Origin of the sequence: Brevibacillus brevis, assembly GCF_022026395.1 — a bacterium.
In the GTDB taxonomy this organism is placed as follows: domain Bacteria; phylum Bacillota; class Bacilli; order Brevibacillales; family Brevibacillaceae; genus Brevibacillus.
On the sequence record NZ_CP041767.1, the window covers coordinates 4500856 to 4616198 of the forward strand.

The window sequence follows — 115343 nt, forward strand, 5'->3', positions numbered from 1 at the left end:
TACGAGGACATAATGGCGCTCACTTCTTTTACGGTATGCGCAATCTCCAGTCGCTCCAGCGTCTCAGAATGAGGCTTGGCCAGATTTAAATAGTCGGAAATGATAAATTCAGCCCGGTCGAGTTCATTTAAGACCAATCGGATGTATTCAACGTTTTTCGGATTCGTCTCCTCACGCAACAATTGGACAAAACCTCGTACCACCGTGAGTGGATTGCGCACTTCGTGGGCGACACTGGCTGCCAGCTCGCTGATCAGATTCAGCTTTTCCGAGCGTTCGACCTGCTTGCGGATAATATGAGATTCTCGAATAAACTCGATGAAATAAACAGCTCCACCTTGAACGATCAAAGCGAGGTAGCCAATCTCCACTAACGGCTCCAGATGATCGCTAATGATGGACAACGGGAACCCTCTCCAGATCAAAACAACCATCCCTCCACCGATGATGGATAGCTGCTTTAAGCATCCGATCAAGAGAACGGTCGCTAGTTTTTTTCGTAAAGAGTAGCCATACCAACGATTGACCAACAAAAACGGGATGATCGCGTAGACCATCGTTCCAAGAATCGTTATAAGAACGCCATCGCCTCCCAGAACAATCTTTACAACAAACATCATCAAAATCGTTAAAATGCCCGGGATATACCCGGCGTATAAAATGGTAATAATGATCGGTATCGAGCGTAAATCGTACTCCATACCATTACTGAGTTGTACTGGAAAGCTCATGGCAAAAATGACACTGATCGAGCTACAAACGATAACCATGGATGATTTGACGCTCATCTTGTTCGAGGTTGATCGCCCCAGCCAAACGTTTCTATACAGCAAAACAGGGACGATAACGAACAGCAACTGCAGCAAAATGTCTTTGATGATTAACATATATCGGTTCCCCTGGTTCGTAGAATATTTCGATTTTTCTTACAGAATACCATTACTAGGTATCTTTCTGGAAGGCACATTTTCAACATCTGGCAGAAAGGATGTTTTTGTTGCGGTGACCAGCACATTTCCCTATGATGAAGAAGAGCTTGTTTGAAGACCTTGGAGGTAAGACATACACATGCGAAATGGTATAAAGCGTGAAGATATTGAGCTGTTGGCACCTGCTGGTAACTGGGACTGTTTGAAGGCAGCCGTGGCGAACGGTGCCAATGCCATCTTTTTTGGGGTAGAAAAGTTCAACGCGCGTGCTCGTGCTGAGAACTTTCAAATGGCGGAACTGCCTGAGATTATGGCTTATTTGCACATGTACGGGGTAAAGGGCTTCCTTACTTTTAATATTCTCGTATTTGAAAATGAACTGGAGGATGCACGCGAGCTGATTGACGCCTGTATTCACGCTGGAGTAGACGCGGTGATCGTACAAGACCTCGGTCTTGTAAAGATGATTCGCGAGATTTCTCCAGACTTCCCGATTCATGGCTCTACACAAATGACGATTACTTCGCCGGAAGCGGTGGAGTTCACGAAGCCGTTTGATATGGAACGCGTCGTGCTCGGTCGTGAAAATTCATTAAAAGAGATCAAAAAAATCGGAGAAAAAGCGAAGCTGCCGATGGAAGTATTCGTCCACGGTGCCTTGTGTGTTTCTTATTCCGGTCAATGTCTGACCTCGGAAATGTGGGGGGGACGCTCGGCAAACCGCGGGGAGTGTGCCCAGGCCTGTCGCTTGCCGTATGACCTGATGGTAGACGGTGTGCAAAAGGACATGGGAAACATCGCTTACGTGCTGTCCCCGAAGGACTTGGCTGCTATCGATTTGGTTCCTGAGTTGATCGAGGCTGGCGTGACTTCCTTTAAAATTGAAGGCCGCCTGAAAACACCTGAATACGTGGCAAACGTCGTGAGCAAGTACAATGCCGCCATCGAGCGTTATTTTGCCGGACAAGATACGGGACCAACCGAGGTAGAAGTACGTGAGCTGCAACAAAGCTTCTCTCGCGGGTTTACGCACGGATTTTTGACCGGGACAAACAACAAGCAGCTCGTAGATGGTTCGTTCCCGAAAAGCCGCGGTGTGTTTTTGGGAACCGTGAAAAAACTGCTGCCTACAGGCGTTTTGGTGGACATCACTGCTCCTGTCAAACGCGGAGACGGTATCGTGTTCGACGCGGGTGACCCTACGCAAAAAGAAGAAGGCGGTCGCATCTACGATATTTTGAGCCGCAGTAAAAAGGTAGAAGGTGAAGTTTCCAAAGGCTTGTACGAAATCGTCATGGGACGCAATGACGTGAATCTGAAGCGTCTTCACGTCGGTGACCGCGTATGGAAGACGAGCGACCCTGAGCTGGATCGTCGCCTGCGCAAAACGTTCGAGACCGAAAAGCCTTATCGCACCTTCCCGCTGTCCGTTCACGTGAGCGGAAAGCTGGGTGAAAAACTCAGTGTCACTTGGGTGGATAAACAAGCGAATCACGCTGTCAGTGTTCCTTCCGAGGTACTGCTGGAGACTGCTTTGAAGCGCCCTCTGTCGAAAGAGTTACTGCACGATCAATTAAGCCGTCTGGGCGGAACCATTTTCCACCTGGAAGCTCACGATCTGACTGTCGATCTCGAAGGGGATCTCATCGTACCTGTCAGTGAGTTGAACCGGATGCGCCGTGACGCAGTCGAACAGCTCGTGTTCCTGCGCTCCAAGCCGCCGATTTACCACCATCACGATATCAACGTATACGCGGATGTTCCGAAGAGCCAGCCAGTGGAAAAGCCGCTCCTGACAGCGCTGTGCCGTTCCCTTGAGCAATTGGAAGCAGCTGCGCAAACCGACGTGGACTTCCTCTACGCTGACTTTGAATTCGTCAAGCAGTATCCAGAGGGTGTCAAGCTGGCCCATAAGTACGGCAAAAAGATCGGGATTGCTACGATGCGCATTCATATGCCGGATGAAAACGGGGTCCTTGCCCTGATCGCGAAAAGCAAACCAGATGCTATTCTGGTCCGCAATACGGGAGCACTCTATTACTACTTGTCCCGTCGTGATGAAATCGACATTCCGCTGATTGGCGATTTCTCCCTGAATGTCGCGAACCACAAGGCAGTTGAGCTGTTCCTTGCAACAGGTCTTGAGCGCGTAACGCCATCGTACGATCTGAACATCCAACAAATGGTCGATCTGCTCAGCCGCTCAAACGCTGCGAACATGGAACTGGTTATCCACCAGCACATGCCGATGTTCCACACGGAGCACTGCGTATACTGCACATTCATGAGTGAAGGTACTGACCATACGAACTGCGGAACTCCATGTGAGACCTCCCGCATTTCTTTGAAAGACCGCGTCGGCTTCTCACACCCTATACGTGTGGATACCGGTTGCCGCAATACCGTTTATAACGCGATTGACCAGTCTGGTGCTGAGTATTTGAGTGAGTTCCGCTCCCTGAATGTCGGTAGCTATCGCATCGAGTTTTTGGAAGAAGAGCCAGAGCGCGTGAAAGAGGTAATCAGTCTGTATCGCAAAGCATTGCGCGGAGAAGTTAGCGGTACACATGTATGGCGTACCCTGAAGGCAACCAACCAGTTGGGTGTCACACGTGGGCAACTGACGAAATAAAAACCAGCTTTGTAGAGAGGAGCGAGAAAGCATGGCTGACCTGAATCAACCGACTGTAGAAAACTTGGCCATTATCATTGAGGGCATCAAAGCAAAGCTGAACATGGCGAATACGGCGGTGATGCGCCCGGAGGATTTCGATCTCGTTCATTACGAGGATTTGCTGTACCTGTACAACATGGTGCAGAAAAAAGCAGCGTTTGGCATCAATGAAATGACTGCCATCGTTGAAGAGCTGGGTGCGATGAGAAAACAATCCTAGTTTTTGCCCTAACAAGAGAAAAAAGCGTCGCTCCTGTACATGGAGTGACGCTTTTTTGCGTGGACTTTATTTTTTCAACGTAACGGTAAACGTTTTGAACTCAATGTCTTTCCCTTGTTTCTTTATCATGTCGATGGTTGTTTGGATTATCGTTTCTTTTCCATTTCCATCTATCCCAACACCACCACCTTGAGATGGCAATGACAGATATGGAGTGATCCTTAATTCTTTTACATCTGCTGTCACCGGATCGAAACGACGGGTTCCTGCAAGGTATTCTTTACCATCAGATTTTTTGCCTTGGCTACCGCCTGAGTAGGCTCCTAGCTCATTTCCTTTATCATCAACGACCTTGAATTCCAAATAGCTCGATAAATAGCCGATTTCCTCCGTTACCGCCTGGAAGCTGACCACCAGTCCTGCTGGACCCATTGTTGTATCCGGAACAGTGAGGTCAATGCCTCCAGCTTTTTGCTGGTGATTGATCGCAATGCGCTTGGTTTCTGTACGGGAACTGATTGGCAAGGAGAAGTTCCACTGCTTGCCGTCCTCCCCATGAAAGCTCAATCCCAGCTTGAACTCCTCTGGCAAGCCATTGATCGCATCGATATCGACAATCCCGGTCGCTAGCGTCGGCGTGATCTGTGTATGTTTGCTGCTTCCTGCGTATCCAAATGCTTTCCCATTTACCGTCAGATCTGGGGAGGAGCCTAAATAATGCTCTCCGACTGCCTGCTTCGTTTCCAATGTATAACCAATCGTAAAACGCGTGCCGTCATAGTACACTTCATTGACAGTAATTGCATGACCATCCACGTCCTGCGACTCGCCAATGACAGTTGTTAAGCCTTTTTCACTCGCTAGCTTCAATCCGTTGTCTCCATATGCCGAGAAAATCGATCCAATCAAAGGCACCTTGGACACCAGATTGGCCATCGCCGGGGAAACTGCTGCTGAGCTAAACAAGACCCCTAAAGCTACGACCGCTGCCCCTGTACTGTACACCAGCTTTCGTTTGTTCAGGCGTTTTCTCTTCGGTACAGCCTGAACCGTTTGGGCGATAATAGCGTCCAGCTTCTCTGTCGGGACTGGAATGCGATCTACTTGCTCTTTATAGGCATGAATTTTTTCTCTCATCGAAATACTCCCCTTTTAGTTTCTTTTTTAATAGCGTCAATCCTCTGTGAATATTCGTTTTTACAGTGCCTTCCGGACAATCCAGCGTTTCGGCGATTTGTTTTACGGAGTAGTCCTTGTAAAACCTTAGCAGCAGTACCGTTACATACTTTTCTTCCATCTCTTCCATTGCTTCCAGCAGATCGATCCGTTCCTCGAGCCTTACGCTTCCTGTATCCCGCACATTTTCAATCATGTCTTTGCTAAGTGAAATTACCTTGCGTTTCCTAGCCAAATAGGCAAGCGCCGAGTTGATCAAAATGCGTGTCAACCATGTGGTAAAATACTGCTCTTCCTTTAAGGTTGAAATGGAGAGCAACGCCTTATAGACCGTTTCCTGAAAAATCTCAAGTGCATCCTCTTCGTTGCGCGTATACACGAAAGCCATCTTGTACAAATTGGTTTTTTCCTGATGAATCAGCATTTGGAACGCGTCAGCATCACCAGCCTTGGCACGAGCAACGAGACCAAGTTGTCTATTCAAACAGCTCCCCCCTCCTTTTCTCCCCTGTTAGAGAAATCAGGGCGACAAAACGTTTCATTTTTTCTATCGAAATAAAAAAAGCCTGCTCTCACAGTCTACCTGAGACTACGAGAACAGGCTCTATCCATTACATTTTTTTCAGCACAATGACTGCGTTGTGACCGCCAAAGCCAAAGGAATTGGACATGCCGATGTCAAGCGTGGCTTTGCGCGCTGTATTTGGCACATAGTCCAGATCGCATTCAGGGTCACGCTCCACCTGATTGATCGTAGGGGGAATGATTCCTTCCTGCAAGCTCTTGATCAGAGCGACCGCCTCCGCCCCTCCTGCTGCACCAAACATATGACCCGTCATCGATTTGTTGGCGGTGATCGGTACACGGTACGCATGGTCGCCAAACAGCTTTTTGATAGCCAATGTCTCGGAACGGTCCCCGATTTCTGTGCTGGTTGCGTGCGCGCTGATGACATCGACGTCTGTCGGTTGCACCCCTGCTTCCTGGAGGGCCCATTTCATCGCACGGTAGGGACCGATTCCTTCCGGATGTGTCGCCACCATGTGGTAGGCATCAGAGCTTGCCCCATAGCCAATCACTTCGGCATACATGCGTGCGTTTCTTTTCTTGGCGTGTGATTCCGATTCCAAAATCACAATTCCGGCACCTTCTGCCATGACAAACCCATCCCGCTTGGCATCAAATGGCCGACTCGCTGCTGGTGGATCATCATTTCTTGTGGACAATGCCGTCGCATTGCTAAAGCTGGCGAGAGATATATCCGTCACTGCGGCCTCAGACCCTCCTGCGATGACGACATCCGCTCCGCCCGCCCGAATGAGCCGGAAAGCCTCACCGATGGACGTATTCCCAATCGAGCACGCCGTAACAGGTGACATCGTCGGCCCGTAAAGACCGTACTTGATGCTGATCATCGCTGCGGCCATGTTGGAGATGAGCATGGGAACCAGCGTCGGACTGACCCGCTCAGGACCTCGTTCACGAAGAACGTCATGCTGCTCGAGGAGCGTCCCTACCCCACCGATGCCAGAGCCTACATATACCCCGATGCGCTCGCGGTCCAACTCGTCCAGCCGAAGCTCAGCATCCTCTAGCGCTTCTTCTGCAGCAGCAAGGGCAAACTGGCAAAAGCGGTCCATTCGCCGCGATTCTTTGCGCCCAAACCGCTCTACCGGATCAAAATCTCGCACCAAACCTGCGATTTTCGTTTTATTGCGTGCTGTATCAAAAGTATCAATAGGCGAGATACCAGACTTCCCTTGCACGAGACTGTTCCAAAACTGATTCACTGTATTCCCTATCGGGGAGATTACCCCCATGCCTGTGACAACGACTTTTTCCATGATTAGCCTCCTATTGAGTGCCTTATGAAAACCATCTTGTCACATGGGTTATCCTATTACAAGTTGTTGTTTATCCTAGTATAATGAGTACTAGTCTAACAAACTTAACCAGTTGAGGAAACGGAGAGTGTACCATGAATCAGCAAACACGTTTGCAGGCACTGTCTACTTTTTTGAAAGCGCAGCGCGCCAAAATCCTGCCACAATCGGTCGGGCTGGCTCCTGGGACACGCAGAAGAACACCTGGGCTACGAAGAGAAGAAGTTGCTCAACTCGCGGGGGTTAGCTCCACCTGGTATACATGGCTGGAACAAGGCCGCGATATCAAGGTCTCGCCATCCGTTCTGGATGCGGTAGCGAGAGCCCTGCAGCTTACCGTCGATGAGCGAAAATATTTGTATGCGCTGGCACTGGAGACAGGCACTGGAGTAGGGCAAGACGTGCAAAAAGAAGATGAACCGCCGAAGATCAATCCTGCCCTCAAACGAATCTTAAAAGAGTTGCGCTCATGTCCAACCATCATTTCAGATCGGCGCAGTCATATAGTCGGCTGGAACGAGGCAGCGGCGCATGTCTTTCTCGATTTTGAACAAATCCCTTATGAAGAGCGCAATTTGATCCGCCTGGTGTTTACGCGAAAGGAATTACGGCGGCTGGCCGTGAACTGGGAGCATTTCGTCAGCGGCTTTCTCGCGATTTTTCGCGCCAATTACGGTCAGTATGTAGAGGACGAGTGGTACGAGCAGTTTTTAAGCGAAATGCGACAGGTTCATCCCGACTTTCACGAGCTTTGGGAGCAAAGCCGCGTCAGCTCAGCACCGGAGGTTTTACTGGAATTCCGTCATGCGAAGGCAGGGAAAATGCTCTTTCATCTGACTTCGCTGCAAGTTTCCGGGAGCGCGGATTTGCGGTGCAGCATTTACACGCCTGACCCGAATTCTGCCACGGAGACAAAGTTGCGGCAGTTGATTGATCGGCCTGTTACTTCTGGCAAACCTTGACCGAAGGTCTTTGGGGTTTGAGTCAACATGGTGGAGGAGAAGAAAAAGCACAGTTCTCTTCGACTCTGACACGCCAGCATGGGGGATTCACTGTCCGTCTCCACTTCCAAAAGGGGACCGTCGAGCCAAAGCCACCCTACGGGCGGAGGCTTCTCAGGGAAGAAGTGTTCGACAAGCGTGATCCCCTTTTGGAAGTTCCGACTGGGTAGGCGTTGTCAAGGTCTACGAGCTCTGTGCTTTTTCTTCTCGCCAGCTTTGTTGGTTGATCGGTACCTTTTAAAACTTGCATACCAAAGGAAAACCAGCCCGACGACATCTGTCTGGGCTGGTTCACTTTGTTAATGATTCACAATTCCTACGCGCGTCCCGGAGGAAGCAAGGCTTCCGACTTCCTCGCAGCCTTCTTTCCACAGCAAGTAACGGATACTGTCTGCCAGCGCTTCCCAGCTCGCTTCAATGACGTTGGTAGAGACGCCGACTGTGCTCCACTTTTCCCCGTTGCTCGAGGATTCGATCAGGACACGTACTTTTGCGGCAGTCGCGCCATTTTCGTCCAGGACACGCACTTTGTAATCTTCCAGCTGCATTTTTGCAATGCATGGATAGTAGCCTTCCAATGCTTTTCGCATTGCATTGTCCAGTGCATTCACCGGACCATTGCCATCAGCAGCCGTATGGACAGACTCCCCGTTCACCCGCAACTTCACGGTCGCCTCCGACGTGATCGATTGGACGGCTGCCTTTTCCAGCATGATTTTGAAGGAGTCTAGTTTGAACAGGTTCTTCAGCTTGCCGGAGGCTTCCAGCAGCATCAGCGTCAGTGAAGCCTCTGCTCCCTCGTATTGATAGCCTTGGAATTCGCGCTCTTTGATGTGTGTGATGATTTCTCTCGCCTTTTGGCGATCCAGCGAGAGGTCGATCTCGAGCTCTTCCATTTTGGCGAGCAAATTGCTTTGTCCTGCGAGTTCTGAGACGAGTACGCGGCGTTTGTTGCCGATGTTTTCTGGCTCGATGTGCTCGTACGTTTTCGGGTCGCGCATAACGGCGCTTACGTGAATACCACCCTTGTGAGCAAAAGCACTGTACCCGACAAACGGCTGATTGTTCGGCATGGTCATGTTGGCAATTTCCGCTACATAGCGAGACAGCTGTGTCAGCTCCTGCAATTGATCAGTGCTCACACAATGATAGCCCAGCTTGAGCTGCAAATTCGGAACCACAGAGATCAAATTGACATTCCCGCAGCGCTCACCGATGCCGTTAATCGTTCCTTGCACTTGCTGTGCGCCAGCCTGAATCGCAGCTAGTGCATTGGCAACTGCCACTCCACTGTCATTATGCGGATGAATGCCTACAGGCGTCCGCAGATGGCCCACAGTCGTTTTGACAATATCATAGACTTCATGCGGCAGTGTCCCGCCATTTGTATCACAGAGAACAATCCAGTCAGCCCCAGCCTCTTCTGCTGCTTCCAGCACCCGCAATGCGTAGCGCGGATTCGCCTTGTACCCATCGAAGAAATGCTCAGCCAAAAAGAGAGTCGTCAGTCCGTTTTCTTTTAAAAATGCGACCGAATCAGCGACCATGCGCACGTTTTCTTCCAATGTCGTCTTCAGAGCATCTGTCACGTGCAAATCCCATGATTTCCCGAAGATCGCGGCTGCCGAGGCTCCGCTTAAGATCAACGCTTGCAGATTGTCATCATCCGGCGCTGCTACATTCGGTCTACAGGTACTGCCAAAAGCCGTTACCTTCGCGTGCTGCAGCGAAATCTCCCGGATACGCTCAAAAAAAGCCATGTCCTTTGGATTGCTGCCCGGCCAACCGCCTTCAATAAAATCGATACCAAACTGGTCCAGCCGCAGTGCGATCTTTATCTTGTCTTCTACTGACAGGCTGATCCCCTCTCCCTGCGTACCATCTCGCAGGGTCGTATCATACAGATACACCTTGCTATTCATGTTTCTTCTCCACCTGTTCTTTTATTTTTCTGAATAATCACATCATTCCAACCGTTAGAACGATTCCCAGTATACCACAGCCCAAATGGAAAGAAAACGCGGGAAAATAGAGGTTTTTTCTATGTCCGTGGGGTGCGGACAAATGCGACGGTTTGCTTGATTGCAGCTTCCAACGGAGTCGATGTTCCCGCAAACGGATGACGCGTGTTAAATGTATGATCTCCGCCTTCTATCCAGTGCAGCTCGCTGTTTTTGGCAGCCTGATGAATTCTTTTTGCACCCTCTACCAGACGGACATAATCTTTTTCTCCTGTGATGATGCACAGTGGTTGCTCCATCGTAGAGACAAGTTTCAAAATATCGTATTGCTCTCGATTGTTATCCACGTCCTCGATCACGACTCTCGTGATTGGCATATCTTGACCAGTCCGCGCATTCGCTATGTATCCGACACCAGTCTCTTCTATTTGTCTGCGCAGCTTCTCGTCGAACAAATCGACATGAGCGATTCCGTTCCAGGTCACAATCCCTGCCACATGCGGGTTGTTTGCTCCGAATAAAATCGCGTCACCGCCGCCCTTGCTGTGTCCCAATACATACAGCTTCGTTTTGTCCACGTAATCGGGTAACGGTAGCTCGCCTGACAAAATCCGTTCCGTCAACGCTTGCAAATCAGCCAGTTCGCGGGCATATGTATTGCGTCCGAATTTCTCCAGCTCGTCGAACTCCGTCAAGCTCTCCCCTACGCCATTGCAGCTAAAATTAAAGCGAATCGTGGTAATGCCTTGCTTGGCCAGCTCATCGGCTACGTAGGGAAAGCTTCCCCAATCCTTGAAGCCTTTAAAGCCATGGCAAAACAGCAGTAGTGGCTGTTCTGAGCCTGCCGCTTCCTCCGTATGAATATCTCCGCGAAGCGTCAACTGCTCATCGAGTGCGATGGAAAAGGATTGCTTTTGCATGTGTGCTTCACCTCTTGTGCATTTTTTTATTATTATGCCGTGTCCCCCTCCTAAAAGAAACGAAAATACCAAAAAAAAGAGATCTTCCTCTTTGGAAGATCCCCTTTAGTTCACTGCATTGTTTTTATTAACAAGGTACAACGCATACTCCAACGGCCGCCGAACCGCCGTCGCATATCGCTTGTGCTGACGCATCTGCTTGAAAATTTCTCTCCCTGGCTTCGGATTGATTTCGATAATCCAAACCCTGCCATGAACATCAATCCCCAGATCAAAGCCAAACTCCATCATCAGGCCGAAATGCTCTTCAATGCGTTTGACAGTCTTGATCGCGAGCTCCCTGCATTCCAGCACAATCCGCTCTGCCTTTTCCCGACCAAATCGTTTGACCAAAAAGGAAACAGCAGGCAAAGCGGTTCCCCCTCCATGCAAATTGGAGGTGGACGATTGTATCGGCCCAACGCGAATGCCCATCCCGGTCAAACACCACTGACCTTTCCCGTCCTTTTGCACAAGCATGCGAGCATCTACTGTTCGCTTGGGAACCAGTGACAACCGTAGCCCCTGTTGAAGAAAAAACTGCTCGTTTCCGCTCTTCTCCTTGTTCATCCAATGCTCCAGCCGCTCGCACACCTCTGTGAGCGTCGCCAGTTTTTCGCAGCTTTTGGCTTGCTGCTTGGTCCTGCCATGCAAAAGGTAGCGACCTGCTTGTTTCTCCACACGCAGTATACTTCTGCCACCAGTGCCGTTTGTCGGCTTGAGATAAACCAGACGATGATCGGCAAGCATCGTAGCAAGCGTTTTTCTGTCGTAGGGGAGTGTTTCGGGAAGCCAGCGCTGCAGATCAGGATCTTGTATCAAAATCTGATGTACGACATATTTGTTCGAGAAACGGTTATTCGCATAACGAAACCAGTCTTGCTTGCGAAATGGCAAATAGGCACGATGCTTGGGCAATGGATAGTAGCGATAACGATCAATGACGATGTCGGGCCAGGCAAAACGCTCTCGTCTCCACTTCGTACCATCTGGTACATAACCGTTGATCCGCTTTTCTTCCAAACGGACATCTTGTGGGCTAAATAAAAAAACCTCTGCCCCCATTTCTCTTCCTTCCTTAACCAGCCTTCGCAAATAGCCGGGCTCGACAAAGCCTGATTCTCCTCGGTAGGTCAGTACGCCTATCCGTTTTCTCACCGAAAGGCCACTCCCTCCCTTGTTCGATTTTCTAGCTAGCCTTGTATAGCTTATGGTTGAAAGCAAAAAAAAGCGCCTTTGTCCTATGTAGGCAAAAGCGCATCTTTCATACGTTTTCTTATCGTTTATGTGTTTCCAAATAATGCAGTGCTGTTCGTCCCAAGAGCTCGCCTGCAATCAGCATGGCATCCTCGTCGATATCGAAGCGGGGATGATGGTGGGGATATGTCGCCAGCTTTTCCGGATTGCCTGCCCCTACGAACAAGTAAGCGCCGGGCACCTTTTCCAAGTAGTACGAAAAGTCCTCGCCACCCATCAACGGCTTCATCGATTCCACACGACCAGCTCCAAATGCGGCAATGGCTGCTTCCCGGGCGATAGCTGTTTCTCTTTCATGGTTAATGACAGCTGGATACCCTCGCTCGTAGACAACTGTAGCGCTTCCTCCCATCATGGCAGCTGTCCCTTCCGCAATTTCTGTCAGGCGCTGCTCCGCTCGATCGCGGACGTCTGGCAAAAAGGAGCGGACAGTCCCTGTCAAACGACAGCTATCTGCGATGATGTTCGTACTGTCTCCGCCGTTGAACGTTCCCACAGTCACGACCACACTTTCTAATGGGCTGACGTTGCGGCTGGCAATCGTTTGCAGATGACCGACGATTTGCGAACCGATCACAATGGAGTCGACAGTTTCTTCTGGAACAGCACCGTGTCCCCCTTTACCTTTGATCTCGATGGAAAAGTCGTCCGTATTCGCCATGAGCGGACCCGCACTAATGAATACCTTTCCTACAGGGAACATCGACCAGAGATGAACGCCAAAGATCGCATCGACGCCATCTACAGCCCCATCCTCAACCATTTGGGTTGCTCCGCCCGGATTTTCCTCTTCCGCATGCTGAAAGACAAAGCGAATCTCACCGGCAAACTGCTCACGATTTGCTGCCAAAACAAAAGCGAGTCCTAATAGCTGGGACGTGTGCGCATCATGACCACACGCATGCATGACACCAGGTACAGTAGATTTATACGGTACTTCTTTTTGATCTTGAATCGGCAGCGCGTCAAAATCCGCACGCAACGCGACGACCCTACCCGGGCTCCCTCCGCGCAAAACACCGATGACTCCTCTACCGCCAACGCCTGTGCGAACCTCATCGAAGCGAAGTCCTCTTAATATTTCGGCAATAAGCGCTGGAGTCTTCTCCTCTTGAAAGGAAAGCTCGGGATGCTGGTGCAGATGACGCCTCCAGCTAATGATTTGCGGCTCCATTTCTTTGAGCAGCTCTTTTAATTGTTCCTGCAAGGCCATGGTTCTTACTCCTCCCCTGGATGCACCATTCTTTCTCCCATCATAGCAGAATCATGGGCCAAATGGGGAGCTTGACTAATCCAGAGCGAGCATGCTGCGTTTTCGTTTTTCAAAAACGGCAAAGCTCGTATAGCCTACCCGTTTCAACTGCGCTCGAGCCTCGTCCAACTGCTGACCGACTTGATCAGGCGCAGTAGCACTAGATGCCAAAGTGATGGGCACCTCATTCTGAAACAAAATTTCCAGAAAACGATAGCTGGGCGAAAATTCTCGGAGCTGACTCGCCAAACCGTAGCCTGTATTGATTTCCGTCGCAATCCCCATTCGTCCAAGAGTCCGGGCCACACGCTGATAATAGGGTAATAGTGCAGTTTCATCCGGTCTTACACCAAACGCTTTGATGCCATCGATATGGGCGATGACATCGAATAATTGAGATTTGATCGCCTGCTCCAGCTTGTCAAAATAAAGGCTATACAATCCGATGAGCTCCTGTCTTCCAAAGCGTTCTCGTGCATCGTGGATCGGATAGCCCCAGCCTTCCAGAAAATGCACGGCTCCTATACATACATCCCAAGGATATTGATTGATGACATGCCGCAGCGTCTCTTCTCCACCTGAAAAATAGTCCAATTCAATTCCCACACGCAGCTCAATCCCATCCTCCGCCCAACGAAGCCGCTCTTTTTGCAGGAAAACAACAAAGCTGTCCAGTGAGTCGTTTGCGACCTGACTCAGCCATTTGCGCTGCGCTGTCCCCAAACGATCAGAGCCGATGTGCACATGCTGTTCGTAGTACGACTGGTACTCAAGAAAGCGGTATAAGTGCTCGACCACACAAACTTGCTGAATCCCAGCCTGTTTAGCACGTAATCGATACAATTCAAGCCAATCCCGTGAATACGGTCCTTGTTGAAGCCGCTCTGCCAACCCATTGGTCAGCATACTTGCCCATTTTCGACTCCCACTCACTTCGGCATGCTCCACGAGGGGGCGCAATGATTCCGCTTGCTTCAGCAACCAGTCCAGCGAATACGGCCCTTCCTCCAGATGGACGTGAAAGTCTACCTTCACCCGATCACCTCCTTGGGTTCGTCCCTGCTATTTTCTATCGTTATATATGCGTTTGGTTCCATACATATGTCGAGTATTCACATGACGAACGACCTAGCAGAAGAGGTGACAAAAGAACAAAAAAATGCCTCTGCAACGAGGCATTTTTGATTTTTAGCTATTTTTTCGCTCATACACGTAAAACGCATGCGGGTGAACGTTCTTCTCATCCACGATACCCTCACGCTTGTTCACCAAGGTGTAAGCATCGCGATCCCATGCCGGGAAAAACGTATCGCCCTCCGTTTCCAAATCGATCTCTGTAATGTACAGACGATCAACGACATCGAGAAACTGGCGATAAATTTCCGAGCCGCCAAAGATGATAACATCACCCATGGCTAGCACTTCTTCCTTCGTATGGACGACATCTACACCTTCAGGGTGAAAGTCATGGCTGCGCGTCAGCACGACATTTCTGCGGTTAGGCAGAGGCTTCCCAATCGATTCGAACGTTTTGCGTCCCATCACAATCGTTTTGCCTGTCGTTAATTCTTTCACATTTTTCAAGTCGGCGGGAAGGTGCCACGGCATGTCGCCATCTTTTCCGATGACTTGGTTGCGAGCATAGGCAACAATCAGGCTGATCATACGGCCACCTCACCTTTGATGTGGGGATGGGATTCGTAGCCGACGATTTCAATATCTTCGTATTTGAAGTCAAAAATGGAAGTCACTTCCGGATTGAGCACGAGCTTTGGCAGTGGTTTCGGCTCGCGGGTGAGCTGGAGCTTGACCTGCTCGATATGGTTGAGATACAGATGAGCGTCTCCAATCGTATGAACAAAATCGCCCACTTCAAGCCCGGTGACATGCGCTACCATATGCGTCAGCAACGCGTAGGAAGCGATATTAAACGGCACACCCAAAAATGTGTCGCCACTGCGTTGATACAGCTGGCAGGACAGCTTGCCGTTCGCTACATAAAACTGGAACAGCAGGTGACAAGGCGGCAATGCCATCTTGTCCAATTCAGCCGGATTCCACGCGCTAACGATCAAGCGGCGAGAGTCCGGATTGCGTTTGATCTCATCAATGACCCATTGAATTTGGTCCACTGTTTTGCCGTCGCGCCCAGTAAAAGAACGCCATTGGCTCCCGTATACCGGGCCCAAATCTCCGTTTTCATCGGCCCATTCGTTCCAGATCCGCACGCCGTTTTCCTGCAAATATCTGACATTGGTATCTCCCGATAAAAACCAGAGCAGTTCGTGGATGATCGATTTCATGTGCAGCTTTTTCGTCGTGACCATGGGAAAGCCTTCACTCAAGTCAAAACGCATCTGATGCCCAAAAACACTGGTCGTTCCGGTGCCTGTCCGATCCTCTTTTGTGACACCCTCATCCAAAATGCGCTGGCATAAATCCAGGTATTGTTTCATCGTCCATCTCTCCTTCCATCTCATCTATTTTACCTGACCGAGACAAAAAGGAAAGATCGGAATGTCATGATATAATAAATGGATAAATGTAGAAAGCGGGATTCGTGATGGATGGCATATCTCCTGTGGCTACAAAGCCCTTATATAAACAAATAGCAGAGCAAATCGAGCAAAGAATCAGCAGTGGTGAATTCGGTCCTGGCAGCTATTTGCCCTCGGAGCGCACGCTGGCCAAAGAACTGAACGTCAACCGTTCTACCGTCGTCGCAGCGTACGATGAGCTGCAAGCAGCAGGTATGATAGAGCGCATACAAGGAAGTGGCACGATCGTCAGTCAAGATATTTGGGGACTGGCACGGACCCGCGTTCCGAACTGGCGACATTTGACGGAGTCAGGTTCGTTTCGTCCGAATTTACCGTTGATTCGCAAAATCCGTCGTGAAACACAGGAAAATGACTTGATCGATTTGGCGAGTGGCGAGCTCTCGAGCGATCTCGTCCCCAACCAAACGCTCCAACAGCTCATGACCCCCGATGACTTCCCTGCTCATCTCGGCTATGAGCATCCGCAGGGCAATTGGGCTTTGCGAGAGACATTGAGTATCCATATGAAAACTTGGCGAAGCATCGAAGCACCTGCTACCTCGATCATGATTACGTCAGGAGCCCAGCAAGCCCTTCATCTCGTCGTTCAATGCTTGTTAAAGCCAGGGGATGCGGTTGCGATTGAGGAGCCGTCTTATTGTTATTCCTTGCCGCTTTTTCATTCAGCTGGCTTGCGTACGTTTTCGCTGCCTGTAGACCGGGACGGAATCGATCCGAAGCACTTAGCCCAGCTCCATCGCCAGCACCGCATCAAAATGGTTTTTCTCAATCCGAATTATCAAAACCCGACAGGGACACTGCTTTCATTGGAGCGACGCCATGAATTACTCGCGTTTTCCTATGAAAATGGGATTCCCATCATCGAGGATGATCCATACAGCTTGACCAGCTTTGCGAGAGAGCCCGTCCCAACCTTGAAATCACTGGATCAACACGGAACAGTACTCTACATCAGCTCTTTGACCAAAATCGTCGCCTCGGGTCTGCGCATTGGCTGGATCGTCGGACCCCCTACTGTCATGGAAAGACTGGCAGATGCGAAACAACAGTTTGATTTTGGACACAGCATTTTTCCGCAATGGCTGGCGAATCGCTTTCTCGGATCGCCTCAGTTTGCGAGTCATATTGATCTTTTACGAACAGAGCTATCCTTGCGGCACGATCAGCTTGTCTCCTCGCTTCAAAACAAGTTCGATGATCAAGTAGAAATAGTCGGTTCAGAGGGAGGCATTCACCTTTGGTGCAAATTTAAAGGGATATGGAGCGGCGAATGTCTTCTCACAGAATCAGTCAAACGAGGAGTTGTCTTCGTTCCGGGACATCTTTTCGGCGCAGAGCAAGGGTATGTCCGCTTCACCTTTGGCAGAGCCACCCTGGATCAGATCCCTGAGGCAGTCTCGCGCTTAGCGGATGCATTCACAGCAAGTGGATGGGCAAAATAATCCCCAAGTGGATGGCAACATTTTTGTGCGGTCGGTATATGATCGAAGTAAGCTACCGTATGCATCCTCGTGTATATCCAGCAGGATGACTGGGCCATACAGAAAGGACTGGCTGTTATGAGTATTTTGCCTTTCATTATTGCAATTATTGTACTTGTTCTTATAGCCCTCGTCGTTACGATAAAAATCGGAATCAACCCATCCGAATCCAAAGTGCGGGGCTTTAAACAACGCTCCCGAAATCTGTTGATCATTTACGGCATCATTACGATCGCTCTGGTCATTGCACTGTCAGTCTTTCTCTACAACAATCTTTGATCAATCCCGACGCTACGTGACATAAATAAGACGCCGTCTGCCTTTTACAGGTATGACGGCGTTTTTGAATCGAAGGAAGTCCTTCGTCATGTGTTTTTAGAGGATGTTACCAACTTTACACGCTTTTCCTCGCCACATTGGCGGCTTGTAGCCCACGCTGTCCATTCACAATCTCAAAAACCACCTGCTCGCCTTCCTCCAAGTTCCGGTAACCTGCCCCCGTGATCGCAGAATAGTGTACGAATACATCAGGTCCGCCATCGCGCTCAATAAACCCATAGCCCTTTTCTTTGCTGAACCATTTTACTTTCCCTTGAATCATTGTGTTTCCTCCCTGTAATCAGTGCAGCTCTTACGCTTACCTCATCATATGCGGATGCGAAGTCAGTGGATATACGGTAAAATAAATAAAGTATGAATCGTCACGCCAGAAAGGAGTGAATCACATGAAAAAAGTATGGATGATTGCATGCGCGTTGCTGCTCACTGCCTGCTCCGATCTATCCGAAGGGGTCCAAACCGCTCAGCAAGCAGTAGAAACAGGTCAACAAGCGATTGAGACAGGTAAACAGGCTGTCGAGGCGGGCCAACAAGTACTGGAAGCCGGCAAGCAACTGGCTGAGTCTGAAGTCGCCAAACAGCTGCAAACATACCTCCAGCAAAAATACGAATCCTCTGAAGCATTGCGTAATGCCATGTTCAGTGGAGATGGTCAGTTGCTTGTAGAACAATTGCAAAAGACCGAGCTTGCGAACTTCAGCTTTTACAAATCTGACATGTTTGGTGTTGAATATACAGGCACGCTCTCTGCCGATGGTACTTTCAAAGTGCTCAAGCACGATTTGAACAACCAAGGTGCGGAGCCTACAGTCGTAAAGGAATTCAAAGTAACGCTCGACGGAAACGGTCAGGTTCAGGTTCAGTAATTCGGAAAACATTTCAAGAAAAGCCTGCGATCAATCCTCGCGGGCTTTTTCGTGTTGTAAAAAACTTTTTATTGGATTTCTACGAAATTTTCTGTGTTTCCTTATAGATTTTTATAATTGGGCATGATAATGTGTAAGATGTTCATATAAATTTCACAAATACTAAACACAACGAGGTGATGCCAATGAATATGCTGCTCGCATCTATTATTGTGTACATGGCAGGTATGCTCCTGATCGGCTATTATGCCTACAAGCGTACCTCCAATCTGACAGACTACATGCTCGGCGGTCGGTCGCTCGGTCCAACTGTAACCGCTCTCAGCGCGGGTGCATCTGACATGAGTGGCTGGTTGATGATGGGCTTGCCTGGCGCCATGTTTGCCCAAGGTCTTAGCGCATCCTGGATTGCCATCGGTCTGACTCTCGGGGCTTATGCCAACTGGCTGTATGTCGCTCCCCGCCTTCGTTCGTATACAGAGGTCGCCAACAACTCGATTACGATTCCTGCTTTTTTGGAAAATCGTTTCGGGGACGGGTCTCGGATGCTTCGTCTTGTCTCGGCCCTTGTTATTATGATCTTTTTTACCTTTTACGTCTCTTCCGGTCTCGTCTCTGGAGGCGTGCTGTTTGAAAACACCTTCCACCTGAGCTATCAAACGGGGCTATGGATTGTTGGATTGGTCACCATTGCCTACACATTGTTTGGCGGCTTCCTCGCTGTAAGCTGGACGGACGCTGTACAAGGACTCATCATGGTCATCGCGCTCATTCTCGTTCCACTCGTGACCGTTCTTACAGCAGGCGGATTGGGAGAAACATTTACCGAGATCCACACTGTCGATCCCTCTTTGCTCGATATTTTTAAAGGGACGAGCCTGCTCGGCATCATCTCCTTGTTTGCATGGGGTCTCGGCTATTTCGGACAACCGCACATTATCGTTCGCTTTATGGCGATCACGTCCACGAGTGAGATCAAAAAAGCACGTAGCATCGGTATGGGCTGGATGATTTTCTCCGTCATTGGCGCCATGCTGACAGGTCTGGTCGGTATTGCCCTGTACTCCAAGCAAGGCTGGACGTTAAGCGATCCTGAAACGATCTTCATCCAGCTAGGTACGATCCTGTTCCATCCACTCATTACCGGATTTTTGCTTGCGGCGATTTTGGCAGCGATCATGAGTACGATTTCCTCTCAGCTGCTCGTAACCTCCAGCTCCTTGACCGAGGATATTTACAAAACCTTTTTCAAGCGTTCTGCAACCGACAAAGAACTGGTCAACTTTGGTCGCCTGTCCGTCTTAATAGTATCTGTCGTCGCCTTTTTGCTCGCCTTGAATAAAAATGACACGATCCTCGATCTCGTCGGATACGCGTGGGCCGGATTCGGTGCTTCGTTTGGGCCTGTCATTTTGCTCTCCCTCTATTGGAAGCGCATGAACAAATGGGGTGCTCTCGCGGGTATGGTCGCTGGCGCGCTTACCGTTATCATCTGGACTCGTTTTGATGTGCTGAAGGACTTCCTCTATGAGATGGTTCCGGGCTTTGCCATTAGCCTGCTCGCCATCGTAGTTGTCAGCCAACTGACCAGCAAGCCTTCGAATGAGGTCAGCGCTCAGTTTGATGAGTACCAAAAAAGCATGAAATAATCCTTTTCGAAAAAAAGCCAAGTAGCCTATGCGCTGGACAATTGCCCTGTCCCACGCCGTAGGCTGCTTTTTTCTGTTGAAACGATTTGGGACCCTCATCGGAACGAGAAGATCCGGCAAAAGCGCAGATCATAACGAAAACCAAGCTTCTGCCAAACGACTGATTCCTACCGCAATATCTTGTTCCTCCACTCCACCAAATCCAACGATGATTCGCGGCCGTGCATTCGTCGGATCATTGGCCCAGTTGTGCCCACTCGGATAAATGCGAACATCGGCCGCACGGGCCAGCTCGATCAGCTCCTTCTCCGTTCGGGAAGTATCCACCTCCAGCAAAATATGCAGCCCTGCTGACTGTCCCAATACTCGTACTTCCCGGGGCATGTACGTCTGTATCGCCCGAAGCAATGCATCGTGCTTGCGGTGATAGACGGTGCGCATTTTTCGGACATGCTTTTCCCAGTAGCCCTTTTGCATGAACAACTGCATGCTCCGCTGCAAATGGCGGGAAACCGGAGAAGGATACGCCTGAAATGCTTCCAAATAACGCCCGAGTAATTGCCTCGGAAGTACCGTATAATCCAAGCGAAGTGCTGGAGAAAATGCTTTGGAAAAATTGCCGATATAAACAACGCAACCGTCCCGATCCATTCCTTGCAAAGATGGCGTAGGGTGTACGTTGTAGCGGAATTCACCATCATAATCATTTTCGATGATGATTCCGTTCTTTCTTTTTGCCCATTGCAGCAATTGTTGGCGCTGACCGACTGGCATCACCATCCCATACGGAAATTGATGGGCAGGCGTCGTGTACACGACCGTTGCTTTGCTTTTCTCCAAGGCTTCAATGGACAGCCCCTCTTCCGCTAGCGGGATGGACACGACCTCATAGCCGTGATGGGAAAAGACAATCCGTGCATCTGCATAGCCGGGCTCCTCGATCGCAACCACACGATGCCGATCTGCCAAGAGCAGACATAAAAAGCTGAGAGCCTGCTGTAAACCCGTGCCGATGATAATTTGCTCAGGCTGACAAATGAGCGTACGTGCTCTGCGCAAATATTTACTAAGTTCTTCTCTGAGTTCCCTCTCTCCTTGATCATCCCCGTAAAAAGCAAAGTCCTCCGGATAGACATCTAGCGCCTCCAGCATGCAAGAGCGCCATGCAGCGTAAGGAAACGACTTCGTATCGATGACAGAACCGTGAAAATTGTAACGACAGGTGAGATGCTCCCCTTTTTTCTTTTTCAAGATGGACGAGTACAAGGCCATCTCCTCATCCTGATCCACTGGCTCTGACCATCTCTCGATCTCGGCAGCGTAAAAGCCACTTCGCTCCCGGCTCACAATGTATCCTTCTGCTAGCAGTTGCTGATAGGCTGCTTCAATCGTATTTTTTCCGACGCCGCTTGCTTTCATCAACTGACGGATCGACGGCATCTTGGTTCCGGATGGTATCTCTCCTGATGCAATCCGTCTGCTCAATTGCTTGTATAGCTGCTGATACAGAGGTTCTTTGCTCTGTGCATCCATGATCGGTATGTACTCCATCAGCGGCCCTCCATTCTGTCCCCATCTAATTCTCCCAAACTGTCACTATGTATAGGAGCAGTTCTCTTATACAATGATTGTACCAGATTCACCCAAACGAAAGGAGAACAAGTCATGCCTATTCATTTGCAAGGAGAAAAGGTCGTTCTGCGAGATATTCGAGCAGAAGATTTGGATACGATCTACTATTGGAAATACGAAGCAGAAGATCGTGAACATCTCAATTGGAATGGCCCCTACAAACCGCTTGATCCGTACACAAAAGAAGAGTATCGTGCCCTCCCACGCTACCAGGAGTCTCTCGCTCTCGTCGGGACAGATGCACCAAGAACTGAGCTGATCATTGAGATTGACGGCGAGCTAAAAGGCAGTGTCGGTCGCTACTGGGTATCTGAGGAGACGAACTGGTGCGAAATCGGAATCGTCATTTACGACTCCCGCTACTGGCAGAATGGTTATGGTCGGGAAGCGTTTCGGATGTGGATCGACTACTTGTTTACCCATATGGATACCGTCCGTTTAGGCATTGGTACGTGGTCTGGCAACGAACGGATGATCAAGCTGGCTGCTCACATGGGCATGGTGGAAGAAGCGCGGGTACGCAAAGCAAGGATTGTTCGTGGTGAATATTACGATGCGATTAAGATGGGGATTTTGCGGGAGGAATGGGAGATCCGAAATAAGACTTTTGAATAACGGTTGTTTTTAACATGAGCATCTTCCATCTGTATAGGAAACTCCCTATACGAGGAAACTGTATGCCCAATATGGAAGATATCACCGTCCAAAAGTCGAATGCAGAACGAAAGAGCTATGTGTTTGTTGGTGCCATTTATCATGCAGCAGCGGAAGTCTGTTCAGTCGGTTGTCGGGTACCGCAAAAAACAAACTCCCTTCTATCTGAACAAAAAAGGGAGTTTGTCTGCGTTTCACATCCTCTTATTTCACTTCTTTCGTTTTTTTCAGCTCTGCTAATTGCGCCTCCACTGTTTCTGCCAGAAGATGATCAAGATATGGCTTCCTGTCGACAGCTTTCGTACCGTAAACGTATGAACTCGCAGCTACTTCAGCTTCCAGCTTCTGGACAAACTCTTCTACCCTCGCAAATCCTTTCATTGCATAGTCGCTATGAAACCCTGACAACATTTCCTGTCCTTGCTTGATAGATTTTGCAGCGTGGGCTCTGGATGTTAACACCAGCTTTTTGTATTGGAACTCTTGATATGTGTTTTTAAGTTTATCTATTTGCTCATACAGGATCGCAGTCTGTTTTTTTGTCGCGTCATATTGATTCTGGTACAGATTGCGCTTATTTTCATGAATTACTCTTTCCTGTAGGGCAAGCTTTGCCATGTTATCTTCATTACAATCAACAGCAAGGTTGGCTTGTTTCGTGCGCTTTTCTATGTTTGCTTCTTCTTCTGCGATGAGAAGATCATACCTTTTCTCAAGAAAGAGTTGATAGGAAAGTGCCTGGTTGGCTTTTTCGATTTGCTTGTCCATGTCTCTTATATATTGATCTAACAAAGTGATTGGATTCTCTACTTTATTTAATACCTCATGCACATCTGCAACAACAATATCTTTTACCCGTTTAAAAATACCCATCTTATTTTTCCTCCTTCGACATCTGTTTTTCCCATTTATCTAAAATGGCTGAATTACTATTCTCACCTGAATATGGGGAGTGAAGTGGTACATCAACGAAAACGATATTCCCTTTACGCGGTCTGATTCGTATACATAACCAGTAAATGACGAACGCAATGACAAGTAATGGCAGGATGGGAAGAACCCCAACAAAGATCAGAAGCCAGCCTGTCCATTTTCTCCAGATACTCTCATTTGCATGTTTGCGAACAAACCAACCACTGATGACAAGACCTGCTGCAATCAGGAAGAATACCCAACCATCTGCTTGATGTCTTCGCTCACCGTGTTCTCGTTTGATATCCCCTTTGTGGAATCGCCTTCCTTCAGATTTGGGTTGTAATCGCTCCGAATGTTCGCTTTGTCCTACCAATTCCTTCTCGCCTCTGTCTTGCAAGCTTACAAAGATTTGATAAACATGCGGATAAGCGAGCATCTCCTTATTCATCCAGCCTGTTGCGTGTAAAGCCCGGAATCCACCAGCAAGAATGACAGCTGAAACAGTAGCAACGATCAGCCACCTCCAGATTTTCCGCTTCTTTTTTTTTTCTTCCATCCATTCTCCTCCTTTTTCGATGATGAGATGTTTTGTTTACAGGTACGATTATGGACCTCCAGTCTTAACTTTCCCTTAAGAACTACAAGAGCAGGAAAAAAGAAAAAAGAGTACCAATGGAATCGGTACCCAATACTTTGTTATTTTTGATTCTTAGGGAACGTAATTTCAAAGCAAGTTCCTTCCCCTGCTTTGCTGCTGACCGTAATTTTTCCATGATGCTTGTCAATAATCCACTTGGCAATAGATAGCCCTAAACCATAGCCTTCTGCCATCGTCCGTGCTTTGTCGCTTTGGTAAAACCGCTCAAAAATGTTTGGAATTTCTTTCTCGTCCATTCCAATCCCATCATCTTTCACCTTCAGTTTAATTGTGGAGGCAGTTTGTTCACATATAAGTGAGATTTCGCCTCCTGCTTCTGTATATTTCATAGCATTGTCTAAGAAAATGAGAATCAACTGATGGACCCTTTCTTTATCTCCTGTGAAACTGACATTTACTGGCGTATGAAGAGTGATCGCTTTCTCTTGATATACAGTAATTTCTTCATAGTTAGCTACAATATCTCGCAGAACTTCATCAAGCAAAAAGGGCTGTTTCTTCATTTCCATCTGATTGGAATCAGATCTCGCTAAGGTAAGTAAATTGGTGACCAGTTTGGATAATCTTCTAGACTCATTTGAAATCATGGAAATATCAATACTTTTTTCTTGAATCGTTGCAGCAGGCGAGCGAAATAATAAATCTGTTTTTGCTTGTATGACAGCAAGTGGTGTTCTTAACTCATGAGAAGCATCTGAAACAAACTGTTGTTGTTTTGTCCAGGAATTTTGTATTGGGACCAATGCTCGACCTGCAAGAAAATAACCGGCAATCACAGAAGATACGACCCCGATACAGCTTCCGATGATAATAATGACGAGCAATCTGTCCAAAAGCTCCTGCTCTGAATTTACATTGCGGAGATACTGTACCGTTATTACCCCATTCGGGGAATGAACTTTCAAGGTTTTCACGTGAAAAGCAAAGCGCTCAACATGAATTTCCTGAATCTCTCCATCATCCAAGTGCCTTGGCTTCTTGACGAAATTCGCTTTTTGGAAGAAATCTACTCCTGGCCCAGTATTAATCAGTTCATTTTTATCATTCCAGACAAGCGTAATGACACGCGGATCATTTTCAAACAAGAATTCCTCGAGAGCCGGTCCTTTTTCAGGTCCTTTTTTTGCTCCAGCGCCAGGCTGACTCCCGGGCTTACTTCTAGGCTCATCGCTTCTTTCAGGCCTAGGCTGCGGGTTTAACTTCTCAGCTGTTTTTAACAGGGATCGATCAACATCCTTATACAATTGTACATAGGTGAAAAAGTAGATCACAGTAGCTAGCAAACCGATAAGCATTATGAAAACAACTGAATTCATAATGGTAAGGCGCATATGCGTTCGTCTGAACATATTCTTCCCCTTACTGTTCTTTTAACATATACCCAACGCCTCTAATGGTTTGAATATCTTTATGGTATCCGAAGGGCTCCAGCTTTTTTCGAAGATGATGCACAAAAACCTCAACAACTAATATTGTTGTATCTGACTCGAATCCCCATATGCGATCATAAATCTGCTCTTTTGTCAGAATGATGCCCTTGTTTTGTACGAGGTATTCCAATAATTCGTATTGTTTTAATGTCAATTTTACAGGCACCAGATCTACTAGGGTTTCCTGTTCTTTACCAACTAACTGGATGCCACGGTACTTTAAAGTATGATCAGTCGTCAAACTGCCGCTCCTTCTTAACAGCGCTCGAATGCGTGCTTTTAATTCAGCCATTTGAAAAGGCTTGGTCAGGTAATCATCTCCTCCCAACTCCAGACCTTGCACTCTATCCTCCAATGAATCCCTCGCTGTCAAGAATAATACTGGCGTTTTAATTCCCTCCTTGCGCATGCTTTCTATAATTTGAAAGCCATCCATTCTTGGTATCATCACATCTAGCACAATAGCATCATAAATATTTTGCATGGCTAGAAAGAGTGCTTCCTCCCCTTCAGATACTCCATCTACTTTAAACTCATCCACTAATATTTGAATAATCGATTCTTTCAACGGGAGATTATCTTCTACAACTAACAAACGCAACATCACTTCACCCCACATCAATACATCTATTTTCATACTGAGGATCAATTATGTCTTACAACCCTTAACTCTTCCTTAAAGTTCACATCCTCGCAACTTAAGGATTTGTTAAGTTTTCTACGCTACTATTTATCCAACTTAAAGACAGAGGTGACTTTTGTGAAAAAAAATAAAACCTTGGCTACCCGCGGTCCTTTTCGTAACGGTTATTGCAATGTTTATTCTTTATTCATTCTATACCACACCACAAAAAATGCACCAAGTTCCTCCTATCAGTGGCGGTCATCCGAATATGGCGAGCGGTGATTATCGAGATATCTTTCATTTACTTGGCCCGCTCGTCAAACATATCTTCCATTTTCATCTGTTTACAGGGTGGGCAGCATTAGTATTTAGTATATTACATTCGTACCTAAGCTTTATTGGTCTTATCTTTTTGTTCATTCATACAGGTGGTCATTTTATAATCACCGTGACCGGTACGATACTCGTCTTGATTGCGGTTTGGCTCATAGGTTTTTTCACCAGACACGCGGATCCTCACACAAAATCAACCGTCATTCATTTAGACGATCAGCTATGAGGGGAAAAAGGAGATTTGATTAATGGAACTACAAGAGGAGAATCTGATGACTCCTTTACTCCATTTAATCATGTGACATGCTCTATTTAACAACAGAAAAAAGGCAATCCCCTCGTCGTTACAAGATCCGGGAACTGCCCTTTTCATTTTTCACTCTCAAACCTCTCTATTCCAACTCAGCCGCCACACGACTCACTTTTGCAGCCAGCTCGTCGAGATCGACGTTCATCTCAAGAGCCGCAAACAGACCTGTGAAGTACTCGTTGATCTGGTCGATGACGCGATTGCGTTCACTTGCCACCAGCTCTTGGAACAGCGTAGAAAACTGCTCATCCAATTGCTTGTTTCCGATTTCTACATATCCGCTCACTGGTTCTTGCATCCGCTTCTCCAGCTCGTCACGCATTTTTGCTTTGCCATCCTGCTCGAAAAAGTCTTTCGTGTTTTTGAACAAGGAAATCGCGGAAGCAAATGCGGATTCGGCTACTGGCAGCTCGTTTGCAAAGGACAATGTTTCCACCTGTCTCTGCTGATAAGGTGCCAAGGTCAAACCTGCTGCATAACCTTGTACATCCTTTTGCCACGCCGCAACAAGCATTGTGCCCTGCTTGTTCGTGAATTTCTCCAAACGAAGGGTAGTGGCACGCAGCTCCTGCGCCAAGTCGTAGCTGATCGAACGCAGAAGATCAGTCAAGCATCCTTGCAGTGCTTGCTTCATGTTGCGTCCATCGTCCTTAATCACAGCCGGGTTAAAAGCCAGATTAAACAGCTCATTGAAACGGAAGAACAAGCGCTGGCGAACGTAGTAGAGCAGCTCCTCGCGCTCTTTTGCCAAGTCGCGTTCGAACGAAGCGGTAGACAGTGCTTCAACAGCTGACAGAGCCTGTGTCTTGGCGTTGCTTGCTGCTTCTTTGCGCAATAGACGCTCGTCTTCCCCGGACTGTGCCATACGCATGAATTCAGTCAAGGTATCATGGGCGCGACGGATTTCACCGATTGCAGCATTCACAGCAATTTGCGTCAGCTCTTCAATCGTAAAGCGGAGGAACTCTGCTTCAAACGACGCCATTCCAGAGAACTTGAATGCTTCATCTGCTGGCATTAGCGGCTCGCCTTCAGCCGTATTCGTGCGCTGGCGGTATACTTTCTCAGCAGAAGCTGCCAGCTTGCCTTTTTCATGCATACGTGCCAACAGAGCAGTCTGGCTCGATACCGGATAAATACGTGGGAGGCGAATTCCGCACGAGAGGAGGTTTTTCTCTACGTGGGTTAGGACACCCTGCAATTCTTCTTCATTCGCTGCGAGGTCACAAGCATTGACGATAAAGAACATTTTGTCCATTTCAAATGTATCCTTGACGCGACCCATTTGCAGCAAAAACTCGCGGTCAGCCTGTGCAAAGGCGTGGTTGTAATACGTCACAAACAGAACCGCATCCGCGTTTTTCATGTATTCAAACGCCACACCTGTGTGACGTGCGTTAATGGAGTCAGCACCAGGGGTATCTACCAGAACAATTCCCTGATCAGTCAGCGGACAAGAATAGAACAGCTCGATGTACTCTGCGAAACAAGCTTTTTCTTCTTTTGCCACAAACCCTTTAAACGCTTGCATATCAACCAGCAGCTCGCCGCCCAGATGAGCCGACATTTCTGGCAAGCCTTTTGTAACAGCTTTCAAAAAGGTGTAGTGAGGTTTTGCCGTTGGCGGGATTTGGGCGACGTCGATCTTGCCCAGCTCAGCCAGTGCCCCTTCGAGATCAGTAGCGGTCATACCAAAGACAGCTAAGGAACGGATCACGTCCTGCTCAATGGCTTCACGCTCTTTCATGACGACACGAACCGTGCCATGCGGATGTGTATCTGTCGGCGGCATGATTTTGTTGATAGCCGCTGTTGTCGGGTTCGGTGACACTGGCAGCACGAGATCGCCCATCAAAGCGTTCGCAAAAGACGATTTCCCTGCACTGAATGCGCCAAACAGTGCAACGGTAAAACGATTGGCAGTCAGGCGATCTGCTCGATCCAGCATCGCCTGTGCCTGTGCTTGCATCCCTGGTACAGATACGACTTCTTCACTTGCGCGTCGCAGACGCTCTGCTGCCGCAATTAGTTTGTCTCGTAGTTGATTCATGCTACCTGTTCTCCTCCACGCATAATCGCCAACAGACGACCCTTGGTTTCTTCTTCTCTCGCTGCCAGTCCAGCCAGCTTTTGATGCAGTGTTGCCAATTCACGCAATACGCCAAGACGCTCGCCTTGAGCTGCACTTTCTACACGCACTTTCTCCTTTATCATCTCGACCACTTGTGCAATGAAAGAGAGACCCACTCGTCTGTACTCCAGCTTCATCCCGCTGGAAATATCCGCACAGTAGTTCAGGACGTACTCACTCGAAGCAGCACCCTCTTTGATGTGCTTGCTCAGGAACTCTCCTGTAATCTCAATCTTGGTCGCGTGCACGCTGGCGTGATATTCTTCGCTCCGCAAATCAAACACTTGCGGCTGCTTGCCAAGCCATTCTTTGAAATGGAAGTCGAGATTTCCCGCCACTTTTTCGCGGAACTCAACGAGAAGCGCTTCTTCACGACGTGCGCGTTCTTCCTCCGTCTTCTTGCCTGCAAACAACAATCCCACCTTGAAGCCCGGCTTACGGCTCTCCAAGTAGCTTCGTGCTGCTTCGTTTGTGCTGAAATAAGTCAAACGAGCATTGTCCAAGAGTACACTCAGCTCTTTTTCCATCTGAAGTCGGGCATCCTCAGCGCGCTGCTGTAGAGCCGCTGCAGTCGCTTCCTCCTGCTCAAGCGCTTTCTCCACAGCCGCTCTATTACGACTGTCGATGCCTTCTACTTCCAGACCATCCAGCTGGGCTTCCCACTGCTGGCGTTGATCTGCCTGGCTTGTTCTTACTACTTGGATGTGTTCCTCGATCAAATGCTCGGCAGCACTGCGAACGCTCGTGCCAACCAGCTTTTCACGATCAGCGATCAACTGCGAGAGCATGCCCTTAAAATCCGCATACATGTTCTCAGGATGATCTGGCTCCGCAAGCGACGTGTAAAAAATACCATCGGGATGAATGTTCCAAGTCGCGAATGCTTCCTCGACACTTTCCTTATAGCTATCGAAATCCAATTCGAAATCAATATGTTTATCGATCATGTTCACAACCAGATAGACTGGCTTTCCTCGGTCCTTCAACGTCTTCGTAAAATTGAAGTTCTCTTCGGCTTGAACATGGTTATAGTCCATCATGTAAATGACGACGTCCGCCAAATGCAGAGCAGATTCCGTAGCGATTTTGTGTGCGGCATCCGTTGAGTCAATGCCCGGTGTATCGAGCAAGCTGGCGTATTCGTCAAGGAATGTTCCCGGATAAGAGACCTCTACGGATTCAACCGTATCTCCGTCAACAGCAAACTGCTTGAGCTTCTCCATCTCTGTATCTGGATCAAATGTAAGGACTCCGCTGTTCATGGTGAAGACGCGAGCCGCTTTTTCTCCGCCCCGAATCTTCACGACATTCGCACTTGTCGGAATCGGATTGGACGGCAACAAGTTGACACCCAGAAGCGTGTTAATCATCGTTGATTTTCCAGCGGAAAAATGTCCGCAAAACGCAATATTCAGTTCAGCGTGTTTTGTTTTCGCGGCCAGTTGAATGAGCTTGTGCGGCGTGGTTTCGTCACCCTGCGATTTCATTACTTCTGCGAGTTCTTCCCATGTATGTGCCAGTCGGGAAAAGTCCGTTTCCCGGATCAATACTTGACTGTCAAGCACTTCTATTCCACCCTTCTCCATCGTTCCTACTCTCTCTACTTGTGCCTGTTCAAAAGAACTTCCTTTATCCTACACTCTATTCTACCATGCCGAATGTACCATAGGTCACAAATGAGTTCAATTCAAAACTATGAAAGATTTAGCATTCGCCTATTCTTCCGCATAATTTTCCTCTCATCTGGAAAAAATCGCACTAACATGATATTCGCAATCTGAACGGGAGGAACTTAAAATGATGCGCAGATTTTTGTCACAGCGTCGCAAAAAGAAAACTCCCTCTCTTATCACACAGCGTTTGCAGCAGCGAAATGATCCTGCACTTGCACTATCGACCAGTTTGCAACAAAACATGGAGACATTTAAGACTGTGCTCGGCAGCCCACACGATTTATTAATTCGTTCCTTTACGATCGGCAACACCACACATTCCTGTGCCGTGATTGCGATTGATGGATTGGCGAACTGCGATATGCTAGATGCGCAAGTCCTTGGACAAATCCAGTTGATGATCTCGACTGCTTCCAAAGTAGTACCGACTGAACCTGATGAGATTGTCCGGATGCTTTATGAGGAAGTCCTTTCTGTTGTTGAAATATCGAAAGCAACGGATTTGACAAAAATACTCGAAGGCATTCTTTCCGGGGATACAGCCATTTTTGTAGATGGAGCGACCGAAGTCATTATTATCGACAGCAAGGGATGGAAAACGCGGGCCATTGAGGAGCCTGTCTCCGAAGGCTTGGTGCGAGGTCCGCGGGATGGCTTTACGGAGAGTATCCGGGACAATACCGTCCACATTCGCAGACGCGTCAAAGACCCAAACTTGCGCTTTGAAGGGTCTATCATAGGCAGACGCAGCCGTACAGATGTGATTATCGCCTACATTGAAAACATCGTTGATCCAGAACTACTGGATGAAGTGAGACGGCGAATATCTACGATCGATGTTGACGAGATAGAAGAGTCCGGTTTTATCGAGCAATGGATTGAAGATGATTTTCTGTCGCCTTTTCCGCAGATTCATAACACAGAGCGGCCCGATAAAGTGAGTACAGCATTGTTTCAAGGCCGCATTGCGATATTGGTGGACGGCACTCCCATGGTGCTTATTTTGCCGGTGACGATTGGCTTGCTCCTCCACTCACCTGAGGATTACTACGAGCGTTGGATTGTCGGTTCATTAGCCAGGCTGTTGCGGTATTTGGCAGCATTTCTGGCCGTCTATTCGCCCGCTTTCTATATCGCTCTCGTCACTTTCCACCCCGGCTTGATCCCGTCAGATCTCGCCTTCTCGATTGCAGCCACACGTGATGGGGTTCCGTTTCCGGCATTCGTAGAAGCAATCATGATGGTGACGACGATGGAGCTGTTGCAGGAAGCGGGATTACGCTTGCCGAAGCCGATCGGCCAAACCGTCGGAATCGTTGGCGGTCTCGTCATCGGTGATGCTGCGGTTTCTGCGGGCATCGTCAGTCCAGTCATGGTCATCGTCGTCGCCCTCACTGCCATCGCTTCTTTTGCCATCCCTGCTTATCACCTTGCCATCGCCTTTCGGATGATTCGTTTTTTCGCCATGTTTATGGCGGCCATTTTTGGTATTTATGGCGTGGTGCTTAGCTTTATTGCCATCATGATTCATTTATCCAATCTGACCAGCATCGGGTACCCTTATTTGGCGCCTCTTGCTCCACAGATGCCAAGGGATTGGAAGGATATGATTTTGCGCGCACCTGTTACCTTTTTGAAAACCCGACCAGATGCCCTTCACACGAAAGATGAAAACAGAATGAGTACAGGAGGGTCGTAAGTGAGTGCAGAAACCTTGGCGGAGAAAATGATCAGCAAAAATCATATGGGGATTAATATTGCCTCAGTCACAATCGGCGTCGGCATCCTGACCTTTCCCCGCTCCTTAGCCAAGGCAACCGGAGCATTCGATGGATGGATTTCCGTCGTGATTAGCGGTCTTTGCGCGTGTCTGGTTGGCTGGCTGCTTGCCAAGCTGGCTGCTCGGTTTCCGAGACAAAGCTTCTTTGAATACAGCTCGATCATCGCAAGCAAACCGATCGCCTACATCTTGACCTTTCTCGTCTGTATTTACACGATGCTATTTGTTTCATTTGAAATCAGGGCAATCGGAAACATCGCCAAGCAGTATCTGTTCTACAATACCCCGGTGGAAATGATCACGCTCTCTTTTCTCTTGATCGTTCAATATTCCGTGATTGGATCACGCATTGCCATGCTGCGGCTCAACTTGCTGTTTTTGCCTGTAGTTCTTGTCGTCATGTTCATCGTCCTGCTGTTTACTACCCAGTTGTTTGAGATCGATAATATCCGTCCCTTTTTTTCATCAGACTGGCGCTCTCTCTTGGAAGGCTCCAGAGTTGTCGGACTGTCTTATTCGGGCTTTGAGATTATCCTTTTTTACACCATGCTGATGAAAAAGCCTCAGGAAGGGGCAAAGGCCGTGACGTTAGGTCTCTCGATCCCCATTCTGCTCTACATGACCATCTACATGTTCGCCATCGGAGTATTCTCTGCGGAGGTTGCGACGAACCTGACCTATCCAACCATCGAGCTGGCAAAAGAGGTCGAAATCCCCGGCGGTTTTTTTGAGCGGGTGGAGTCCATTTTCTTCACCATCTGGATCATGACGATCTTCAACACATGTGCGATGTGGCTCGATATTACCGTGCTCAATTTATCTTCCATGTTCCACAAGGTGCGCAAAACGTTTTGGGTGCTCATTCTTTCTCCCATGATTTATTTTGTCGCGATGCTTCCGCAAAACCTGGTTGATTTCTTCGCATTTGCAGATAGCATCACTTATTTCGGAATGATCCTCGTCTATTTATGTCCGATTTTGCTGCTCCTCATCGCTGTCATACGAGGTGTAAAGGGTCATGAATAGACAGCTCACTGCTTTCTGCATCTTCCTGCTTTTATCGACTTTGCTGGCTGGATGCTGGGATCAGGTTCAAATTGAGGAACGAGGATTTGTGGTAGGCGTAGCGGTTGATAAACCTCGTACAAAAGAAGCCGAGCAGCAAGCCAAACAAGAGGCACCAGACAAACCTCAAGTAAAAGAGCGCTTTCTCGTCACCCATCAATTCGTCGTCCCCGGTGGATTGATCTCCGGCGGCCAAGGAAGCGGCGGTGGTCAAAACACAGCCAATGAGGCTTACCTCAACCTCGTATCCGAGGGAGACTCTCTTTTCGAGATTTCCCGCGAATTGGCTACCCGGACCAGCAGAACTCCGTTTTATCAGCATATGAAGATCCTGATCGTCTCCGAAGACGTTGCCCGTACGAAAAACGGTTTTGCCAGAGCACTCGATTTCTATCTACGTGATCCAGATTCCAGACGAAGCAGCAAGGTATTTATCTCAAATGGCCTCGCTAAAGAAGTACTGGAAGTCAAACCGAAAACAGAGAAGCTGCCCGCTATTTACGTCAACTCGATTGGAGAAAACGTCAAAAAAAATTCCCGCATGCTCCCAGAGGCCCGATTGGGCGATGTCCATGAGGAGCTTCTCAGTTCGTACAGTTTTGTGGTTCCGCGTATTAGACCCGAAGAGCAGGAGGTAAAATTAGCAGGCGCCGCTGTTTTTACCCATGACAATCAGTTGGTTGGTTTTCTCGGGGAAGAAGAGACGGAAGGGCTGAATTTTCTCACGGGAAAAGTTAGCGGAGGTATGGTAAAAGGCAAGTTAAAAAACAATCTTGTCTCGATGAACATCCAAGGGATCAAGCATAGCATTGAACCAGATTTACGCGATCCGCAACACATGAAATTCAAGATAACTATCGAGTGTGAAGGCACATTAGCCGAGTCTTACGCCACAATGGATTCTCTGAATAACACTACGATGGAAAAGCTTGAACAAGTGTTTGCCGAAGAAATCGAGCGAATGAGTAATGATACCATCAGGAAGGTCCATAAGCAGATGAAAGTGGATGTCATCAAGCTTGGCAACTATCTGAAGCAGCATTATTTTTCGCTTTGGAAAAAGATTCGGCGGGATTGGGAAACAGGGCAGCATCTGTATGAAAAAAGTGAAATAAAAGTTCAAGCAAAAGTCTATTTACGCAATATCGGTGCAATCAACCGTACCGAACGCCAAAACAACAGGTGATTCCATGCTCAAATTTTTAGGCGTAGTTCCTCCCTATATGACCTTCGCAGGAACGATCATGGCGTTTTTGATTCCCTATCTTTTTTTTAAAATCAATAACAAAATTCATGAGTTAGGCGATCCGCCGTGGAAGAAACGGAATAACTCCGGTTCATAAAACACCAAGCCGAAATGTACCATGTTTCGGCTTGGTGTTTATCTCATTCGATTTCAAGTTCTCGCAATGTAATATCCCCCTTCAAATATCCGTCAAATGTCTCGATTCGCCTGCAATTGTTTTTGTTCCACTCGAAGTCTCGTAAAATTTGTTCCTCACTCCGCGTTTTTCTTCTTTTCATCTTCATGTTTTTCAATCTTTCATGTGCGTCAATCGATTTTTTGACCGATTTTTCCCATTTTCTTTTATAGATAGGACGTGTTTTTTTGACGATCTTTGCATACGTCATTCTTTCCCGTCTATGATTGAGGATGACCCGTAAAACGCGGCTTTGCTTTTGGAGCAGGGCTTTGCATTCCTTCAGCAGGTCTGGGCTTGAATCTTTTGCGTTCATTTTTGTTTCAATGTCTTTCAGATGATCCTTTTCCAGTTGCAAGCTATTCAAGTCATCATCCTTCATGGAAAAGGATTCCAAATAATTTTCATTTGCATATTTCAGCTCATCGTATTCCGTCTCAATCTCAGCATCTCGCAACTCTTGGATAAAACAGCTTCTGTATCCTTCATCAACCATTTTGTCCATCACAACAGCAGGAGCTAGCTCAAAGGCTTCTGGTTGGTCTGCATCCTCCATGGCTTCAAACTCGATAAAATCTTGTCTATTTTTCTCGTACATTTTCTCGATTGCTTTTCGAATACCCGCAGACTCTACCACCAATCCGTCTTGTACACTCCCGTAGTCCGCTACCCTTTCCCGTCCTTTCCATGCTATCGGATCTTTATTTTTCGCATGATCTGACATCAAGGCTTGATGCATGGAAAAGCGAATACCTGAAACGCCCTTCGTATCTTCCAATTCACTGGACTTCTTCGTAAAGTCTTTGTCTTCTCCGCGATTTACGGAATACGACAAATGGTATCTCGCCGTATAATCACTCTCCGTATAATCCAAATTACTTTCGTCCATATTTTCTGAATATTGATCATAGGAGGAATCCCCTACCGTCGGACGACCAAATTGCCCATTGTTGAGCATCTCTGCCTTTGCCTCCCATTTGAAGGGTATTCTGACAGGAAGCTGAATTTCCCACGGCTTGTCCGCGTCTATTTTTTTCAAGATCCCCAATTTTAATAGCTGATCCTGGTCTACACTGAAGTTCAATTGATCGTATTTTACTTCTACCGTGTACTCATACTTTGTTCCAATTTTCGCTTCACGAAGCATTTCCTCGATTGTATTATTATAGGATTGTTGATTATTTTTTGTATCCTGCGGGGCTACATTCCATTCTTGATCGGCTCCTTGTCCTCTGAGGATCTGATAGCCAACCAAATGACCTCCGTCGTAGCTAGCCAATAACCCGCTGATCGCGCCTTCCCGTATGAGAATCTCTTCATTTCCAAGATTTCCAATGGCTGTTACCAACTTTAAGCCTTCACGGTCATTTTTAGAGGCACTTTTTGTAATAAGAGCGGTAACAGAATGAGGACGGTCGCATGTATCTCCCAATTCTTTTTTTGTTTTGGCAAATACCTTTGCATTCAAATTTTTTTCCCCGTACACTTCCTTTAACATCCCCCAAAAAGTAGGAAGTCCTTTATCTGCTTGCACATCCGTAAACTTCCCGTCATCTCCAACGGCTTCTTCAAAATCTTCTTGTTCGAATACATCTGGATGGTCCGCTTTCATTTTATTGAGATTCTCTTGTTTGAGTTTCCTTTGGATGATTGGCATTCGAGGTTGCTTTTGATTTTGCAACAGCTGCGTCATTGCTTTGTTTCCTACTTTTTTGGCGAGCTGTAAAACGGGTGGCAGATTTCGGGGGGAATTTTGTGGGGAACGTACATTGTCAGATAGATTTTTGCTGCTTGGCCTATGATTTTCTTTTGGGAGTAGCTCCCGATTATGGAACACCCTATCATCCCCTATTCGATTGGAGTTTCTTTCAAGAAAGGACTCACCCGTCTATCCGAGCAAGCCCTTTTCCACTTTTCCTATTGTTGTGCCAGCAAATCAGCAAACGCTTTGGCGTACGCAGGCAGATCAGGCGGTCTGCGTGAACCAACAATATGACCGTCTACCACAACCTCTTCATCTATCCAAATCGCTCCTGCATTCTCCATATCATCTTTAATGCCTGGCGTAGATGTCGTCGTTACCCCGCGTAAAATTTTTGCGGAAGCAAGCACCCACCCCGCATGGCAAATATGCCCAATTGGTTTTTTCGCCTCGTGCATCGCAACCACAAACGACAGCACTTCTGGATAGCGACGCAGCTTGTCAGGTGCCCACCCTCCTGGAACGAGTACACCTGCATAGTCGGCAGGATTAACCTCTGCCATCGCTTTGTCGGCCTCACACGGTACACCGTACTTCCCTATGTAGACGTGATTTGCCTTTGGGCCTACAAAATGGACCGTAGCGCCTTCCTCTCGCAATCTCATCACCGGATACCAGAGCTCGAGATCCTCAAATTCACTTTCGACGAAGCAAACCACTTGTTTTCCTGCAAGTCTCAATGTTCTCGCCTCCTTTTCCTTCTATACTACGCTATTGTAGCAGGTACAGAAGGAAAAGACAGTAGGTTCGTGGATCAAGCATTCATTTCCTCAGGAGTAGGTATGTGCATGACGACTTTTGTCCCTTTTCCCATTTCAGAGGTGATACTCAAGGTAGCTCCAGGAATGGTATCCAATCGTCTGCGGATGTTTTGGATGCCGATGCTTCCTTTTTGATTTTCTCCTTTTGATATTTGGTACAAGAGATCATCTGCTATACCGACCCCATCGTCTTCGATCATGACCTTGATGTAATGACCTCCGTCCACAATGGTAAGCGTCACATGACCTTTTTCGTCCTTTTCGAACAATCCATGCCGGATCGCATTCTCTACGAACGGTTGGATGCTCAAGGAAGGAATCTCTTTTTCAAGAATACCTTCGTCCACGTGACATACAAAGTCGAAGCCTTCTCCAAAACGAGCCTTTTCGATATCTACATAAGCATGGATAAGCTCCATTTCCCGAAATAACGGAACGAACAACGTCGTCCGATCCATATCCAAAATATAGCGCAAGTACTGACTGAGCATGGTGATGAGATACGCTGCCTTTTCTCCATCGGTATAACAGAAAGAAATGACACTGCTTAAAGCGTTATAGAGAAAATGCGGCTTGATTTGAGCCTGATGAAACGCGTGTTCATTGCGAATTGCCTCCTGAATGGAGGTCTTCATCGAGAGCAATGTCTGCACGCGGGCAATGAGTGTCTCCGCATCAAACGGTTTGGTCACATAGTCATTCGCCCCTGCTCTATAGCCGAGTGCAATGTCTTGTGGGGTATCTCTGACGGATGCAAACAGGATCGGCAAGTCAAGAATCGAATACTGCGTTCGCAACAAATGGCACAGCTCAATCCCTGATACTCCTGGCATCATCACATCCAGAATGACGAGGTCAGGTTGGGGTTGCTCCTTGATTTTCGTCATGGCTTCTCTTGCCGAAAAGGCGGAAATGACATTATAGCGATGCTTGGAAAGGATGTTCAGCAAGGTGTGAATGTTGGATGCCTCATCATCGACAATCATGATGGTGTATTGGTGGTTATCCAATATGTTGAGAGGAATCTGCTCACTTGCCTCCCGAAGCCTCTCCTGAGCCGTTGCAGCAAGCTCCTGTGTCACCATCTGCTGCTGCCCCGTCGCTAGCGTAAGTGTCATACGGGTGCCTTTGCCCAGCTCCGAGCTCTCTACCCAAATCTCCCCTCCCATGAGTTCAACCAGCTTGCGATTGATGTATAAGCCTACGCCCATGCCTGTATACCCATCCTGTGGCAATAGTTGGTCCACCTGCTCAAAGTAATCAAAAATGGCTTCGTGCTTATCCGGTGAAATTCCTATCCCCGTATCCTCTACAGAGATACGAACCTGTCCCCCTGCCACGCCCGCCGTTACCTTAATCGAGCCTATATTCGTATGCTTGATGGCATTGTGCACAAGATTATACATAATTTGACGAAGCCGATTCTCATCTGCATACACCCAAATGTTAGCGGGGACCTCATTTTCCAGCCGGACATCTTTCCCCAGCAGTTCGAATTGCAGTACGTCAAAGACAATTTGGGTGATGACCTTGATATCTACAATCGAGAAATGGAGGCGTAGCTCCCCGTGCTTCAAGCGAGTAACATCGAGTAAATCACCAACTAGCATGGACAGCTTGATCGATGTATCCTTGACGAGCCAAAGATTTTGTCTTTGTTTGGAAGACAACGCATTGCTCTCATCTTCTAGTAAATGGGACGTAATATTGATAATCCCGTGAAGCGGTGTCTTCATCTCATGCGAAGTATGCGTCAGAAACTCATCTTTGATCTGATTGGAAATCCTCAATTGATGGGAGAGAATTTCAGTCTTTTCATACGCATTCGTGAATCGAACGGCCAAAAGAATGTTGATGAAGGTAATGAAATAGAGGATGCCGATTTTTCCTGCAAGATCAGTGGGCACGATGTTTTCTGCGTATAAGAGACCGTCAATGAGAGCGATCGACATGGAAACACTCGCCCCAATGAAAAGCAGCAGTTCTTTTCGGTCGGACGAGTCCCTCTGACTCTTGCCAGATAAATAAATCAGCCTACCCATTATGAAAAAATGAATGATTTGCACATAAATCAAGAGAGGCCCTTTCAAATTCGTATAGAAGGAGTACGGCAAGACGAGAATGACAAGAATGTAGAGAAAAATGGGCGCTGTCAGCTTCACCAGCCAGTTGCGGGATAGAACCCTTGTATCGATGGAACAGAAAAATAGGGCGAGTAAGATTGAACTCGCAAATAGGGAGGCATCCTGTGCCTTATATGCAACTGTGAAAGGAATCGAAGGAAAGAGTTGCAGCAGCACCTTCTCACCAAAAACCATGTGATAAATACCAAGAAGAATCATATAGCTGCCGCTAAATAAATAGGTTCGCTCCCTCAAGCGGAGAAAATAAAAGCTAAGATGGTACGCAGCCATGATCCCCAGTGTTACGACAAAGGCGATATCTGTTCCGAGCAAGGTGCTGTTTAAAATGGCAATATCCTCATCCAAACCTAGTTGGATAGAGCTCGCAATCCCCCCGGTGAAAAACATGAAATTCGCCACTTGAATGACAATCTCCAGATCCTTGTCATCTGCGGAAAAAAACACGGTATAGGGCGTATTTCCTGGTTGATGGGCTTCACTCACTACAGCAGGCTGTCCACTCGCACCCTCTTCGTTTCCGTTAAGGAATAATCGGTGGGACATCCGAATGCTTTTTGTTTTCAATCCGTAGATTTGCCCGTCTTTTGGGAGCTTTACTTGTAATCGATAGGTTGCAGCGCCTTTCCTGTCGATACTATCGATGACACGGTCTCCCTTCCACGTCCCAGGTACGACCAGATACGAGACATTTGCATGTAGCCCTCGTCGAAAATCTTCAGGTGATAGCAATTCCCCCGGATATATCTCCCATTCCCCATCTAAATTGACCAAGCCTTGGCTTTGAAAATCCCAGCTCGACAAATCGAGTAATCCCCGCTTCGCCATGGGCATGTCCCGACTAGGAAAGGTTTGTATATAAATCCCGATAAATACTGCTATAGAAAGTAAAAAAACCAATCCAATCCCGGCAGGCATCAGGAAATTTCTTCGCTCCAAAAATGTATCCCCTTCCCCTACAGAGCTCGAATATAGTTTCAAGACTCCTTATGCCGATTATCAACTTCTTGTTGAACGAGACTACCGAAGCGGCTCTCCCAAGCTGATTCGCAGTGCTCTGTACAAACGTTCCAGCACGACCAAACGCGCCAACTGATAGGGATATGCTTTCTTCGGGAGTGCCAACCGCTCATTTGCCCTTAACAAGACTTCCTCTGATAAGCCAAATGAGCCGCCAATCACAAAGATAATCTCATTTTGACCCTCCGCCGACAAATCTTCAATTTGCATAGAAAGTCGCTTCGGGGTCCACAGTTCTCCTTCTCCAGTGAGGGCAATAACATACTGTTCTTGTTTGACTTGCGCGAGAATTTTTTGTCCTTCCAACTGCCTCACTTGTTCGATTTCAGAGCTGTTCATCTTTTCCATTCGGTCATCTTCTGGAATTTCGACGATGTTCATTTTGCAATACACGGCCAAGCGTTCGCTGTATGCTTCCACTCGCGGCAAGATATCATTTTTGATTTTTCCCACAGATATTATGGTGAACTGCATGAAACTCGCCTTCTTCCTTTTTCTTGGAATGATAGCAATTCGTTCTCCCAAACTTCTCACAGGATCTGTGGTTGTAATGATATCTTCCTGCTTCTTGTCTCACTGCCCAATCACGCGCGTCACCCACTCGCTTATCTCCTGAGGCGGATCCATTTCCCACTCTTGGCGATAGGCATTAGCGAATTTGGCATAGTGCTGGACGATTTTCTGTTTTTGTTCGCCCCTTGCGTAAATGCTCATCAAAGCGACATTCATTTCCTCGTGCAAAGGGTACACCGTCAAGTACTCTTCCAGCCTGCGCACTGCTTTGGGCAACTCCTCTGAGGCAATGTCTAGCTCTACCAGTTTGCACACCAGCTCCGTATACTTTTTTCGATACCGTTCTTCCAGAGGGGCTTTCCACAAGAAATCCTTGCGATCAAAAAGGGCTCCCTTGTACATTGCACACAAGTTTTCGGCTCCTCTTGCGCTTTGCCTATCCTTTAACGAAGCAAGATCGAATTGCTGGAATGCCAATAAATCGTACGTCTGATCCAACGGGTGAAATAGATAACCTTCACCCGTTTTTTGTATATCGATGCCGAGTTCTTGCTCTTTCATGATTTTCTTCAGGCGGTACATGGTATTGTGCAGGTTATGCGTGGCTCTGCTTTCGTCCATCTCCGGCCATAAAAGATCAGTCAGATGCCACTTGCTGATATCCTCCCTGGGATGACAGAGAAAGTAGGCAAACAGCTCCTCACTCTTTCTCGTTGGCCATCGCACAACTTCGCCTCCTGCATTGCGCACGTCCATACCACCAAAGCATTGGATGGAACTATTCTTCATGGGATGTTTGATCGGAGTCGTCATTTGTAGCTGTTTGACTAACCGATTCGTCACCCGTTCAATGGCAGCAGGCGTAATCGGTTTTAAAATATAGTCAAACGCGTATACCTTAAACGCATCCAACGCGTACTGCTTATAGGCAGTCGTAAAAATAATTTTTGTGTGCTCAGACAACTCGTTTATTTTGGAACCTAGCTCAAGTCCGTTCATTTTTGGCATTTCTACATCTAAGAACGCCACATCAGGGCATAGATCGGGCAGACAAGCGAGAGCCTCTAGTGGATGTGTGAATGCTCCAACGATCGTATAGTGATCGTTTTGTCCGATGACATGCTTCATGAGATCAAGGATAGGCTTTTCATCTTCCACTATCATTACCTTAATCACTGTCGTCCTCTCCTTTGGCAGGCTTTGTTTGTCCTGATGCTTCCATACAATCTTCCCTATCTATTGTCGGTATAATGGACAATGATTGTAAGAACAAAAAAAAGTGAGAAACAGGCCTACTCACTGTTCCCCACCTTATAACGAAAACCATATGTATAGATTGCTGGTGCCGGTAGAGGGACTTGAACCCCCACGGTTTCCCTCACGATTTTGAGTCGCGCGCGTCTGCCAATTCCGCCATACCGGCTTATTCAAAATGAAAATGGTCGGGAAGACAGGATTCGAACCTGCGACCCCTTGGTCCCAAGCCAAGTACTCTACCAAGCTGAGCTACTTCCCGATTGCCAGCCATATCGGACCTTCTCTCATTCGACAACTTCCGATAAGTATCGCAACACTTACATACTATACAGACAAATTGAACCAATATCAATACCGGATTTTTTTGGAATATAGTCATTTTTTCCTAGTATTGAACTTCTCTCTTCTTGGAGGACAGATTTTCCCACATGGTATTTGCCGTTTCAAGAAATCTTGCGGAAGGTTAAAAGGATAATCCAGCGGATGACGCCCTACAATGATCCAACGCCCATTTGGAAGCTTTTTCAACTGATACACACGGAAAAATCGATCACTGGAATCGAAGGCAAACCATACCACAAGTGTCGCACGCTTGCTGCCCGAAGACAGGACCTGTGATTTTACAATCGGTGGCGCCCCTATCGTATCCCCTACCGGGATCGCGAGTCGTCCGTTTATTCGCCGCAAATCAAGATTGCCGATCACTCGATTTGCCAGACAAGGGGTCATGAATTTTTGCAGGAAACGGCGAATTTTCAACTTGGAATTGAACCGCTTTGGCAAAATGATTCCGCGATCCCCCACCCGCTTATGGGCTGAAAAGATAATCGTAAAGAATGCTTGCTCTGCCAATCGAATGACCTGCACCCATTGCTTTTTCATCTGACGTCCCTCCCCTTGTCAGACTATGCATCACGGGAGGAAAACGGTTGGACGCGTATCCATATACATAAACCGTTGCATGAGGGACAAATTAATACGGTGTTCCCATCATCAAAACCCGCAGGAGGTATAGCAATGCCTAGCCAAATTAACACTGACTCACTAAAAAAAGCAGAGGCAGCAACCACGCTGGCAAAAAATATGATTACGCAAGCGATCGAGCAATCTGCAGCCAATCCACAGCTCGCCGAAGAAGCCTTGAAACAAGCGTCACAGGAAATTGCCCAAGCGCAAACGATGGTGTCCCAAGTCCAATCCTCGCTGCAAACCCAAGCGCAAGCTCAACAAAGTCAATCCTAAACACATGCAGGCAGACCCGGAATGACTGGTGGTTTGCCTGTTTTCCCCATACAATAGCAATAGTTGCAAGATGAATGCTAAAAAGGTGGGGGACGTATTGCCGCAACTCCAAGGATTGAATCATTTGCTTTTCTCTGTCTCTAATCTGGAAAAATCTTTTTGTTTTTACCGGGATGTCCTGCATGCCAAACCACTCGTACGAGGTCGCAAGCTGGCTTACTTTGACTTAAATGGCTACTGGTTGGCGCTAAACGAGGAACCTGACATCCCACGCAATGAAATTGCTCACTCCTATACACACATGGCCTTCACAATAACAGAAGAGTCATTTGACGAGTGGTACGCTCACTTGGAAAAGCATGGCGTTACCATTTTGCATGGACGGGATCGTTCGGAGCGGGATAAGCGCTCCATTTATTTCACCGACCCTGATGGGCATAAGTTCGAATTACATACAGGCACTCTCCAGGACCGTCTCGCTTACTACCGGGACGAAAAGCATCACATGAACTTTTTTGAATAATCGATGATGTTGCCCATTTCTTAACATTCTTTTCACAAAATCATAATAGTTCCAAAGATTCAACCCCATACGTGAATGCTATAATCTATAAAGTACTTATGGCCTATTCCCCTTATGAATAGGCCCGTTTTTCGTAAACATATGGAGGGATTTTATGTTTGGTAAGCGTGGCGTCCAGACCGTTACCGCCTCAATTCAAAAAAGCGATGTCCAAATGTCCGATCAGCTAACGGGGAAGGTTCATTTTTTGCAAATGAATCAGACAGACCTTGATCGGCTGAAACAAATTGAACCACTCCTAACAGAACACCTAGAGGCCATTACAGAACGTCATTACCACATGCTTCGCCAATATTCCCATCTTATGCAGACGATCGAAACGCATACGACGGTTGACCGATTGGCCGTTTCCTTTCGTCACTATTTGCAATCGCTTCCACACGCCAAACTAGACGAGGCCTATGTTGCCGGGCGCAAGAAAATCGGAGAGGTCCACAGCAAAATTGGACTTGCGCCAGAATGGTATACGGGCTCTTACTTGCGGGTCTATGAATATTTGATTCCCGCAATCGTCAACACCTATTCGAAGCGTCCCCAGGAACTATCTTCTGTCCTGTTGGCACTCCTGAAGATCATCACGCTTGATTCGCAAATTGTCCTCCAATCGTATCAGGAAGACAATGATTACAAAGTCATTGATCGCCTGGGCGAAGTTCTGGAGTTAGTGATTAAGATCGATAAATTCAAGCATGTGCTGGACACGCTTGAGGATACGACTGAGGAAGCCGGCAATGTGGGATCTGCTGCTGAGCAACTAAGTGAATCTGTGCAAAAAGTGGCTCAATCAGCCGTCTCTGTCGCAGAGAGTGCTTCTACTACAATCGAGCAAGCGGCGATGGGCAAGGATATTATCCAAGAGTCATTAACCAGCTTTCTTTCCATGGCGGAGGAGTTCCAAGAGATGCAAACAAAAACTTCTCAATTAATGACATCCATCGCAGAAGTTTCTCAGGTTGTCCAAGTCATCCGCAATATAGCCGATCAAACCAATCTGCTTGCATTAAATGCGTCTATTGAGGCAGCTCGTGCCAACGAACACGGGCGGGGCTTTGCTATCGTGGCAGATGAAGTACGAAAGCTCGCAGAACAGACCAAGCAATCCGTTCAAAGCATTACAACCACAATCACCAACGTTCAGAATGAAGCTGTCCAGGTAAAAGAAACGGCCACTCTCATGAGCGACCATTTTAACGATAAAATGATTCAGACACGGGATGCGATAAGGATACTAGGAGATATTGTGCAAAACATTGAGACTGTCGGGCATTCCACCGGACACATCGCAGCATTGGCACAAGAGCAGTCTGCTGCCACAGATGATATTTCAATGCGCATATCGCAAGTCCTGACGAATATGGAGCAGGTCTCTTCGCACGTCTCAAATGTAGGTAAAAACGTCTATGATGTTGGCGCTGGCATTAACAGCCTTCACAAGCTGAGCATCACACAAACGAGCCAATTAAAGACCAAGCATTATTTGCGAATCGTAAAAACCGATCATCTCTTATGGAGATGGTGGCTGTACAACTTCATGCTTGGGTATCACCACATTGATGAAAAGGAAATCGTCGACCATCATCAATGCCGCTTGGGGATTTGGTATGACGAGGCCCTGAACAATCCTTCCTTGAGCACCTTGCCCTCTTTCAAGCAATTAGAAGCACCTCATCGACAGTTCCACGAAACGGTTCGGCGGATTTACCACTTCGTCAAGCAAGGAAAACTAGAGGAAGCAGAAGCTACGTTTGATACGCTAGAAGATATCTCACAACGCATTCTCAACGTACTGGATCAGTTAGCCGAAGAAGTTTCCTAATGCTATTATCTATTTCGCTTTTTCTTGCCAGGCTGCCTTTTGGAGGCAGCTTTTTTTGTTTGGACACGGTTTAACTCCCCGGGAGATAGCGGTCTAGTGCGAGCGTTTGTTTGCCTGACTCTTTTGGCTTTAGGAACCGACCTGCCGGCTCTCCCTGCTGCTCTTGCTATCCCGACGCCAAACGCTTGCAATGCCCAGACAACCGGATACGAAATCGAGAGCCTCCCATTGGCTGAACCAGCAAAATTCACAGCCGCCGCGTAATTGCCCGCAGTCAGCCAAACAGAGCCGGAATCTCCAGGCAAGGAGATGGGAACCGTACTTCTTATGACCGTCTGATTCTGAAAACGGATGGTCCCCAGTCCTCCGTAGTTCCCGTAACTCACATCAATATCAGTGTGGATCGATTCAACCGTTCCCCATGCCAGCCCTGATGAACGGCCCACCTTTTTCAATCTACGCCCGATGCCATACGAGCGAATTACACCTGGTACTCTGCCCACTGTTGCATAACGAGGGGCAAGGAGTCGATTGGAAGTAGGGATACTAATCGCTGCATCCATTCGATTACCTGCATTTTTTCGAAGTCGAACATACCGATACAAGCGTCCGATTCGATCTCTTCCTGAACGGCCTCCGTCTGCTCCACCTGGCTGGATGGTCTCGGTATAGCCGCTCGTATTGTTACGATTCAGGACATGATTATTGCTCAGTACAAATCGCTGTCCTCTTCGCGCAACGATTAAACCAGCCGTTCCGGACGCCCCTGGGTAGCCGATACTATATCCAGCGATCACAGGTCTGATTCTTCTGCGATAATTCGTTGCAGAGGGACGTACAGCAGGATGACACTGGCACGGTCCAGAGGTGACGGTACGAACAGGAACAGATACACGGGCTGTCGCCACCTGCCTTTTGACAAGGACGCAACTTGGGCATCTCTTCTTCACGGCGTCACTTGCATTTACGGTATACATCACAATGCAGGCGCCGCCTTTTTTGTTTTTTCCGTTTGCGTAGCCAATCCCGATGCCAATTACGCCCGGCATCCGCTTCCACCTTTTGAGCAAATGCTTCTTGGCCAGGAGCGCTTCCTGAAAGGTTGCCATGGCACCCCTTCCTTTCGGGAGATAAGTTTGTTTTACATGGTCATCGTATGTAAAACTTGGCCAGCACTGTTGGACGCTTGTCATTGCCTGGAAGCCTTTTTTAAAAACCTCTCGGTCGGGCTGTAGTAGTGGGAGAAAACAAGAGAAAACGCTCAGATTCTAGGGCCACCCCCTGTGGGATGGACTGCCCGGCTCCATGAAAAAAAGCGAAACCCGCGTCCAAAGTGGTCTATTCAGGAAGCTTCTCAGAGGTGGACGCTAAGAGCTTGTTTCTCTTTTTTTCATTCCGCCTCGGTCGGCGTCCCTAAGATCTTCGCTTTTTTCTCCTGTTTCCTCTACGAGCTTTCCGTGTTAAACGGGTTTTAAAAGCCTGAAAAGAATGAAGAATGTCATCAGTCACGACAGAGAAGAATATTTCCAGACGTAGCGACTTGTGGAGTCCTACCCAGCGGAGAAGGGATTCGCGGGCAACAGAAACGCAACCGTGCCCGCGCGACGTAGCGGCTACCACTTTTGCGTTTCCCCGCGAATCCCTTCGGAGCGGGCAGTCTCAGCCCTCAGCAGGACGGAGCCTGGAGCCTAGACTGGAAATATTCTTCTCCCCACCGCAGCCACATAATAAAAAACCACCACTCCCCTATCAAACCAGGAAATGGTGGTTGGTTCATTATCTAATGATGTTATGACGCTTCCGAAACAGTTACATTTGCCGGAGCAGTCTGAGATGCTTTTTTATTCGTGTGAACAAGCACGATATTCAAGATAACTGCCGTCAAAGAACCTGTCACAATACCATTTTGCAGCATCATTTTTGCCAAAGTAGGCAGTTGATCAAACATCGTCGGAACTGCAGCAGAGCCTAGACCCACAGCGATACTGCAAGCAGCGATCAGCAGATTCTCGTTTTTGCTCAGGTCAACCTGCGAGAGAATATTGATACCTGATGCAACAACCATCCCGAACATGGCGATCATCGCTCCACCCAATACCGCGTTAGGAATGACCGTTGTCAAAGCAGCCAGCTTCGGCAGTAATCCGAGAACGACAAGGATTCCACCGGCACCAATCATCACATCGCGCGATTTAATGCCAGTCAAGGAAACCAGACCAACGTTTTGTGAAAAAGCCGTGTAAGGGAATGCATTGAAAATGCCACCCAGTACGATTGCAACCCCTTCTCCGCGCAAACCTTTGACAACGTCTTGATCCGTTACTTTTGTATCCGTCACTTTACCGAGTGCAAAGTAAACGCCTGTGGACTCAGCCATGCTGATGATGTTAACGAGAATCATGGTAACAATGGCCACAATACTGAACTGTGGTGTACCGAAGTAAAACGGTTCAACCACGCTAAACCAAGAGGCTTCCGCAACATTCGCGAAGCTGACCATCCCCATCATGTAAGCTACAGCCGTACCGACAATCAAGCCGAGCAATACGGAAATCGCACGAATAAATCCGGTAAAGAAACGATTAATAAGCAAAATGATAACCAACGTTCCTAAAGCCAAAAGCAAATTGTGCGGTTGCCCAAAGTCCGGCATACCTTGTCCACCAGCCGCGTTGTTCATCGCAACGGGAATGAGCGACAGTCCAATGATTGTAACAACTGAACCCTGTACCACGGTTGGGAAAAAGCGCAGCAGCTTGCCGAACAGTGGAGCTGCCAAAACAACGAATATACCCGATATGATGATGGCACCGTAAGCGGTCGCTAGATTACTCGTAGAAGCAATCGCAATGATCGGTCCTACTGCTGTAAACGTACAGCCTAGCACAACGGGAAGGCGAATCCCCGTATACCTTGTGCCAAGGACTTGCAAGAGCGTCGCGATTCCGCATGTGAAAAGGTCAGCAGCAATCAAATAAGCGATTTGCGTAGGAGTCAGATTCAAAGCACCACCGATAATCAACGGTACGACGACGGCTCCTGCATACATGGCAAGAATGTGCTGTAAGCCCAAAGTAACAATTTTATGTTTGGCTAGCATGAGTGAACCCTTACCTCCTATTGATTTTTTGATTATACGCGTGCAGGCTCTTCTTCAATAAAGTGAATGCCTTCTGGTGACATCGATTCAATACGTGCCAATGATTCGATTCGTACGCCAGCTTGCTCCAAGAGACCACGGCCTTCCTGGAAGCTTTTTTCAATAACAGCGCCAACCCCTACGAGATGAGCACCCGCATCTTTGACAATATTCGTAAGACCCACCAGAGCAGCTCCCGTAGCCAGGAAGTCATCGACAATCAATACGCGGTCTTCTTTGGACAAATACTGACGGGAAACACTGATTTGATACGTTTCCTGACGGGTAAAAGAATGAACAGGAGCAGAGTATACTTCCTCTGTCAACGTGACAGCTTTTTTCTTTTTCGCATAGATAAAGGGAACACCCAAAGCAAAGGAAGTCGCCATCGCAAAATGAATTCCACTTGCCTCAATCGTCACGACTTTTGTAATGTTTTCACCAGCGAACAACTCGGCAAAACGCTGTCCGATCTTCATCGTCAATTGTGGATCTACCTGGTGGTTCAAAAACGCATCCACCTTCAAAACGGATGCCGACAATACCTTGCCGTCCTGTACGATGCGCTCTTGTAATTCTTTCATCAGTTCTTCCTCCTCGGATATGGTTCCGGCCACTTTTTACCTGCGGCCTGCTGAAAATATAGAAAGCCCAGAGTGGACAGTGTCACAAGCGGGCTACGTAATAAACCAACGCCAAGTGAAACTGTCCCTCTGGGCTTTTATCCCTTAGGTGTGACACATCATTCGTGCCTGCGTCGCTCGGACCAGCTTTCTTTCAACCTATGATTGGAATAGGAAAGAAAAAGACGGAACCCTAGACGCACTTTCACTCGTAGTCAGGTGATTTACGGTCACCTGGTAGAAACGGTTGGGCCTTATTCCCAAAATTATACGAGCTACCTATCTATTTTTTTCGAAGTGTAATAACGAGTATTGACCAAATCTATCATAACTCCCTCGTTGTGAGCAAGCGTTAATTTTTGAAAGGAAAAGGAAGCGCTTACTTGCTCAAACAAAGGAAAGAGCCCTGATTTCTCAAGGGCTCTCATACTTATCTCTTCGGTTTTTTCTGCCGCATTTGAACGTTGAGCTTCTTCCATTTATCCCTTTCAGCCGCTGCAAGCCTTGCATCTTCTTTACGCGCTAGATGTGCCAATTCGCGTTGAAGCTTCAGATAACTGTCAAAGCGTGCCTTTTCCAATGATCCAGCTTGGATGGCAGCTTGAACAGCACAGCCAGGCTCGCGCATATGCTTACAATCATTGAAACGGCATGTTTCCGCAATGGACTCGATATCGTCAAAGGCACCGCGGAAGCCTTCATCTGCCTCCCAGAGCTGAAGTTCCCTCATGCCTGGTGTATCGATCATCAGAGCACCACTCGGCAAGCGGAACAATTCACGATGTGTCGTCGTATGGCGGCCACGGTCATCACCTTCACGAACGCCACTGACTTTTTGCATCTCCGCTCCGCTCAATTTATTAATCAACGTGGATTTGCCAACACCAGAGGAACCCATCAAGGCAATCGTCTGGCCCTCGCCCAGATACGGTGCGAGTTGATCCAGTCCTTCTCCCTGCTCAGCACTGACTACGTGAACAGGTACTCCGATCGCAACTGATTCTACCTCTGCCATGCATGCATCCAGATCGTCACACAAATCTGCTTTGGAAAGCACAATTACCGGATTGGCTCCACTTTCCCACGCGAGAATGAGATAGCGTTCTAACCTGCGCAAATTCAAATCATTATTCAAGGAATTCACGAGGAAAACGGTATCGACGTTCGCGGCCACAATCTGCTCTTCCACTGTATCCCCAGCTACTTTGCGGGAAAACTTGCTCTTACGTGGAAGAAGTCCGTGGATGGAGGCTTTCTTTTCCTCTGGGCGAGCACTGATCACTACCCAGTCCCCGACAGCCGGAAAATCTTCTCGCCCGATGGCTTCATAACGAAGCTTACCCGTTACTTCGCCCAAGAGCTCGCCATGCTCACTCCACAGACGATAAATACGTTTATGTTCGAGTGTGATACGTCCCACACTGTAGCCTTGCTCGGCATAAGGGGCAAAATGATTAGCAAAATACTCATTCCAGCCCATAGATTGCAATACTTGTTGATTGGTTAGTTGATTCACTGCGGATTCCCCCTGCAATTGGTTAAATATATGGCTATCAGCCAGAACCAGTCACAGTCGAATCCTCATTTGGTGAACGGTATTACTGTTCGCTTGAAAGGAGGATTCCTGTGACCCCGACTACGACACTCTGAACAAATTTGATGACTACCATAAAACATCTCTCCTTTAGCAAACCTACCATTCAGGTTTGGAATCATATTTCCCAATTATTGTACCATAATGAAACAAAATGCAACAGCGTCAATCTCCCCCGCCGCCGCCTCCACTATCTCCGCCACCACCGCTGTCTCCACCACTACCGCTATCACTTCCGCCGTCATAGCTATCCCAACGATCGTTTGAGTCGTGATTTCGATGATGATGATTGTGAGAGCTGTCTACAAAGAAGGCTCCGCCCCCGCTGTCTGAAGAGGAATGAGAGCGACTACTTCCGCCTTTTGCAGCTTTGGACGCCAAGACAAATACTACGATCAAAAACATGATGACGATGACAATGAAGAACTCCATTGTTGTCCCCGCCCTTCCTCTTTTTTGAAGTTGTTTCCTATTTAGTATAACATAGTGTAGCTGGAATAGGCTGGGGGCGTGGAGGATGATCCCTTTCATCCGGCAAAATGCCCTGACACGGGTACGATCGCCAAAATGTTTTCCAATACAAATACACGATACGCCTTCCTCATATAACAATATGCTTTTAAGCTCCCTTTGTTCTCATCAATCTGTACCAGACGGATCGTGCGCCTGCTAGTCTCTCCATCCTTCTTCAAATAAATGATCTCCACTGCTTGCTGCCGCGTTGCGTACCTTCTCAACTCCTGAATCATCAGGCTGTCACCACCACATAATGTGTCTTCTTGTTGTTGAGATCATCATATCAAAAGAGAACATTTGTTCGTAAGTTTTGTTTGCAATAACCAACGATTTCCACAACAAAAAGACATGCGCCCTAAAAATGGACACATGCCTTATACTTGTCACACTTTGTTTGACTCAGCGCCTTCTAAGCGCACGCCCGAACACAATCAGAATCGGTGCCAATAAAATAGCCGCCGCAACCAGCGAAGCACGAATCGAAAAACGGGTTCCGATCCACCCGACAGCCGGACCACCTGCCGTTTGTCCTAAGGCATTGGACTGGCCCATCATCGATAAAACCGTCGCTCGCACACTGCTCTCAATGTTTAGATTCAGCCACGTATCATACAGCGGACTGCTTAAAGACTGAATCACACCGATTAACAGCAATGCAACTAATGCCCAGCTAAAGCTAGGGGAAAAAGCAAAAGCAATCATCGCTGCAATTTTGAGTCCCGTCAACGTGAACATGCCCACAAGGACAACCCTCTCATTGTTCACATCCAGCCTTTTTTCTACAACGCCTACGACGATGAGGCCGAGTAAGCTTGCGAGTGCGGCAATGATCCCGAACCACATTGGCATTGAAATAGCCGCTAGCTCCGGAAAGCCAATTTCTGTGATCAAATGCGCTTCCCACAAACGGTCATACCCTTCAGAAGCTGCACCCGTAAATAGGGTCACGAACAAGATCAGCATGAGAATCGGCTGACTGCGAATCACTTGGGCACCCGAAGTCCACGTCTGAATCATTTCCTTCACGTGGGAAGCACCTTGCTCACGCTCACGAGGAATAAATCCGGTCTCCTTCATGAACAGAATCAGAAAGACACCAAGCCCTAGATACATAAGGCCACCTATGAGGAAAGGCAAATGGGGTGCGATTGTTGACAAAGCCACACTAAGTGCAATCCCGAGCAGATTCCCAAACAAGGAATAGCGCTTAGCCTTCATGAAAATCGTACCGATCTTCTCTTCTCCAACCTCATCCACAATCCATGCAGTATCCGCTCCACTGATAAACGTATACCCGAGACCACTGATGACTTGCGAAAACAGGACCAAGCCGAAGACAGAAATCAACGGTATCCAAGCATCAAGCACGGGAACGATCCCCTGCATCGAAAATCCAATTCCCAGAAAAAACATCCCAATAATGACGGAGCGACGGCGACTGTACGTGTCCGCAACTACTCCTGTTATCCCTTCAAACACCAACACGGATAACTCCAATACCGTCCCGATCAATAGCAATTCAAACGGGTTAAAGCCCAGTGTCACAATATAGTAAAGCGCATAGGTCGTGAACATGGTTGTATTGGCCAGGGAAGTCAAAAAACTTTTGATCGTATATACTTTTGTCGCATTCATAAACATGGAAGCAGTATCCACCTTTTTTTAGGCAGATGACGCGTCCCGTTTTCACATACTGATCGCTACTCTACAATCCGCTACTGTGCAAAATGCGTACGCGTCATGCTGCCGTTCCTATTTTTCCTTCCTGTGTACTTGCTTGCTCTGAATAGTGTTTTTAACATGTGATACACCTCCGAAAGTAATTACAACTATTATAGAATGATTTTAATTGCCATACAATGGAAAAAGCTGTGCAGTGTGATTGGACACACTGCACAGCTTAATTATGAAGAAGCACTTACGCTTTTTTTCTAAACAGACCTACGATGGAGATCAGCAACGCCAAACCGGAAAGTACCAATGGCAAGGTATTGTTGCTGCCTGCACCCGCTGCTTCCCCGGCAGGAGCAGTTGCCGGCTTTTGTTCTTGTCCATGCTCATGCCCTGCTTCACCTACACCAGCCTTAATGGTAGTGACAGACGCTGGCGTTTTGGAATCCTTGTCCCCTGTCCATTCCACAACCTCGCCATTTGCATAGGTCTGATAAGCCTTCCAAGCCAATTGACCCTCTTCTTTCGGGTTTGCCCCGACAAACGTGAACTCTTGGAACTCATGCGCTTTGATTCCGCCTTCTGTTGCTGTCCAGACAAGCGCTGTGTTCACACCGTCTTTATCTTTTTCGAACTCGTAGGACCAGCCCGGAATCGGTTGTACGGAATTTACCTTCACACCTGCCGGGAATTCCAGCTTCACTTTTGTCGTGTTGACGTCTTTTTCTACAGGGACACGCACGGTGTATTTTTCATAGGAGCCTGTAGTAGCCTCTTTCGGATATACGTTCACATGTGCTTGTGCTGCTGTCGCCAACGTTAAAACTGCACCTGCTACCAGTACACTGCTCATCCATTTTTTCATTTTCATATTATGAAATCCTCCCTAATTTGAATCTGTTTGAATCACGGCTTGATTATTTGTCGTCGCAGTCGGGTAGTTGATTTGGCTCATCCAAAGTCCTGCCAGAACCGCGATAATCCCGAATATGATTTCCCAACGCAAGTAAGCGGGCTGCAAAGAATTTTTCGTCCGCCAACGTCTGGTTTGCCTAAAGGCCAGAAGAAGCATGAGGCAGACACTTGCTATTTTTCCATATAACAGATAGCTCCATGTCGTTGCACTCTGGAAAATGCTCATGACATCCGTTTGCACGAAGAGCATGACAACGCCCGTCACGACGGCAAGCACTGCCGCCACCGCAACTGTTTTCAAAAAGAACCTCTTGAACGACTCCTGTCCTCGTTCAGCCGCTTTGACTGTAAGTAACAAGTAGACAAGTGCCCCCATCCACACGGCGACCGTCAATACATGCAACAGTCTCAGCAAAATGGACAGCCAGACAGGAGCAATGCCCCATGCATGACCGCCAAAAGCTTGCGCGCTGATCAAGAGAACCCAGATTCCCACATACCAGCCTGACACCATATTGGGGATCGCGATCAATAACAGTAGGGCAAAGGACACCAGCAGCATGATCGCAAACGGAGACTGACTGAGCAAGTTCCCGTCCATCTGCCACAGTGCTTGTGTAAGGGATACAGCGGTTAACGATTCGTCATACAAGAACCACAAAAATATAAGTCCGATGATCGCCAAACTCCATCCGATTTGTCTGCCAATCCCGATGAGCTGGGCAAGCGAAGGCAATCCCTGACGTTGTGCTGCCCACGCTACCAGATACAAGCCGCCACCGACCAGAATAATTCCTTGCGCCAAATAGCGGTACATGATCAAGTAGCTTGAATCTGCTTTTTGCTCATTTGGCGGAACCACAACCGCACTTTTTTGTCCGATAGAAAACGTGAGCTTCTCTTCGATCGGATGTCCGTCCTCGGATACGACAGACACGATTACCGAATACGTCCCCTCAGCCAAATCGCTCGGCAGTTTCGCATTCAACTGCGAGGCATCACCCGGCTGCAATGTCGGCCGCTCCACTTTTATTTCCTTGCCATTCCAGTCAAATAAACGCACGTTAACAAGATCGGGCTCCAATGTTTCGGTAAACCGCGCAGATATTTGTCCCGGATTCGCCTTCAGTACCTCACCATCTTGTGGGGAGCTGCTCATCAAGCCAGCATGGGCGTAAGCAGTTGTCATACCCGTTGTCAGTACAAGTAAGAAGGAGAGCAAAAACACAACCGCATATTGTCTGATGTTGTATGTCACGCTATCACCTGCTTCCTTATTCCGTCCTTAATCCTATCAAAATAGTGCGAGAATCTATATGGCTCCATCGGGCTATCTGATGTGGCAAAGTGTTGAAAACAAAAAAAGGCATGTTCGGTAATTCTCTCCGATCCATGCCATTTCAAACTGCATTAGGATGATTTTACAGTGTTTTGTCCGAGAAATTCATGGACGAGCTTGTTGAATACCTCTGGTTGATCCATCGGTGGGATATGCGCTGAGTCAGGCAGGATGACTTTTTTTGCGCCGGATATCCGTTCAGTCAATACATCGGCGATCTGTAGAAAATCTGGATAATCCCGCGCTCCTGCAATAACGAGAGTCGGCGCTTTGATATGTTCCAAACGCTCGATTGGTGGGGGAGATAAAGCCTCCAGTCCGGCTCCAAACTCCGGCAGCGAAAAGGCGTGTCTGTTTATTTCTTTAAAACGATTACGTGCTAGACGAGCTTGCTCATTTACCGGCTGACCAGGACCGTCAAACCACATTTGTGTCGTCATTTCCAACGCTTCCTCTGTCGTCCCACGCTGACATACTTGATTGAAACGTTCCACATCGTGCAGCCTCTGTTCACTTCTTGGGTGACCAAACAAGCCGGATGCGACCAGAATCAAGCTGTTCACCATCTGCGGGTAAGCAAGGGCGAACTCCTGCGCGACCATTCCCCCAAACGAAAGCCCGGCCACATGCGCCTTTTCGATCCCAAGCCCTTGCAGAACCGCTTTCACATCATCGTACAGCGTAAAAGGAACGTCAGTCGCCAGTGTTTTACCGAACCCGCGGATATCAAATCGAACGACCTTATACGTTTGTGCAAATGCTTGCAGCTGGGCATCCCATAGCCTTGTATCCAGATTGAAGCCGTGGATTAATAAGAGCGGTTCGCCTTCCCCTGCTACTTCATAGTAAATACGTGCACCATTTGCTTCGAGAAAGCCTGTCTGTACAGCTTGCCCGTTTTCCATCTTTTCTCACCTCGCCCTCACTATCTCACCCCGGCTTGTTGCTTGTCTATGTATTTTTTGTTCCGACTACCCAATGACGCCTGTACGCAAAATCATGATCTCGACATCTACATCAAATTTCGCCCTTTTGATGATTTCCCGACATTCCTCTTTACTCAATTTCTTTTTCCCACTCTTTTGACTGGCTATATTGTAGATTTCCCCAAATCCTACCGGGTCTACATCGTGCTTTCTTAACTTTTCCAGTAAATGTTCCGTCTCTTTTTTAACCGCCAGTTCGATTGCTTTTTGGACCTTTTTCAACTGCTCAGGCTTGGATAAATCAATTTTTTCAGCCATTTCCTGAATCTGCGCTGACATATTGACTTTCACAGAAAATCTTGGTTTCTCCAAATCTAAAACTTTTATTTGCTTTTTGCTTGAGATATGTTCAATGACAGTAAAAAGACGCTTTTTATCGAGGGAAATATTTATTTCCAATTCCCCCTTATTGTAACGCTCCCGTAATATCTTGAGGAAAAATCCATCCCTTGAAGTAATCTCTGCTACCAGTTTTTGATCTCGAAATAAACCAATTTGATTAATATGCAATTCATTCTTTACTCTTTCAATATAAGGCATCACGGGATCTCTCCCGATTGCATAATAATCTTTCATGAACTCATGAAGTTTCGAGGAAATCATATTCTCCCCTTCGACGTTCTGCCGTATGGCTTGATAGAGGTAAATGCCAATGTTGCTGTTCTCGGGGTAGCGATGTGTCAAAATATCATACGCCCGACCTTTCGCTACCGTTAAATAGACATTACTTCCTATGGAGGCATCACGCGTTAAGTTTTCCACAAGAGACAGGATCCCTTTACGCGCTAACTCATCGTGATAGACCACGACGCGAATTTGACCTCCTACAATTTTTTTGGAAGACTCCCTGTTCTGTGAAACGGTGAGTCCTTTGCTTGTATGTGCTGTGCCAGAAATGACAGTGACCAGCTCACGTGCCTCCGGGTCAATTTGATAAAATACCGTGGTACCCAACAGCTTTCCATCTCTGCTAAGATCGTACCCCACCGCAACCGCCAGTCCCAATTTTTCTAATACATGTTGCTCCCCACAGCCGTTCAATAACACGACCACTAAAAGATAGTGTAAAAGCAAACGCAACCTTTTCATGTCCGGACCGGTCCCTTCCGAAACAGCCGAATTACTACATAAAGCACGATGGGATAAACAAAAATGATATAGAAGCCTACACCACCGAAAATATCCGTGATGAGATTAATCGACTGGCGTGTTTCCAAAAAATTGCTAGCCAAAAACATGACACCAACAATCCCGATAAGTGCCATTCTCTCCTTGAGCCCACTAATATGATGAACCCCTCGCATGGCTACCCACAGGTTCATCAGCAAATTATCCAGCATGATGAGCATCCACAGTGAGATGGACACAAACTCAAAACGCTCCAAAAACGGAAACTCTACAATTTTCATCATCATTAGCGTTGCCCAGATTAGATGCTGAAGCTGTTCTCCTTGAAAGTACAAGAGTGTAACCAGCATGACTACCACATACAAGCAGGTGGTCATAAACAATCCACCATGTACATACCGCGATAGCAATTCCTTTTCCTTTACAAACGGATAGATGAACAAAATGATCTCAAATCCGATGATGGAAAAGGACATCTTCTTCGCACCGTCCATCAGCTGTACAAGATCATGATGAAAGACTGGCTGCAACAGATGAAAATCAGCGTATTGCATGGGATAAACCAAGAGCAGTAGCTGCCATATCGTCAACCCTACAGAAAAAAAGCTAATTCCAGCCAACACCCGAATACCACCTGTTACTCCATAAATGGCCAGGCAAAGCAAGGAGGCATTTAATATCCAGGAAGGTACTTCCGGAAACATCCATGACTGAATAATCTCGATGTACCCTCTCAAGATCGTTAAGGCCGAGCCCATGATATATACGATAAAGATGAAATTAAGAACACGGGCAGGCCATTTCCCAAATACACGTTGATGAATGTCATACAAATCCATGTCTTTGTATTTCGCTAAGATTTTTAGCATGAACCACGCCGCAATATGGGTCATAATGCCTGCTATTATGACCGCAATCCAGGCGTCTTGTTGTACCCTATCATAAATAAAGCGTTGTACGCCCGCTATGCCGATTCCAACCTGATTGCTATGAACCATAAATAGCGCAAGCGATACGCTGATAGCCATATGGCTATTCCGACGAAAAATGGACCGTGACATTCACACTCAACACCTAACTACTGAACTGGTCTTTTTTTCTCGACTTTATCAGGCAAACGGGTATCGTCAGGAGAACGTGTCATAACCGGACGCTTGCCGAGAGAGTAAAAAGGAAACCGGATCAGACTGTTTTTAAAATCCTGCGAGCGAAAAGGAAAAAAGGGGAGAAAAAACGGGCGTCCCAGACTTGATTGACGCAGGATGTGTATCAATAAAAAAGACGCGCCTAGCATAATTCCAAAACCTCCCCAAATTCCAGCTAACAGGATAATCGGAAAGCGGAGGATGCGGACTGCCGTACTCATCATGTAGGAGGGAAAAGTAAATGAAGCTAGGGCACTGAGCGCCACAATCATGATCAATATGTTACTGGTAAAACCCGCTGCAACGGCTGCCTGTCCAATTACGATACCGCCCACGATCCCTATCGTTTGCCCAACTTTAAAAGGAAGTCTTGCTCCAGCCTCCCGCAAGAATTCAATAATCATTTCAAGTAACAAAGCTTCAAATAATGGGGGAAAAGGTACCTTGGATCGAGACTTTACGAGCGATACAAGGAGAGCAGATGGAATCATTTCATAATGAAACGTAAGCGCAGCCACATAAGTAGCTGTAAAAAACAGAGAGACAAAAAGAGCCGAGAAACGTAACAATCTTATAAAAGAAGCCATTTGCCACCGGATATAGAGATCTTCATTGGACTTGAAAAAGTCCACGAAGGAACTGGGGCCGACGATAGCAAACGGGCTCCCCTCGACAAATACGACTACCTTTCCTTCCAACAAAGCTTCACTTACATGATCAGGTCGCTCTGTCAGGATTAGCTGCGGAAAAATAGAGAACGTATTGTCATCAATCAGTTGAACCAATTTTCCGCTGTCAATCACGCCGTCTATATCTAAATCGCGTAAACGCTGCATGACGGTTTGAATATTTTCAGGAGCCGCCAGTTCCTCCATGTAACATATTTCCACATTCGTCCTGCTCCGTTTCCCAATCGTAATGGATACGTTGGTAAGCAAATCAGTCGACAGATACCCCTGTAGCACCCCTAAATTGGTTTCCAAGTCTTCAGTAAAAGAAACCTGGGGACCGAAAATCTGGGTTTCGACCTGAGCCTCTCCCAAAGAACGACTCGGTATTCTTGCTACGTAGAGAAGAAGCCCGCACGCCATTCCTTCTATTTGAAGGTAAATCCATCCCCTCACGAGATAATCGCTGACTTGACTGTAATCCATGGTTTTGGTGACATGAGCAACAGGAACATTCCCCAAAATCGTATCAGGATCGATCTTTTCGTCAGGTAACCTTTCGAAATAAGGAAGCAACACCTGCTGGAGAATGACCGTATCAACTAGATAGGGGAGATAGGCTAGCAACAAGCTATTGGCTCCACAAGAAAGGTTATGAAACACCATTCGCGGATTTCGCATTTGATCCCATAATTTTTCACGCGTCTCGCTAACGGATTCAGAAATCATGTTGGTTGTCATTTTATATTTACCCCAATATATGGTGTCCCCTTATTATTTTTCCAATGTCTTCGCTCTATTCCCCCCTTCCAGCCGAAGAGTAAGATCCCAGACAAAATGAACACAAAAAAACCGAGACGGAAATACTCCATCTCGGTTTGTTCACCACTTTTTATCTGCCGCTCTTCATTTCAGTCCAGTAGCGGTCGTATTGCTGCAAGGTTTCTCCTACATCGACCAGCCACTCCGCACGGGCAATGTCTGCTGTATCCAGGAAGACCATCTTGTTGGAACGATATTCTTCACTGTGCAGTGGGTATGCTTTTTCGTTCGGGTTACTATAGCCAATCGATTCGTAGTTTTTCACACTGACCTCTGGGTCCATCAGGTAGTTGATGAACTTCTCAGCCATTTCCTTGTTCTTAGCGCCTTTTGGAATCGCCAGCGTGTCTGCCCAGATCGTTGCGCCCTCTTTCGGAATGACGTACTCCACATCTGGATTTTGTGCGTGAATGAAAGCGGCGTCTCCGGACCAAACCGTTCCAATCCATGCTTCTTCCGCAATCATCTTTTGCTTGATGTTGTCTGTATCAAAAGCAACAACATTCGGTACTACTTTTTTCAAATCAGCAAAGGACTTTTCCAGTTCCTCTGTGTTCGTCGTGCTATTGGAGAAACCGTTCTTGATCAGTGCCATTCCCATAACCTCACGAGGATCGTTCAGCATGATGACACGGCCTTTGTAAGCTTCATTCCACAGATCGTTCCAGCTTGTCGGGGCTTCTTTTACATATTTCTTGTTGTAAGCGATCCCGGTAATTCCCCATGTATATACGAGTGAATACTTGTTTTCTTTGTCAAAAGGAGGTGTCTTGAACGTAGACACAATATTGCCCATGTTCGGGATGTTCGCTTTGTTCAACTCTTCCAGGAGACCCAGCTGAATCATAGTGCCTACCATGTAGTCGGAAGGTTGAATCAGGTCGTAACCGGATGCACCCGCTTGAATTTTTGCCAGCATTTCTTCGTTGCTGCCGTATACATCATAGTTGACCTTCACGTTGAATTTTTGCTCAAAATCTTTGATGACGTCTGGGTCGAAGTTGTCTGCCCAGCTATAAATATTCAATACTTGTTGCTCTTGTTCAGATGACGATGAGCAGCCTACAGCAGTCACCGCAAGTACGGCGGTCAAAGCGCCGATCATCAAGGACTTGAAACGTTTCATTTTTTCCTCTCAACCTCCAAATCAGTTATGGGATTGCCTTTATGAAAACTCCATGATGTTTCTAAAAGATGGATTGATTATTTTTTGAGTCTTTGCGGCGGAAAACCTCTGCCACCACAACCAACAGCACGGTACTCACGATCAAAAGCGTCGAGAGTGCATTCACTTCTGGCGAGACGCCTCGTTTGACCAACCCATAAATGTAGAGTGGCAATGTAGTCGAATTCGGACCAGCCACGAAGAACGAAATAATGAAATCGTCCAACGATAGGGTAAACGCCATCAGGAAGCCTGCGATGATCCCTGGCATGATCAGAGGCAACGTCACATAGCGCAATGTCTCCCAAGGAGTTGCTCCCAAATCTTGAGACGCTTCTTCCAGTTCCTTGCCCATATCAGCCAAACGTCCAGAGATAATGACCATCACATACGGCATGCTAAACGTGACATGCGCCAGAATCAGAGTCACTTTCCCCAGCTCCATCTGCACCTGGCTAAACAACACGAGCATAGCCAACCCCATCATGATCTCCGGGATGACGATCGGCAAGTACATCAGCCCGTTAAAGATATTGCTCCAACGAAGCGAATAGTGCTTGACCGCCAGAGCGGCAGCCGTACCCAAAACCGTTGCGATGACGCTGCTGATAACCCCAATCGTCAAACTGTTCATCAGCGCTTGCATGACCTGCCTGTTTTCAAACAAAGAAACGTACCACTTCCACGTAAAACCCGTCCACGTAGCGTTGATCCGTGAATCGTTGAACGAATAAAGGACAAGGATCAAAATTGGCAGATACAAAAAGACCAGCATCAGCCACGAGTATCCAGATAGTGCGTTTCGACGTAATGTTTTCATGCTGATCCCTCCTTTGTCTCGCTCGCTTTGGTAGCGCGGAAATAAAGAAGAATCAACAGCATGGACAATAGCATCAGCACGATGGACAAGGCAGAACCGAACGGCCAGTCACGCGCGGACAAAAATTGATTTTGAATGACGTTTCCGATCAGAGCCGATTTCGCTCCGCCCATCACATCCGGAACGACGAACATCCCGATGGAAGAAACAAAGACGAGGATCGATCCAGTGACGACACCTGTCTTGGTCATCGGCAGAGTCACGTGCCAAAAAGCCTTCCAAGGCGTTGCGCCCAGATCATACGCGGCTTCCAGCTTGCGGCGATCCATTTGCTCCAGCGACACATAAATCGGCAGTACCATGAACGGCATAAGAGTGTACACCATCCCGAGCAGGACAGAGCCCGAATTGTACAGAAGCGGCAGCGGCTCCGAAATAATGCCCAGCGATTGCAGGAACGTATTGATTACGCCTTGCGAACGCAGGATGATTACCCACGCATAGGAACGGACCAAGAAGTTGATCCAAAACGGAATCATCACGAGCAAAAGCCATATTTGCTGAGTCGATTTTTCCAGCCGTGAAATGTAATACGCCAACGGATAGCCGCACAAAATCGAAAAGACAGTTGTTAAAACCGCTACGACCAGCGTATCCCCAAAAATTTGGCCATACAGCGGATCGAAAATACGGATGTAATTGTTCAGCGTAAACTCATAGACAACTTGCCCGTACGTGCCTCTTTTGAGGAAAGACAGTATGGCAATCATAAGCATAGGCAGGACGAAAAGCGCACCCATCCACAAAAGGGCGGGAAGCGCGAGCAGTTTTACCGGCTTCTTGTTTAACAAGGAAGAATCACCTCGTCCGTCTGTGCCCAGCCAATGGCCACTTGATCTCCCACCTGCCAGTCCAGACCGTCACCTGCGTACTGGTGTGCCATTACGGTCATATCCTGCCCCTCAAGGCGGATAAATACCTTGCGCAGATTGCCGAGGAACACCGCGTCAGCAATGGTACCCAGCTTCTTGTGCTTGTCCTTGTCAGAGTCAACCGGGTACAGCTTGATCTTTTCCGGACGTACCGCTGCATTCGTTCCGTTTTCCCGGAAAATGTTGTTTTCCCCAATAAAGGTAGCCACAAACAAGGTTTGCGGGGAGTTGTAAATCTCTGCTGGAGAAGCAATCTGTTCAATTCGTCCCTTGTTCATGACTGCGATTCGATCGGACATCGCCATCGCTTCTTCTTGGTCATGGGTAACGTAAATGAACGTTATCCCTAGGTTTTTCTGCAAGTTTTTCAATTCGAGCTGCAAGCTTTTTCGCAATTGATAGTCCAAAGCACCTAGAGGCTCGTCCAGAAGCAGAACGCGTGGGTTGTTAATAATCGCCCGTGCGATTGCTACGCGTTGCTGTTGTCCGCCAGACAGCTGCTTTGGCGTGCGCTTCCGCAATTCTGTCAGTTGGACATACTGAAGTACTTCCTCCAAACGCTTCTGTTGTTCGGCTGCGTTCACTTTTTTCATTTTCAAACCAAACAGGATGTTTTGTTCCACGGTCATGTGTGGAAACAAAGCATATTGCTGGAACACCATGTTCATATCGCGTTGATACGGCGGCACAGCGCTAAGTGGCTTTTCGTCCAGGAAAATTTCCCCGGTCGTTGGCTGCTCAAATCCAGCAATCATTCGCAGCAGTGTCGTTTTCCCACAGCCACTGGGGCCGAGTAACGTCAAAAACTCCCCTTCTTCAATGGAGAGAGAAAAAGAGGGGACGACGACAGTATCTGCAAATCTCTTTTCAATCGAATCCAGATGTATAATTTTTTTCATTCCGTCATCTCACCATATGTCATTATACTCACAATCTAGGTAACTATATCGTGTATGATACGATTTGTAAACAGTTTCACGAACGATTCCTCCACAAAAACAAACAGAGCCAATGAATAAACATTCGCTCTGTTGTGTATCCTTTTTCTTTTCTCACACAGATGTGGATTTCGGTTGAGGCGTGTTCTTCTGTTTAAATTTTGCCCCCAGGAAGTTCGTCCCAATCACCCCGATAATAATCATCACTGCGCCAATGAGATGATAGTATGCCAGTTGTTCCTGCAAAAAGATAACGCCTGCCACGATGGTAACCAGCGTAGACAAATTGTTAAACACGCTGAGTTTGGATGCCTCCATCTTGGACAAGGCAAAGTTGGTCATAAATGACGTCATGAGCGAGGACAGTATCCCCAAAAATACAATCGAGATGATAAAGGCCGAGCTGGCGAAAGGGGCAAAATACGTGGATAAAGTCCCCTCTGCACCATGGCGAATAACTGACCAGCCGTTAAAAAACACAAATCCGAGTAACGCCACCATATACGTCATATCTATATAATGAAAGGACTTGGTCATTTTTCTCGCCAGAACACTATACCCCGCCAAAGAAAACGCGGATAACAGGATGAGAATGGTACCGATACTGCTCCCTGAGCCTGCGCTTACACCCAGCCCCTTCATTGCAAAAATGTACACGACACCTCCGACGGATAAAAGCGTGGACAGCTTTTGCAGCCACGTAGAAGACTCTCCCAAAAAGAATGCCGCCATGATCATGGTAAAAATCGGAACGGTTGCTTGAATAATCCCTGCTTCCGACGAAGTGGTATACACCAGTCCAAACGCCTGAAGGGTAAAGAACAGAATGGGGTACAGCATGGCGAGCGGTATAATCGTGAGCATGTCTTTTGGTTTGATGGACAGCTTGATCCACCCAAACACGATCGGGATGGATGCAGCGATAAATGCCACGGTAAAACGGTGTGCCAAAGTATCAACCGGATTGGTTACAGCAAGTGCCATTTTCAGAAACAAAAACGACAAGCCGGTAATCCCTGCATTCAGTAATGCCGCAAGAATCGCTTTTTGTTGGTCTTTCATCGCATGTATCTCTCCTACTGGGGACTTTTTACAGACGGCCGTCTTAGGTTAATAGTAATGGGGGAGCAATCGTGCTACAATGCAAAAAAGGAGTAACTGTACCGATACAAATTCGGGGGTAAGGGAAGGTTTCTAGATGCACAAATATTTGCAGCTTCAAAATGAACTTGAATCGTTGATTGAAAGCCTCTCCTATCGAGACGGAGACCGACTTCCCTCCATTCGGGAGCTCGCCTCTCGCTACCAATGCAGCAAGAGTACTGTTATCCGCACCTTGGATGAGCTCGAAAAGCGTCATCTCATCTACTCGGTCGACCGAAGTGGCTACTACGTCGTGAAAAAGCAAAGGAAGATACAACCCGCAGATACGTCGACAATCGATTTTGCGACCTCTGCTCCCGATCCTGACCTCTTTCCTTACATCGACTTTCAACATTGCATCAATAAAGCGATTGAAACCTATAAAAACGATCTTTTCATATACGGAACCACCCAAGGCTTGCCATCGCTCATTGCTGTCGTTGCCAAGCTGCTTGGGAATCATCAGGTTTTTACGGACCCGGGCAATATTTTCATTACCTCCGGTGTCCAACAAGCTCTATCCTTGCTATGCAGTCTTCCTTTTCCAAATGGCAAAGAAACGATTCTGATTGAGCAGCCCAGCTACCATCTTTTCATTGAAAGCTTGCAAGTACGCAAGCATCCTGTCGTCGGGATCAAGCGCACTGCCCAAGGAATCGATTTAGAAGAGCTGGAGTCTATTTTCCGCACGGGAGATATCAAGTTTTTCTACACGATGCCTCGCTATCATAGCCCGCTCGGTACGTCGTACAGCCGAAAGGATAAGCAGCGTATTGTGGAGCTTGCCCAGCAGTACGACGTCTATCTCGTGGAAGACGATTACATGGCAGACCTTGAGCATGACAGCAAAGCCGATCCCCTCTTTGCCTATGACCGTTTTTCTCGCACGATTTATGTAAAAAGCTATTCCAAGATTATTTTTCCCGGGCTCCGTCTGGGTGTAGCTGTTATACCGGATGTGCTAAAGGATTCCTTCAACCAACACAAACGACTCATGGATATCGACAGCTCCATGCTATCTCAAGCGGCGCTGGAAATTTACCTAAAAAGCGGAATGTTCGAGCGACACAAGCAAAAAATACGCAGTTCCTATCACCGGCGATCCAACCTGCTGATGGCGTCCTTGAACCATTTTGCGGCGAATGAAGACCATCTGTTCACCTTTCAGCCCCTTGCATACCCAGGGATTCATACGCACATTGTGTTGACCGATTCCATCCCGGTTCCTGCTGTTATCAGCCAGCTCAAAAAACGTTCGATCCTTGTGGATACTGCCGACAAAAATTATTTGGAGGGCTTTCCGCAAGAAAATATGTTGAAGCTGAATGTGTCCTATGCCAAGGAAGCAGTGATTGAGCAAGGGATTGACGTGTTGATGGATGTGTTACGTCGCATGCACCGTTAACCTATCCGCCTTAAGTCGTAGATCAAATCCGACGAGAGTGCGTTTTTGGACAACAACGAAATCTCGATAATGAAGCTATTGAGTGTATTCAAAAAAACCAAGGCGAACGTGAAGAATTGTTGAGTAACCAGAAAACGATCTACATCGTATTATCAGATAGATACAGGAACATGGTTTACCGTTGCATAGTAAGTGAATCCCAATTCAAAAAAATTCGTTCCAAAGTCAGCCAGTTTGAAGTAGAATCGCATCTATACACATAAAATTTACCTGGTACGATCCGACTCGATTGAGTTGATGACTGGCAGTTAACGATAGAATGACAAAGGAGAAATAGATGTTTCAGAACATTTTAGATTTCTTAATGGAATACGGCTATTTGGGAATGTTCATTCATTCTTTTGCAGACGCAGTCATCTTCCCCGTTCCTGCCTTCTTTCTTCAAGTGCCACTCAGCCTCGTTGATCCTTCGCAGGCATTGTGGATTGCAACGGTAGGCTACATTGCTTGTCTCATAGGGACTCCCGTCGGTTATTTAATCGGTAAAGTACTAGGCAAATCCGTTCTGTACAAAATCCTCAAAAAGGAATGGATTGACTCTGCAACAGAGATGTTTCAAAAGAAGGGCGAAGTCGCGATCTTCATCGGTTCGTTTACACCGATTCCGTTTAAAGTATTTACAATCATGTCGGGTTGCTTGAAATTCCCGTTGTGGAAGTTGATCGGGTATGCCGCAATTGGACGGGCTGTCAAATTTTACGCAGTCGGATTCTTGTTTTATTTTTACGGTAAAATGGCGGAAAATATGGTCCATAACGTTTCTCTCTATATCTTTCTCACCGTGGTGCCGCTCATCTTGATCGGGTTATGGGTGAAGAAAATCGTCGCCAAGCGCCGCCAGCTGAAAATGGAAAGTGCTGGCATCAGAAATGGCATCAATGAGAAAGTCATGAATGAATAAATAAGACGATTTCAAAAAGCAAAGAAACCCCGATCGGGGTTTCTTTTTTTACGACTGTTATCCTTTTTTCACACGAATTACATTGTCCTCGACATCAATGACCATAGCTGTCACATTGTCTTCTTCCATCACCAGGTCCGCAATGCCATCCTCGACGTATTGCTGAATCACGCGACGCAATGGACGTGCCCCAAAGGAAGGATTGTAGCCCAGCTCAGCCAGCTTTTCTTTTGCGGCATCTGTCACGCTGATCTCCATTCCTTGCTCAGACAGATTGCCCTTGACATCTTGCAGCAGCAGATCGACGATTTTGACCAAATCCTGTTTTTCCAGATGGGCAAAGGAGATGATCGAGTCGAAGCGGTTCAGGAACTCCGGCTTGAAGTACGCTCCCAGAGAATCCAGCACGGTGACAGGCTCAGGCGCCTGTGCTCCAAAGCCAACGGAGATTTTACGCTCGCTCACACCAGCATTGCTCGTCGCAATGATAACCGTCTCCTTAAAATTCACCGTACGGCCTTGACTGTCTGTCAGACGACCATCCTCCAGAATTTGCAGGAACATGTGCATCACGTCCGGGTGTGCTTTTTCAATCTCATCCAGCAGGATAATGCTGTACGGGTTGCGGCGTACGCGCTCTGTCAATTGACCTGCTTCTTCATGACCGACGTAGCCAGGAGGAGAACCGATCAATTTGGATACCGAGTGCTTCTCCATGTACTCGCTCATATCGAGGCGGATCATCGAATCGCGGGTACCAAACAGCTCCTCTGCCAGCGCTTTGGACAGCTCTGTTTTCCCTACGCCAGTCGGACCGACGAACAGGAAGGAAGCAATCGGTCTGTTTTTCGGTTTCAGGCCTGCACGACTGCGTCGAATCGCCTTCGCTACTTGTGTGACTGCCTCGGATTGACCAATAACTTTTGCTTCCAAATGGGCCGCCAGGTTCTTCATTTTCATCTGCTCATCACTTTGCAGCTTGGTTACCGGAATCCCGGTCTTTTGCTCGATCAAGGCTTGGATGTCTGTGACGTCAACCTGGACGCGTTGCTCCGTGCCTTCGATTTGATCCAGCTTCTCTAAAATACCCGCTTCCTCGTCTCTCAAACGGGCAGCTCGTTCGTATGCTTCTTGCTCCGTCGCTTCTTTTTTCTCCTGATTGATTTGCGCCAGCCGCTCATGCAGCTCTGTCGTATCAACCGTTGAGGATCTCAGATTCAAGCGCGAGCCCACTTCATCCATGAGATCAATCGCCTTGTCAGGCAAGAATCGATCCTGGATGTAACGATGGGAGTATTCCACGGAGGCACGGATGACATCATCCGAGTAAGCGACTTGGTGGAATGCTTCGTATTTCGGACGCAATCCTTTTAAAATCTCGATGGCTTGTTCTACGGTTGGTTCTTTGACCATAACTGGCTGCAGGCGGCGCTCCAGAGCAGCGTCTTTTTCAATGACGCGATACTCTTTTAGCGTAGTTGCCCCAATCAATTGCAACTCACCGCGAGCCAGTGCAGGCTTCAGGATGTTCCCTGCATCCATGGAGCCTTCCGCAGAGCCTGCTCCCACCAAGAGATGAATCTCATCCACAAACAGGATGACGTTTTTGCGTTTCTGCAGCTCGGCAATTACTTGCTTCATTTTTTCCTCGAACTGTCCACGTATTCCCGTCCCTGCCACCAGAGAGGCGACATCTAAAATGTACACCTGCTTGTTTTTCAACTTGGTCGGTACTTGCCCTTCCGTAATGCGCAGAGCGAGGCCTTCCGCAATCGCCGTCTTCCCGACGCCTGGCTCCCCGATCAGAACTGGATTGTTTTTGTTACGTCGGTTCAAAATCTCAATCACACGCTCGATTTCTTGTTCGCGTCCAATCACAGGGTCAATCAGTCCGGCACGTGCCGCATCGTTTAGATTACGGCCCAGGTCATCGAGGATGCCTCCACCGCGCTCTGGTGATTGTTGCTGCGGTTGGCCTGAAGACTTGCCTGGATTCACCCGACCTTGGGCAAAGCCTTGCAGGAACTCATCCAGTCCAGAGAAGGAGGAGAAAGGACTAAAGCCCATGCCCACTCCCATTTTATTAGTTAGCTTTGTTTTGCAATCCTGGCACAGATCGTACTTTTGTTGCTGATTTTGTACACGTATATGAACAGTCACAGTTGCTTCACGTTGTTTGCAGATTTCACAATGCATATTCAATCCCCCCAAAAGCTTTGTTTTGGAATTCAGAAGATCTTTGACCTTTTCTGACCTTCGTTGACTTTATTATAGTTTGACCTTCTTTGACTTTCAAGAGGGATTGTATGGTTTTTTAAACTTTGCTCTTTTTCAGGTAGGGAACGATTGAAAGTAACCCGATTACAGCTAAACAAGCACCTACCCACAATGGTGAAACAAGTCCATAGCCACTGCTGATTCCGATCCCACCTAAAGAAGAACCAATGGCAACTCCCAATGTAATAAAGGAAGTATGTACCGTGTTTACCATCGTCCCACTGCCTGCTGTTTTCATAACGCGTGCAATCATGGCCGGATTCATCGCTACGCCCGTCAACCCAATCAGAACAATGGACAGCACTGCGATCCATTTATTTTCGGCACCTACCGCAAACAGAACCAATGCCCCTAGGAGTATGCTTATTCCCGTTACAAGGATTCGCATGGTAAAACGATCGGCAAGTCTGCCAATCACGCTATTTCCGATCACGGTCGCGATACCGTAAAGGGCAAGCAAATACGGGATACTCGCATCCGAAAATGCCGTTACACCGGTAAGAATCGGAGTAAAATAACTAAACGCTGCGAACGTACCACCAATGATCAGCATACTCGTTGCATACGCGGCCCAAAGGTGTGGATTTTGAAAACTGGCAAGCTCATCCTTTCCATTCATCTGGTCTCTTTGTGCAGAGGAAGGGAGCATCCATTGAATCAAGATCCCTGATAATAATACGGCTACCGCAACAGCCCAAAAGCTCATTCTCCAGCCGAAATATTGTGCAATCACGGTTGTCAGAGGGAGCCCGATGACAGTAGCAATCATTAAGCCTGCCAAGACAATCGAAGCAGCCTTTCCCCGTGAATGAGGGGGAACCAAGCTGGCTGAAATACTGACGGAGATACCAAACGCTGCGGATGAAGCGATACCCGTTAGGATACGAGCAAGCATCATCGACTCGTAATTCCAAGCTATTGCCCCTAACGCTTGACCAATAAAGAAGACGGCAACCAAAGAAAGCAGCGCTTGTTTTCGGCGAATATGCAAGAGAGTTGCTGTCAGGACGGGACCTCCTATCACCATTGCCCCCGCATACGCCGTAATGAAATACCCGATGGATGGGATCGACACGCCAAAATCATCGGCAAGTTCATTCATCATCCCAGCCACCATAAATTCAGAAGTCGTCATCGCAAAAATCGCTACCGCTAACAAATAAATAATCGACGGCATTAAGGAACACTCCTTATCTAATTATTGTAACAATCGGTACAAAAATCACTCAAAAAAAGAGCGCATTACGCGCCGAAGATAGATTCTATCGTGCCATTCATGATTTGTTCAGCCAATGTCCGATTCTGTGTGGATGTATTCAACACACGAAAGCCGTAGTAACTGCTTAAAAATAAGCTTGCCAAATCCACCGCAGATCGTTTTTTGGAGATTTCGCCCGTTCGCAAGCCTTCCTCCATCACTTTTTCCATGGTCTGCTTCAGAAGTTCAACATGTCTGGAGACAATTTCTTCAATCTTGGGATCTTCTTTTGCCCGTTCCAATCCCGCATTGATCAGCAAACACCCCTTTGGATTCGTAGATTCAAAGTCTTCCACCAATGCCCAAGCCAAAAAATTTTGCAACCGTTCTTTCACAGAACCCGGACTCTCCAATAATGCCCGCTGTTCACGAAGCCCGGTATCGTGATAGTGTTCCACCACTGCGAGATACAGGTCCTGTTTGCTGCCAAACGTATTGTACAAGCTGCCTTTCCCCAGTCCAGTATCACTGCATAAATCATGTGTAGAACAACCATTGTAGCCTTTTGACCAAAATGTTTTCATAGCCACATCTACGATGGACGCGTAATCAAAATCACGAGGTCTGCCGCGTTTGCTCACCGGAATCCTCCTTTCGTTTCCAACTGTTATGGAAATCTTACACATTATGTACCGCTCGGTCAACAAATGAACTATCCGCAACTGTAACTACGCATAAAGAAAAAACCTATTTTGAAAATCATTTCTCAAAATAGGCTTGCTCATTGATTATATTCTCTCTAAATCAGTTACTGTTTTTTCGTTTACTTGATCTCCAGTATTCAGCGTCGACTTTGGTTCAAGCAATAATACATGAACCTCTTCCTCTGCAACTGGCATATGCTCTACCCCTTTTGGAACAATGACAAATTCCCCTTCGTTTAACCAAATATCTTTATCCCGAAACTTGATAAGCAGTTTCCCTTTCACTACTAAAAACATTTCATCCTCATTTTCATGCTGATGCCAGACAAACTCTCCTTTTAATTTGACTAGCTTTACATAGGAGTCATTGATTTCTCCTGCAATTTTGGGACTCCAATGCTCATGGAATAACGAAAATTTTTCAGCTAAATTGACCTTTTCCACCATTTTCCCCTCCATTAAAAAGAGTATGCCTGTACTTCATCAACAGTAGGCAGGGATGGCTGCGCACCATTCCTTGTAACGACAATCGCTGCGACTTTGCTGGCGAAAGTGGCCGCTTCGGTTTCGGTCATTCCTTGTGTGATCCCAACCGCAAAAGCTGCCGTAAATGAATCGCCTGCCGCAGTTGTATCCACTGGCTCTACGCGGAAAGCAGGGATATGGGTCGCCTTATCGGCGGTGACTAAGAGAGCGCCCTTTTCCCCCAACGTCACGATGACGCGCTTTGGTCCACCAGACAAAAGCTTTTTGGCAGCAGCATGCACTTCGTCTATCGTGGATACAGGCATTCCTGTGAGAATAGAAAGCTCTGTTTCATTTGGGGTTAAGGTATGTACATGAGTTAATAGCTCGCTGGATAGCTTGCGTGCAGGTGCCGGATTTAAAATGACCAGCTTGCCGAGTCGAGCCGCCTCTTTGACTGTATATTCCACGACAGGCATCGGGATTTCCAATTGGAGCAATACGACGTCGCTGTCCTTTAAAATAGACAAATGGTCTGCAATATGCTCTGTGCTGACGAGCGCATTCGCTCCTGGAACAAGCACGATGTTATTTTCCCCATCGTCACTTACATTGATAAAAGCCATGCCTGTCGTACCTGAGCATTTGATCCCCTCTATGTGAACGTGCGCATCTGTTAGCCCTCCCAGCATAACTCGGCCGTTCTCATCCTCTCCTACCATTCCAATCATGGAGACATGCCCACCCAGGCGAGACGCTGCTACCGCCTGATTCGCTCCCTTTCCACCCGGGATCAGCTCGAAGTGATGGCTTGCGATCGTTTCTCCTGCTTTGGGTAAATGATGTACATGGGTTACGAGATCCATATTGATGCTTCCTACTACTGCGATTTTCACGACGAGCCCTCCTAGCTAATCTCGAACATGATGATTCGGTCGGTTACAAAATAGTGCTTTTCATTCAAGAAGTCAACGTATTTTCTCGGGATTGTTCCTAAGACTTGGAGCATAGCTCATCTATTCGATATAATGAACCAATCTTCTATCATCCGGAGGTAACCAGATGGAGCCGATTATCCAACATCCTTGGAACATTGATGAGCAAGAGGCCATCAACTTACAACGACAGCTAGCCCAGCAAGTAAAAAAAGAAGATCAACTCGCGGACGTACGCTTTATCGCCGGGGTAGATGTCGCTTATCATGCCGAGTCTGATTTGTTAGTTGCTGGTGTCTTGATCCTCGACGCCACTTCCCTGCAAGTCGTCGAGTCTGTCGTCATTCAAGACACCGTCGAATTCCCGTATATTCCCGGCTTATTCTCTTTTCGAGAGCTGCCTCCGTTGGTACGTGCATTCAAGGGGCTCAAAACAACACCACAGCTCGTCGTCTGCGATGGGCAAGGAATCGCTCACCCGCGAAGATTCGGACTCGCCAGTCATTTGGGCGTCCTGTTTGACATTCCTACCATTGGTTGTGGAAAAACGAGACTGCTAGGAGAATACGAAGAACCAGCACAGGTAAGAGGTGCGTATTCCCCTTTGCTCGATCAGGGTGAAATCATCGGCGGAGTCTTGCGCACACAACCGAATATCAAACCGATATTCGTCTCAATCGGGCACGGAATCTCTTTGCCAACCGCATGCGCATGGATCACCACGCTCTCACCCAAATATCGTTTGCCCGAAACCACACGCCAAGCGGATCAACTCGTGAATAAAGTATCAGCGGAGTTAAATAGCAGCCGCTAATGGAGTGTCGGCCATACATTCACATCGTGCTCGTCCAGAACTGCTTCAATCTGATCTCCTTGGAAAACGACAATGTAGCCTCGTGGCAGAGCCATCGCCTGCAAAAGAGAGGGACGTAGCTCTAGCAGTTGGTAAACGTAGTATGACTTTAGCTGGTCACTGTCTACTTCGCCTTCCACAGGCCCAAGATACCACCCGGAGTCACCTTTTCGAACATCCTCTGCACGCTGCAAATAGACGTGTTCTTGTTCAAATGCACCTTTTGCCACCACAATTTTATCTTGGAACAAAGCAGCTTCCCCTTCTGCTCGCACCGTTTGCAAGCAGTTGTTTTGCGCCATTTGCACGACCAAGGACACAGTCAGGTCAGAAGTTGTTTCGGAAAAAGGGTTCGCCCCGTAGTCGGGTGCCATGATCTCCATACACCCATCCCGTTCGAAAACCAGCAGGATGGTCCATCCTACCTGAATTTTCGCACCGTTCTTGATCGGACCCATCTCGTCTTCTACATCAGAGAATACGTCCAACAGAAAGTCTGCTTGCTTCACCAAAAAATCTTGGCAGGTCACGACAAATGTACGGTTATGAATCTGTTTGGAGCGTTGGCAGAGTCGGGTCTCTTTCTCAACTGACATGTACCTCTCCCTTTCTGCATGATCGGAATTGCTACTATCTTCAGGATAACACGAATAGGAGAAAACCTCCGTGTAAAAAAACAAGGCATGTTCCTCCTCGGTGATTCGAGTTGGAATATGCCTTGTAGTTGCCTTTGTATCGTCCCTTATTGCCCTTCCATGCCGATTAAAATAAACGTGATAATTGCGGTTATCGTACCAAATACGAAATATAAACCAAAAAGAATCGCCATTAACAACAAGCCGGCTTTTGCCCAGTTTTTACGATTCAGATTCCCATCTGAACCAAAAGCCCACACAAATAACAAAACAATATTCGCGATCGGAATCATCATGAACAACGAGACGATTATCCAATCTTTCATCGTCATGACCTTTTCGTTTTCCGCTACGCTTCCTTCCACATGCGTTTGGTGATCCATTCTATACCCTCCAGATTTTTTGCCAATCCACCGTTCTCGCTATTGTTCAACCGATGCTCCAATGAATGCCAAGATCAGAATAAAAAAGAATACGCATAAGTACAACCCGATGCAAACGCCCATAATCAGCAAGTTCGCTTTTGCCCAGTTCTTTCTGTTTAGATTGCCTTCACTGCCAAATGCCCAAACGAAATACATCACGAGATTGACCACGGGCACCATCATAATTAAAAAAGTAATCAACCATTCCTTGACCGACATGACCCGCTCATTTTCAGGCACGCTCACTTGCATTTGCTGTTGATGTTGCTGCTGTTCCAATTGGAAACCTCCCTGTTCTGTCATGATCAAACGTTCTCTACCCGCAGCGTGCGAATCAGCGCATGGGCCAAAGGCTGCCACACGAGCACTTCCTCAGACTCAAAATGAAAACTCCCGAGAAGTGCCCGCCCGTTTACTGATGTCGCGAACAAGATTTGATAGTAGGTTTTGTCCTCGACCGGGATAATGAATTCGCTGCAGGCAACTCTGCATCCATTCAGCTCGATCAGCTCATGATGTACAACCTGCAAGCCTGCCTGCGCCTTTTTGACTTGTGCTGTCATCGCCTGCACAAACGTTTCCACGCCGCTCATCGGCAACGGATGTGCCATATGATTCATGCCAAGCATGACCGCGCTCTCTTCCTCTTTATAGGAAATCTGCTCGTGCTGAGAATTCCCTGCGCTATTTGACCCGCGTCCCCTCGGTATGAACTGCATCGATCGGGGCAGCTGAATGCCAAGCTGCCCGTCAAAGAGGATATTCTCCGCGAATTCGAACCTGCGTCCTTCGTACTCCAGGCAGCCTTTTCGCACGCCATCCAGACACTCGGCAAGCGTCAATTTCACCTGCTGTTCTTCCATTTCAGCGAGTTGACGCCGTGCCTGGATACTGTTCCATACATCCAAAATCTTTTCATCCCAGTAGATCGTCATAGCTCCCTCCGCAGTGCCTGCTCTACTTTTTGCAAAACAAATCCGTTCAAGCTTCTGCGAAGGAAGCTTTCCGCAGCATCCAGACTCACCACGATATACGGCTCCAAGATCCCTTGAACTTTAAAGAAATGATGTGCCTTTATCTTATCGGTATCTAATACAAGTCTCTTTACCGTTCCATTCAAATGAAACGCAGTCTCCATGGAAAGGCAATCTACAGCAGGTACTTGCATGACCCAGTAGACGTTTCGCAGGTTGGTTTCACTGTCAATCAAATCGACGCGCTTCCATTGTACGCTCGGATTGTATTTGGCAGTAATGGTTTTCATCCGCTCCGAAATCATCGGCAGTGGCTTTTCCAACCAATCTGTGTAGGCGTGGGTACCATCCGCGTTGACCTCAAGAACGGATATCGGCGGGAGTTGCTCGAAGGTGTTTTCCTTTTGCAGCCCCAGACCCGCTGGTACAACCTTTTGAGCGATTCGACTGTCATCTGCTAGCAAATAATAATCGCGCATGTCATCCCGCCTCCTTTATTCCGTTTTCCACTCAATCTGCTGCATCTGTGCTTCACTCAATGCAAAACGCCCACGATCCTTTTCGAAAAAAACGGTATTTTGCATATTCGCTCCATGAAAATTCGCATGATACAGACGAGAATGGCGAAAATCCGCTCCTTGCAAATCAGCATAGGCAAATTGGACACCGAGTAAGCCCGGTACACGATGCAGCTCGTCCGCACTGACTCCTTGTCCTTCGGCATAAGAGAAGATGGCTCCACTCAAGTCAGCATGACGAAAATCGGCATCACAAAGAAGCGAATGACTGAAATCTGTGCGTTGAAGCTTGCTCTTTACCCATCTTGTTCCGAATAGGACACACTCACGGAACTGACTGTCTGCAAAATTACTGCCGCTAAAATCGCAATAGCGCAAATCTAATGCTTCTACCATGCTTCGCGGCAAATCCATGTAGGCGAATGTTTCATGGGTGCAAAACGTTCCTTTCGGTTGCCCAAGCAAGCTTCTACTCTCCTTCTCCTCCCGCTTGTTCCGCTCATCTACGTACACCACTTCACTGATGTCTTTGAATTCCCCCACTCGTATGTACAGACGATCTGCTTTCCTAATCTGTTGGTACTCAGGCAGCTTAATGAGCTCCGGAATCGCTACTCGGGCAAGCGCTGTGACAAACTGACCGAATAGCTCCATTTCCTTTAGCACCATATACTCCACATCAGCAGCGTGTATGATCCCCATGTACATTTTTCGGCGTTCGTCCAGTAGCGAAATGAGCTTGGAAGCCTCTTGCAAAGCCCATGCAGAATTGTAACGTGCATAGCATTCCACTGGCTCCCAGTACCATTGCTCCGTATAAGCCTCTATCAAAAGTGTGTACGTGCCATCCAATACGGTTGTCCGCAGCAATGAGTAGTGAATAAAACCGACAGGGGGTAGCTCCTCGTTGCTCTGCATGAACTCAATATGCAGAAGCATTTGCCGAAAAGACTCCACGAACTCCCGGACGAGCTGTTCCTTGTTTTGCTGGAAATAGCGCTCGGTTGCGGCTATGCTTTCAGCCAGTGCTGGCCGGAAGGTGTTATCGTTCAAATGCTGGAGCGCTTCCTCTTTCTTCATCGATGCAAGTGCCCCCTAGTTCATCTTGATTTCCGAACCTTTCAGCTCGATCTTGTCTTCCAGTTTGATCGTATTTCCTTTTCCACTCAGCTCTATTTTATCGGCACTAATATGAAGAGAAGCAGCTGATAGCTTCATGTCCTTATCCGCCGTTATATTCACGTTCTGGCTACTCTTGATATCGATTCCACTCGTATCACTAATCGTGATCGACATATCTCCTGTCGTGATCACAATTTTATCAGGAGCCAGCACGATTTCCTTGCCATATTTGGTACGAAACGTCTTTACAGCAGGGTCCTTCATCCGGTCTCCACCACCACCTCCACCTGCATTGCTTTTCGGTGTGGCTTTCTTTTTGGGAGATGGCTTGTCATCGTCTGGGATTTCCTTGAGAACAGAGCTGATCGCGATACCGTCCTCTTCTTTTTTGCTCGGGAAATAAATCCGAATCTGGTCGTTCAGCTCTGGCATGACGTACCATCCGGTTTGATCCTCGGAGGCATAAATGGTGGAGTAAGGGAACCAGTATGCCGTACTCTGATCCTGCTGATCATCCATGTCCAGCTTGGCCCGCACATTGTCCTTCTGGACTTGCAGCACCCGGCCTTGGATGGACGCCCCGATGATCGCATGGTTATACTGTTTTTTACGCGCCAGACCTAGCCGCGGATAAAGCTTGTATGTGTGCGTGACAATGCCTCCCTTCATCTCTGTGACCGCTTCTCCGACGACAAGTGGTCTGGATTTGAAATTCACCTCATTGCCTACCTCCAGCACTCGTTCGCTTTGCACTTCATACACGGTATAGTCCTGGTCATCGATTCCCGGAACCTTGTTCTCCGCATCACTCTGATAATCCCCGACACGCTTGTGCACCGTATAATGACTAACGGCCAGCTTTCCTTTATCTTGACCTTTTGGCAAACCGAAATAAAACTTGGGAATGTCAAAAGCCGTTGTCGGGATCAAACCTGTATAAAAACGCGATGCCATCCTCTTCAGAAACTGCCAATCGGTTTCCTCATACTGCATCACAAAAGTATTCAAAGCTTTGCCGTTCGTAACTGAGTCAATAAAGTCAGCTTTTCCGTACCCGGACAGCACCGTTTTCACGAGCCCCGCATAAGTCATCGCCGGGTTTTGAAACGAACGCTTTCTCGTTTTGACATCCAACAAATACGTATGAGAAATAGCCTCCAGCGACAAGTAATAAATATCGCGAACCGCTTTGACATGGACGCGCAAAACGATGCCCTGGAACCATGTTTTCGGCTTGCCCGATTCATCAGCCAGTGCCACGCTGATCAGTGTTTGCGCATTTGTCTGGTTCACGTAGCTATCTTTTCGCTCTTCAGAAATGATCCCCGTGAGTGTCAGTCGTGCATGCTCGTTCATCTTTTTCACGACTTTCATCGTTTGCAAATGCGTAAACTCATAGGGCGAAACTTGTATATCTCCATAAGTGAGTGTTCGATTGCTCATGGTATCCCCTCCCTGCCAGATGAATCCCCCTCCTCCGATGCTCCTAGGGAAATGGATTCACCTTTCCAAATAAGACCATTATTTTACATACAATCTTACAATCGGTATTATTTGGGATTTTTTGAATGGGTCGTTAGTCCTGAATGATATGATTTTGAGGCAAGGAGAGGGGCTTTGTACCTTTAATATCCCTTAAAATCGTCGCAGACCCTTGAATTCGTTTCCTATTTATTCATAACGGCTTCCTGCAATTAAAATGGTAGCAAACAAATTCCAATCTACACCTTCAAGATCAGCTAACATATTATCACAATCCTCAATCCATGATTCCATCCCACTTAGGAACTCTTCAAGGGACATATTCGCCCACTCTTTTTTATTTTGCTGATAATCCTTAATCAAATGAGAAATGAATTGAACCATATCCTCTCTACTCTCAACCGTACTCGCTCTCTCAAGAATATCCATGTGAAACTCCTCCCACTCCATGTCTTTATCTTCCATTTTATTATAGATGTTTTAACGGAGCTTGAAGAATTGGGGAATGAAAAAAGCCCGCTGGTGTGCAACGGACTTTCTGTCTCTTATGTGAGGGGGAACATCTGTCTAGTCAATAACAGGATTCGGGCTGTCACTATTCTCGTAGACGTTCCTTATTGAATAATCTCGGAAATTGCTTGCTTTTGCTCCAAAATCTCGCTTTGTACCTGTATCAGTTCTTTCAACAAATTAGCAGCCTCTTTCAAGGATGTCGCTGCTGGCTCCTTGTCACCAGCCTTGAATGCTTCTTTTGCTTCTTTCACTGTGTTTTTCTCATTTGCTTTCAATTCTTTTGCTTGCTCTTTGTTCTCTTTCTTTTCAGTGCGGATTGGCTTCAATTGTTGATTCATCTCTTTGAAGGACGCTTTTTTCTCTTTTACCTGGGTCAACTCTGTTTGGATATGCGCCAGTTTTTCTTCGATGGCGGTGTGGTTTGCGGCGATTTCTGCCTTGATGCTCGCTACCTTTTCTTTATTCTTTGCTTTCTTCGCTTCTTTCAATTCAGCAGACAGCGCCTTGTTCTCTTCGCGGAGTGGCTTTGTCTCTGCCAGCGCGCTTTTCACGGTTTCACGTACTTCTGGCGTCACATCGCCCCAAAGAATGTCCCATGCTTGTTTGTTAGTCTGGGTTTGAGCCTCTAGTTTATCTTGGAGAGCTTTTTGCTCTACTTGCAGTGCTTTTAGCGCTTGAACTTCAGGCAGGCTGCTCCACCCTGCTCCTTTTCCTTCTTTCTCCGCCGCAAAAGCTCCTACCGCACTCGTTGCCAACAAGCACGCTGCGACTACAGATACGGAAAGCATTTTTTTCATGTGTGAACACTCCCTGTCTCCTATTGTTTCTTGCAAATAAATCGTACCGTATGGGCGCCGGGAATGTACGGGATAACCTCGTGAAAAGTAAGGGGAAAGTGTGGGATTTGGGGAAAACGCAAAAAGCCCAGGGAAGGCCTGGGCGGGTCTGGATTGTTACTCAGAGAAAGCTATTTGATATAACTGTTCTTGGTGTTATCTAGTTTCACTTCCAGAATTCCTGCTATCATTTAGAGTACAACATTCTCGTCTATCATGATTCCACTCTTCATACAAAAGGTTAAATAGCAACATCCTGGAAGCCTACTTCCGTTACTTCTTCATTTAGAAGGCGAAGTCCTAAACCATTTTCTTCGACCCAAGTGTAATCGAAGAGTAATCCGATATCTCGCCCTTCAAAAATATCGCCATAGGGAACAACAATTACAAGCAAAACGACCCTTTCTAATAGTTGGTCTTGTGTTTCAATTAGGGGATAATCTTCCTAGTATTCAATATCATACCCGAGCTCATGCCGCTTTTGCATGTAGTAGTCGAGGATCGCTTGCAAAACACTCTGTTGTATGTGCTCCCAATTTTGCATGAGTGATTGATAAGCCATGTATTGTTCTTCATCAAATTTACCGCCTTCCTCACCCTTCACCGTGAGTGCTATCTCGGTTTCTTTCCCGCAAAAATGAATGGTCATGTGCTTTGACCAGACAAGAAAGTATGAAAGTTCACCAAAAACCGAATCATTTATGATCATGACACACTCTCCTTCCCTGCTGTTTTTCCTCATCATGAATTTCAGTGTAATACCGTACCTATTTGGTTTGAGTAATCCTCAAGCTCTTCTTATGTACCCAATCTCTTCTAGCACTTTGTACCATTCATCATCTTTAGAGCCAATGGTACCTATACTCCCTCCAGATTCAACTAACTTCAGCCCAATCTCGCTATATTGTTCCCCTAAAAGATAGTTTTCTAAAAAGTTAAGGAAGTCTCCATATGATTCCAAAACATAATTTTGATCGAGTGGATCTCCTAATAAACAAGCTACTTGACCATCTGCCTTATTAATAAATAGAGGGTATCTTTCAATTTTTCCTATACACATCCAATCACCGTCAAAGCTTTGCATGTCCTCTGCATAGAACTGAATAGTGTTAACTCTCCCTTGACCAAATATAATAATAACTCCTCCATTTACTATCTCATATGTATTTGTAATCACGTAGTAATCTTTCAAAATACTACAATCGGTATTTGTGAATTGTTTTGAAGTGGCACTTTTAACAATTTCAGCAAAGCTCAGATTGAATGGGTCATCACTTAATATCTCAGCAAGTTCATCGATTTTTTCGATTAACAATTCGGTCATAATTTTCACCTTTCATCAAGGTTCGATATTTCCTCTCAAAACTATAAAATAGCCCTCATTTTAGAAAAGGAATATCTAATCCTAATCCCATTCATTAAGTGGAAATTTTAGTAACTCATTACTGCATTTTGGGCATTTTTGTTTCGAAAAATCCCTTGTCCAAATCCTACAATAGATACACCTTTTGCCGTATAATTCCGGGTGTTGTTTATTTTCCTCATCCGCTTCTGGTTCGAGTATAGCAAATACTTTTTGTCTGGTTTTTTCGTATAAATGACTAACTTCAGGAGAAATATCATACGAATCAGTTGTTGGTTCCCATTCACACCCCTCTATTATTTGTACTGGTCTATCCAGATCTTCTTCTAATCTATCAAAGGATGTTCTAGGCCATTCATCAGTGTGAAATATTTCTTTCTCAATATTGTACCAATCTTCCCAACTAGATATTTTTTCTAAATCACTATTTAATTTATTTGTATCAATATTAATATTGAACATTTTATTCACCTACCTTGGTGTTGGTGGTTTCTTAGTTTTTTCAAATACATACTACGCTTCGGTCCTACAATTTCCTCTAGTTCCACAAGAACCTGGGTCAGGTTAGCGTTTTTTTGGTCGACCACATACCGTGTCCGCCTTCCGCCCCAAGTCCTCGAAGTGCGCACGCATTTGGCATCATAGGTGTCTCACTTCCCCTATCAATGCCCAATTGCCTATCAGTTGTACACAAACCTATGGCTGGAAGATACAAAAAAGGCTTATTCCAACTTAGTTAAAAAATTGGGATGGGCCTTTAATAATAAATTTTCGAAAACATGCTAGAAACAACTCTAACTAGCTAGCTAGTAACACCATTTTTTTCACAAATTATGTGTGATCAATGTGAACTCTATGTTGTCCGCATTTCAGACACTGAAACAAATATATTCCTGAATCATCACTTACTTGATCCAAAGTATCGACGCCATAATTTCTCTTAAGTGTTAATAATTCTTCATCTCGTAAATCAATCTTCATCGCTGATAGCTCACTTTTATTCACGTATCCAATAAAAGCACAAAATTCATCGCAGTGGCTTAGCCATTGTGGTTCCTGCCATGAAATGTAACCAGGGGTACGAAAGAGTAGCTCCTCTAGTTTATCATCTTCAAACTGTTCGACCTCATCGTATCCTATAAAATACATATACTCATTGGATTCGTCATCATAAGTCACAGACAACAACTTATCCTTATATTCCACGGCTGCCTGTAAGACACCATTATGTTGCTTAGTAGCAGTTCCTTCATAAATGCACCATGGGCAAACATTTTCAACTTCGTCTATTGAATAAAATGGTCCCATGTATATATATTCCGTTTCTTTATTACAAATACTGCATTTTTGTGCACGGACATTTTTGAATATTCCAATATCTTATGCACTTGGCTGATACTTAAATATTGGTAGGTTATTCATATAAAATACTCCTCCTAATTAGAAAAAACATATTTAGTATTCGATAAAGTACTAACGAGTATGAAATAGCCTTGCTAAGGTTAAAACCTTAACAAGGCTATATTAACTAACTATAACTTTTTTCCTAATCATCCATTCATAAGTATCAAGTTATCACTTTTTCTCTACCTATATAATCAAGAAATCCTCCTCAACATTCTCGTATTTTTCAAGTGATAGATTCACTAAAAATTCACTAAAGGACACAGCTATTTCTGGGAGACATTGTTCGATTAGAGAATAGGACAAAATAATAGGTTCATCATCGGCATAATTCTCGGCAACACCATCTGGCACAATTACGCACTCTACCAAATCTAAATCTTCATTATAAGAACAAAAAGCTTGATCTGCTATTACTACTCGCGGCTCATTATTATTCTCGGTATTTAAGTCGAGACATATAGCATGTCCTCCTATTGTAGTTGCAATTGTTAGAAGGCCAAATTTAATTAGATACATACTAGGTGATGCAGATGCGTTTTCTACTTTTAAAGATTCTAACGCTAATAGCCTTATTCCACCACTTAATGTGGGCAGATTATGAGGTTCATACTTACGGTAAAACTCAATCACTGTGTTATTTACTGTATAGTTTTTTAGCTCTTCTAGCGCATCTTGTTCGTAAAACATAGATGATTCACTATACGTTCCATATAGATCCATTAAGTAATTCAAATCCGCTAAATTGGCTTCCCTAAAAGCTCCTTTTACTTCATTAGAGTCCATTCCGTCTCTTATAAAATTCCTCTGGAAATTTGTAATAACCTGGATAAAGTCCATAAATATACTCCCTCCATCAACTATTCTTTGCCAAAAACACTACAATTCCGAATGTAAAGTCTGCTAATATCGAATACCTTTTGGTTTTACATAGGCTGTATAAATTGCTTTTGCCCAATCACCCTGTCCCATTTTCTCGTAGACGTTTCGATGGGCTTGCCAAACTTGTTCAGCGGTAGAATTTTTAATAGCCGCTCTTTCTGTTAATGAGCCTGTAATTTTTTTCAGTTCTTTTTGAATCGCATCATTAATATTTTTTCCAGCACCTACCAGTTTAGCTCCCCCCGATCCCCTATGGTGTAGAGGTGTAAGCGGAACTGAAATAATCTCACCTTTTGAAAGTCCGAATTTGTTTGCAAATTGTTTCGATAATAGGTGGTGTGCCTCAAATCCCATATTTTTCCCTGTCAAACCTGCTCCTTTAAGTCTAGCGTGTAGCTCATCATAAGAATAGTATGTCGCTGGATTACTACGTGCGTTTCCTTTACCTAATAAACTAAATTTTGAAGATGCTCTAGCCGCCTTACTCGCCGCAATATTATCCAGAACTCGCTGCCTATCTTCACACTTCATCAACCCCAACGGATCAATGAACCCAATCGGATCCCCATTCACATAAGCAAACCGGTTAAACGTCTGCCCGTCCGTCATGTCCCCTTGGAGCACATCTCGATTCAGGAACCGCTTCAATCCCGGATGGTAATACCGCGCCCGCATGTAGTACAACCCATTCGGATCGGTCATGACTCCATCTCGGCCGTTATAGCAAAACGGCTGTTTTGTCCTGCCCTCATGTGCTTCCAGCTCACCATACAAACCGTAGGTATAACGGTCTGTGACTCGACCATGCTCGTCGGTCAACAGGGTCGTGCTTCCGCGCGTATCCGCGTGATAGGACAAATAATCGCCTTGCGCATCCTCACGACCAATGAGGCCCAGTCCATATACATAATACGCTCTGGCGGTTCCACTTTCCTCCAGCTCCATAAGAACCTGAGTCAAATCGGCGTTTTGGTCAACCACATAACGTGTCGTCTTACCATTCCATGTCATGGAGGTGCGCACGTATTCGGCATCATAGGTGTAGCGAGCTTGTCCGGCACGGACGAGACGATTGCGTGCATCATACGCATACGGTTCTGGCTGAAGCTTGCCCGGTAGTAACAGAAGGTTGCCGTCCTCGTCGTACTGAACAGGTTGACCATCTACCGTATCCAACCGATTGTCCTTGGCGTATGTCATCGCCGTAGCAAGACTCGAAGCTGAATCCCCAATAGCGGTAATATTCCCGCCCTGGTCATAGGTATAGAGAATCTTTCGCCCTGCCATGGCTCCGCTCGTCAGACGCCGCAGGGCATCATAGGTATACTGCTTTTCTTCCTCTTGGATGATCTGCCCGAGCTCGTTGTACACAAACCGATATTGCTGGAGCATGACGCCTTGCGCATTTTGATCCCAAAGACGCAGAAGCTGTCCGGCTGCGTCATAGTGACGCTGCTCTACCGTACCGTTTGGTCGGTCTGTACGGATGAGGCGGTAATTTTCATCGTACGTGTACCTTGTGACACGACCTGCCCAGTCTGTGACCTTGGTCAATTGACCTGCGAGATCGTAGGAATAGTGAACCTTCTTGCCATCTGGATAGACGAGCGTTGCCAGTCTGCCTCCCGCATCGTAGGTGTACTGTAGCGTATTCCCATACTGATCTGTACTAGAGACGATTCGTCCCAAAAGATCGTAGGTACGACGCTTGGTGTCTTTTCCATCTTCTTTGACACTTACCACGCGACCCTCGGCGTCGAAAGTCCTGCGAACAGTCCCCGCTTCGTCCTGCTGTTCAATGAGCTGTCCGGCTGCATCGTAGCGGTAGTGCGTTTCCTGACCGCGCGCATTGGTCTTGTCGGTCAGCCATCCGCGCTTGTCATAGCGGTAGGTCGTTCCTTCTCCGGTAGCATTGCGTTCAGCTAAAAGCAAACCACTGGCATCGTAGGAGAGCATGGTGGCATTGCCATTGGCATCCGTATAGCTCGTTAGGCGGCCTTCTGCGTCGTATTGCTGCTTGTAGACGGCTGATTCGTTTTCCAATACCTCTGTCAGTCGTGCGGCTGCATCGTAGGAGAACTTATTCTTTTGTCCAGCCGCATTTGTTGTGGTAATGACTTGATGAAGCTTGTTGAATTGGTATTGGGTTGTTCGTCCGAGTCCGTCAATATGGGCAAGAATATTGCCTGCGCCATCATAGGTAAGACCGCTCACTTTCTGTCCGGTTGCATCATAGATAGCCAGTAAACGTCCCGCTGCATCGTATTCATAGCGCTGGGTGTTCCCCAAAGGATCGGTGACAGACGTCACTCTGCCCATGGCATCGCGTTCGAGACTGGTCTTCGCTCCGGTTGGATCTACCACCCCAACGATCTGCCATTCCTTGTCATATTCATAACGAGTGACTTCACCATAGACGTTCGTGATGGATTCTACTTTTTCTGTAATCGTATATCCGATCTTCGTCGATACTCCGCTCGGCGTAGTCTCCTCTACCCGACAATCCTGTGTATCGTAGGTGAAGGAATGCATCCTTCCAAGAGGATCTATGACACCAACAAGATTATCATTGGCATCGAATACCTGACGCAGCGCCCCCCCAAAAGCATCTGTAAAGGTTGTCATCCTACCTGTAGGGTCGAAGCCAACACGGAAGATACGCCCTTCTGGGTCTTGAGCGGAAACAAGCATTCCCTGTCCATCGTAATGATAAGTAGTTTTTGCTCCCGTAAAATCAATATAAGTGCTTCTTTGCCCGTGCTCGTTATACCCGATGGAAGAGGTGCAGCCATCTGGTCGAGTAATACTGACCAGCCGCTCGTGTTCATCATAGGCGTAGGTCGTGACTCCGCCTTCCGCGTCTTCTTCTGCTACCATGAGGTCATTTTCGTTGTACGTATAGGTCGTTGTATTGCCAAGAGGATCTGTCTCTTTTACCAGATTCCCGCGATGGTCATACGTGTAAGTGGTTGTTTCGCCCGCTCCGTTTGTTTCAGAAGTCGTTTGTCCCCACTCATTATAGGAGTATTTGGTGACCGTTCCATCCTTCTCGGTTTTCTCCAGCAATTGGCCATTGTCGTCATGGACCATAACCTCGACATGCCCATTTCCGTCTGTGAAGGTCGTGACCATCATGTCCGGGCGGCTCTCGGTATCATAGTGAATATAACCTGGGATGCCTGCCGCGTCTGTTTGGCAGATGATGCGTCCTTCCTCGTCAAACGTATTCGTATAGACGATGACGCCATCGGATGCCAGAGATTCCAGTTGGTCATTTCCTGTATAGGACAAGTCAGTGACAACACCATTGGGATTGGTGTAGCGAGTCATCCTGCGGTCGGCATCATACGAAAAGCGAAGGGAACGAGTCCCATCGGACAATGCTGACACCAAGCCATCCGCCCCATATTCCAGTGAAAACGCTCGACGACTCCGTTCTTCTGTCAAGCGATTCAGCCTGCCATGCTGGTCATAGCTAAAGAGCAGCGACATCCCGGCAGCTACCGTATGGCGAAGTGCTTGTCCATTTCTGGCAAAATCGTACGTCTCTCTCGTTTCCTTGACCCACAGCGTATAGCCGTCTTGTCTTTCCCGCAGTTCGTCAAAAAAGACGTCCGCATCACTGGACCGGTATAAGCCGTCCTGAACACGAGTAAAGGTATTGGCGCGGCCAGCATTCCACCAAACCGTAATTTCTTCGCGTGTCTCATCCAAGAATTCCAGACGCATTTCGTAATTGTGTGTCCATGCTTTTCCCAGTGCTCCCTCTTGCAAAAGCAGGGAGTTGTAATGCAGCTCAAACGTCCACGTCTCGGCTCCATACAGCTTGAGGGCAGGATGAACGATAAATTGCGCTCCGGTGCCTCCGTGGATAGGGTCTCGAAGGCAACTTTTCAGCTTCGCTTTTTTGATGTTCCGCTTTTTCAGCCTATCAGTGTTCTTATAAGTCACACGAACTTTTTTACGGCGCCCGGCAATTCCCGTTACGGTTGAGAAGACACCATCCGTCGCATAATCTAATACCTCAGATCCCGCCTCTTTTAGCACTTCCTTCACAATAGGTTTCTGCATGAACTTGCCGACCATGCTCTTCTTCAGCTTCTGCACAGCGGCAAGCTTGTCCATACTCTCCTGAATGTTCCGCGCAGCAGTAATGACCTTGCCTTTCACTGCGCTTGCTGCATTGGCCGTCGCCTTTACCGCTTTAGATACACCCAGTACTTTGTCTGCTGCCTTTACCGCTTTCGTTGCCTTGGTCATCGCTTTTGTTGCCTTCACTGCTTTCGTCGTCAGCTTTGCCGCAGTCACTGCCGTACCCGCACCTGGAATCGCAGCTGCAAGGGACATAGCGGCACCCGCATAATCGCCACGCGCGACAGATATCCCCGCATTGACGACGTCTGCTACTTCCCCGATGACAGGGATCATCCCCACGATATCGAGTCCAAGCTGTAAGCTATCGAGGAAGCCCCATCCAGAATCCTCTTCCTCCTGCTCCTCTTCAACGACTTCCTCTTCTTCCTCCTCCTGCGGCAAATCCTCCACAACCACAGGCGCCTTCGTCAGCCCAACCATCTCAATCTTCGGTGCTTGAAGATCCACTTCCCCGTCCAAAATCATGCTGCTGGTGCTGCACATGAGGTAGATCGCTTCTTTGGCCTTAATCTCAACCTTGGTGTCTGACGTAATCTCCATATCCTTTTCCGAGGAAAATACGATCGGATGCATGCTGTGAATCTCGATACCGTCCTCTTCATGCAGCTTGATAAAAATATTGCCTTCCTTGCTCTCCTTTGCAGTAAGAACGAGCTCCTTGCCGCCCATCATCAGCTCTTTGCCAAAGTTGGTTCCCCAGTACTTGATGCCGGGATTGCCCGTCTTCGCCGTGCTGCCTCCACCTTTTCGCACGGAGCTGACTGCCATGGCGCCTTCTTCATCTGGTGTGGAGAAGTACAGCTTGACGGAGTCACCCATTTGCGGCATGCAGTGAAAGCCGCTGTTGCCCTCTGCCGAATAGACCGTAGCATACGGGAACCAACTCGCCTCTGCCTTGGGCTGCTTCGGATCGATGTCGAGGTGGATTTTGACGGTGTCCTTCTGGATGTCGATGATCTTGCCTTCCAGAGCAGCGCCGCATATGTCATCGTTGCGGATAGGGTTTTGACGAATGCCTGCTTCGGGCATGAGCTGATAGGTGTGAATGAGAAGGGCATGGTCGATCCTTGTTGTTGATCCCGCGACGACCAGCTCTTTGCCTTGGTAGTTCACGCGGTCTCCGAGTTGGAGGACCTGTCCGCTTTCTACTTCATAGGTGAGAAAATCGTTTTCCGACATACCTGCCGCGTAGCCGTTTTCTGTCGTTTCCATATAGGGAGACAGCCTTTTGCTAATGGTGTAGCTGGCGTCTGTCAGTTGAGCAGTACGTCCCTCGGGCAAGCCGAACCAGAACTTGGGCGTATCTGCCACTGCCTCAGCGACGAGAATGGAACCAAAGCGAGAGGCCAATCGCTTTAAAAACTGCCAATCTGTCTCCTGATACTGGATGGCAATGGTCCCAAGCGGCGCTCCGTTCGAAGCATGGTCCAAATAATCCGAGCCGGGATAGTCCTTCGTGATTTCATCCAGCAGACTGACATACGTCATTTGTTTATGCTGAAAAGAGCGCATCTTGCGCTGTCCGTCCATTCGCTGCGTGTGCGAGACCGCTTCGAGCTCCAAATGGTACACGCCGTGAACAAAGTTGACACTGACGGAATCCACGAGTCCTTTGAACAGCGTCTTTGTAAGCGAACCGTTTTCCACCAAATTTAGCGCGACTGTATCCTCACTCGTCGCCATCTCAATGTAGCGGTCGCTTTTTTCCTCCGGGATGATACCGGTGACGAACAGTCTCGCGTGCTCATTGACTTTCTTCACGATTCTGACATCTTGTAGGCTTTGGATTTCAAAGGGTGAGACCAACTGAATATTCTCGTATCCAGCCAGCTTCTCTGTCGTATTCATACAATCCCCCTCACTATTGCTCCTGTCCGTCGTCTTCGATGCGTATGCAGCCTCCATATATGCACATGTTCGTGCTGGTGTTTAACAGGGCGGGATGGTTTTCCACGAGTACATCTGCTTTGCCATCGATCCAGGGCATGGTGACTACAGGAACGCATGGCATCGGCTTGAGTACGCCGTTGTTGGCAGCAGTAGCAGCCGCAACGGTTGGATTTTTCTCACATTTGCATTTGCCAAACGGCATGATATTTACTTGCGGCATATAGTCATTCACGTTCATCTGTGCCTGGTTGCGAATGTACACACCATGACTAAACGGCGTTTTCAGCTTGTTCTTCTGGCTCCCGTAATCGCACGAGAGAATCGCTCCTGCCACAACGTAGCTTTTCTTCGGAGCGGACGACGGTACAACATCAACATCTTCAATCATGGGCATGACTCATTCTCCTCCCTGCTTGCTCTGTTTTTTTCAAGCGGATACCGAAAAAGTCCCTGCGCAGCAAAGCTTCCGCCAGCCGCAAATCGATGATGATATACGGTTCACGAATCCCTTCGATTTGAAAAATCGTATGACGCCCAATTTTTTCTGGATCGAGAACCAGCCTTTTGAGTGAGCCGTCCCTGTGAAACTCGCTTTGCTCGGACAGACAGTTCACGCGAGGCAGGATCATCAGCCAGTACAAATCCTGCTTGATCCGCTCCCTGTCTACCAGCACGACGGATTTGACGAACAGCTTCGGTGCGAACTTGTGGATGATTGTCTTTAAGCGGTTGGAATAGAGCGGGATGGGTCTGTCGAGAAAATCCAGGTAGTCGTTCTCTTTCTTTTGCTTGATGTCGAACTGGATGACGGCCTCGTCTAACTCGTCCTGATAGTCTGGGGTGAGCCACTCCTGCCGGATGACGTCAAAAACGCCCGTTGGCTCTACTGCACTCGCGATTCGCTCGTCCTGTGACAAGATGAAATAATTCATACCTGACTCCCCTCTCGCCAAATGACATGTCGCTCCTGAAGCTCATCCAACAGAATGGACTCCCTGGCCTCCTCCGAGAATACGGCTCTCTCCAAAAGCGCGCCGCTAAAATTCGCGCCGGTCAAAATCGCATCTGTAAAGTCTGCGCCGCGCAGGTCGGCTCCGGTAAAATCAGTCCCGGTCAAGTCCGCCCCGACGAACAAGACGCCATCAAATCCGGGCATCTCCCACGCATCTGGCTCCAAAAGACCCCTTGGCCCGGAGGCTTCACGAAAGCTCGCGCCTAACAGATTTGCTCCAGTAAAATCCGCTCCATGAATGAGACTTTCTCCGAAATCAACCGCTTTTAGCTGGGCACGATGCCATCTCGTTCCGACCAAAACACTTTCGCGAAGGGTCGCTTTCGTTAGCTGACTGTCAGAGAGGTCCGAATAACGAAGATCAAGACCATCGAATTGTCCTTGTCCCAAATCGAGGCCAGCCAAAACCTTGTAGCCGTATTCCAGCTCTTGCTTTTCTTCCAGCCAAGTACGGATCATCCCGGAATCTTTGTGGCGAGTGTCCAGACAGTACACGATCTCGCTTTGATCGAGATATTCTCCGACACGCACCTCCAGCTCCGGCTCCTTGTCCACCTGTTGAAAGACTTCCAGCTGAACAGCCTGCACCATGGCATAACGGATTAAGTGAACGACATATTGATGAAACTTCTCTGCTTCCACGAGCTTGATCCGTTCGATATCGGGAAGTCTTACGTGTCCGGCATACGCTCTGGCAGCCTCGTTCCATTCGTCTACAAGCCGATCCAAAAAGTGGAATGCCCATCTCGCATCATAGCTGGTTTGACACTCTACCGGATCGAAAAACCAACTGCTGTCCGTAGCTTCCAGCAAATAATGACTGCTTCCAAGAAGAAGCTCCGTCCGCAGCATGGAATAGGTCAAGTGCGCCAGCTTGCGTTTTTCCCCTCGCTCCTGCATGTCAACGACTCGTCGGCAAATCTCTTCAAATGAACGGAGAAATTCTTTTGCAAGCCTCTCTTTATTCGCCTGATAGTAAGCATCCAAGGCATGCAGGCTGGCAATGGTTCTCTTCGGCACCTCGTGCTCCTTGAAATGCTGCAAGGCTTCCTCTCTCTCCATGCCAATCCCCCCTTCTTCTCACCTTTTTGCATACACCAAACACACGGTTACCCGCGTGGCAACCATGTGTGTCAATTGGTTTTGAGCTCCTGCCCGACGATGCTTGTATTTCCGTCCATTTTGATGTTGCTCTCTTTGCAGGTGAGACTGATCTCCTCTTTCGCAGAGATAATCACCTTCGTGGCAGAGTCCATCAGGATGTCCTTTTCGGAGACAACCTTGATATTTTTCTTGCTGAAAATCTGGATGCCGTCCGCGTCGGTCATGCGTATGAGGATTTCCCCATCCTTTGCGCTAAGCAATACCTCCGACGGGCTGAACATCAGTTCTTTCCCGTTGGCCGTACGGAAGTATTTGATATCGGGATTCCCGAGCTTGTTCGTTTCGCCCTCGTCTGAATTTTTCCGGACAGAGCTAATCGCAATCCCGTCACTCTCCTTGTTGCTCGGAAAATAGACACGGACGTAGTCATCGAGCTCCGGCATGCAATACCAACCGCTATTTCCTTCGGCCGTATAAACCGAGGAATACGGGAACCAGTGCGCTTCGCTTTTGCTCTGGCTCTCATCAATATCGAGATGGATTTTGACGTTGTCTTTTGAGACCTCAATGACTTTCCCCTGCACCGATGCCCCTACGATGAGCGAATTGTGGAGCGGCTTTTGGCTCATTCCTTTTTTGGACGCGAGTAAATACTTGTGCTTGAGCAAGCCTTTCTTCATCTCGGTATGGGCCTCATACACATATAGGCTCTTCCCTTTGAAATCCACACCGTTGCCCAAATCGAGCACGCGATCCGTCTCTACCTCGTAAAAGATGTAGTCATTTTCATCCACGCCCTTGACCCCGTTTTCCGAGGAATGGCGGAATTCATTCAAATTTTTGCGCACCCGGTAGTGAAAATCGTCGAGCTTACCCTTTGAAGCACCCTCTGGCACACCAAAGCTGAACTTCGGCTTTTCAAAAACGGATGCTGGCATCAGTCCAGTCTGAAAACGCGAAGCCAGCCGCTTGAGAAATTGCCAATCTGTCTCCTGATACTGCATGGTAAAGGAGCCCAGCTTCCCGCCATTGGAGGCCATGTCCATAATGTCCATGCCTGGGTATTCTCCTGCGATTGTTTTCAAAAGGGCACCGTAGGTCATGGCTTTGTTTTGAAACGAACGGCTCTTGCGCTTCACGTCCAAATTGTACGTAGGCGAGACAGCTTCGACGTACAAATAATACACGTCTCGTACGGCCTTGATGCCTATCTCCAGAACGATCCCCGCAAAAAGCGGCGTGGCGTTGCCGTCGTTATCCACCTGACTGATTTCGATCGGGGTCTGTGCTTCTGTCATTTCTACATAGCTGTCCTTCAATTCTTCTGGTACGATCCCCGTAAATGTCAGGCGAGCGTGCTCATTGATCTTTTTCGTAATCGTCAGTTCTACCAGATGCGTCAATTGATAAGGAGAAATTTGCAAATTGTTGTAGGCAATGACAGGAAGACTCATATTTTCCCTTCTCCCTTCCCATTTTCATCCGAATTGGTGGATACGAGCGACAAGGAATCCATGATTCCCCAGCCTACTGGCTTCCAATCTGTCAGCTCCTGCTCCGTGCAATTGAACGTGCAGAGAAGAGCGCGTCCCTGTAGCGAGACAAAGCTGATCAGGTTGTAAATGTCTGTATCCAATGCGGGTGCAACAAATTCGAAAAATCCGAAGCTGGTCCCGGCAATCTCTCGTATTCCTTCCTCCTGCCAACGAGCGAGCGGCTGTGTTCTCCGCAAAACCTGCTTCATGACATCCATGAAGGCTTTCAGCTGCGCAGGAGAATCCGTCAGCTTGCTCTCGGTATAGGTAAAAGCCAGGTTAATCGACGCTGTTTCATTTGTAAAAATCAGGGAAGGCCTACGTTCCGAGGGATACTTCAGAGCTGCTACTTCTGGACTCATGATGGAAAATGTCTTCGGGAGTCGAATCTGTACGAGATCGTCGAGGACGTGTTTGTCCTCCATGGGGATTCTCTCTTCACCGACTGTAATGAATGATTTGTTCACCACATCCAGTCGATTTTTGCCCTTTGGACCAAAACGTATTGCTGCTGGCTGTGCATCCTCACCGGAAAGCTCATTCAACATGCCGATAATGCTTTCATCCATGCGCGCCATTTCCATTCACCATCCTCTCGTTAATCAACAATAACCCGCTGACGCCCGCCTGTTTTCCACTCCGTTTTTGAGGACCTTCCGCCGCTCTTGGCGTCATCCAATATACGTGCGAGGTATTTGAGAATCTGCAGGTTCGTGTACTCGCGGTAACCCGTCCCAAGTCTATTGCCTATATAATGAAGAATGAGCCCCCGCTCTACTCTGTCCGCATTCAAGCACTGCATGGCAAAGGTGAGATCATACGGGTGATTGGTGACCGTTTTCAGCATTTCATTCGCAAAATACCGCAGGATGTAGGGGGCAAGTGTTGGCTCGTTTCTCCCGGCATGTTCGACATGCACGATATTCCACGTATTGAATTCGGTCGCCATATCGGATAAGTCCTGATAATCACCGCGAAGCCTTGCTCCTTGCTTGAGCTTGAAGCGCCCCAACTCCCTTTCATCAGGGCGTGACTCTAGCTCCTGATCGAGAACATACGATGTCTCGTAAACGTAATAGTCGGTCAGCGAAGTCTCCTCATGAAAGCGAATCTTGAGGACCGTCTCCATACCTGCGGCCTCATAAGAGACACGCTCTTCGCGGTCGAACAAGTAAATCCGTCCTTGATGCTTGATGATCCCTCTGCCGACAGTGAGGTGCCCTTCGCCTATCGTTACATCCATCCCGGAAATAATGCCGTCTGTATAATCCTGAAAGTATAAATCTACAAAATGCCGCGGGTAATCACGCAGATTCTCAAGCATCTCTCGCTTGAGAATTCGCCCTTTATGAAAATTGGGATAGAGATGGGAAAACACCGCTGTTCCCCCTTCCTGTTCATTTAAGCTGCCTGGTTATTTTGATCATTTCATCCCGTCAAAGAAATCCAGCTCGGACAAGTCACTCTCAAAGGCAAAGAAAACCTTTTTCCCCAAAGCAAGCTGTTCATTCAGACGAGCTACTGGCACGACATGGAATCCCCACTCACTGCCGCTTGCAAAAACGAAGTATTTCGACTCGCCATTTTGAATCGAGTCCGTCTCATCCTGCGGGATATGTGTCCCATACTTGCTCGCGATGTCCTCATACAATACGGTTTTGTATTGAGCGGGATCATCAATGTACAAATACCGCTGGCGCAGCTGTCCGTCATTTTCCTTGAGATAAAATTCAACCTCGCTCACGCCGTAAGGACGCGAGATGGAGCCATGCACGAGACTCAGCTTTTCCTGACTGTGAATGAGTACCCTCTCTTGCTTGTTATGCGTGAAGGCAGTCACGGAATACGGGACGATCGGTGCATGATTCGTAATGCTCGCTTCGATGAAACCCGCCTTTTTGGCACTTTGATAGCGCAGTGCTCCACGCAAGCAAGACAGCTTCAGGTCTGGCACCTTGCCCGCATCCTCCGACTTTTGCCGGAACTCGATACTGCGTCCAGGGACGAACTCTTTGAGCGCTTCACGGAAAACATCAATCCGGCACGACTGCCCAGTCAGCTTGATAATCGAGAAGTCAGCCAGCCTTCCCTGTTGGTAAAAATCGTCCAAAAAAACGCGCAAAATCTCGTAAATATCCGCCTTGATCAGGTGATTGATCTCTTTGGCGTTGAAAACGACATCTGGAAAATCAAACACATCCCGGAAGCGACCATCCGCCCGTATCGACAACACCCATCGCTCGACTGCCGTCAGCTTTAGATCAGGCTCTTGACGATTTTCCGTATCGGATGTGAAGCGATTGCGTAGTATGCCAGTTTGGCGGAAAAACTCTTTTTTCATGTGGTCAGCGAGGTCCCACAAAAAGTGGAAATTGTTGCGGACACGCTGATACTCGTCCCGGCTCTTGTTCTCGTACTCCTTGTAGCGAGTCGGCAAAATCGCCTCAGCTTCCCGATATCTCCCCTCGAAGCGTTCATAGATGGAGTCGACGCCGTATTCATCCACGTACCGGAATATTTCCGATCCAGGGATGTCGATGATCTGGTCGATGTCGGTCACTTGTCGCCCTTTTCCGTAATAGTCCGCGAAGACGATTTTCATAAATTGCATGATGCGATACGTAATGTTGTTGCCGCCAAAATTGGTGTCGCCATTTTCATAGGTCGTATCGATATCGATGCGATAAGAGATATGTCCGTCCTCAATCCGGAAATGGCAGGATGACAGGTCCGTCGTTCCTCCGCCGCAATCGATAACGAGTGCTTGATACGTCTCCCCGTCCAGAAAGCTGTTTTTGTCAATTTGATCCGCAATCGTATTAAACAGGACGGCCATTCCTTCATCGAGGGCGTGCTCTGATTCAATGCGATACTCCGGCAAAATCTCGGTGAACATCTCAAGAAACTGCGTTTTCAGCTTGACCGGACTTGTGATATGCAGATGACGAAAGCGGCATTTGAATTGATGCTCGGCCATTTGAATGACGTGAAGAAGGTACTGGCGCAGGATGTCGCTTCGTTTCACACTCGCGGTATTCCCTTGGCTGTCCATGACCTCCTCGATTTTGTGATAGCTGTTCACCCAGCGCTTGATACCTTGAAACACGGTCGCGTTCGTGCTGTATCCGTTCTTTTTCATGTGCCGAAGTGCTTCATAACCGATGTGAAAGCGAACGTCATGCGGGGAGGAGCAATCCGCCACGCTGACAGCCGTCGGCAGTACCTCGATCCATTCCTCGTTTTTTTGCGTTGTATCAGGAAAAGAGACATAATTGATCGCATTCAAACGTATGCGTCCATTCAACAAGTCGTTGCTGGAAGGGGAGCTGACATACTGATGGTCGAGAAAAGCACCCGCTGTCGTCGAGGAGGTACCAAAATCAATCGCGAGAACGGCATCTGTTTCTTCCAATTCCCTGATCTCGAGGTCAGTCACCGGTACTTTGTAGTAGTGGAGATTAACAGGCGGCAACGGATGGTCCTGGTGATACGCCTTGTACAAATACTCCGAATCCTGTTTGCGGAAAAAGAGCAGGCTGTAGTTTTGATTGACCGTTTTTCTCAATGGAGCATCTTGGCAAGCGTGCAGCACAAAATGCCCGGCTCTCCTATCGTCTTTGTCCTTGCGCAGATGCAAAATCCCGCATAACTCCATATGGTCATTCACCAAAAGCACATTGGATTCGGACAAGCCTTGGGAGGATTCGACGCGATAGTTGTCCAGCCTGTCAATGGCGAGACCCATGTACAAGCACATCTTCGCTGGAATTTTGATCACATCTACACCTGGCATCGGTGTGTTTAAATATTTGTGGAGTACAGCTTCGAGGCGTTCAACACCACCTGGAACAGCACGCTCAATCAGGAGGTTTTCTTCTGCGCCGCGAAAACGCAGAATCGTGTGCAGCAGTCCCTCCCGATCAAGATTGTTCACGAAAGAGCGGACCAGCTTTTCCTTGTAACAAATATTGCGGAGCTGAAAGGTTGTCATCTCCATCAGCTCGTCCCGCGTATAGGTCGCTTCTCCTGGATGATTGCGTTCTTTGCCATCTCCGCTGCCTTTTTGGAGATGAAGCTTATATGAATAGGTAGACATCCCAACTCTCCTCTCTCCCGACCTTTTGTTGGGGTCAATCGGTCAAAACCCTCTAGTACAGTGCAACACTGTCAATTAGCATCGTTTCCTCGACATCCAAAATGCCGAAATGATTTCGCCAATAAATCTCTGTATGGAACCGAACTGGCAGGAAAATATCCTTGATTAAAGCGAGCTTGGCATGTGCGGTTTCACTCTCCGACTGCCCGACGTAAATCAGCAGCTCGTCTTTTTCTTCGCAATTGGCGTAAATGGTGGAGTGAGAGAAAATTTTGCGCATCGTATCCTTGAGCAGGTACACCGCTTCGCCAGTCTCATACAAGCGCAAAATATTGCCTGCGATAATCTCTCGCTCCTCTTTGGTAAAAAGTCGGATATTTTCCTGTACCCGACTGCCAAACAGCCCCGCTTCCAAATCGCGCAATACAAAGCGGATGTGGTATTCACGCTTGTTCATCCCTTGCGACAGATCGATCTCGGCAAGCAAATGGATGATGATATCAAACAAGGTATGCCGAAGCTCTGCATCGTCCGCGTAATTGGCATCAAAAAGGTCACGGAAAATATCGTCGAAGCGGTAGTACGGATTCACCTCTACTGTCTTTTCCACCATTTTGGCGTTGATGGCCTCATGACTCAGCTCCATGTAGGGCGAATACACTTTAGCCGCTTTGAACTGGATGTCTTTTTTGGCGATCCCGGCGCGTTTTGCACGAATAACCAAATCCCAGATGTAATTCAAGCCCATTCTCCTTCACACTTGTATTCCGGAAAATACATCTGAACCTCGGAGACGAGAAAGCTCATCATGTCTTGGAGAATAAAGCTGTTCGCCCCGCGTCTCCGAAAGCCGAGAGCCATGATCTTCTTGTCATTTTCTACGCGGACGTTATCGCTAATGAACGGATTCAAACCGTATGTGGCGGAAGGCCGATTGTTTTTGTCCCGGATCTCCACATTCACTAGCTCCAGCTGCTCAGCAGCCTCAAAGGAATGGACGATTCGGATAATCTCTCCTTTGGCCCGGACAGTCATCGCTTGCTTCCTCGCATAGCTCCCAATAAAGCTGTTTTTGCGACGATTGGATACCAATTCGTAATCGAGTCTTCCGATGCGGGTCGTGACAGGCTGCGTAATTTTGCATACGTTCCAAACTCCCGACTTCTCCTGAGGTGAGACAATCGTCAGCTCTTCCGGTGACCGCTTGATATAGCGAATCAGCTCTTCATCTCCATCCACCAAATACCCGTGCTCGCTGCCTGTCTTGCGTAACGACAGAACATGCTCGAAGTTCACCCGGTCAATGGCAGGTACGGGAAAGCCGATGTTTTTTAAAGCCAAACGTTCGATGTTCCACAACGGGATCACATCCAGCTTTTTGTAAGGCTCCCACTCATCGAGGGTAATCGACATTTCCAGTATCTCTTCGTCTTCTGTAAACGTGCCCTCACAGGCAACCAAAATGACATCGAAAAACTTGCTCGCGTAAGGGTGATTCACCGTTTTCCACGGCATCCCGTTCTTTTGAAACATGTTGTACAGCTTTTCCAGCTCATCCATATACACACGACTTTGTTGGAGGCGCACCTCGATTGGATAGTGGTTGCCCCCCGTGTTCAAACGCCCCTTGAAGGTCCGCTTGCTCATTATCAGCGCCTGTATCTTGTCGTACTCACACTCTAAAAAGATCGTCATCATGACCGCTTCTTCCCGGTTGCTGAGCTTGACTGCCAACTCTTTGCGATCACATATTTTCTTTTCTTCATCACCAGGGATCATCGGGTACAAATACTCATGGATCGGGTCAAAGTCATCGCGATGGCAGAGGGTCACATAAATGTCATGCTTATCTTCCTTGTCCTCGATCTCGGTAAAAACACGCTCCTCCAGCTTTTTCTGCATCTCCTCCTGATACTCGACCAGGTTGAGGAAGACGCCGTTCATGATCTGCTTGAGCAACCTGCGCTGCTCCAGCTCCTCCATTTTGTTCAAACGATCCAGTACGATCTCTTTCATGGCGTTTTCGCTGCCTCCTCCTGTGTCGGATTGGCTGTAGCTGATGGATTAGCTTGCGGTGGCTGAACTGGCTGAGTCGCCGGAGCTGTCGTGGCTGGCGGAACTGCTTGATTGGTCGGCACTACTGGAGGCGCCTGAACTGGTTGGTACGTTGGAGCCGCCGGATTTACTGGGACTGTCTGGTTAACCGAGGGCGTTTGGTTATTCGGTGCCGTCTGATTCACCGGTGCCGTCTGATTTACGGGAGCCGTCTGGTTAACTGGTGCCGTTTGATTCACCGGAACTGCCGTTGGTTGACTAGCAGCACTCGTCCCTTGCACAGGTGGCTGTCCTGCTGACGCACCTGCCGACGGCGGAGCAGCAGGAGGATTTAGCTTCTCCTCTGCCTTTGTCACCTTGCGCTCCATCGCCAAAACTTTTTCCAGCACACCAATCTCCTGATAAATTTCCTGGGCCATCGTATATGATTGGATCGCTCCCTCGAAGTCTTGCGCCGCATAGCTCTCGTCGCCTTGCTTCTCCAGCTTGTCGCCATCAAGCGTCTTCTTTTCCTTATCGATTCCGGTCTTTTTGGAAGCTACCTCGTCCAGCTTGGTGCGAAGCTCCTTTTCTCCTGTCACAAAGGACGTTTCCAACGCCAGCTTGCGCGCCTTTTGGTAATAGGCCTCCGCACCAGCGTAATCCTGTGCCTCAAACAAGAGATCGCCTTCCTTTTTCCACTGCATGACGAGCACATACGATTGCGTCTTTTCTTTTTTCTCCAAAATCTCCGGTTCGTTAAAATCATCGCGCCCTTTCATTTCCTTGAGCGCCTTGTCGTACTTATCCAATGCTTTGGCGTACTGCTCATCCTTTACAGCCGTATCTCCATCCACGATCAACTGTGTAATGCGGATCTTTTTGGCCAAGAGGGCAGCCTGAACTTTGTTTTTCACGATATTTGCGGCATTTCGGGCATCGCTGTACGCCTTGAGTGCCTTCGGATAATCTCCCTCCGCAATGAAAGCGTCTCCGGCTGTTTCATACTCAAACATCCCTGTCGCAGCATCCGCGATGCGCTCCGCTTCCTTCATCTTGTACAGCAGAGCTCCGCCTCCAGCCAAGGCAAGCACGAGAAGGATGAGTGCCACCCGTTTGATAATTCGCCATTTTTTTTGTGGGTCTGTCTTAAAAATTTTGTTCGCAAAAATAGCGGCTGCCGTGTAGTTTTGAACGACATGCTCTTGCTTGCTCAAAAGCACATCTTCTAGCGTATCGATCCAGGCTTCAGGATCTTTCGCCTCTTGAAGCCCGTCCTGCATTTCGGCCGGATTTACTTTCTCCCACAGACCGGGGGTGGCAAGTAGAAAAACATCACCGTCATAGAGCGGAAACTTTTTGGAGACAAACGGACGAAATTCATTGGGTGTCCCCAAATAGCTCAAGAGATTATGTCGCTCTTCGTGCTGATCAAGCGCGTCCTCTGCGATTTCCTCCCCATCCACCATCTGTTGGGCAAGACTCTGATCCTTGCTCTGCCATTGCAATCGGCCATTGCGAAACTGATACAGTCGGGTGTTACCAGCGACCCCATACCTCACTCTGGCATAGTCCGTTACGACTACGGTCAAGCTCGCTTTTAGCCTGACGCGATGGCTCTCGGCTTGCAGGACACGATGGGCTTCCTGCAAATAGCGGCGTATGCGATAACGCGAAATGGATGGCTTCTGCAAAAAGTAGCCCAGAACGCTTTTGGCCGCCAACTCCGCACTTTCTACTTCCTGATCATTGTCCAATCCGCGGGCGATTACCCAGCACGCGATATCATCCAGCTCCGTGTAGGCAAAGTAATCCTTGTTGCGAACGAAGCTGCCTGATTCGGATAGAAACCCGGTAATGAATTCACTGTTGTCCTTTCTCATTCGTACTACCCGCTCCCCCGTTACCAGCCTTTTTCCAGGATGAGAATGGTTGCGTTGTCCTGATTGGCTTTTTGCTTGCTTTCCACCGCTTCAATGATTTGGTCAGCCGCGTCATGGGCAGCGATATTTTGGAACAAAATCTGCTCCAGCTCCATCTCAGTTAACGTATCGTAAACGCCGTCACTACAGAGGATGACCTTGTCTCCCTTCTCAAGCGGAAACGGCTCACGACCAATTTCGATATTTTGAAAGTTATCGTAGCCCAAGTAGTTGATTAGCTGTTTTTTCTGCGGATGGTCCAATGCCTCGTCCTTCGTAATCTCGCCGGACAGAAAACGAGCCTCCAGCACCGACTCATAAATGTCTTTTTGATTGATCGAGATGAATTCTCCATTCCGGAAAACGGTAATGATACTGTCTCCAACCGCTCCCCAATACAGCTTGTCCTCTACGATTACGCCAGCGACCAGTGTAGTCCCACCCCGACTTCCTCTCAGCGCCTGCAAAATCTCCGAATTGGCAAGAGAAGCGGCCCGGGAAAAGAAGAGGGACAAATGCTTCGGGTTGTCCAGCTTTGTAAACTCACGGATAAATGTAGTCACGGCAAGTGTTGAAGCAAGTCTGCCGTTAGCCAGTCCACTGATTCCATCAGCCAAGACTGCAATCGTCCCATGAGACGATGTTGCTGTCGAAAAGTAATCATCCTGTTCTTCTCGTCTGCCGATCGTCTGTCCATTTCCGATCTGGATGACGGGATTCATTTCTTGCCGGATCAAAGCTGCACGCAGACGAAACAAAAGAGTAATGGCAATGATCACGCCAAGGACGACCAGATACGGGATTGCGCCCTGTTGAAACATGCTCATCATTCCTTGCCTTTGTTGGAGTTGTCCCACTCGAAGTGAACACCGCATAGCGGGATGAATATAAAGGTACTCTTTCCGAGCTGAAGCACATCGTACGCAGTAAGCTCAACTGGCGTGTACACCGCTTCATTGTTATGATAAGCAAGCCCCGACGCATCGCCCGGGAGCAAGTAAAAGTTGCGTTTTTTCGGATCGTAGACAATCACCGCATGATTGCGGCGGGAGATCGCGTTGTCCCCGACGATTCGGATATGCATATCCTCTGCGCGACCGATGAAGTTCTTCTCTGCCATAATGCGGTAATCTTGACCTTGTTGCGGCCCCTCAATACATACCAGCCATCCGGTAACAGGCTCAATTCCTTCTGTTTCCCCTAGATACGGCATCGTCTTATCGTCGTCTGCCACTCTCGCTGGTGCTTTGTTGTCCGGTTTCGCCCCAGGCTCAACGACCATACTGCAATAAGGGCAGGTGCTTCCGTGTTTTCTGGTGCTAAACATGTGACCATTCGCGCATCTTGTCAAACTCATTCTTCTGCTCCCCCGTTTCGTTCCGTGCAAGGACGATATGTATGTGTAAAAGCGATGTTTCTCCCGTTGTTATTTCAGCAACAAGCGGGTATTAGCTATGTAAATGATGTCGCCAGCCTTCACTTTATGCGGCTGTTCAATCTCCAGCTTGCTCTTGTCGCGTTTGTTCGGCTGCTTGATGCCTGTGCCGTTTTTGGAATGAATATCCTCGATGAACCAGTCCCCAGACGCTTGATTCAGAACCGCATGCTGCTTGCTGATCAAAGCGGCGTATTCCGCGTCCGCCAAGTCGATGTCGACCTCGTTTTGCGCAGAGCTTTTGCCGATCAAAAGGGATGTCTCCCCTTGGATGAACCACTCCTTCACGCTCTCTCCCTCTTCATCCAATAAAACCAGTTTGGTGACGCCATCCTCTTTTTTTGGCGCCGGTTCGTCGGGGCTTCCGAATCTGACGATAATGACCCCGAACAAAAAGAGTCCGAAGGCAATTCCTGTAAAGATTTTCAGAGCGTTGCTGTCCGTATAACCAAAGACATAAATAAGTGCACAAATCACAAGAATGGAAATCAGCAACTCTATGAGCTTCACTCTGACGGACTTTTGGTACCCTTTTTTCTTCGCCACATTTTTACCCCCAATCAACTACCTCAACATGCTCTTGTTCAAAAATTTGTCTTTTCAGCACCGAGAAAGTTACGTGAACCTGAAGAAGTAGGAGCGCAGTGTAGGGGACCTACATGAGCACCGGACTTCAAAGGTGAACGTAAATTTCGATGCCGAATGAACTTCGAGAATGACTTCGTGATCAAAAGACGAATTTTTGAACTTCCTCTTAAGAAAAATGCTCCAAGCTTTGGGCGAATGGTGTATGTATGGACATCCATCCAAAGACAGGAGCAGGTTGCTACTACCTCTATGTCATGAAAGAGCTGTCATCCAAGCCCGATTTTTCCCTCTTATTTTTTCTTCATGCGGAAAAACTGTTCAAACATATCCGTTGTATCCAGTGGATTTTTCTTCTCGGATTTCATGGTGTTTGGATTAATCTCGCCTGTCTTCGGATGAAACCCAAAAAATCGTTCAAAGGTGCTCCCCAAGTCTTCGAAGTTTACACCCGGTGCAGACTGCGCTTGCTGTTTGCTTTGTCCTTGTTTTGTACTGCTTGTATGACCACCAGTTTGTTGTTTCTTCTGCTGAAAAGCTTCGTAACGTGCGTCGTACGCCTCGCGCAAGGCCGGGTCCTGCAATGTCTGATAGGCCTCGGTAATTTCTTTAAAAATTCGTTCTGACTCACTGCTCCCGGCATTGACATCCGGATGATGCTGCTTTGCCAGTTGACGGTATGCTTTTTTGATGTCATTCGTGGAAGCCTGTTTGGTTAGCCCCAGAATCTCGTAATAATTTTTCATGCGCGCACCCTCTGTCTGGCAATGATTTTGGTTATTTTGTAGAGCCGTACCTCGAACACGGCTTTCGAGGTACGGCTCTTCCTACCTTACTTCTCCCAAAACCTAAACAGCGTAGCCGCCTTCGATTTTGGTAAGTTCGGTTTTGTCTTTCTTTTGCTTGATGAAGATGCTGAATGTTCCTACACCCTCGGTATCACCGAAGCTCTCGTTGTAATCTACTACGAATGCGTTCGGGAAGTAGATTTTGCGGATCACTTGATCAGCAGCGATTACTTCCAGTGTTACTTTGCGGTAGCAATCCGCTTTTTCTGCTGGTACCAAAGACCAGAGAGCCAGCTTCATGGTGTCATCCGCACTGTCACCATCAGTTGCAGTGATGATTTTGCCAGTCAGTTTCAGTGTTGCACCCACATCTGTGGAGCGCGCGTTGGAATCGTCTGGCGTGTCAGTGTCGTACTTCACTGTTTGGATGTTGTCCATGCCCAGCTCAATTGTTTCAGAACCTTCTACTTTGAGTCGAAAACCCATGAATAAAACCTCCTTGAAATGAAATCTTGCTCTCGAAGTACCTGATTGGCTTCGAGGCTTATGTGTAAGGGTGCGTTTTGGGAAACACACCTCAAACCACCTGCGTAATGTGTCAAAAAGTTTCATAAACAGCTCTCCAGGGGATCAATGCTATGCCTTGACCGGAGTCGTTCCTTTGGTGATGGTGACCTCCAGGTTTTTCACATTGCCGTTGAACACCAAATCGATATGGCACAGATTGCTCTTGTCATCGATGATGTAGCTCATATCATCGCCATCTTGAATGATGGAGTTCACGAAGCCACGCGTGCCCAGCCATTTGCTTTTTTGGCTGCTCGGATTGTTACTGAAGAACTTCACGATGTTGTCGTGTTTGAAATCACCCGTCTGGAAGCGGAGAATCCGCTCGATATAGGTGCTGACAAGTGTTTTGTAGATGGAATCAAAGCCGTCCTCTGCCATAGCGAGGCTACGTGCCTTGTACACAGTAATGCGCTTGATGTCTTTGCCTTGGATTTGTGCATTTTCCGAAGAGAAGACGAATCCAAAGTTTTTGCGGTTGATGGAATCTTTGATGTTGTTGGTGAAGCCTGAGATTTCTTTGGCCATTGTGGTAACAGCGCGCAGTCCGTTTTCACCTGCTTCGATGTCAAAGCGCACACCCGGATACTCGCGGCTAACCACTTTGAATGTTTCGCGCAAGTACTCTGGACACTGGTACGCTGCCACGACACCAGCAGCTACATAGCTGGCACCAACATAGACACCCTCGATCCACAGCTTCAGGATGTCTTCTTTTTCCTGGGACAGCTTCACGCCGTCTTCGGTTTGCAGCATTCTGCTGTCGATGACAACTCCTGATTTATCTTTCGGAATAATCGTGAAGTTCGGAATGCATGGGATAGCGAATTCACTGAATTCTTTGCGTACCAGGATTCCGCACTTGTCGATATATTTATCAATGCCCGCTGTCGCCATGCTGTTGAAGGTCGTTTCTTCACCTGTACTGAAGCTGAAGAACACTTGCACCTTGAAGTCCTTGACGACTTGAAGCAGCATGGTGAGCGATTCCATCGTATTGCCGTCCTGCTTGACGACTTTTTCGTTCCCACGGAAACGCTCGCGAGTCACTTTTGCTTTTCCCGCAGAATCCATATCCACAGATGGAACGATTCCGAACCAGATGGTATCCGTGAAGTCATTTTTCGCGTTGACCGTGTTCAGGTATGTCTCCAGACGTGGGATGTTGCTGCTTTTCACGAGCATGTCGAGCTTCGTATTCGTGATCAGCATAGCTGGCTGCATGCCTTTGTTCTTGGTCACGTACTGATCGAAGAACATCTTCACGCCCAAAATTTTCTCAACCAAAGGCTTCACTGTTTTTACGAAGTCGTCCTTGGCGTTTTTGTAGAACTCGAGATACGTATTGTAGTTCTGTACTTCTGTCTCAATATTGACTTCGGTATGTACCGTCGGCAGCGGGCAGAAGGTGCGAACCACGAGATCTTTTACATAGGAGGATGGCGTCTCCGTGATCGACTCGTAATCCTCTTCGAAAACGTTCATCAGTCCGTTTCCGCTGTTTTCATCGAGAACCATCAGCTCGCGGCTGTCACTCTTTGGTGCCTCAATGATCTTCAGTTCTCCGTCTTCCCCAATCGTCAGCATCCCGATCTGAATCGCTTCGGATTGGTTCTCTTCTTGAGCGCCGCCCAAGAGCAGTCGTGTTTTGATATCTTCAATCGCCAGCGGCAGCATCGCCATGACGTTGTTGTAGTTTTTGCTCGCATCCTCGAACATCGTGTTCAGCTTGTCACCGAGATCGAGCTTCTTCGGATCGCCATCATCGAGCTTTTCGTAATGGCCGTACAAATAGTGAATCTCTTTGCGGACCTGACGGATGTCATCCATCACTTTTTTCGGGGAAATCATATCGAGCAAATTCTCGAATTTGAAATCCACGTTGGTGATCCCTTGGCTGCGCTTCGTATCAATCAGGGTAAACAGCATTTTCAAGAAGTCATTGCTTTGATCGATCTTGATTTCAGAAATCGCATCCTCTGCAATTCCGTCAGGCTTTTTCAAGGTGTACATCACTTTTTGGTTCGCTGCATTGTAGAACGAATACACACTCGGGGAGAACTTGTCCAAAAACTCATCGAAGCTGCGCACGAGAAGATGCTCGTTGATCTCCTTGATCTTGTCGTCGCTGAGACTGTCGATTCCTTTTACATCTCCAACAATAGTGATCAGGTCCAATTTTTCCGGGTTGATCTCTTCGAACAGCATGGTTCGGTTGGTCTGGTTAATAATGTCCATAAATGGCCCCTTTCTGTTGTCTGCATAACCACTTAGTCCTACTTGATAAATGATGAGTCCTACTTCATGAATAGAAATACAAATCGTGACATTTATACCAAAAACAAACAAAAAATCTTGCCTCTAAATTAAACTTTGCCCGCATTATTTGTCAACATTCCGCAGATTGTGACAATTTTCCTATACCTGCACGACCATTCTCAGTATTTAGACCCATTTTATTCCACAAATCTTCCTTTTCTTGGATTCCCGTTTTATGCTGAAGACACAGAGTCTCCTTTCCTAGGTCTTCGAAAAAATAGGGATAAGCCTCGCCTTGTCCACTCTCTTACTAGGAAAGAAGCACAAGGACTGATAGATAATTCTCCCTAGTTGCCGCTGGGGAGGATTATACATTCACCTCATATTTACAAAAATGGGTGCAATTAACTTTTATATACATCGGCAATAAGAAACCGATCTTTTATACGAACAACCATTTATAGGTAAATCGTCCCATTTTAGTAAGTCATGAACTTTTTTAAAATTTTTTTCAGAAAAAAGGTGAATGTATGTACAAAAATCGTCAGTCAACCGTCTCTATGCCGCCACTTTTCCGAATGGTGGTCATTGGACTGCTCCTCCCCATGCTCTTCTTGTCCGCCCCACTAACTGCTGGGGCAAATGGAACAGCAGATGCCGGAGTAGACGCGGTCTTTGTCGTTGATACGAGTAATTCCATGAACAAAACGGACCCTGGCAAAACAGCCGCAGAGGTCATGAGTATGTTCATTGATATGAGCGAAGCCACGCGTACCCGCATTGGCTTTGTTGCCTATAATGATCGAATTGTACAAGCTCAGTCTCCAGCGAGCATGGCCGAAGCAAGAGATCGGGAACAGCTCAAGCGAACCATTCAAGGGTTGCGTTACTCTGGGTATTCGGATTTGGGACTCGGTTTGCGCAGAGGGGCAGAGATGATTGAAAAAGCAAAGGACCCGGCTCGCAAGCCATTTTTGATCCTTTTGTCAGACGGGGGAACAGATTTGCGGCAAAACGCGGGTGGCAGGAGTGTGGCAGCATCCAACAAGGATGTGGAGACAGCTATCTCGAAGGCAAAAGCGCAAGGCTATCCGATCTATACGATTGGTCTCAATAGCGATGGCTCCGTCCAGAAGGAACAATTGAAAAAAATCGCTGAGGCAACAGGCGGAACTTCCTTTGTCACACAAAGTACGGATGATCTGCCTGAAATCTTCAATCAGATTTTTGCCAAGCATATTCAATCTCAGCTCGTTTCGGTGGCAGCCATGACAGCGACCGGCGGCTTGCAGGAAGTGACCGTAACCATTCCTAACTCTAGCATGCAGGAAGCAAACATTATCCTGTTGTCCAACAATCCGCTGTTGGAATCGCAAGTGTACTATCAATCGCAGAATGTCCATTTTATGAAATCAAAAAAATACTCGCTGATGAAAATAGAAAAGCCGAAGAAGGGGAACTATCTCGTTAAATTTAGAGGCAAACCCGGGGATTTGGTGAAGATCAACTTACTGGGGAATTACAGCTTGATGGCTGGTGTGGAGGTCAAGCCTGAACCTGTTATCAAGGGGATTCCTGCCACGTTTACTACCTATCTGAACCATCTGGAGGGACGACTGGATGACAAGGATGTGTACGCATCCATGCAAGCAGAACTGATCGTAAACGATCTCGTGGGGAAAAAAGAAGAAAAGGTCCCGATGAAGAATCTTGGCGATAGCTTTACGGTCGACTACGTCTTCCCTCACACGGGCAAGTACCAGTGGAAAATCTTTATGAACGGCCCGGACTTTTATCGCGAAACGGCTACGAGCGTTTATGACATTACGAATATCTCGCCAGTTGCTGCTTCGGTCAATACCTTGACAATCGAGAAGGAAAACGGTGAGCAGGCTATCGATTTGGGTTCGTTCTTCACGGACGCCAATAACGACAAGCTGACCTATACCATCGTCACCGCTGATCCCGAAGAACGATTTGTCGCTACGATTCAAGACGCGGCTCTGAAGCTGACACCCGAGAAAAGCGGTACATCAGAAATCACCATCACCGCCACAGATGCAGAAGGAGCAAGTGTCACAGGCCCACTGGTCATTACCGTACACTCGGTATGGGATCGCTACATCACCATCGGCATGATTGTGTTGCTCGTAGCTGCGATTGGCTACGGTGTTTACTTGCTTACACGTCCCAAGCCTGCGTTTGTGGGTCGCCTGGAGGGTTATTTCCTGCACACGGCAAGCGGCAATGACATCCCTGTCAAGTTTTGGCCTCTCGCCTCCTTTGGCAAGAAGCAGCGGATCACGTTGCAGGAGCTGTTCACCAGTTTGGATGTGAATGAGCATTTGCCCGAAGCGCAGAAGATTTACTTCCAGCCGGGAAAAAATCAGACGCTCCTCTTGGTCAATCATAGTCACTGCACAATTGAACGGGGCAAAGAAACCATGCCCCGGCATAAAAAGCTCGTCCTCCAATACAACGACAAGGTGTATGTGACCTTTGAGGATCGGATGACCGAGATCGAAATTCGCTTTAAGAAATCGTCGTCTAATGAGGAAGCTTCCTAAGAGAGAAGCGCGCCTTTCCCTTCCAAATCAGATGCTCCGCACGAATCGCTGTCGCAAACAGCTTGAGGGTGGGGCATCTTTTTTTCGAGTCGACGGCCAATCCCCACATAATGACATTCGCCAGCAGCAGCGGAACATCAGGGTTCCGTGTTCGAATCGCTGGCAAGGTATCCTCAATGACTCTTGCCGCCACTTCAACGGGACGCTCTTTGGTCAGACAGTAATACAGGGTGGCAGCCAGGCTGTAAATATCGGAGACTACTCCTTGCTTGGATTGACCCGAGTAAAACTCAAGCGGTGAATATCCTTCTGTCGTCACAATCGGCTTGGGTTCATCACTCTCGAAGTAGATCGCGGAGCCAAAATCGATCAGCACAGGATGGCCAGCTTCAGTGACCAGGATATTTTTGGGCTTGATATCGCGATGAATAATGCCTTTTTTGTGCAAATAGTCTAATCCGTCAAATACCGGAAGTACCGTCTGATGCAAAAATGCTCCCAGATCAAGCTCAGTTTGGGCGAGTACATACTCATCCAGCGTCTTTCCTTTGCAATAGTCCACGACGAGATAACCTGTGCCATTTTCCGTAAAATGGTCGATGTATCCGATGATATTGGGATGATTCAGTTCCTTGTGCAGGGACGCCTCTTGCCAAAAGCTGTCTAGCAACATGTCGAATTTGTTTTTTAACGTTGGTCTGCGACAAGTGACCTTCACGTGATCCAAATCTCGCATCGCCAATGCTTGAGGGAAAAACTCTTTGAGAATAAGTGTCCGCTTGCTTTTCATATGGTAGACCACATACACATTCGACAGCTCACTTGTGGAAATGGTCTTTTTGATCCGATAAGCTTTTTGCAGGATCGTGCCTTTTTTCAGACCTCTTTCCCGTTCTACCTGTCCCATGTCATGGCCTCCCCTATCTTTCCTCTCAAAAAATGATAACGAAAGATGGGGGATTCTGGCAATATAAAGAATAAGAATGGAGAGGGGAATGATAGATCATGGCACATTTGGAATCGTTGCTTCACGTACAAGTTCCCGTAAAAAATTTGGAAGAGGCCATTGTCTGGTACTGCAATCACCTTGGCTTTTCCTTGCAGGCGCGGTATTGTACTTCCGCTTTTCTTGCCCTGTCTGCGGGACCCACCTTGATGATATGGGAAACCGATGAGCAGACGTCCACAACCTTTACCGTTCATCATCAACCCATGCCTGTCTTTTTGTACACCACTTCCGATGTCCATGCACTCCATGATTATTTGCAGGCCCATGAAGTCTCGATTACCCACTACCAAAACGATGGCTTCGGATGGGTGCTCAAGTTTTTTGACCCGAGCGGAAACATGTGGGGAGTCATTCAAAAGAACAACTAGTCAGTTGGATATAGAAAAAAGAAAAAGAAGCATGCGTCAACAGCGTGCTTCTTTTCGATGTTTTGCACCCTATTCAAATGATAGCTTGAGAAGATTTTTCGCAGCTTTTTCTTTGCTGTTGTTGCTGTTCCCATAAATACTGGCCGCGTTGATAGAACGGAAGCGCGATAAAGGTCAACAGCATGAGGATCGCGAAGATGAGCGACCCTTGTCCAAAGCCGAGTACCTGGAGCAACACGCCACCAATCCACGCACAAACACTCTGTCCAAGGAAGGCAAAGCCGCTGGCCCCGTAATACGCTCCACGCAAATGCTGAGGAGCAATCTCCCCGATCAGGATATCTCCAACGACAAAGCACAAGATTTCACCGATCGTAAACACCACCATCGACACAGAGAGCCAAAACAAATTCGTAAATAGCCCGAAACCGAACAGCCCCAGCCCAAACAATAGACAGCCCAGCTTCAATGCAGTCATTGAGGAGTACCGCTTCATAAACTTGGCGAGCGGATATTGAAGCGCTAAAACGGAGATGGTGTTCACTACAAATAAAAAGGAATACGCCTCTATCCGATCATGCCCAATGTACAGGGAGAGTGTGGTGTCCAGATGCGAGTAGGCACCGGCAACGAACAAATTCCCGAGCAGCAAGTAAAGAAATACTTTGTCCGTAAATACAATGCGTGCCATCTGATTCATGGTGACCGGATTAGCAGCCATATCCTTCTTCCACTGTTCCTTGAACATGATCATAAATACCACCAGCACAGCTGCGTACACGGCAAAAATGATGGCTGTAACGAGGAACGGTAACAAAGAAGTGCTTCCGGCTCCCAGTTGCAAACCGATTAACGGACCGATTGCTCCACCCAGGTTGATCGCGAAATATCTGGCGTTGAAAACAGCTGCCCGCTGATCATCCGACGTGACATCCGCCAGCAGGGCACGGGCCGTTGGCTCAAATACGTTTCGAAAAAGACCGTTACAAGCACTTAAAAAAAAGAACATCCACGTCTCCGTCGCAAAAACGTATCCGATCAAGACGATGCTCCAAGCTCCCATCGCAGTGATCATCACTGGATATCTGCCCAATCGATCTGACAGTGCTCCCCCAGCAAAGCTGCTAATTGTGCCAACCAGCAAGCTGAGTGCGAGGATCGAACCGACGATCGCAGGATCAATTCCTTTTACCTTTCCTAAATAAATCCCCAAAAACGGAAGCGTCATAAAAAAACCAGTGCGTGACAAAAATGTTCCGATAATGACACCCCATGCCACCGGATGAAATCTCATTCTCCCCATCTCTCTTTCCCATTCCCGTTTGTTATCTCTCGTGTTATCTTCAGTATATGGAACTAGAAAAAGGGGAAAAAGGGTTCGGTTTAAGTGAATCCGATCACCTTTTTAAGTATGTATTTTATTTGAGAAATGGGGGCCAGCATGGTTACCGTTCTGCATTTTCTAGAGCTTCGTTCGTTTTTTCATCAAGAAGAAATCGGGAAACCGTTCCCTGTCACCATCGAAAAGCTGGCAGGGATTTGGCACTGTACGCCTCGCTACGCCAAGCTGATTGTCCGTAAGCTAGTCGATCTGGATTGGGTCGAATGGAAGGCGGGACGCGGACGCGGGAATGTCTCGGTCATGACGCTTTATGCTGATTCCGATGAAATCCTCCTCGCCGAGGTCAAGCTGCAGATAGACAAAGGCGACGTCAAAGAAGCGATGGAGCTCATGAATCGCTACGGCAAAGCAGCCGTCAAAGACCAGATCATGGATTGGCTCTCGGAAGGAATGGGCTTCTCCAGCTACTCGGTATCGAATCGTACCCAAGATATCATCCGCTTTCCGGTATACCGCACGATTGTGACGCTGGACCCTGGTCTGGTTTACTACCACTTCGATGCACATCTTGCGGGACAAATTTTCAATACACTCGTCCATTATGATCAGAACAGTCGGTCTATTTTGCCCTCTATCGCTCACTCGTGGGAAAGCAGTCCAGATGCAACAGCATGGACCTTTTATTTAAAAAAGAACGTGCAGTTTCATCACGGACGGGAACTGACTGCTCATGATGTTGTTTTTTCCCTGAATCGGCTTCGTTTGCATCCAGACACGTTTGAGGCAAGCTGGATGTTTCGTGACATAGATCAGCTCATCGCCATTGATGACAGAACCGTGCGCATCCTGCTTAAAGAACCGAATTACTTGCTTCTGAGGCTGCTGGCGACGATCCCCGCAAGCATTGTTCCAGAAGAAATCGTTCAGCAGGATGAGAAAGGTTTTGGAGAAAAGCCAATCGGAACAGGCCCCTTTCAACTGGTCCGCCTTAACGAGGGGATCTGTATTCTTGAGGCATTTCCTGCTCATTTTCTGGGGAGACCGCAGTTGGATCGTGTGGAAATTTTGATCTTCCCCGAGTTGGACATGGGTCGCCTAAAAGAACCAAATTGGGCGTCTGTGATGGTGTCGCACGGGGTCCAGTCGAAAGCACTAGCATTGAAGGAAGCAGTCATTCAGGGCGGTCAGGACTGGTACGATACGGAGGCATTTTTTTCCTGCTGTAATTTGCTTGTTTTTAACCAGTGGAAGAGCGGTCCGCACAATCATTTCAAGTTCCGTCAAGCGCTTGATCAGCTGATTGATCGGGACCAAATGATTTCCGATTTAGGCGGTGATCGCATCTACCCGGCAAAAGGCTTCCGCACATATCACCCTGTTTTAAGGGAGGTAAGAGCGAGAGAGAACGAGCAGCTCTGCCATGCGAAAATCATGTCCCTGCTACAGGAAAGCGGCTATCAGGGAGAAACACTCCGACTCGTGACCACAGCCTACCATGAAGAGGATGCGCTATGGATTCAACAACGATGCGGCAATTATGGCATACATCTGGAAGTCGATGTGAGAGAACCATGGGAATTTTCGAATCGCGAATGTTTGCCCGAGCATGACTGCCAGCTGTACGGCAATGTGTTTAGCAGCGATCAAATCAGCGAGTTGGAAATGTATTTGCAAAGAAATTACTTTCTCCCCGCATTTGATGAATCGTTGGCTTTGGCTATCAACAAGGAGATTCGCTTGACGTTTCAGGAGCCAGACCGGCTTGCTCGGGAACGCCATCTCGCCAGAATCGAAGCCATGATCAAGGAAAATCATGCTGTCCTGTATTTGGTTCAGAAAAAGACTCTTACGTCGTTCCACAAGTCACTACGCGGTGTTTCGATCAATTCGTCGGGGTGGTTGGACTTTCATAAAATATGGTTTCAACCGGATGCGTTGCAGCAGCAGATGTAAGGAGGAGCTGTGGAGAGGGAAGAAGTGCATTTCCAGTCTACGCTTCGGCCTCCGCCCCGACCACAACCCTCGGGTATACCTTTATTCTTTCATGCCAAAAAGCAACCCAGGAGCGACCTTGGACTGCTTTTTTCTATTAAGAAACTATTTTGACTGGTGATAAACTTCTTTACCTGCTACAAAAGTCATGATCACGTCAAATTGTGTATTCAATACCGTAATATCCGCATCATACCCTGCCGCCAACCGTCCTTTTCGCTCGCCAAAGCCAAGGATGCTTGCTGGTGTCAGGGAAG

101 protein-coding genes, 2 tRNA genes, 1 pseudogene and 1 riboswitch (2 of these 105 only partly in view) are annotated in these 115343 nt (G+C 47.5%); of the genes and pseudogenes, 20 read left to right on the forward strand and 84 right to left on the reverse strand.

The genetic code is table 11. From position 1 onward, the window contains the following. Positions 1-887, reverse strand: partial view of an ATP-binding protein gene (locus tag FO446_RS21385; RefSeq protein WP_173610829.1) — the 5' portion only. Its footprint begins 442 nt before the window's first position; the window shows 887 of its 1329 coding nt (coding positions 1-887); the start codon lies at positions 885-887; its stop codon lies beyond the left edge, outside the window. Between the two features lie 181 nt (positions 888-1068). Here FO446_RS21385 and FO446_RS21390 point away from each other — a divergent pair, with 181 nt between their 5' ends. Next, positions 1069-3561: a U32 family peptidase gene (locus FO446_RS21390; protein ID WP_173610828.1), complete on the forward strand. Its 2493-nt coding sequence runs from the start codon at positions 1069-1071 to the stop codon at positions 3559-3561. Positions 3562-3592: 31 nt separating this feature from the next. Then, complete coding sequence (locus FO446_RS21395; protein ID WP_015892616.1) at positions 3593-3823, forward strand: DUF1128 domain-containing protein; 231 nt, start codon at positions 3593-3595, stop codon at positions 3821-3823. Between the two features lie 66 nt (positions 3824-3889). Here the strand turns inward: FO446_RS21395 and FO446_RS21400 are convergent, their stop codons facing one another. The 3 genes from FO446_RS21400 to fabF form a co-directional block, all read right to left on the reverse strand. Then, positions 3890-4960 (reverse strand): DUF4179 domain-containing protein, encoded by a 1071-nt coding sequence (locus tag FO446_RS21400; protein ID WP_237898992.1) that lies wholly within the window; start codon positions 4958-4960, stop codon positions 3890-3892. Beyond that, positions 4935-5483 (reverse strand): sigma-70 family RNA polymerase sigma factor, encoded by a 549-nt coding sequence (locus FO446_RS21405; protein ID WP_173610826.1) that lies wholly within the window; start codon positions 5481-5483, stop codon positions 4935-4937. Before FO446_RS21405 ends, FO446_RS21400 begins: the two co-directional genes overlap by 26 nt. Positions 5484-5610: 127 nt before the next feature. After that, positions 5611-6843, reverse strand: coding sequence for a beta-ketoacyl-ACP synthase II (gene fabF, locus FO446_RS21410; protein ID WP_237898996.1), 1233 nt, complete (start codon positions 6841-6843; stop codon positions 5611-5613). A 134-nt stretch (positions 6844-6977) separates the two neighbouring features. Here fabF and FO446_RS21415 point away from each other — a divergent pair, with 134 nt between their 5' ends. Then, entirely contained in the window at positions 6978-7844 is an 867-nt protein-coding gene (locus FO446_RS21415; RefSeq protein ID WP_221868062.1) for a helix-turn-helix transcriptional regulator, read from the forward strand. 338 nt (positions 7845-8182) lie between these two features. On the opposite strand, the gene cimA is transcribed toward FO446_RS21415, so the two are convergent. The 7 genes from cimA to FO446_RS21450 all read right to left on the reverse strand — a co-directional run bounded on the left by cimA (position 8183) and on the right by FO446_RS21450 (position 15768). Next, positions 8183-9805 (reverse strand): citramalate synthase, encoded by a 1623-nt coding sequence (cimA, locus tag FO446_RS21420; RefSeq protein ID WP_173610823.1) that lies wholly within the window; start codon positions 9803-9805, stop codon positions 8183-8185. Positions 9806-9924: 119 nt separating this feature from the next. Then, on the reverse strand, positions 9925-10764 hold the full coding sequence (locus FO446_RS21425) for an alpha/beta hydrolase (RefSeq protein WP_232774498.1): 840 nt from the start codon (positions 10762-10764) through the stop codon (positions 9925-9927). 105 nt (positions 10765-10869) lie between these two features. Next, the gene (locus FO446_RS21430; RefSeq protein ID WP_237898998.1) at positions 10870-11961 is read right to left on the reverse strand and encodes a YheC/YheD family endospore coat-associated protein; all 1092 of its coding nucleotides are present in this window, start codon (positions 11959-11961) and stop codon (positions 10870-10872) included. 118 nt (positions 11962-12079) lie between these two features. Next, positions 12080-13273, reverse strand: a complete 1194-nt coding sequence (locus tag FO446_RS21435) for a M20 metallopeptidase family protein (protein ID WP_237898999.1) — start codon at positions 13271-13273, stop codon at positions 12080-12082. A 75-nt stretch (positions 13274-13348) separates the two neighbouring features. Beyond that, a complete protein-coding gene (locus tag FO446_RS21440) occupies positions 13349-14347 on the reverse strand; it encodes a histidinol phosphate phosphatase domain-containing protein (protein WP_173610819.1) in 999 nt (332 codons plus the stop codon). 153 nt (positions 14348-14500) lie between these two features. Next, entirely contained in the window at positions 14501-14977 is a 477-nt protein-coding gene (locus tag FO446_RS21445; RefSeq protein WP_221868057.1) for a dihydrofolate reductase, read from the reverse strand. Further along, positions 14974-15768 carry a thymidylate synthase gene (locus FO446_RS21450; protein ID WP_056489736.1) on the reverse strand — a complete coding sequence of 265 codons (795 nt, stop codon included), beginning with the start codon at positions 15766-15768 and terminating at the stop codon, positions 14974-14976. Before FO446_RS21450 ends, FO446_RS21445 begins: the two co-directional genes overlap by 4 nt. Positions 15769-15875: 107 nt before the next feature. Between FO446_RS21450 and FO446_RS21455 the strand changes: the two genes are divergently transcribed. Both FO446_RS21455 and FO446_RS21460 read left to right on the forward strand, forming a co-directional pair. Further along, positions 15876-17315: a MocR-like pyridoxine biosynthesis transcription factor PdxR gene (locus FO446_RS21455; RefSeq protein WP_237899000.1), complete on the forward strand. Its 1440-nt coding sequence runs from the start codon at positions 15876-15878 to the stop codon at positions 17313-17315. A 117-nt stretch (positions 17316-17432) separates the two neighbouring features. Then, on the forward strand, positions 17433-17633 hold the full coding sequence (locus FO446_RS21460; protein WP_173610816.1) for a hypothetical protein: 201 nt from the start codon (positions 17433-17435) through the stop codon (positions 17631-17633). Positions 17634-17748: 115 nt separating this feature from the next. Here FO446_RS21460 and FO446_RS21465 read toward each other — a convergent pair whose 3' ends face one another. Continuing rightward, positions 17749-17955, reverse strand: coding sequence for a cold-shock protein (locus FO446_RS21465; protein ID WP_221868055.1), 207 nt, complete (start codon positions 17953-17955; stop codon positions 17749-17751). A gap of 124 nt (positions 17956-18079) precedes the next feature. Between FO446_RS21465 and FO446_RS21470 the strand changes: the two genes are divergently transcribed. Then, entirely contained in the window at positions 18080-18559 is a 480-nt protein-coding gene (locus FO446_RS21470) for a hypothetical protein (protein ID WP_173610814.1), read from the forward strand. A gap of 185 nt (positions 18560-18744) precedes the next feature. After that, positions 18745-20208, forward strand: coding sequence for a sodium/proline symporter PutP (putP, locus tag FO446_RS21475; RefSeq protein ID WP_173610813.1), 1464 nt, complete (start codon positions 18745-18747; stop codon positions 20206-20208). Between the two features lie 129 nt (positions 20209-20337). On the opposite strand, the gene FO446_RS21480 is transcribed toward putP, so the two are convergent. Next, positions 20338-21759: a MocR-like pyridoxine biosynthesis transcription factor PdxR gene (locus FO446_RS21480; RefSeq protein ID WP_173610812.1), complete on the reverse strand. Its 1422-nt coding sequence runs from the start codon at positions 21757-21759 to the stop codon at positions 20338-20340. 114 nt (positions 21760-21873) lie between these two features. On the opposite strand from FO446_RS21480, the gene FO446_RS21485 reads away from it, so the two are divergent. Next, a complete protein-coding gene (locus FO446_RS21485) occupies positions 21874-22455 on the forward strand; it encodes a GNAT family N-acetyltransferase (protein WP_237899001.1) in 582 nt (193 codons plus the stop codon). A 243-nt stretch (positions 22456-22698) separates the two neighbouring features. On the opposite strand, the gene FO446_RS21490 is transcribed toward FO446_RS21485, so the two are convergent. The 6 genes from FO446_RS21490 to FO446_RS21515 all read right to left on the reverse strand — a co-directional run bounded on the left by FO446_RS21490 (position 22699) and on the right by FO446_RS21515 (position 30482). Then, positions 22699-23367: a PspA/IM30 family protein gene (locus FO446_RS21490; RefSeq protein WP_237899003.1), complete on the reverse strand. Its 669-nt coding sequence runs from the start codon at positions 23365-23367 to the stop codon at positions 22699-22701. 1 nt (position 23368) lies between these two features. After that, positions 23369-23965 (reverse strand): hypothetical protein, encoded by a 597-nt coding sequence (locus FO446_RS21495; protein ID WP_237899004.1) that lies wholly within the window; start codon positions 23963-23965, stop codon positions 23369-23371. A gap of 140 nt (positions 23966-24105) precedes the next feature. Beyond that, a complete protein-coding gene (locus FO446_RS21500) occupies positions 24106-25416 on the reverse strand; it encodes a sensor histidine kinase (RefSeq protein ID WP_221868051.1) in 1311 nt (436 codons plus the stop codon). A 10-nt stretch (positions 25417-25426) separates the two neighbouring features. Then, positions 25427-26098, reverse strand: a complete 672-nt coding sequence (locus FO446_RS21505; protein WP_064201164.1) for a response regulator transcription factor — start codon at positions 26096-26098, stop codon at positions 25427-25429. Positions 26099-26847: 749 nt separating this feature from the next. Continuing rightward, positions 26848-28815, reverse strand: a complete 1968-nt coding sequence (locus FO446_RS21510) for a dynamin family protein (protein ID WP_173610807.1) — start codon at positions 28813-28815, stop codon at positions 26848-26850. After that, positions 28812-30482, reverse strand: coding sequence for a dynamin family protein (locus tag FO446_RS21515; RefSeq protein ID WP_173610806.1), 1671 nt, complete (start codon positions 30480-30482; stop codon positions 28812-28814). The genes FO446_RS21510 and FO446_RS21515 overlap by 4 nt, the downstream gene beginning before the upstream one ends. A gap of 211 nt (positions 30483-30693) precedes the next feature. Here FO446_RS21515 and FO446_RS21520 point away from each other — a divergent pair, with 211 nt between their 5' ends. From FO446_RS21520 to FO446_RS21530, 3 genes are read left to right on the forward strand one after another with little or no spacing between them, the layout of a single operon-like run. Next, a complete protein-coding gene (locus FO446_RS21520) occupies positions 30694-32268 on the forward strand; it encodes a spore germination protein (RefSeq protein WP_173610805.1) in 1575 nt (524 codons plus the stop codon). After that, complete coding sequence (locus tag FO446_RS21525) at positions 32269-33375, forward strand: GerAB/ArcD/ProY family transporter (RefSeq protein WP_173610804.1); 1107 nt, start codon at positions 32269-32271, stop codon at positions 33373-33375. After that, positions 33368-34600, forward strand: coding sequence for a Ger(x)C family spore germination protein (locus tag FO446_RS21530; protein ID WP_237899005.1), 1233 nt, complete (start codon positions 33368-33370; stop codon positions 34598-34600). The genes FO446_RS21525 and FO446_RS21530 overlap by 8 nt, the downstream gene beginning before the upstream one ends. Before the next feature lie 200 nt (positions 34601-34800). Here FO446_RS21530 and FO446_RS21535 read toward each other — a convergent pair whose 3' ends face one another. The 8 genes from FO446_RS21535 to FO446_RS21570 all read right to left on the reverse strand — a co-directional run bounded on the left by FO446_RS21535 (position 34801) and on the right by FO446_RS21570 (position 43171). Further along, positions 34801-36528 (reverse strand): DNA/RNA non-specific endonuclease, encoded by a 1728-nt coding sequence (locus tag FO446_RS21535; RefSeq protein ID WP_237899006.1) that lies wholly within the window; start codon positions 36526-36528, stop codon positions 34801-34803. Between the two features lie 224 nt (positions 36529-36752). Beyond that, positions 36753-37277, reverse strand: coding sequence for a type 1 glutamine amidotransferase domain-containing protein (locus FO446_RS21540; RefSeq protein WP_173610801.1), 525 nt, complete (start codon positions 37275-37277; stop codon positions 36753-36755). Between the two features lie 74 nt (positions 37278-37351). After that, a complete protein-coding gene (locus FO446_RS21545) occupies positions 37352-40417 on the reverse strand; it encodes an ATP-binding protein (protein WP_232774507.1) in 3066 nt (1021 codons plus the stop codon). Positions 40418-40519: 102 nt separating this feature from the next. Beyond that, positions 40520-40993: a 23S rRNA (pseudouridine(1915)-N(3))-methyltransferase RlmH gene (locus FO446_RS21550; RefSeq protein WP_173610799.1), complete on the reverse strand. Its 474-nt coding sequence runs from the start codon at positions 40991-40993 to the stop codon at positions 40520-40522. Positions 40994-41092: 99 nt separating this feature from the next. Continuing rightward, a complete protein-coding gene (locus FO446_RS21555; protein WP_173610798.1) occupies positions 41093-42208 on the reverse strand; it encodes a response regulator in 1116 nt (371 codons plus the stop codon). Between the two features lie 164 nt (positions 42209-42372). After that, positions 42373-42455 (reverse strand) — tRNA-Leu (locus FO446_RS21560). A gap of 16 nt (positions 42456-42471) precedes the next feature. Then, a tRNA-Pro gene (locus FO446_RS21565) sits at positions 42472-42548 on the reverse strand. Between the two features lie 116 nt (positions 42549-42664). Next, the gene (locus tag FO446_RS21570) at positions 42665-43171 is read right to left on the reverse strand and encodes a hypothetical protein (protein WP_173610797.1); all 507 of its coding nucleotides are present in this window, start codon (positions 43169-43171) and stop codon (positions 42665-42667) included. A gap of 135 nt (positions 43172-43306) precedes the next feature. On the opposite strand from FO446_RS21570, the gene FO446_RS21575 reads away from it, so the two are divergent. From FO446_RS21575 to FO446_RS21585, 3 genes are all read left to right on the forward strand, one after another. Continuing rightward, positions 43307-43531 carry a hypothetical protein gene (locus FO446_RS21575; RefSeq protein WP_173610796.1) on the forward strand — a complete coding sequence of 75 codons (225 nt, stop codon included), beginning with the start codon at positions 43307-43309 and terminating at the stop codon, positions 43529-43531. Between the two features lie 70 nt (positions 43532-43601). Beyond that, complete coding sequence (gene fosB / locus FO446_RS21580) at positions 43602-44054, forward strand: metallothiol transferase FosB (protein WP_173610795.1); 453 nt, start codon at positions 43602-43604, stop codon at positions 44052-44054. 154 nt (positions 44055-44208) lie between these two features. Next, positions 44209-45930: a protoglobin domain-containing protein gene (locus tag FO446_RS21585; RefSeq protein ID WP_173610794.1), complete on the forward strand. Its 1722-nt coding sequence runs from the start codon at positions 44209-44211 to the stop codon at positions 45928-45930. Between the two features lie 5 nt (positions 45931-45935). On the opposite strand, the gene FO446_RS21590 is transcribed toward FO446_RS21585, so the two are convergent. From FO446_RS21590 to FO446_RS21675, 18 genes are all read right to left on the reverse strand, one after another. Further along, positions 45936-47039: a chymotrypsin family serine protease gene (locus tag FO446_RS21590; RefSeq protein WP_173610793.1), complete on the reverse strand. Its 1104-nt coding sequence runs from the start codon at positions 47037-47039 to the stop codon at positions 45936-45938. Positions 47040-47719: 680 nt separating this feature from the next. Continuing rightward, a complete protein-coding gene (locus tag FO446_RS21595; RefSeq protein WP_173610792.1) occupies positions 47720-49030 on the reverse strand; it encodes a nucleobase:cation symporter-2 family protein in 1311 nt (436 codons plus the stop codon). 32 nt (positions 49031-49062) lie between these two features. Continuing rightward, positions 49063-49653, reverse strand: a complete 591-nt coding sequence (locus FO446_RS21600) for a xanthine phosphoribosyltransferase (RefSeq protein ID WP_015892653.1) — start codon at positions 49651-49653, stop codon at positions 49063-49065. Positions 49654-49884: 231 nt separating this feature from the next. Then, positions 49885-49986, reverse strand: a riboswitch (purine riboswitch). Between the two features lie 136 nt (positions 49987-50122). Next, positions 50123-51208, reverse strand: a complete 1086-nt coding sequence (gene rsgA / locus FO446_RS21605) for a ribosome small subunit-dependent GTPase A (protein WP_173610791.1) — start codon at positions 51206-51208, stop codon at positions 50123-50125. A 243-nt stretch (positions 51209-51451) separates the two neighbouring features. Beyond that, complete coding sequence (locus tag FO446_RS21610) at positions 51452-51718, reverse strand: hypothetical protein (protein WP_221868042.1); 267 nt, start codon at positions 51716-51718, stop codon at positions 51452-51454. Between the two features lie 95 nt (positions 51719-51813). Continuing rightward, the gene (locus FO446_RS21615) at positions 51814-52035 is read right to left on the reverse strand and encodes a WYL domain-containing protein (RefSeq protein ID WP_232774313.1); all 222 of its coding nucleotides are present in this window, start codon (positions 52033-52035) and stop codon (positions 51814-51816) included. Between the two features lie 166 nt (positions 52036-52201). Then, complete coding sequence (locus tag FO446_RS21620; protein WP_173610788.1) at positions 52202-53443, reverse strand: MFS transporter; 1242 nt, start codon at positions 53441-53443, stop codon at positions 52202-52204. Between the two features lie 277 nt (positions 53444-53720). Further along, positions 53721-54344, reverse strand: a complete 624-nt coding sequence (locus FO446_RS21625) for a YcnI family copper-binding membrane protein (RefSeq protein WP_173610787.1) — start codon at positions 54342-54344, stop codon at positions 53721-53723. 15 nt (positions 54345-54359) lie between these two features. After that, entirely contained in the window at positions 54360-55646 is a 1287-nt protein-coding gene (locus FO446_RS21630) for a copper resistance CopC/CopD family protein (RefSeq protein WP_237899007.1), read from the reverse strand. A gap of 152 nt (positions 55647-55798) precedes the next feature. Beyond that, positions 55799-56632 carry an alpha/beta fold hydrolase gene (locus tag FO446_RS21635; RefSeq protein WP_237899009.1) on the reverse strand — a complete coding sequence of 278 codons (834 nt, stop codon included), beginning with the start codon at positions 56630-56632 and terminating at the stop codon, positions 55799-55801. Between the two features lie 66 nt (positions 56633-56698). Further along, positions 56699-57802 (reverse strand): Ger(x)C family spore germination protein, encoded by a 1104-nt coding sequence (locus FO446_RS21640; RefSeq protein ID WP_173610784.1) that lies wholly within the window; start codon positions 57800-57802, stop codon positions 56699-56701. After that, positions 57799-58902 (reverse strand): GerAB/ArcD/ProY family transporter, encoded by a 1104-nt coding sequence (locus FO446_RS21645; RefSeq protein ID WP_173610783.1) that lies wholly within the window; start codon positions 58900-58902, stop codon positions 57799-57801. The genes FO446_RS21640 and FO446_RS21645 overlap by 4 nt, the downstream gene beginning before the upstream one ends. Positions 58903-58919: 17 nt before the next feature. Next, the gene (locus tag FO446_RS21650; protein ID WP_237899010.1) at positions 58920-60395 is read right to left on the reverse strand and encodes a spore germination protein; all 1476 of its coding nucleotides are present in this window, start codon (positions 60393-60395) and stop codon (positions 58920-58922) included. Between the two features lie 151 nt (positions 60396-60546). Then, complete coding sequence (locus tag FO446_RS21655) at positions 60547-61602, reverse strand: ABC transporter substrate-binding protein (protein WP_173610781.1); 1056 nt, start codon at positions 61600-61602, stop codon at positions 60547-60549. Positions 61603-61663: 61 nt separating this feature from the next. Beyond that, positions 61664-62461, reverse strand: a complete 798-nt coding sequence (locus tag FO446_RS21660) for an ABC transporter permease (RefSeq protein ID WP_173610780.1) — start codon at positions 62459-62461, stop codon at positions 61664-61666. Beyond that, a complete protein-coding gene (locus FO446_RS21665) occupies positions 62458-63261 on the reverse strand; it encodes an ABC transporter permease (protein ID WP_047072025.1) in 804 nt (267 codons plus the stop codon). The genes FO446_RS21660 and FO446_RS21665 overlap by 4 nt, the downstream gene beginning before the upstream one ends. A 44-nt stretch (positions 63262-63305) precedes the next feature. Further along, complete coding sequence (locus FO446_RS21670; RefSeq protein ID WP_173610779.1) at positions 63306-64292, reverse strand: ABC transporter ATP-binding protein; 987 nt, start codon at positions 64290-64292, stop codon at positions 63306-63308. Between the two features lie 153 nt (positions 64293-64445). Beyond that, complete coding sequence (locus FO446_RS21675) at positions 64446-65393, reverse strand: DMT family transporter (RefSeq protein WP_237899011.1); 948 nt, start codon at positions 65391-65393, stop codon at positions 64446-64448. A gap of 136 nt (positions 65394-65529) precedes the next feature. Between FO446_RS21675 and FO446_RS21680 the strand changes: the two genes are divergently transcribed. Together FO446_RS21680 and FO446_RS21685 are read left to right on the forward strand one after the other, a co-directional pair. Further along, entirely contained in the window at positions 65530-66879 is a 1350-nt protein-coding gene (locus FO446_RS21680) for an aminotransferase-like domain-containing protein (protein WP_173610777.1), read from the forward strand. A 337-nt stretch (positions 66880-67216) separates the two neighbouring features. Continuing rightward, on the forward strand, positions 67217-67840 hold the full coding sequence (locus FO446_RS21685) for a YqaA family protein (RefSeq protein ID WP_232774318.1): 624 nt from the start codon (positions 67217-67219) through the stop codon (positions 67838-67840). 57 nt (positions 67841-67897) lie between these two features. On the opposite strand, the gene FO446_RS21690 is transcribed toward FO446_RS21685, so the two are convergent. The 5 genes from FO446_RS21690 to rbsK all read right to left on the reverse strand — a co-directional run bounded on the left by FO446_RS21690 (position 67898) and on the right by rbsK (position 73380). Continuing rightward, positions 67898-70036, reverse strand: coding sequence for an ATP-dependent Clp protease ATP-binding subunit (locus FO446_RS21690; RefSeq protein WP_221868033.1), 2139 nt, complete (start codon positions 70034-70036; stop codon positions 67898-67900). A 118-nt stretch (positions 70037-70154) separates the two neighbouring features. Then, on the reverse strand, positions 70155-71294 hold the full coding sequence (locus FO446_RS21695; RefSeq protein WP_221868032.1) for an MFS transporter: 1140 nt from the start codon (positions 71292-71294) through the stop codon (positions 70155-70157). A 65-nt stretch (positions 71295-71359) separates the two neighbouring features. Continuing rightward, positions 71360-71956: a TetR/AcrR family transcriptional regulator gene (locus FO446_RS21700; protein WP_173610773.1), complete on the reverse strand. Its 597-nt coding sequence runs from the start codon at positions 71954-71956 to the stop codon at positions 71360-71362. A gap of 147 nt (positions 71957-72103) precedes the next feature. Next, positions 72104-72466 (reverse strand): cupin domain-containing protein, encoded by a 363-nt coding sequence (locus FO446_RS21705; RefSeq protein WP_237899012.1) that lies wholly within the window; start codon positions 72464-72466, stop codon positions 72104-72106. A gap of 11 nt (positions 72467-72477) precedes the next feature. Continuing rightward, positions 72478-73380: a ribokinase gene (rbsK, locus tag FO446_RS21710; RefSeq protein ID WP_237899014.1), complete on the reverse strand. Its 903-nt coding sequence runs from the start codon at positions 73378-73380 to the stop codon at positions 72478-72480. Between the two features lie 166 nt (positions 73381-73546). On the opposite strand from rbsK, the gene nfi reads away from it, so the two are divergent. Continuing rightward, positions 73547-74233, forward strand: a complete 687-nt coding sequence (gene nfi / locus FO446_RS21715) for a deoxyribonuclease V (RefSeq protein ID WP_173610771.1) — start codon at positions 73547-73549, stop codon at positions 74231-74233. Here the strand turns inward: nfi and FO446_RS21720 are convergent. From FO446_RS21720 to FO446_RS21870, 31 genes and pseudogenes are all read right to left on the reverse strand, one after another. Next, positions 74230-74868: an immunity protein Imm33 domain-containing protein gene (locus FO446_RS21720; RefSeq protein ID WP_173610770.1), complete on the reverse strand. Its 639-nt coding sequence runs from the start codon at positions 74866-74868 to the stop codon at positions 74230-74232. The genes nfi and FO446_RS21720 overlap by 4 nt on opposite strands. 146 nt (positions 74869-75014) lie before the next feature. Beyond that, positions 75015-75290, reverse strand: a complete 276-nt coding sequence (locus FO446_RS21725; RefSeq protein WP_173610769.1) for a hypothetical protein — start codon at positions 75288-75290, stop codon at positions 75015-75017. Between the two features lie 39 nt (positions 75291-75329). Next, entirely contained in the window at positions 75330-75611 is a 282-nt protein-coding gene (locus tag FO446_RS21730) for a hypothetical protein (RefSeq protein ID WP_229088133.1), read from the reverse strand. Positions 75612-75637: 26 nt separating this feature from the next. Continuing rightward, positions 75638-76267, reverse strand: a complete 630-nt coding sequence (locus FO446_RS21735) for a hypothetical protein (RefSeq protein WP_173610767.1) — start codon at positions 76265-76267, stop codon at positions 75638-75640. Then, positions 76264-76785, reverse strand: a complete 522-nt coding sequence (locus tag FO446_RS21740; RefSeq protein ID WP_173610766.1) for an imm11 family protein — start codon at positions 76783-76785, stop codon at positions 76264-76266. The genes FO446_RS21735 and FO446_RS21740 overlap by 4 nt, the downstream gene beginning before the upstream one ends. Positions 76786-76800: 15 nt before the next feature. Next, entirely contained in the window at positions 76801-77904 is a 1104-nt protein-coding gene (locus FO446_RS21745) for a pentapeptide repeat-containing protein (protein WP_173610765.1), read from the reverse strand. A gap of 15 nt (positions 77905-77919) precedes the next feature. Then, positions 77920-79389: a contractile injection system protein, VgrG/Pvc8 family gene (locus tag FO446_RS21750; RefSeq protein ID WP_237899015.1), complete on the reverse strand. Its 1470-nt coding sequence runs from the start codon at positions 79387-79389 to the stop codon at positions 77920-77922. Between the two features lie 228 nt (positions 79390-79617). After that, positions 79618-79857, reverse strand: coding sequence for a DUF7660 family protein (locus FO446_RS21755; protein ID WP_173610763.1), 240 nt, complete (start codon positions 79855-79857; stop codon positions 79618-79620). 185 nt (positions 79858-80042) lie between these two features. Beyond that, a complete protein-coding gene (locus FO446_RS21760) occupies positions 80043-80738 on the reverse strand; it encodes a hypothetical protein (protein WP_232774323.1) in 696 nt (231 codons plus the stop codon). A gap of 280 nt (positions 80739-81018) precedes the next feature. Continuing rightward, a pseudogene (locus FO446_RS21765) lies at positions 81019-81486 on the reverse strand (DUF6985 domain-containing protein). Positions 81487-81564: 78 nt separating this feature from the next. Then, positions 81565-82101 carry a hypothetical protein gene (locus FO446_RS21770; protein ID WP_237899016.1) on the reverse strand — a complete coding sequence of 179 codons (537 nt, stop codon included), beginning with the start codon at positions 82099-82101 and terminating at the stop codon, positions 81565-81567. A gap of 81 nt (positions 82102-82182) precedes the next feature. Then, complete coding sequence (locus tag FO446_RS21775; protein ID WP_237899018.1) at positions 82183-82602, reverse strand: hypothetical protein; 420 nt, start codon at positions 82600-82602, stop codon at positions 82183-82185. Positions 82603-82971: 369 nt separating this feature from the next. Next, positions 82972-83517 carry a CbrC family protein gene (locus FO446_RS21780; RefSeq protein ID WP_330873257.1) on the reverse strand — a complete coding sequence of 182 codons (546 nt, stop codon included), beginning with the start codon at positions 83515-83517 and terminating at the stop codon, positions 82972-82974. A 213-nt stretch (positions 83518-83730) separates the two neighbouring features. After that, positions 83731-84384 (reverse strand): hypothetical protein, encoded by a 654-nt coding sequence (locus FO446_RS21785; protein ID WP_237899019.1) that lies wholly within the window; start codon positions 84382-84384, stop codon positions 83731-83733. Positions 84385-84447: 63 nt separating this feature from the next. Next, positions 84448-90429: an RHS repeat-associated core domain-containing protein gene (locus tag FO446_RS21790; RefSeq protein ID WP_237899021.1), complete on the reverse strand. Its 5982-nt coding sequence runs from the start codon at positions 90427-90429 to the stop codon at positions 84448-84450. A 13-nt stretch (positions 90430-90442) separates the two neighbouring features. Next, positions 90443-90865, reverse strand: a complete 423-nt coding sequence (locus tag FO446_RS21795) for a DUF4280 domain-containing protein (protein ID WP_232774327.1) — start codon at positions 90863-90865, stop codon at positions 90443-90445. Beyond that, a complete protein-coding gene (locus tag FO446_RS21800) occupies positions 90852-91403 on the reverse strand; it encodes an imm11 family protein (RefSeq protein ID WP_237899023.1) in 552 nt (183 codons plus the stop codon). Before FO446_RS21800 ends, FO446_RS21795 begins: the two co-directional genes overlap by 14 nt. Further along, positions 91400-92545, reverse strand: coding sequence for a pentapeptide repeat-containing protein (locus tag FO446_RS21805; protein WP_237899025.1), 1146 nt, complete (start codon positions 92543-92545; stop codon positions 91400-91402). The genes FO446_RS21800 and FO446_RS21805 overlap by 4 nt, the downstream gene beginning before the upstream one ends. A gap of 71 nt (positions 92546-92616) precedes the next feature. Beyond that, positions 92617-94041: a contractile injection system protein, VgrG/Pvc8 family gene (locus FO446_RS21810; RefSeq protein WP_199928349.1), complete on the reverse strand. Its 1425-nt coding sequence runs from the start codon at positions 94039-94041 to the stop codon at positions 92617-92619. Further along, positions 94038-94706: a hypothetical protein gene (locus FO446_RS21815; RefSeq protein WP_237899027.1), complete on the reverse strand. Its 669-nt coding sequence runs from the start codon at positions 94704-94706 to the stop codon at positions 94038-94040. Before FO446_RS21815 ends, FO446_RS21810 begins: the two co-directional genes overlap by 4 nt. Before the next feature lie 14 nt (positions 94707-94720). Then, positions 94721-95500, reverse strand: a complete 780-nt coding sequence (locus FO446_RS21820; RefSeq protein ID WP_237899029.1) for a DNA and RNA helicase — start codon at positions 95498-95500, stop codon at positions 94721-94723. A 45-nt stretch (positions 95501-95545) separates the two neighbouring features. Next, a complete protein-coding gene (locus FO446_RS21825) occupies positions 95546-98218 on the reverse strand; it encodes an acetate and sugar kinases/Hsc70/actin family protein (RefSeq protein ID WP_237899030.1) in 2673 nt (890 codons plus the stop codon). Between the two features lie 52 nt (positions 98219-98270). Then, positions 98271-98966, reverse strand: coding sequence for an iron-dependent peroxidase (locus tag FO446_RS21830; RefSeq protein ID WP_173611965.1), 696 nt, complete (start codon positions 98964-98966; stop codon positions 98271-98273). Then, entirely contained in the window at positions 98957-100234 is a 1278-nt protein-coding gene (locus FO446_RS21835; RefSeq protein ID WP_173611966.1) for a normocyte-binding protein, read from the reverse strand. The genes FO446_RS21830 and FO446_RS21835 overlap by 10 nt, the downstream gene beginning before the upstream one ends. Next, positions 100231-102135 (reverse strand): PP2C family protein-serine/threonine phosphatase, encoded by a 1905-nt coding sequence (locus tag FO446_RS21840; protein WP_237899031.1) that lies wholly within the window; start codon positions 102133-102135, stop codon positions 100231-100233. Before FO446_RS21840 ends, FO446_RS21835 begins: the two co-directional genes overlap by 4 nt. A 20-nt stretch (positions 102136-102155) precedes the next feature. After that, positions 102156-102995 (reverse strand): PP2C family protein-serine/threonine phosphatase, encoded by an 840-nt coding sequence (locus tag FO446_RS21845; RefSeq protein ID WP_173611968.1) that lies wholly within the window; start codon positions 102993-102995, stop codon positions 102156-102158. A gap of 5 nt (positions 102996-103000) precedes the next feature. Continuing rightward, complete coding sequence (locus tag FO446_RS21850; RefSeq protein ID WP_173611969.1) at positions 103001-103531, reverse strand: FHA domain-containing protein; 531 nt, start codon at positions 103529-103531, stop codon at positions 103001-103003. A gap of 69 nt (positions 103532-103600) precedes the next feature. Further along, entirely contained in the window at positions 103601-104155 is a 555-nt protein-coding gene (locus tag FO446_RS21855) for an FHA domain-containing protein (protein ID WP_173611970.1), read from the reverse strand. A gap of 332 nt (positions 104156-104487) precedes the next feature. Next, on the reverse strand, positions 104488-104940 hold the full coding sequence (locus tag FO446_RS21860; RefSeq protein WP_232774332.1) for a J domain-containing protein: 453 nt from the start codon (positions 104938-104940) through the stop codon (positions 104488-104490). 102 nt (positions 104941-105042) lie between these two features. After that, positions 105043-105468 carry a hypothetical protein gene (locus tag FO446_RS21865; RefSeq protein WP_007728098.1) on the reverse strand — a complete coding sequence of 142 codons (426 nt, stop codon included), beginning with the start codon at positions 105466-105468 and terminating at the stop codon, positions 105043-105045. Between the two features lie 150 nt (positions 105469-105618). After that, positions 105619-107787, reverse strand: a complete 2169-nt coding sequence (locus FO446_RS21870; protein WP_232774333.1) for a transcriptional regulator — start codon at positions 107785-107787, stop codon at positions 105619-105621. A 551-nt stretch (positions 107788-108338) separates the two neighbouring features. Between FO446_RS21870 and FO446_RS21875 the strand changes: the two genes are divergently transcribed. Further along, a complete protein-coding gene (locus FO446_RS21875; protein ID WP_173611972.1) occupies positions 108339-110375 on the forward strand; it encodes a VWA domain-containing protein in 2037 nt (678 codons plus the stop codon). On the opposite strand, the gene FO446_RS21880 is transcribed toward FO446_RS21875, so the two are convergent. Continuing rightward, positions 110356-111282, reverse strand: a complete 927-nt coding sequence (locus FO446_RS21880; protein WP_237899032.1) for a serine/threonine protein kinase — start codon at positions 111280-111282, stop codon at positions 110356-110358. The two genes, FO446_RS21875 and FO446_RS21880, sit on opposite strands and share 20 nt — an antisense overlap. A gap of 98 nt (positions 111283-111380) precedes the next feature. Between FO446_RS21880 and FO446_RS21885 the strand changes: the two genes are divergently transcribed. Then, positions 111381-111752 carry a VOC family protein gene (locus FO446_RS21885; RefSeq protein WP_173611974.1) on the forward strand — a complete coding sequence of 124 codons (372 nt, stop codon included), beginning with the start codon at positions 111381-111383 and terminating at the stop codon, positions 111750-111752. A gap of 73 nt (positions 111753-111825) precedes the next feature. On the opposite strand, the gene FO446_RS21890 is transcribed toward FO446_RS21885, so the two are convergent. Beyond that, entirely contained in the window at positions 111826-113046 is a 1221-nt protein-coding gene (locus FO446_RS21890; protein WP_173611975.1) for an MDR family MFS transporter, read from the reverse strand. A 147-nt stretch (positions 113047-113193) separates the two neighbouring features. On the opposite strand from FO446_RS21890, the gene FO446_RS21895 reads away from it, so the two are divergent. Continuing rightward, entirely contained in the window at positions 113194-115047 is a 1854-nt protein-coding gene (locus FO446_RS21895; RefSeq protein WP_237899033.1) for an SgrR family transcriptional regulator, read from the forward strand. A gap of 144 nt (positions 115048-115191) precedes the next feature. On the opposite strand, the gene nagA is transcribed toward FO446_RS21895, so the two are convergent. After that, positions 115192-115343, reverse strand: the 3' portion of a protein-coding gene (nagA, locus tag FO446_RS21900; protein ID WP_237899039.1) for an N-acetylglucosamine-6-phosphate deacetylase. The gene runs 1018 nt beyond the window's last position; 152 of the gene's 1170 nt are visible here — the last part of the coding sequence; its start codon lies beyond the right edge, outside the window; the stop codon is at positions 115192-115194.

What these genes read in the sequence shown, in the direction of transcription:
- FO446_RS21510 (WP_173610807.1), bottom strand. Translation starts at nt 28,815, where the DNA reads ATGAATCAACTACGAGACAAACTAATTGCGGCAGCAGAGCGTCTGCGA.
- FO446_RS21840 (WP_237899031.1), bottom strand. Translation starts at nt 102,135, where the DNA reads ATGAGAAAGGACAACAGTGAATTCATTACCGGGTTTCTATCCGAATCA.
- FO446_RS21800 (WP_237899023.1), bottom strand. Translation starts at nt 91,403, where the DNA reads ATGAATTATTTCATCTTGTCACAGGACGAGCGAATCGCGAGTGCAGTA.
- FO446_RS21615 (WP_232774313.1), bottom strand. Translation starts at nt 52,035, where the DNA reads ATGATTCAGGAGTTGAGAAGGTACGCAACGCGGCAGCAAGCAGTGGAG.
- FO446_RS21460 (WP_173610816.1), top strand. Translation starts at nt 17,433, where the DNA reads ATGAGTATTTTGCCTTTCATTATTGCAATTATTGTACTTGTTCTTATA.
- FO446_RS21400 (WP_237898992.1), bottom strand. Translation starts at nt 4,960, where the DNA reads ATGAGAGAAAAAATTCATGCCTATAAAGAGCAAGTAGATCGCATTCCA.
- FO446_RS21550 (WP_173610799.1), bottom strand. Translation starts at nt 40,993, where the DNA reads ATGCAGTTCACCATAATATCTGTGGGAAAAATCAAAAATGATATCTTG.
- FO446_RS21500 (WP_221868051.1), bottom strand. Translation starts at nt 25,416, where the DNA reads ATGTTCAGACGAACGCATATGCGCCTTACCATTATGAATTCAGTTGTT.
- FO446_RS21845 (WP_173611968.1), bottom strand. Translation starts at nt 102,995, where the DNA reads ATGTTTCAACAGGGCGCAATCCCGTATCTGGTCGTCCTTGGCGTGATC.
- FO446_RS21535 (WP_237899006.1), bottom strand. Translation starts at nt 36,528, where the DNA reads ATGACGCAGCTGTTGCAAAATCAAAAGCAACCTCGAATGCCAATCATC.
- FO446_RS21390 (WP_173610828.1), top strand. Translation starts at nt 1,069, where the DNA reads ATGCGAAATGGTATAAAGCGTGAAGATATTGAGCTGTTGGCACCTGCT.
- FO446_RS21885 (WP_173611974.1), top strand. Translation starts at nt 111,381, where the DNA reads ATGGCACATTTGGAATCGTTGCTTCACGTACAAGTTCCCGTAAAAAAT.
- FO446_RS21785 (WP_237899019.1), bottom strand. Translation starts at nt 84,384, where the DNA reads ATGGACTTTATCCAGGTTATTACAAATTTCCAGAGGAATTTTATAAGA.
- putP (WP_173610813.1), top strand. Translation starts at nt 18,745, where the DNA reads ATGAATATGCTGCTCGCATCTATTATTGTGTACATGGCAGGTATGCTC.
- FO446_RS21695 (WP_221868032.1), bottom strand. Translation starts at nt 71,294, where the DNA reads ATGCCGTCGATTATTTATTTGTTAGCGGTAGCGATTTTTGCGATGACG.
- FO446_RS21655 (WP_173610781.1), bottom strand. Translation starts at nt 61,602, where the DNA reads ATGAAACGTTTCAAGTCCTTGATGATCGGCGCTTTGACCGCCGTACTT.
- FO446_RS21690 (WP_221868033.1), bottom strand. Translation starts at nt 70,036, where the DNA reads ATGCATTGTGAAATCTGCAAACAACGTGAAGCAACTGTGACTGTTCAT.
- FO446_RS21895 (WP_237899033.1), top strand. Translation starts at nt 113,194, where the DNA reads ATGGTTACCGTTCTGCATTTTCTAGAGCTTCGTTCGTTTTTTCATCAA.
- FO446_RS21810 (WP_199928349.1), bottom strand. Translation starts at nt 94,041, where the DNA reads ATGAGTCTTCCTGTCATTGCCTACAACAATTTGCAAATTTCTCCTTAT.
- FO446_RS21725 (WP_173610769.1), bottom strand. Translation starts at nt 75,290, where the DNA reads ATGGATCACCAAACGCATGTGGAAGGAAGCGTAGCGGAAAACGAAAAG.
- FO446_RS21485 (WP_237899001.1), top strand. Translation starts at nt 21,874, where the DNA reads ATGCCTATTCATTTGCAAGGAGAAAAGGTCGTTCTGCGAGATATTCGA.
- FO446_RS21620 (WP_173610788.1), bottom strand. Translation starts at nt 53,443, where the DNA reads ATGTTTATGAATGCGACAAAAGTATATACGATCAAAAGTTTTTTGACT.
- FO446_RS21545 (WP_232774507.1), bottom strand. Translation starts at nt 40,417, where the DNA reads ATGCCTGCCGGGATTGGATTGGTTTTTTTACTTTCTATAGCAGTATTT.
- FO446_RS21685 (WP_232774318.1), top strand. Translation starts at nt 67,217, where the DNA reads ATGTTTCAGAACATTTTAGATTTCTTAATGGAATACGGCTATTTGGGA.
- FO446_RS21610 (WP_221868042.1), bottom strand. Translation starts at nt 51,718, where the DNA reads ATGGAGTTCTTCATTGTCATCGTCATCATGTTTTTGATCGTAGTATTT.
- FO446_RS21865 (WP_007728098.1), bottom strand. Translation starts at nt 105,468, where the DNA reads ATGGGTTTTCGACTCAAAGTAGAAGGTTCTGAAACAATTGAGCTGGGC.
- FO446_RS21465 (WP_221868055.1), bottom strand. Translation starts at nt 17,955, where the DNA reads ATGATTCAAGGGAAAGTAAAATGGTTCAGCAAAGAAAAGGGCTATGGG.
- FO446_RS21735 (WP_173610767.1), bottom strand. Translation starts at nt 76,267, where the DNA reads ATGACGATCTACTGGGATGAAAAGATTTTGGATGTATGGAACAGTATC.
- FO446_RS21640 (WP_173610784.1), bottom strand. Translation starts at nt 57,802, where the DNA reads ATGAAAAGGTTGCGTTTGCTTTTACACTATCTTTTAGTGGTCGTGTTA.
- FO446_RS21745 (WP_173610765.1), bottom strand. Translation starts at nt 77,904, where the DNA reads ATGAAGAAAGAGGAAGCGCTCCAGCATTTGAACGATAACACCTTCCGG.
- FO446_RS21650 (WP_237899010.1), bottom strand. Translation starts at nt 60,395, where the DNA reads ATGACAACCAACATGATTTCTGAATCCGTTAGCGAGACGCGTGAAAAA.
- FO446_RS21675 (WP_237899011.1), bottom strand. Translation starts at nt 65,393, where the DNA reads ATGAAAGACCAACAAAAAGCGATTCTTGCGGCATTACTGAATGCAGGG.
- FO446_RS21830 (WP_173611965.1), bottom strand. Translation starts at nt 98,966, where the DNA reads ATGGGCTTGAATTACATCTGGGATTTGGTTATTCGTGCAAAACGCGCC.
- FO446_RS21395 (WP_015892616.1), top strand. Translation starts at nt 3,593, where the DNA reads ATGGCTGACCTGAATCAACCGACTGTAGAAAACTTGGCCATTATCATT.
- FO446_RS21515 (WP_173610806.1), bottom strand. Translation starts at nt 30,482, where the DNA reads ATGGAGAAGGGTGGAATAGAAGTGCTTGACAGTCAAGTATTGATCCGG.
- FO446_RS21850 (WP_173611969.1), bottom strand. Translation starts at nt 103,531, where the DNA reads ATGAGTTTGACAAGATGCGCGAATGGTCACATGTTTAGCACCAGAAAA.
- FO446_RS21825 (WP_237899030.1), bottom strand. Translation starts at nt 98,218, where the DNA reads ATGTCTACCTATTCATATAAGCTTCATCTCCAAAAAGGCAGCGGAGAT.
- FO446_RS21835 (WP_173611966.1), bottom strand. Translation starts at nt 100,234, where the DNA reads ATGAAAGAGATCGTACTGGATCGTTTGAACAAAATGGAGGAGCTGGAG.
- FO446_RS21890 (WP_173611975.1), bottom strand. Translation starts at nt 113,046, where the DNA reads ATGAGATTTCATCCGGTGGCATGGGGTGTCATTATCGGAACATTTTTG.
- FO446_RS21740 (WP_173610766.1), bottom strand. Translation starts at nt 76,785, where the DNA reads ATGCGCGATTATTATTTGCTAGCAGATGACAGTCGAATCGCTCAAAAG.
- FO446_RS21775 (WP_237899018.1), bottom strand. Translation starts at nt 82,602, where the DNA reads ATGTTCAATATTAATATTGATACAAATAAATTAAATAGTGATTTAGAA.
- FO446_RS21425 (WP_232774498.1), bottom strand. Translation starts at nt 10,764, where the DNA reads ATGCAAAAGCAATCCTTTTCCATCGCACTCGATGAGCAGTTGACGCTT.
- FO446_RS21795 (WP_232774327.1), bottom strand. Translation starts at nt 90,865, where the DNA reads ATGCCCATGATTGAAGATGTTGATGTTGTACCGTCGTCCGCTCCGAAG.
- fosB (WP_173610795.1), top strand. Translation starts at nt 43,602, where the DNA reads ATGAATGCTAAAAAGGTGGGGGACGTATTGCCGCAACTCCAAGGATTG.
- FO446_RS21805 (WP_237899025.1), bottom strand. Translation starts at nt 92,545, where the DNA reads ATGGAGAGAGAGGAAGCCTTGCAGCATTTCAAGGAGCACGAGGTGCCG.
- cimA (WP_173610823.1), bottom strand. Translation starts at nt 9,805, where the DNA reads ATGAATAGCAAGGTGTATCTGTATGATACGACCCTGCGAGATGGTACG.
- FO446_RS21770 (WP_237899016.1), bottom strand. Translation starts at nt 82,101, where the DNA reads ATGACCGAATTGTTAATCGAAAAAATCGATGAACTTGCTGAGATATTA.
- FO446_RS21750 (WP_237899015.1), bottom strand. Translation starts at nt 79,389, where the DNA reads ATGAGCAATCGAACACTCACTTATGGAGATATACAAGTTTCGCCCTAT.
- FO446_RS21600 (WP_015892653.1), bottom strand. Translation starts at nt 49,653, where the DNA reads ATGAAAGAATTACAAGAGCGCATCGTACAGGACGGCAAGGTATTGTCG.
- FO446_RS21860 (WP_232774332.1), bottom strand. Translation starts at nt 104,940, where the DNA reads ATGAAAAATTATTACGAGATTCTGGGGCTAACCAAACAGGCTTCCACG.
- FO446_RS21660 (WP_173610780.1), bottom strand. Translation starts at nt 62,461, where the DNA reads ATGAAAACATTACGTCGAAACGCACTATCTGGATACTCGTGGCTGATG.
- FO446_RS21815 (WP_237899027.1), bottom strand. Translation starts at nt 94,706, where the DNA reads ATGGAAATGGCGCGCATGGATGAAAGCATTATCGGCATGTTGAATGAG.
- FO446_RS21450 (WP_056489736.1), bottom strand. Translation starts at nt 15,768, where the DNA reads ATGAAACAATACCTGGATTTATGCCAGCGCATTTTGGATGAGGGTGTC.
- FO446_RS21435 (WP_237898999.1), bottom strand. Translation starts at nt 13,273, where the DNA reads ATGGCCTTGCAGGAACAATTAAAAGAGCTGCTCAAAGAAATGGAGCCG.
- FO446_RS21575 (WP_173610796.1), top strand. Translation starts at nt 43,307, where the DNA reads ATGCCTAGCCAAATTAACACTGACTCACTAAAAAAAGCAGAGGCAGCA.
- FO446_RS21760 (WP_232774323.1), bottom strand. Translation starts at nt 80,738, where the DNA reads ATGAAAAAAATGCTTTCCGTATCTGTAGTCGCAGCGTGCTTGTTGGCA.
- FO446_RS21455 (WP_237899000.1), top strand. Translation starts at nt 15,876, where the DNA reads ATGGATGGCATATCTCCTGTGGCTACAAAGCCCTTATATAAACAAATA.
- FO446_RS21705 (WP_237899012.1), bottom strand. Translation starts at nt 72,466, where the DNA reads ATGGTGGAAAAGGTCAATTTAGCTGAAAAATTTTCGTTATTCCATGAG.
- FO446_RS21520 (WP_173610805.1), top strand. Translation starts at nt 30,694, where the DNA reads ATGATGCGCAGATTTTTGTCACAGCGTCGCAAAAAGAAAACTCCCTCT.
- FO446_RS21415 (WP_221868062.1), top strand. Translation starts at nt 6,978, where the DNA reads ATGAATCAGCAAACACGTTTGCAGGCACTGTCTACTTTTTTGAAAGCG.
- FO446_RS21490 (WP_237899003.1), bottom strand. Translation starts at nt 23,367, where the DNA reads ATGGGTATTTTTAAACGGGTAAAAGATATTGTTGTTGCAGATGTGCAT.
- FO446_RS21875 (WP_173611972.1), top strand. Translation starts at nt 108,339, where the DNA reads ATGTACAAAAATCGTCAGTCAACCGTCTCTATGCCGCCACTTTTCCGA.
- FO446_RS21470 (WP_173610814.1), top strand. Translation starts at nt 18,080, where the DNA reads ATGAAAAAAGTATGGATGATTGCATGCGCGTTGCTGCTCACTGCCTGC.
- FO446_RS21635 (WP_237899009.1), bottom strand. Translation starts at nt 56,632, where the DNA reads ATGGAAAACGGGCAAGCTGTACAGACAGGCTTTCTCGAAGCAAATGGT.
- FO446_RS21625 (WP_173610787.1), bottom strand. Translation starts at nt 54,344, where the DNA reads ATGAAAATGAAAAAATGGATGAGCAGTGTACTGGTAGCAGGTGCAGTT.
- FO446_RS21530 (WP_237899005.1), top strand. Translation starts at nt 33,368, where the DNA reads ATGAATAGACAGCTCACTGCTTTCTGCATCTTCCTGCTTTTATCGACT.
- FO446_RS21670 (WP_173610779.1), bottom strand. Translation starts at nt 64,292, where the DNA reads ATGAAAAAAATTATACATCTGGATTCGATTGAAAAGAGATTTGCAGAT.
- FO446_RS21585 (WP_173610794.1), top strand. Translation starts at nt 44,209, where the DNA reads ATGTTTGGTAAGCGTGGCGTCCAGACCGTTACCGCCTCAATTCAAAAA.
- fabF (WP_237898996.1), bottom strand. Translation starts at nt 6,843, where the DNA reads ATGGAAAAAGTCGTTGTCACAGGCATGGGGGTAATCTCCCCGATAGGG.
- FO446_RS21645 (WP_173610783.1), bottom strand. Translation starts at nt 58,902, where the DNA reads ATGTCACGGTCCATTTTTCGTCGGAATAGCCATATGGCTATCAGCGTA.
- FO446_RS21445 (WP_221868057.1), bottom strand. Translation starts at nt 14,977, where the DNA reads ATGATCAGCCTGATTGTTGCCTATGCTCGCAACCAAGTCATCGGAAAA.
- FO446_RS21880 (WP_237899032.1), bottom strand. Translation starts at nt 111,282, where the DNA reads ATGGGACAGGTAGAACGGGAAAGAGGTCTGAAAAAAGGCACGATCCTG.
- FO446_RS21595 (WP_173610792.1), bottom strand. Translation starts at nt 49,030, where the DNA reads ATGCTAGCCAAACATAAAATTGTTACTTTGGGCTTACAGCACATTCTT.
- FO446_RS21480 (WP_173610812.1), bottom strand. Translation starts at nt 21,759, where the DNA reads ATGGAGTACATACCGATCATGGATGCACAGAGCAAAGAACCTCTGTAT.
- FO446_RS21755 (WP_173610763.1), bottom strand. Translation starts at nt 79,857, where the DNA reads ATGGATATTCTTGAGAGAGCGAGTACGGTTGAGAGTAGAGAGGATATG.
- FO446_RS21720 (WP_173610770.1), bottom strand. Translation starts at nt 74,868, where the DNA reads ATGTCAGTTGAGAAAGAGACCCGACTCTGCCAACGCTCCAAACAGATT.
- FO446_RS21495 (WP_237899004.1), bottom strand. Translation starts at nt 23,965, where the DNA reads ATGGAAGAAAAAAAAAAGAAGCGGAAAATCTGGAGGTGGCTGATCGTT.
- nfi (WP_173610771.1), top strand. Translation starts at nt 73,547, where the DNA reads ATGGAGCCGATTATCCAACATCCTTGGAACATTGATGAGCAAGAGGCC.
- FO446_RS21680 (WP_173610777.1), top strand. Translation starts at nt 65,530, where the DNA reads ATGCACAAATATTTGCAGCTTCAAAATGAACTTGAATCGTTGATTGAA.
- FO446_RS21570 (WP_173610797.1), bottom strand. Translation starts at nt 43,171, where the DNA reads ATGAAAAAGCAATGGGTGCAGGTCATTCGATTGGCAGAGCAAGCATTC.
- FO446_RS21665 (WP_047072025.1), bottom strand. Translation starts at nt 63,261, where the DNA reads ATGGGTGCGCTTTTCGTCCTGCCTATGCTTATGATTGCCATACTGTCT.
- FO446_RS21870 (WP_232774333.1), bottom strand. Translation starts at nt 107,787, where the DNA reads ATGGACATTATTAACCAGACCAACCGAACCATGCTGTTCGAAGAGATC.
- FO446_RS21790 (WP_237899021.1), bottom strand. Translation starts at nt 90,429, where the DNA reads ATGAATACGACAGAGAAGCTGGCTGGATACGAGAATATTCAGTTGGTC.
- FO446_RS21590 (WP_173610793.1), bottom strand. Translation starts at nt 47,039, where the DNA reads ATGGCAACCTTTCAGGAAGCGCTCCTGGCCAAGAAGCATTTGCTCAAA.